103 protein-coding genes, 3 tRNA genes and 1 riboswitch (1 of these 107 running past the window's edge) are annotated in these 114,080 nt (G+C 69.8%); of the genes, 58 read left to right on the top strand and 48 right to left on the bottom strand.

Annotated features, from left to right (window positions below; genetic code table 11):
- A protein-coding gene (locus ACIQZN_RS27590; RefSeq protein ID WP_403999374.1) for a MerR family transcriptional regulator crosses the window boundary here: on the top strand, positions 1 to 928 show its 3' portion. The gene continues 2 nt to the left of window position 1, outside the view; only the last 928 of its 930 coding nucleotides appear in the window; the start codon is cut by the window's left edge — 1 of its three bases falls inside, at position 1; it ends in the stop codon at positions 926 to 928.
- A 168-nt stretch (positions 929 to 1,096) separates the two neighbouring features.
- On the top strand, positions 1,097 to 1,639 hold the full coding sequence (locus tag ACIQZN_RS27585) for an RNA 2'-phosphotransferase (protein WP_403999211.1): 543 nt from the start codon (positions 1,097 to 1,099) through the stop codon (positions 1,637 to 1,639).
- A gap of 35 nt (positions 1,640 to 1,674) precedes the next feature.
- On the opposite strand, the gene ACIQZN_RS27580 is transcribed toward ACIQZN_RS27585, so the two are convergent.
- Positions 1,675 to 2,625 carry an LLM class flavin-dependent oxidoreductase gene (locus ACIQZN_RS27580; protein WP_403999208.1) on the bottom strand — a complete coding sequence of 317 codons (951 nt, stop codon included), beginning with the start codon at positions 2,623 to 2,625 and terminating at the stop codon, positions 1,675 to 1,677.
- A gap of 138 nt (positions 2,626 to 2,763) precedes the next feature.
- Here ACIQZN_RS27580 and ACIQZN_RS27575 point away from each other — a divergent pair, with 138 nt between their 5' ends.
- Positions 2,764 to 3,648, top strand: coding sequence for a Cof-type HAD-IIB family hydrolase (locus ACIQZN_RS27575; RefSeq protein ID WP_403999205.1), 885 nt, complete (start codon positions 2,764 to 2,766; stop codon positions 3,646 to 3,648).
- A gap of 84 nt (positions 3,649 to 3,732) precedes the next feature.
- Here ACIQZN_RS27575 and ACIQZN_RS27570 read toward each other — a convergent pair whose 3' ends face one another.
- The 5 genes from ACIQZN_RS27570 to hisC form a co-directional block, all read right to left on the bottom strand.
- The gene (locus tag ACIQZN_RS27570) at positions 3,733 to 5,409 is read right to left on the bottom strand and encodes a GAF domain-containing sensor histidine kinase (RefSeq protein WP_403999202.1); all 1,677 of its coding nucleotides are present in this window, start codon (positions 5,407 to 5,409) and stop codon (positions 3,733 to 3,735) included.
- 60 nt (positions 5,410 to 5,469) lie between these two features.
- On the bottom strand, positions 5,470 to 8,982 hold the full coding sequence (gene cydD / locus ACIQZN_RS27565) for a thiol reductant ABC exporter subunit CydD (RefSeq protein WP_403999199.1): 3,513 nt from the start codon (positions 8,980 to 8,982) through the stop codon (positions 5,470 to 5,472).
- 45 nt (positions 8,983 to 9,027) lie between these two features.
- Complete coding sequence (gene cydB / locus ACIQZN_RS27560; protein WP_403999195.1) at positions 9,028 to 10,029, bottom strand: cytochrome d ubiquinol oxidase subunit II; 1,002 nt, start codon at positions 10,027 to 10,029, stop codon at positions 9,028 to 9,030.
- 16 nt (positions 10,030 to 10,045) lie between these two features.
- Positions 10,046 to 11,554, bottom strand: a complete 1,509-nt coding sequence (locus ACIQZN_RS27555; RefSeq protein WP_403999192.1) for a cytochrome ubiquinol oxidase subunit I — start codon at positions 11,552 to 11,554, stop codon at positions 10,046 to 10,048.
- Between the two features lie 239 nt (positions 11,555 to 11,793).
- Complete coding sequence (gene hisC, locus ACIQZN_RS27550) at positions 11,794 to 12,873, bottom strand: histidinol-phosphate transaminase (protein WP_403999189.1); 1,080 nt, start codon at positions 12,871 to 12,873, stop codon at positions 11,794 to 11,796.
- Positions 12,874 to 13,244: 371 nt separating this feature from the next.
- Between hisC and ACIQZN_RS27545 the strand changes: the two genes are divergently transcribed.
- The 3 genes from ACIQZN_RS27545 to ACIQZN_RS27535 all read left to right on the top strand — a co-directional run bounded on the left by ACIQZN_RS27545 (position 13,245) and on the right by ACIQZN_RS27535 (position 16,587).
- Positions 13,245 to 14,357, top strand: a complete 1,113-nt coding sequence (locus ACIQZN_RS27545) for a LacI family DNA-binding transcriptional regulator (RefSeq protein ID WP_026171354.1) — start codon at positions 13,245 to 13,247, stop codon at positions 14,355 to 14,357.
- Between the two features lie 175 nt (positions 14,358 to 14,532).
- Complete coding sequence (locus ACIQZN_RS27540) at positions 14,533 to 15,591, top strand: metallophosphoesterase (RefSeq protein ID WP_403999186.1); 1,059 nt, start codon at positions 14,533 to 14,535, stop codon at positions 15,589 to 15,591.
- A 183-nt stretch (positions 15,592 to 15,774) separates the two neighbouring features.
- Positions 15,775 to 16,587, top strand: coding sequence for a hypothetical protein (locus ACIQZN_RS27535; RefSeq protein ID WP_403999183.1), 813 nt, complete (start codon positions 15,775 to 15,777; stop codon positions 16,585 to 16,587).
- 56 nt (positions 16,588 to 16,643) lie between these two features.
- Here the strand turns inward: ACIQZN_RS27535 and thiC are convergent, their stop codons facing one another.
- Positions 16,644 to 18,437 (bottom strand): phosphomethylpyrimidine synthase ThiC, encoded by a 1,794-nt coding sequence (gene thiC / locus ACIQZN_RS27530; RefSeq protein ID WP_403999180.1) that lies wholly within the window; start codon positions 18,435 to 18,437, stop codon positions 16,644 to 16,646.
- Positions 18,430 to 18,563: riboswitch (TPP riboswitch) on the bottom strand. Its footprint overlaps the gene before it by 8 nt.
- Positions 18,564 to 18,633: 70 nt before the next feature.
- Between thiC and ACIQZN_RS27525 the strand changes: the two genes are divergently transcribed.
- Entirely contained in the window at positions 18,634 to 19,956 is a 1,323-nt protein-coding gene (locus tag ACIQZN_RS27525; RefSeq protein WP_403999177.1) for a YibE/F family protein, read from the top strand.
- A 79-nt stretch (positions 19,957 to 20,035) separates the two neighbouring features.
- On the opposite strand, the gene ACIQZN_RS27520 is transcribed toward ACIQZN_RS27525, so the two are convergent.
- The 4 genes from ACIQZN_RS27520 to ACIQZN_RS27505 form a co-directional block, all read right to left on the bottom strand.
- Complete coding sequence (locus ACIQZN_RS27520; protein ID WP_018101854.1) at positions 20,036 to 20,473, bottom strand: SsgA family sporulation/cell division regulator; 438 nt, start codon at positions 20,471 to 20,473, stop codon at positions 20,036 to 20,038.
- 101 nt (positions 20,474 to 20,574) lie between these two features.
- On the bottom strand, positions 20,575 to 21,345 hold the full coding sequence (locus tag ACIQZN_RS27515; RefSeq protein ID WP_403999173.1) for an IclR family transcriptional regulator: 771 nt from the start codon (positions 21,343 to 21,345) through the stop codon (positions 20,575 to 20,577).
- A gap of 240 nt (positions 21,346 to 21,585) precedes the next feature.
- Complete coding sequence (locus ACIQZN_RS27510; protein WP_026171356.1) at positions 21,586 to 21,801, bottom strand: DUF5326 family protein; 216 nt, start codon at positions 21,799 to 21,801, stop codon at positions 21,586 to 21,588.
- Between the two features lie 129 nt (positions 21,802 to 21,930).
- Positions 21,931 to 22,248 (bottom strand): cupin domain-containing protein, encoded by a 318-nt coding sequence (locus ACIQZN_RS27505; RefSeq protein ID WP_403999170.1) that lies wholly within the window; start codon positions 22,246 to 22,248, stop codon positions 21,931 to 21,933.
- Between the two features lie 68 nt (positions 22,249 to 22,316).
- Between ACIQZN_RS27505 and ACIQZN_RS27500 the strand changes: the two genes are divergently transcribed.
- The 5 genes from ACIQZN_RS27500 (at position 22,317) to ACIQZN_RS27480 (ending at position 26,586) form a co-directional block, all read left to right on the top strand.
- The gene (locus tag ACIQZN_RS27500) at positions 22,317 to 22,694 is read left to right on the top strand and encodes a phage holin family protein (protein ID WP_403999167.1); all 378 of its coding nucleotides are present in this window, start codon (positions 22,317 to 22,319) and stop codon (positions 22,692 to 22,694) included.
- A gap of 86 nt (positions 22,695 to 22,780) precedes the next feature.
- Positions 22,781 to 23,911 (top strand): cystathionine gamma-lyase, encoded by a 1,131-nt coding sequence (locus ACIQZN_RS27495; protein WP_403999164.1) that lies wholly within the window; start codon positions 22,781 to 22,783, stop codon positions 23,909 to 23,911.
- 212 nt (positions 23,912 to 24,123) lie between these two features.
- Positions 24,124 to 25,020: a LysR family transcriptional regulator gene (locus tag ACIQZN_RS27490; protein WP_403999161.1), complete on the top strand. Its 897-nt coding sequence runs from the start codon at positions 24,124 to 24,126 to the stop codon at positions 25,018 to 25,020.
- Positions 25,021 to 25,083: 63 nt separating this feature from the next.
- Complete coding sequence (locus tag ACIQZN_RS27485; RefSeq protein ID WP_073966680.1) at positions 25,084 to 25,563, top strand: NUDIX domain-containing protein; 480 nt, start codon at positions 25,084 to 25,086, stop codon at positions 25,561 to 25,563.
- Between the two features lie 138 nt (positions 25,564 to 25,701).
- Positions 25,702 to 26,586, top strand: a complete 885-nt coding sequence (locus tag ACIQZN_RS27480; RefSeq protein ID WP_403999158.1) for a GNAT family N-acetyltransferase — start codon at positions 25,702 to 25,704, stop codon at positions 26,584 to 26,586.
- Positions 26,587 to 26,596: 10 nt separating this feature from the next.
- Here the strand turns inward: ACIQZN_RS27480 and ACIQZN_RS27475 are convergent, their stop codons facing one another.
- Complete coding sequence (locus ACIQZN_RS27475; protein ID WP_403999155.1) at positions 26,597 to 27,808, bottom strand: MFS transporter; 1,212 nt, start codon at positions 27,806 to 27,808, stop codon at positions 26,597 to 26,599.
- 137 nt (positions 27,809 to 27,945) lie between these two features.
- Here ACIQZN_RS27475 and ACIQZN_RS27470 point away from each other — a divergent pair, with 137 nt between their 5' ends.
- From ACIQZN_RS27470 to ACIQZN_RS27460, 3 genes are read left to right on the top strand one after another with little or no spacing between them, the layout of a single operon-like run.
- Positions 27,946 to 28,407, top strand: a complete 462-nt coding sequence (locus ACIQZN_RS27470; RefSeq protein ID WP_073966677.1) for a MarR family winged helix-turn-helix transcriptional regulator — start codon at positions 27,946 to 27,948, stop codon at positions 28,405 to 28,407.
- A gap of 28 nt (positions 28,408 to 28,435) precedes the next feature.
- A complete protein-coding gene (locus ACIQZN_RS27465) occupies positions 28,436 to 28,888 on the top strand; it encodes a GNAT family N-acetyltransferase (protein ID WP_403999152.1) in 453 nt (150 codons plus the stop codon).
- A 29-nt stretch (positions 28,889 to 28,917) separates the two neighbouring features.
- Entirely contained in the window at positions 28,918 to 30,081 is a 1,164-nt protein-coding gene (locus tag ACIQZN_RS27460; RefSeq protein WP_403999149.1) for a winged helix DNA-binding domain-containing protein, read from the top strand.
- A gap of 66 nt (positions 30,082 to 30,147) precedes the next feature.
- Here ACIQZN_RS27460 and ACIQZN_RS27455 read toward each other — a convergent pair whose 3' ends face one another.
- Together ACIQZN_RS27455 and dnaB are read right to left on the bottom strand one after the other, a co-directional pair.
- A complete protein-coding gene (locus ACIQZN_RS27455) occupies positions 30,148 to 31,530 on the bottom strand; it encodes a serine hydrolase domain-containing protein (protein ID WP_403999146.1) in 1,383 nt (460 codons plus the stop codon).
- A gap of 59 nt (positions 31,531 to 31,589) precedes the next feature.
- Positions 31,590 to 33,050, bottom strand: a complete 1,461-nt coding sequence (gene dnaB, locus ACIQZN_RS27450) for a replicative DNA helicase (RefSeq protein ID WP_403999371.1) — start codon at positions 33,048 to 33,050, stop codon at positions 31,590 to 31,592.
- Between the two features lie 477 nt (positions 33,051 to 33,527).
- Between dnaB and ACIQZN_RS27445 the strand changes: the two genes are divergently transcribed.
- Positions 33,528 to 34,865, top strand: coding sequence for an MATE family efflux transporter (locus tag ACIQZN_RS27445; protein WP_403999143.1), 1,338 nt, complete (start codon positions 33,528 to 33,530; stop codon positions 34,863 to 34,865).
- Positions 34,866 to 34,950: 85 nt separating this feature from the next.
- Here the strand turns inward: ACIQZN_RS27445 and rplI are convergent, their stop codons facing one another.
- The 4 genes from rplI to rpsF form a co-directional block, all read right to left on the bottom strand.
- A complete protein-coding gene (rplI, locus tag ACIQZN_RS27440) occupies positions 34,951 to 35,397 on the bottom strand; it encodes a 50S ribosomal protein L9 (RefSeq protein WP_018101870.1) in 447 nt (148 codons plus the stop codon).
- An 18-nt stretch (positions 35,398 to 35,415) separates the two neighbouring features.
- Positions 35,416 to 35,652 carry a 30S ribosomal protein S18 gene (rpsR, locus tag ACIQZN_RS27435; protein WP_003967857.1) on the bottom strand — a complete coding sequence of 79 codons (237 nt, stop codon included), beginning with the start codon at positions 35,650 to 35,652 and terminating at the stop codon, positions 35,416 to 35,418.
- A 43-nt stretch (positions 35,653 to 35,695) separates the two neighbouring features.
- A complete protein-coding gene (locus ACIQZN_RS27430; RefSeq protein WP_161207614.1) occupies positions 35,696 to 36,298 on the bottom strand; it encodes a single-stranded DNA-binding protein in 603 nt (200 codons plus the stop codon).
- A gap of 74 nt (positions 36,299 to 36,372) precedes the next feature.
- Positions 36,373 to 36,663: a 30S ribosomal protein S6 gene (rpsF, locus tag ACIQZN_RS27425; protein WP_018101872.1), complete on the bottom strand. Its 291-nt coding sequence runs from the start codon at positions 36,661 to 36,663 to the stop codon at positions 36,373 to 36,375.
- 278 nt (positions 36,664 to 36,941) lie between these two features.
- On the opposite strand from rpsF, the gene ACIQZN_RS27420 reads away from it, so the two are divergent.
- From ACIQZN_RS27420 to ACIQZN_RS27410, 3 genes are all read left to right on the top strand, one after another.
- Positions 36,942 to 37,256: a hypothetical protein gene (locus ACIQZN_RS27420; RefSeq protein WP_403999139.1), complete on the top strand. Its 315-nt coding sequence runs from the start codon at positions 36,942 to 36,944 to the stop codon at positions 37,254 to 37,256.
- A gap of 162 nt (positions 37,257 to 37,418) precedes the next feature.
- Entirely contained in the window at positions 37,419 to 38,537 is a 1,119-nt protein-coding gene (locus ACIQZN_RS27415) for a lipid II:glycine glycyltransferase FemX (protein WP_403999136.1), read from the top strand.
- 106 nt (positions 38,538 to 38,643) lie between these two features.
- A complete protein-coding gene (locus tag ACIQZN_RS27410) occupies positions 38,644 to 39,675 on the top strand; it encodes an alanine racemase (RefSeq protein WP_018101875.1) in 1,032 nt (343 codons plus the stop codon).
- A gap of 19 nt (positions 39,676 to 39,694) precedes the next feature.
- Here the strand turns inward: ACIQZN_RS27410 and ACIQZN_RS27405 are convergent, their stop codons facing one another.
- Together ACIQZN_RS27405 and ACIQZN_RS27400 are read right to left on the bottom strand one after the other, a co-directional pair.
- Positions 39,695 to 41,200: a glycosyltransferase family 87 protein gene (locus tag ACIQZN_RS27405; RefSeq protein WP_403999133.1), complete on the bottom strand. Its 1,506-nt coding sequence runs from the start codon at positions 41,198 to 41,200 to the stop codon at positions 39,695 to 39,697.
- A gap of 88 nt (positions 41,201 to 41,288) precedes the next feature.
- A complete protein-coding gene (locus ACIQZN_RS27400; RefSeq protein ID WP_403999131.1) occupies positions 41,289 to 44,042 on the bottom strand; it encodes a transglycosylase domain-containing protein in 2,754 nt (917 codons plus the stop codon).
- Between the two features lie 387 nt (positions 44,043 to 44,429).
- On the opposite strand from ACIQZN_RS27400, the gene ACIQZN_RS27395 reads away from it, so the two are divergent.
- The 4 genes from ACIQZN_RS27395 to ACIQZN_RS27380 all read left to right on the top strand — a co-directional run bounded on the left by ACIQZN_RS27395 (position 44,430) and on the right by ACIQZN_RS27380 (position 48,272).
- On the top strand, positions 44,430 to 45,134 hold the full coding sequence (locus tag ACIQZN_RS27395; protein WP_403999128.1) for a PadR family transcriptional regulator: 705 nt from the start codon (positions 44,430 to 44,432) through the stop codon (positions 45,132 to 45,134).
- A 62-nt stretch (positions 45,135 to 45,196) separates the two neighbouring features.
- Complete coding sequence (locus ACIQZN_RS27390; RefSeq protein WP_403999125.1) at positions 45,197 to 46,279, top strand: inositol-3-phosphate synthase; 1,083 nt, start codon at positions 45,197 to 45,199, stop codon at positions 46,277 to 46,279.
- 113 nt (positions 46,280 to 46,392) lie between these two features.
- A complete protein-coding gene (locus ACIQZN_RS27385) occupies positions 46,393 to 47,658 on the top strand; it encodes an MFS transporter (RefSeq protein ID WP_403999122.1) in 1,266 nt (421 codons plus the stop codon).
- A gap of 44 nt (positions 47,659 to 47,702) precedes the next feature.
- Entirely contained in the window at positions 47,703 to 48,272 is a 570-nt protein-coding gene (locus ACIQZN_RS27380) for a hypothetical protein (RefSeq protein ID WP_403999119.1), read from the top strand.
- 130 nt (positions 48,273 to 48,402) lie between these two features.
- Here ACIQZN_RS27380 and ACIQZN_RS27375 read toward each other — a convergent pair whose 3' ends face one another.
- Complete coding sequence (locus ACIQZN_RS27375) at positions 48,403 to 49,845, bottom strand: CCA tRNA nucleotidyltransferase (protein WP_403999116.1); 1,443 nt, start codon at positions 49,843 to 49,845, stop codon at positions 48,403 to 48,405.
- Between the two features lie 181 nt (positions 49,846 to 50,026).
- Between ACIQZN_RS27375 and ACIQZN_RS27370 the strand changes: the two genes are divergently transcribed.
- The 3 genes from ACIQZN_RS27370 to ACIQZN_RS27360 all read left to right on the top strand — a co-directional run bounded on the left by ACIQZN_RS27370 (position 50,027) and on the right by ACIQZN_RS27360 (position 56,361).
- A complete protein-coding gene (locus ACIQZN_RS27370; protein WP_403999113.1) occupies positions 50,027 to 52,324 on the top strand; it encodes a DUF6049 family protein in 2,298 nt (765 codons plus the stop codon).
- A 49-nt stretch (positions 52,325 to 52,373) separates the two neighbouring features.
- Positions 52,374 to 54,530, top strand: coding sequence for a murein biosynthesis integral membrane protein MurJ (murJ, locus tag ACIQZN_RS27365; protein ID WP_403999110.1), 2,157 nt, complete (start codon positions 52,374 to 52,376; stop codon positions 54,528 to 54,530).
- A 133-nt stretch (positions 54,531 to 54,663) separates the two neighbouring features.
- The gene (locus tag ACIQZN_RS27360) at positions 54,664 to 56,361 is read left to right on the top strand and encodes a protein kinase family protein (RefSeq protein ID WP_403999107.1); all 1,698 of its coding nucleotides are present in this window, start codon (positions 54,664 to 54,666) and stop codon (positions 56,359 to 56,361) included.
- A gap of 82 nt (positions 56,362 to 56,443) precedes the next feature.
- Here ACIQZN_RS27360 and ACIQZN_RS27355 read toward each other — a convergent pair whose 3' ends face one another.
- Positions 56,444 to 56,911, bottom strand: coding sequence for a DUF2690 domain-containing protein (locus ACIQZN_RS27355; protein ID WP_403999104.1), 468 nt, complete (start codon positions 56,909 to 56,911; stop codon positions 56,444 to 56,446).
- A 140-nt stretch (positions 56,912 to 57,051) separates the two neighbouring features.
- On the opposite strand from ACIQZN_RS27355, the gene sigM reads away from it, so the two are divergent.
- From sigM to trxA, 4 genes are all read left to right on the top strand, one after another.
- Complete coding sequence (sigM, locus tag ACIQZN_RS27350) at positions 57,052 to 57,789, top strand: RNA polymerase sigma factor SigM (protein WP_403999101.1); 738 nt, start codon at positions 57,052 to 57,054, stop codon at positions 57,787 to 57,789.
- A complete protein-coding gene (locus ACIQZN_RS27345) occupies positions 57,786 to 58,769 on the top strand; it encodes a hypothetical protein (RefSeq protein ID WP_403999098.1) in 984 nt (327 codons plus the stop codon). The genes sigM and ACIQZN_RS27345 overlap by 4 nt, the downstream gene beginning before the upstream one ends.
- 133 nt (positions 58,770 to 58,902) lie before the next feature.
- Entirely contained in the window at positions 58,903 to 59,868 is a 966-nt protein-coding gene (gene trxB, locus ACIQZN_RS27340) for a thioredoxin-disulfide reductase (RefSeq protein ID WP_403999095.1), read from the top strand.
- Positions 59,869 to 59,918: 50 nt separating this feature from the next.
- Entirely contained in the window at positions 59,919 to 60,257 is a 339-nt protein-coding gene (trxA, locus tag ACIQZN_RS27335; protein WP_403999092.1) for a thioredoxin, read from the top strand.
- A gap of 86 nt (positions 60,258 to 60,343) precedes the next feature.
- On the opposite strand, the gene ACIQZN_RS27330 is transcribed toward trxA, so the two are convergent.
- The 9 genes from ACIQZN_RS27330 to rpmH form a co-directional block, all read right to left on the bottom strand.
- Positions 60,344 to 60,961: a GNAT family N-acetyltransferase gene (locus ACIQZN_RS27330; RefSeq protein ID WP_403999089.1), complete on the bottom strand. Its 618-nt coding sequence runs from the start codon at positions 60,959 to 60,961 to the stop codon at positions 60,344 to 60,346.
- Between the two features lie 163 nt (positions 60,962 to 61,124).
- Positions 61,125 to 62,210 carry a ParB/RepB/Spo0J family partition protein gene (locus ACIQZN_RS27325; RefSeq protein ID WP_403999086.1) on the bottom strand — a complete coding sequence of 362 codons (1,086 nt, stop codon included), beginning with the start codon at positions 62,208 to 62,210 and terminating at the stop codon, positions 61,125 to 61,127.
- Positions 62,207 to 63,283, bottom strand: a complete 1,077-nt coding sequence (locus ACIQZN_RS27320; protein ID WP_073966854.1) for a ParA family protein — start codon at positions 63,281 to 63,283, stop codon at positions 62,207 to 62,209. Before ACIQZN_RS27320 ends, ACIQZN_RS27325 begins: the two co-directional genes overlap by 4 nt.
- A gap of 209 nt (positions 63,284 to 63,492) precedes the next feature.
- Positions 63,493 to 64,209: a 16S rRNA (guanine(527)-N(7))-methyltransferase RsmG gene (rsmG, locus tag ACIQZN_RS27315; RefSeq protein ID WP_073966654.1), complete on the bottom strand. Its 717-nt coding sequence runs from the start codon at positions 64,207 to 64,209 to the stop codon at positions 63,493 to 63,495.
- 107 nt (positions 64,210 to 64,316) lie between these two features.
- Positions 64,317 to 64,826, bottom strand: a complete 510-nt coding sequence (locus ACIQZN_RS27310; RefSeq protein ID WP_328901164.1) for a R3H domain-containing nucleic acid-binding protein — start codon at positions 64,824 to 64,826, stop codon at positions 64,317 to 64,319.
- 14 nt (positions 64,827 to 64,840) lie between these two features.
- Positions 64,841 to 66,103 carry a membrane protein insertase YidC gene (gene yidC, locus ACIQZN_RS27305; protein ID WP_403999081.1) on the bottom strand — a complete coding sequence of 421 codons (1,263 nt, stop codon included), beginning with the start codon at positions 66,101 to 66,103 and terminating at the stop codon, positions 64,841 to 64,843.
- Between the two features lie 3 nt (positions 66,104 to 66,106).
- Positions 66,107 to 66,466 carry a membrane protein insertion efficiency factor YidD gene (gene yidD / locus ACIQZN_RS27300; RefSeq protein ID WP_073966651.1) on the bottom strand — a complete coding sequence of 120 codons (360 nt, stop codon included), beginning with the start codon at positions 66,464 to 66,466 and terminating at the stop codon, positions 66,107 to 66,109.
- Complete coding sequence (rnpA, locus tag ACIQZN_RS27295; RefSeq protein WP_143622322.1) at positions 66,463 to 66,834, bottom strand: ribonuclease P protein component; 372 nt, start codon at positions 66,832 to 66,834, stop codon at positions 66,463 to 66,465. The genes yidD and rnpA overlap by 4 nt, the downstream gene beginning before the upstream one ends.
- 21 nt (positions 66,835 to 66,855) lie before the next feature.
- A complete protein-coding gene (rpmH, locus tag ACIQZN_RS27290; protein WP_006348049.1) occupies positions 66,856 to 66,993 on the bottom strand; it encodes a 50S ribosomal protein L34 in 138 nt (45 codons plus the stop codon).
- A gap of 382 nt (positions 66,994 to 67,375) precedes the next feature.
- Between rpmH and dnaA the strand changes: the two genes are divergently transcribed.
- From dnaA to ACIQZN_RS27245, 9 genes are all read left to right on the top strand, one after another.
- Complete coding sequence (dnaA, locus tag ACIQZN_RS27285) at positions 67,376 to 69,181, top strand: chromosomal replication initiator protein DnaA (protein ID WP_403999076.1); 1,806 nt, start codon at positions 67,376 to 67,378, stop codon at positions 69,179 to 69,181.
- A gap of 952 nt (positions 69,182 to 70,133) precedes the next feature.
- A complete protein-coding gene (dnaN, locus tag ACIQZN_RS27280; RefSeq protein WP_073966647.1) occupies positions 70,134 to 71,264 on the top strand; it encodes a DNA polymerase III subunit beta in 1,131 nt (376 codons plus the stop codon).
- Between the two features lie 127 nt (positions 71,265 to 71,391).
- Complete coding sequence (gene gnd / locus ACIQZN_RS27275) at positions 71,392 to 72,270, top strand: phosphogluconate dehydrogenase (NAD(+)-dependent, decarboxylating) (RefSeq protein ID WP_403999073.1); 879 nt, start codon at positions 71,392 to 71,394, stop codon at positions 72,268 to 72,270.
- Positions 72,271 to 72,354: 84 nt separating this feature from the next.
- On the top strand, positions 72,355 to 73,485 hold the full coding sequence (gene recF, locus ACIQZN_RS27270; RefSeq protein WP_403999070.1) for a DNA replication/repair protein RecF: 1,131 nt from the start codon (positions 72,355 to 72,357) through the stop codon (positions 73,483 to 73,485).
- Positions 73,482 to 74,045, top strand: a complete 564-nt coding sequence (locus tag ACIQZN_RS27265; protein ID WP_073966644.1) for a DUF721 domain-containing protein — start codon at positions 73,482 to 73,484, stop codon at positions 74,043 to 74,045. Before recF ends, ACIQZN_RS27265 begins: the two co-directional genes overlap by 4 nt.
- Before the next feature lie 354 nt (positions 74,046 to 74,399).
- Positions 74,400 to 76,487 (top strand): DNA topoisomerase (ATP-hydrolyzing) subunit B, encoded by a 2,088-nt coding sequence (gene gyrB / locus ACIQZN_RS27260; RefSeq protein WP_403999066.1) that lies wholly within the window; start codon positions 74,400 to 74,402, stop codon positions 76,485 to 76,487.
- 46 nt (positions 76,488 to 76,533) lie between these two features.
- Positions 76,534 to 79,188 (top strand): DNA gyrase subunit A, encoded by a 2,655-nt coding sequence (gyrA, locus tag ACIQZN_RS27255; RefSeq protein ID WP_403999063.1) that lies wholly within the window; start codon positions 76,534 to 76,536, stop codon positions 79,186 to 79,188.
- A 93-nt stretch (positions 79,189 to 79,281) separates the two neighbouring features.
- Positions 79,282 to 79,881, top strand: coding sequence for a DUF3566 domain-containing protein (locus tag ACIQZN_RS27250; RefSeq protein WP_403999060.1), 600 nt, complete (start codon positions 79,282 to 79,284; stop codon positions 79,879 to 79,881).
- A gap of 76 nt (positions 79,882 to 79,957) precedes the next feature.
- Positions 79,958 to 80,034, top strand: a tRNA-Ile gene (locus ACIQZN_RS27245).
- A gap of 329 nt (positions 80,035 to 80,363) precedes the next feature.
- Here the strand turns inward: ACIQZN_RS27245 and ACIQZN_RS27240 are convergent.
- Positions 80,364 to 80,747: a DUF6344 domain-containing protein gene (locus tag ACIQZN_RS27240; protein WP_403999057.1), complete on the bottom strand. Its 384-nt coding sequence runs from the start codon at positions 80,745 to 80,747 to the stop codon at positions 80,364 to 80,366.
- Between the two features lie 295 nt (positions 80,748 to 81,042).
- Here ACIQZN_RS27240 and ACIQZN_RS27235 point away from each other — a divergent pair, with 295 nt between their 5' ends.
- The 3 genes from ACIQZN_RS27235 to ACIQZN_RS27225 all read left to right on the top strand — a co-directional run bounded on the left by ACIQZN_RS27235 (position 81,043) and on the right by ACIQZN_RS27225 (position 84,641).
- Positions 81,043 to 81,177 carry a DLW-39 family protein gene (locus ACIQZN_RS27235; RefSeq protein WP_003958712.1) on the top strand — a complete coding sequence of 45 codons (135 nt, stop codon included), beginning with the start codon at positions 81,043 to 81,045 and terminating at the stop codon, positions 81,175 to 81,177.
- 150 nt (positions 81,178 to 81,327) lie between these two features.
- Entirely contained in the window at positions 81,328 to 83,289 is a 1,962-nt protein-coding gene (locus ACIQZN_RS27230; RefSeq protein ID WP_403999054.1) for a VWA domain-containing protein, read from the top strand.
- A gap of 17 nt (positions 83,290 to 83,306) precedes the next feature.
- Positions 83,307 to 84,641, top strand: coding sequence for a hypothetical protein (locus tag ACIQZN_RS27225; RefSeq protein ID WP_403999369.1), 1,335 nt, complete (start codon positions 83,307 to 83,309; stop codon positions 84,639 to 84,641).
- Between the two features lie 21 nt (positions 84,642 to 84,662).
- Here ACIQZN_RS27225 and ACIQZN_RS27220 read toward each other — a convergent pair whose 3' ends face one another.
- Together ACIQZN_RS27220 and ACIQZN_RS27215 are read right to left on the bottom strand one after the other, a co-directional pair.
- Complete coding sequence (locus ACIQZN_RS27220) at positions 84,663 to 86,006, bottom strand: serine/threonine protein kinase (protein ID WP_403999051.1); 1,344 nt, start codon at positions 86,004 to 86,006, stop codon at positions 84,663 to 84,665.
- 57 nt (positions 86,007 to 86,063) lie between these two features.
- Positions 86,064 to 86,612 (bottom strand): helix-turn-helix transcriptional regulator, encoded by a 549-nt coding sequence (locus ACIQZN_RS27215; RefSeq protein ID WP_143622091.1) that lies wholly within the window; start codon positions 86,610 to 86,612, stop codon positions 86,064 to 86,066.
- A 168-nt stretch (positions 86,613 to 86,780) separates the two neighbouring features.
- Here ACIQZN_RS27215 and ACIQZN_RS27210 point away from each other — a divergent pair.
- Positions 86,781 to 86,853, top strand: a tRNA-Ala gene (locus tag ACIQZN_RS27210).
- A 203-nt stretch (positions 86,854 to 87,056) separates the two neighbouring features.
- On the opposite strand, the gene ACIQZN_RS27205 is transcribed toward ACIQZN_RS27210, so the two are convergent.
- Positions 87,057 to 87,797: a DUF5324 family protein gene (locus ACIQZN_RS27205; RefSeq protein WP_403999048.1), complete on the bottom strand. Its 741-nt coding sequence runs from the start codon at positions 87,795 to 87,797 to the stop codon at positions 87,057 to 87,059.
- 305 nt (positions 87,798 to 88,102) lie between these two features.
- On the opposite strand from ACIQZN_RS27205, the gene ACIQZN_RS27200 reads away from it, so the two are divergent.
- On the top strand, positions 88,103 to 88,630 hold the full coding sequence (locus ACIQZN_RS27200) for a peptidylprolyl isomerase (protein WP_403999045.1): 528 nt from the start codon (positions 88,103 to 88,105) through the stop codon (positions 88,628 to 88,630).
- Positions 88,631 to 88,785: 155 nt separating this feature from the next.
- The gene (locus ACIQZN_RS27195) at positions 88,786 to 89,685 is read left to right on the top strand and encodes a rhomboid family intramembrane serine protease (RefSeq protein WP_403999366.1); all 900 of its coding nucleotides are present in this window, start codon (positions 88,786 to 88,788) and stop codon (positions 89,683 to 89,685) included.
- Between the two features lie 307 nt (positions 89,686 to 89,992).
- On the opposite strand, the gene crgA is transcribed toward ACIQZN_RS27195, so the two are convergent.
- The gene (gene crgA, locus ACIQZN_RS27190) at positions 89,993 to 90,247 is read right to left on the bottom strand and encodes a cell division protein CrgA (RefSeq protein WP_018101913.1); all 255 of its coding nucleotides are present in this window, start codon (positions 90,245 to 90,247) and stop codon (positions 89,993 to 89,995) included.
- A gap of 141 nt (positions 90,248 to 90,388) precedes the next feature.
- Here crgA and ACIQZN_RS27185 point away from each other — a divergent pair, with 141 nt between their 5' ends.
- The 5 genes from ACIQZN_RS27185 (at position 90,389) to ACIQZN_RS27165 (ending at position 94,194) form a co-directional block, all read left to right on the top strand.
- Positions 90,389 to 91,156: a DUF881 domain-containing protein gene (locus ACIQZN_RS27185; RefSeq protein WP_403999042.1), complete on the top strand. Its 768-nt coding sequence runs from the start codon at positions 90,389 to 90,391 to the stop codon at positions 91,154 to 91,156.
- A gap of 94 nt (positions 91,157 to 91,250) precedes the next feature.
- Positions 91,251 to 91,436 (top strand): hypothetical protein, encoded by a 186-nt coding sequence (locus ACIQZN_RS27180; RefSeq protein ID WP_403999039.1) that lies wholly within the window; start codon positions 91,251 to 91,253, stop codon positions 91,434 to 91,436.
- Positions 91,433 to 92,071 carry an aminodeoxychorismate/anthranilate synthase component II gene (locus ACIQZN_RS27175; RefSeq protein WP_403999036.1) on the top strand — a complete coding sequence of 213 codons (639 nt, stop codon included), beginning with the start codon at positions 91,433 to 91,435 and terminating at the stop codon, positions 92,069 to 92,071. Before ACIQZN_RS27180 ends, ACIQZN_RS27175 begins: the two co-directional genes overlap by 4 nt.
- A complete protein-coding gene (locus ACIQZN_RS27170; protein WP_403999033.1) occupies positions 92,068 to 93,432 on the top strand; it encodes a class E sortase in 1,365 nt (454 codons plus the stop codon). Before ACIQZN_RS27175 ends, ACIQZN_RS27170 begins: the two co-directional genes overlap by 4 nt.
- A gap of 33 nt (positions 93,433 to 93,465) precedes the next feature.
- Positions 93,466 to 94,194 carry a class E sortase gene (locus tag ACIQZN_RS27165; RefSeq protein ID WP_403999030.1) on the top strand — a complete coding sequence of 243 codons (729 nt, stop codon included), beginning with the start codon at positions 93,466 to 93,468 and terminating at the stop codon, positions 94,192 to 94,194.
- Positions 94,195 to 94,277: 83 nt separating this feature from the next.
- Here the strand turns inward: ACIQZN_RS27165 and pknB are convergent, their stop codons facing one another.
- The 6 genes from pknB to ACIQZN_RS27135 form a co-directional block, all read right to left on the bottom strand.
- Positions 94,278 to 96,260 carry a Stk1 family PASTA domain-containing Ser/Thr kinase gene (gene pknB, locus ACIQZN_RS27160; RefSeq protein WP_403999027.1) on the bottom strand — a complete coding sequence of 661 codons (1,983 nt, stop codon included), beginning with the start codon at positions 96,258 to 96,260 and terminating at the stop codon, positions 94,278 to 94,280.
- 167 nt (positions 96,261 to 96,427) lie between these two features.
- On the bottom strand, positions 96,428 to 97,885 hold the full coding sequence (locus tag ACIQZN_RS27155) for a peptidoglycan D,D-transpeptidase FtsI family protein (protein ID WP_403999024.1): 1,458 nt from the start codon (positions 97,883 to 97,885) through the stop codon (positions 96,428 to 96,430).
- Positions 97,882 to 99,294 carry an FtsW/RodA/SpoVE family cell cycle protein gene (locus ACIQZN_RS27150; protein ID WP_403999021.1) on the bottom strand — a complete coding sequence of 471 codons (1,413 nt, stop codon included), beginning with the start codon at positions 99,292 to 99,294 and terminating at the stop codon, positions 97,882 to 97,884. The genes ACIQZN_RS27155 and ACIQZN_RS27150 overlap by 4 nt, the downstream gene beginning before the upstream one ends.
- A gap of 23 nt (positions 99,295 to 99,317) precedes the next feature.
- On the bottom strand, positions 99,318 to 100,823 hold the full coding sequence (locus ACIQZN_RS27145; RefSeq protein ID WP_403999018.1) for a Stp1/IreP family PP2C-type Ser/Thr phosphatase: 1,506 nt from the start codon (positions 100,821 to 100,823) through the stop codon (positions 99,318 to 99,320).
- A 129-nt stretch (positions 100,824 to 100,952) separates the two neighbouring features.
- On the bottom strand, positions 100,953 to 101,468 hold the full coding sequence (locus ACIQZN_RS27140) for an FHA domain-containing protein (protein WP_018522117.1): 516 nt from the start codon (positions 101,466 to 101,468) through the stop codon (positions 100,953 to 100,955).
- 10 nt (positions 101,469 to 101,478) lie between these two features.
- Entirely contained in the window at positions 101,479 to 102,363 is an 885-nt protein-coding gene (locus ACIQZN_RS27135) for an FhaA domain-containing protein (protein ID WP_403999014.1), read from the bottom strand.
- Between the two features lie 360 nt (positions 102,364 to 102,723).
- On the opposite strand from ACIQZN_RS27135, the gene ACIQZN_RS27130 reads away from it, so the two are divergent.
- A tRNA-Leu gene (locus ACIQZN_RS27130) sits at positions 102,724 to 102,806 on the top strand.
- A gap of 106 nt (positions 102,807 to 102,912) precedes the next feature.
- Here the strand turns inward: ACIQZN_RS27130 and ACIQZN_RS27125 are convergent.
- Positions 102,913 to 103,362, bottom strand: coding sequence for a MarR family winged helix-turn-helix transcriptional regulator (locus tag ACIQZN_RS27125; protein ID WP_403999011.1), 450 nt, complete (start codon positions 103,360 to 103,362; stop codon positions 102,913 to 102,915).
- 111 nt (positions 103,363 to 103,473) lie between these two features.
- On the opposite strand from ACIQZN_RS27125, the gene ACIQZN_RS27120 reads away from it, so the two are divergent.
- The 4 genes from ACIQZN_RS27120 (at position 103,474) to ACIQZN_RS27105 (ending at position 107,584) form a co-directional block, all read left to right on the top strand.
- Complete coding sequence (locus tag ACIQZN_RS27120; RefSeq protein WP_403999008.1) at positions 103,474 to 104,562, top strand: hypothetical protein; 1,089 nt, start codon at positions 103,474 to 103,476, stop codon at positions 104,560 to 104,562.
- 146 nt (positions 104,563 to 104,708) lie between these two features.
- A complete protein-coding gene (locus ACIQZN_RS27115; protein WP_403999005.1) occupies positions 104,709 to 106,196 on the top strand; it encodes a DUF2252 domain-containing protein in 1,488 nt (495 codons plus the stop codon).
- 93 nt (positions 106,197 to 106,289) lie between these two features.
- Positions 106,290 to 107,171 carry a hypothetical protein gene (locus ACIQZN_RS27110; protein ID WP_403999002.1) on the top strand — a complete coding sequence of 294 codons (882 nt, stop codon included), beginning with the start codon at positions 106,290 to 106,292 and terminating at the stop codon, positions 107,169 to 107,171.
- A gap of 68 nt (positions 107,172 to 107,239) precedes the next feature.
- On the top strand, positions 107,240 to 107,584 hold the full coding sequence (locus ACIQZN_RS27105; RefSeq protein WP_403998999.1) for a rhodanese-like domain-containing protein: 345 nt from the start codon (positions 107,240 to 107,242) through the stop codon (positions 107,582 to 107,584).
- 46 nt (positions 107,585 to 107,630) lie between these two features.
- Here the strand turns inward: ACIQZN_RS27105 and ACIQZN_RS27100 are convergent, their stop codons facing one another.
- From ACIQZN_RS27100 to paaA, 5 genes are read right to left on the bottom strand one after another with little or no spacing between them, the layout of a single operon-like run.
- Positions 107,631 to 108,689 carry a 2Fe-2S iron-sulfur cluster-binding protein gene (locus tag ACIQZN_RS27100; RefSeq protein ID WP_403998996.1) on the bottom strand — a complete coding sequence of 353 codons (1,059 nt, stop codon included), beginning with the start codon at positions 108,687 to 108,689 and terminating at the stop codon, positions 107,631 to 107,633.
- Positions 108,690 to 109,190, bottom strand: a complete 501-nt coding sequence (gene paaD / locus ACIQZN_RS27095; RefSeq protein ID WP_403998993.1) for a 1,2-phenylacetyl-CoA epoxidase subunit PaaD — start codon at positions 109,188 to 109,190, stop codon at positions 108,690 to 108,692. It lies immediately after the preceding gene.
- Positions 109,184 to 109,885: a 1,2-phenylacetyl-CoA epoxidase subunit PaaC gene (paaC, locus tag ACIQZN_RS27090; RefSeq protein ID WP_403998990.1), complete on the bottom strand. Its 702-nt coding sequence runs from the start codon at positions 109,883 to 109,885 to the stop codon at positions 109,184 to 109,186. The genes paaD and paaC overlap by 7 nt, the downstream gene beginning before the upstream one ends.
- On the bottom strand, positions 109,882 to 110,172 hold the full coding sequence (gene paaB, locus ACIQZN_RS27085; RefSeq protein ID WP_018101933.1) for a 1,2-phenylacetyl-CoA epoxidase subunit PaaB: 291 nt from the start codon (positions 110,170 to 110,172) through the stop codon (positions 109,882 to 109,884). The genes paaC and paaB overlap by 4 nt, the downstream gene beginning before the upstream one ends.
- Entirely contained in the window at positions 110,169 to 111,188 is a 1,020-nt protein-coding gene (gene paaA / locus ACIQZN_RS27080) for a 1,2-phenylacetyl-CoA epoxidase subunit PaaA (protein ID WP_403998986.1), read from the bottom strand. The genes paaB and paaA overlap by 4 nt, the downstream gene beginning before the upstream one ends.
- Positions 111,189 to 111,291: 103 nt before the next feature.
- On the opposite strand from paaA, the gene ACIQZN_RS27075 reads away from it, so the two are divergent.
- From ACIQZN_RS27075 to ACIQZN_RS27065, 3 genes are read left to right on the top strand one after another with little or no spacing between them, the layout of a single operon-like run.
- The gene (locus tag ACIQZN_RS27075) at positions 111,292 to 112,002 is read left to right on the top strand and encodes a DUF5819 family protein (RefSeq protein WP_403998984.1); all 711 of its coding nucleotides are present in this window, start codon (positions 111,292 to 111,294) and stop codon (positions 112,000 to 112,002) included.
- Positions 111,999 to 113,249 (top strand): HTTM domain-containing protein, encoded by a 1,251-nt coding sequence (locus ACIQZN_RS27070; protein ID WP_403998981.1) that lies wholly within the window; start codon positions 111,999 to 112,001, stop codon positions 113,247 to 113,249. Before ACIQZN_RS27075 ends, ACIQZN_RS27070 begins: the two co-directional genes overlap by 4 nt.
- Entirely contained in the window at positions 113,246 to 113,941 is a 696-nt protein-coding gene (locus ACIQZN_RS27065) for a TrmH family RNA methyltransferase (protein WP_403998978.1), read from the top strand. Before ACIQZN_RS27070 ends, ACIQZN_RS27065 begins: the two co-directional genes overlap by 4 nt.
- Positions 113,942 to 114,080 lie beyond the last annotated feature (139 nt).

The following is a 114,080-nucleotide window of genomic DNA, read 5'->3' as shown; positions in this document are numbered from 1 at the left end:
GACAGACCCGTTGGCGCCCGAGTACCGGATCGAGGACCTCGCGCACGCGAGTGGCGCCACGGTCCGTACGATTCGCGGCTATCAGGACCGCGGACTGCTGCCCGCGCCGGAGCGGCGGGGCCGGGCCAATGTCTACGGACCGGCCCACCTCAGCCGCCTCCGCCAGATCGCCGATCTGCTGGACCGGGGCTACACCCTGGTCAGCATCAAGGAGTTGCTGGACGCCTGGGACACGGGGCGCGGGCTGGGCGGTGTGCTGGGGCTCGTCGCCGAAGTGCACGGCCCGTGGAGCGACGAGCGGGCCGGCCGCATCACCCGCGTCCAACTGGCCGCGAAATTCGGCGGCGAGGCCGATGAGGGGGCCATCGGCGAGGCGATCGAGCTCGGCGTCCTCGAACGCCTGCCGGGAAGCGACGACGAATTCGGCGTGCCGAGCCCGCAGGAACTCGCGGTCGCGGTCGAGTTGTACGCGGCAGGCGTGCCGCTGTCCGCGATTGCCGGGCAGCTGCGGGAACTTCGCGGCCAGGTCGAGCAGATAGCCTCCCGCTTCCTGGAGTTCACGACCGAGCACGTCTTCGCCCGGTACCTGGGCCATCGGCCACCGTCCGACGCGGACGCCGATGACGCGGCTTCGATGGTCCGGCGGCTGAGGCCGCTGGCCCAGCAGACCGTGGACGTCGAACTCGCCCGTGCGATGAGGATGTTCGCGACGAGGCACCTGGAGGAGCATCTCGCCGCCGATGTGCCCGGCGGGGCGGTCGCCACTGCCCGGAACGAGGTGTCCGTGAGCCTCCCGGCCTCGACAATCGACGCGGTCGAGCGCCTGGTTGGGCCGGGTGGCGTCGTCGCCTTCGTCGCCGCCGCCTCCGAAAGGGAGGTGAACAAAAGGACGTTGGACTCACTGGTCTCACCACCCCATAGAAAGTGACAAGTTGCCCAAAATGCTTATACGGGACACTCGTTGTCCACAGCAAGGCCAATTAGCCTGTGGATAAGTCGAACTGACTGTGGATCAAACCTCTGAGCCAAAATCGTTTCGGTGAAGCCCGAGCGAAATGGGGATGCGTCCAGGACGCGTCGGGAGCACGCTGAAGGGATGGATGAAAGACGCACCGTCAAGGTGTCCAAATACCTCTCCAAGCACCTGCGGCACCAGCCCGAGCGGATCGGGCTCACGCTCGACGCCCATGGCTGGGTGCCGGTCGAGGAGCTGCTGAGCGCGGCGGCTCGCCATCACTTCCCGATCAGCAGGGCGGAGCTCGACCACGTCGTCGCCTCCAACGACAAGCAGCGCTTCGCCGTCGACGCCGACCGCATCCGGGCGAGCCAGGGCCACACCGTGGCCGTGGACCTGGGGCTGCCTCCGGCCGAACCGCCCGCGTACCTCTACCACGGCACGGTCGGCCGGTCCCTGGACGCGATCCGCACCGAGGGGCTGCGCCCGATGAGCCGTACCCACGTGCATCTCTCGCCCGACCGCGAGACCGCCACCCGCGTGGGAGCCCGGCGCGGGCGTCCCGTCGTGCTGTCCGTGGACTCGGGCGCCATGCACCGCGCGGGCCACACGTTCTGGGTCAGCGCCAACGGGGTGTGGCTCACGGATGCCGTGCCCGCCGAGTTCCTGCGCCTGCCGGGCTGAGCGGGGCGCGCGAGCGTACGGGCCCCGGCCCACCGTCAGCCGGCCAGCTGGGCCGCGCCCCGCGTCGCGATCTCCTCGAACAGCTTCTCGTCCGGCACCGCCGCGTCGAACCCCGGCCCGTCGGCGGGCACCGGCGCGTGGATGACGATCTCCGTGAACCCCAGCTCCGCATGCCTGCCCGCGAAATCCACGAACGCGTCGACGGAGTCGAACGGCCGGCCCCCGCCCGCGGCGAGGCCCGGGTTGAACTCCGGCGTGAACCCGGTGAGCAGGACCTTCTCCAGCTCGGCCACGTCCCGCCCGGCCTCCGCGCACGCGCGCCCCAGCCCATCCACCTGCCGCCCGAGGGCCTCGACCGACTGCGCGCCGCTACCCGCCTCGTACAGCTTCGGGTCCCCCGTGGTCACCCACGCCTGACCGTGGCGCGCGGCCAGCGCCAGACCGCGCGGTCCCGTGGCGGCGACGGCGAAGGGCAGGCGGGGCCGCTGCACACACCCGGGCAGATTCCGCGCCTCGGTGGCCGCGTAGAACTCCCCCTCGTACGACGTACCGGCCGGCTCCCGCAACAGGGCGTCGAGCAGGGTCACGAACTCGCCGAAGCGGTCGGCGCGCTCCCGCGGCGTCCACGGCGCCTCGCCGCTCCGCAGCAGGGTCGTCGCGTCGAAGCCGTTGCCGCCCGCACCGATGCCCAGCGTGATCCGGCCCGCCGAGATGTCGTCGAGCGAGATCAGCTCCTTGGCCAGGGTGACCGGGTGGCGGAAGTTCGGCGAGGTGACGAGCGTGCCGAGCCGGAGCCGGTCGGTGGCTGCCGCGGCTGCCGTGAGCGTCGGCAGCGCCCCGAACCACGGGCTGTCCCGGAAGGCCCGCCAGGACAGGTGGTCGTAGGTGTAGGCGGCGTGGAAGCCCAGCTCCTCGGCGCCCCGCCAGCGCTCGCGTCCGCCCTGATGCCAGCGGTGGATCGGCAGAATCACAGTGCTCAGTCGCATGGGGCGACCCTACGAGAGGACGAGGAGGTGCCGCTTCTCGTGACTCGTAGGACGACGCGGACATATGCCGGAGGAATGTTCTGAGGTCAGGGACGCGAGCTCTCAAATGTGCGACCCATCGCACGCACGTGCGCCTCCATGCGCGAGAATGTACGGGTGACTACCGTTATCGAGCAGTCCGCTCCTGTCGCTCCCCGGCTGATCGCCACGGATCTGGACGGCACTCTCCTGCGCGACGACAAGACCGTCTCGGACCGCACGATCCGGGCGCTCGCCGCAGCCGAGGAGGCGGGGGTCGAGGTCTTCTTCGTCACCGGCCGCCCCGCCCGCTGGATGGACGTCGTCAGCGACCACGTCCACGGACACGGTCTGGCGATCTGCGCCAACGGCGCGGCCGTCGCCGATCTGCATGCCGGCGGACGACTGCTGAAGGTCCGGGGCCTGGAGCGTGTGACGGCCCTCGACGTCGTCCACACGCTGCGCGCCGCCGCGCCCGGCACGTCCTTCGCCGTCGAGCTGGCCACCGGCATCCACTACGAGCCCGCCTACCCGCCGTTCTACCTCGACCCGGGCGCCACCGTGGCGGTGGCGGAGAAGCTCCTGCACGAGGAGGCCCCGGGCGACGGCGTCCCCGTGCTGAAGCTGCTCGCCCGCCACGGCGAGCTGGACCCGGACGAGTTCCTGGCGCTGGCCCGGGCGGCCGCCGGGGAGCGGGCCACCTTCACCCGGTCCAGCCCCACCGCGCTCATCGAGATCAGCGGACCGGGCGTCTCCAAGGCCAGCACCCTGGAACTGTGCTGCGCCGAACGAGGCATCGTCGCCGCCGAGGTCGTCGCCTTCGGCGACATGCCCAACGACGTGGAGATGCTGAGCTGGGCCGGCTCCTCGTACGCCATGGGCAACGCCCACCCGGCCGCCCTGGCCGCCGCCTCCGGCCGTACGGTCACCAACAACGAGGACGGCGTGGCCGTGGTCATCGAACGCATCCTCGCCGAACGAGCGGGAAGCCTCGCGGGACGCTGAGCCCGGCCGCTGGGAATCCGGTAGATCGGCGCCTTGGGCGCCGTCGAGAAGCCCGGCCCGGGCCCTCAAGCCGCGCACCGGCACTCACAGCGGTGCCTGCCACACCACCGTCGTACCGCCGCCGCCCTCCCCGATCCCCCGCTCGAACCAGCTGGCCCCGCCCAGCGACTCCGCCCGGCGGGCCAGGTTCCGAAGTCCGCTGCGGCGCCCGCCCTCCGGCATGCCCACCCCGTCGTCGGCGACCGAGAGCCGCACCGCGTCCCGCCCGTCGTCCAGCGTGACGGTCGCGTCCACGACCACCTCGATGCGGGCCGCTCCGGCGTGCCGGAAGGCGTTGGACAGCGCCTCGCGCAGCGCCGCGATCAGGTTCTTGGCCGTCAGCTCGCCGACCAGTGAGTCGACCGCCCCGACGAAGCGGTGGGACGGCTTGAACCCCAGGGGCACGGCCGCCATGTTGATCTCGCGCAGGACCCGGGTGCGCAGCCCGGACGGCGCCTCCGCCGGCTCCTGCTGAAGCGCGAAGATCGCGGTCCGGATCTCCTGGATGGTCACGTCCAGCTCGTCCACCGCCCGGCCGACCCCGGTCTGCACCTCCGGCACGTCCGACCGCCGCTGCGCGCTCTCCAGCATCATCCCGGTCGCGAACAGTCGCTGGATGACCAGATCGTGCAGGTCACGGGCGATCCGGTCGCGGTCCTCGTAGACCGCGAGGCGCTCCCGGTCGCGCTGCGCGTCGGCCATCATCAGGGCCAGCGCGGCCTGCGAGGCGAACTGGGTGGCCAGCGTCCGTTCCGTCTCCGTGAAGGGCCGGTCGCCCCTGGCCCGGGGCATGGCCAGGGCGCCCAGCACCCGGCCCCCGCTGTGCAGGGGCAGCAGCATGTTCGGGCCGAACGGATCCGCCAGCCTGGTGATCAGGCGGCTATCGGTGGCCGAATCGTCCACGAAGACCGCCTCACCGCTCAGCAGCATGCCCACCACGGGGCTCTGGGCCGGAATGATCACCCCGAGCGAATCGGTCGGATCGTCCGCCGAGACGGCGACGATCTCCAGGCCGCCGCCCTCGGCCGGCAGCAGCACGATGCCGGCGGCGGCACCCGCGAGACGGCGGGCCTGCTCCGCGACCACCGTGAGCGCGTCGTCGGCGTCGCTGCCGGAGAGCAGGGCTGTTGTCACGGCGACCGAGCCGTCGATCCACCGCTCGCGCTGCCGGGCCGCCTCGTACAGCCGCGCGTTGCCGATGGCGATCCCGGCCTCCGTCGCCAGTACGCGCACCAGGTGCAGGTCGTAGTCGCTGAACTCGCCGCCGCCGTCCTTCTCGGCGAGATACAGATTGCCGAAAATCTCGCCCTGGACCCTGATCGGGACGCCGAGGAACGTCCGCATCAGCGGGTGCCCGGGCGGAAAACCGGCGAACCTCGGATCGGTGGTGAGGTCCGCGAGACGCAGCGGGCGGGGGTCGTGGATGAGGGCGCCGAGCAGGCCCCGGTGCCCGTCGGGTCGTCGGCCGATCTCGTGCGCCACCGGGTCGGGAACCCCATAGGTGACGAAGTCGGAGAGGCCCTCGCCCTCCTCGTTCACGACCCCGATCGCGGCGTAGCGGGCGTGGGCCAGCTCCGCCGCCGTCTCGCAGATCCGGTCGAGCGTGGAATGCAGTTCGAGGCCGGTCCCCACGGAACGCATGGCTTCCAGCAGGCGCGGCACCTGGGCGGTGAGCTCGGTGGACAGGCTCTGCAGGCTCCTGGCCGGATCCTCCTCAGACATACTGCGAGCCTAATTAGTCATATTTGACCTGGAAAGTCGGAATCCCTGGCCGGGGAAGACCTATGCGCGGGCCGCCACAGCGGCTTCCGGCCGCCCGGCGGTTTCCCGTTCCCGCGCCAGCATCCGGCTCAGCGGCCCGTCGACCGAGGCCAGGACGTCGTACGGGCCCCGCTGCACGATCGAGCCCGCCTCCAGGACCACCACCTCGTCCACGGCTTCGAGACCGGCGAGCCGGTGTGTGATCAGGACCGTCGTACGCCCCAGGGTCGCCGACAGCAGGTCCGCCGTCAGGGCGTCCGCCGTCGGCAGGTCCAAGTGCTCGGCGGGCTCGTCCAGCACGAGGACGGGGAAGTCGGCGAGCAGCGCCCGGGCCAGGGCGAGCCGCTGGCGCTGCCCTCCGGAGAGGCGGGCGCCGTGCTCCCCGACGAGGGTGTCCAGCCCGTCCGGCAGCGCGTCCGCCCAGTCGAGCAGGCGGGCCCGCGCCAGGGCGTCGCGCAGTTCGGGCTCGGCCGCGGCGGGGCGGGCGAGCCGCAGGTTCTCCCGGAGCGAGCTGTCGAAGATGTGGGCGTCCTGGGCGCACAGCCCGACGAACCTCCGCACGGTGTCCCCGTCCAGCGCCGAGGCGTCCACGCCGCCGATCCGGTAGCTGCCCGCCCGCGCGTCCAGGAAGCGGAGAAGGACCTGGGCCAGCGTGGTCTTGCCGGACCCGGAGGGCCCCACGACGGCGATCCGGCGGCCCGCCTCCAGCGTGAGGTCCACGGAGGCGAGCGCGTCGTGGGCCGTGTCCGCGTACCGGGCCGACAGCCCGCGCACCTCCAGCGGGAAGGGGCTCGTCGGCGTCGCGGCCGGCGCTTCGGGCTCCCGTACGGGCACAGGGGCGTCCAGCACCTCGTACACGCGCTCCGCGCTCCGCCTGACCCGCTGCCGGTACTGGGCGGCGAGCGGCAGACCGGTGACGGCCTCGAAGGCGGCCGGCGGGGTGAGGACGACCACGGCGAGCTCCACGCCGGCGAGCCGGCCGTCCACCACCGCCGGAAGGGCGACCAGGGCGGCGGCCACCACCGTGAGGCCGGCGATCAGAGCGGTGAGGCCGCCCCCGAGCGCGGTCGCGGTCGCCGCACGCGACGCGATCCGGGTGAGAACGGCATCGGCCGCACGGGTGCGGGCCGCGCGTCCCGGCAGGGCGCCCGCCACGGTCAGCTCGGCCGTCCCGCCCAGCAGATCGGTGATCCGGGTCGCCAGGTCGGCACGGGCGGGGGCCAGTCGGCGTTCAGCGCGGCGGGCACAGGCACCGCTGACGAGCGGGACCCCGACGCCCGCCAGCAGCAGCCCCACGGCCAGGACCAGGCCGGCCTGGGGGAGCAGCCAGCCGGTGAAACCGACGGTCGCGGCGCCGACGAGGGCTGCGGTGCCGACGGGCAGCAGCCACCGCAGCCAGTAGTCCTGAAGCGCGTCCACGTCCGCGACCAGCCGCGAGAGCAGATCCCCGCGCCGGGCGCCGCGCAGGCCGCCGGGCGCGATGCGCTCCAGGCTGCGGTACACGGCGACGCGCAGTTCGGCGAGCATCCGCAGGACCGCGTCGTGCGAGACGAGGCGCTCGGCGTAGCGGAAGACCGCCCGGCCGATCCCGAAGGCACGGGTGGCCGTCACCGCGACCATCAGATAGAGGACGGGCGGCTGCTCGGACGCCCGGGAGATCAGCCAGCCGGAGACCGCCATGAGCCCCACGGCGGACCCCAGGGCGAGGCTCCCCAGGAGCAGGGCGAGCCCGAACCGGGCGCGTTGGGCACCTGCGGCGTCCCGGACCCGGGTCAGCACATGCCTGCGCGCTGACGTGGTCTCCGCAAGCACTTCGGCTGCGGGCGCCGACTCGGCCGGCAGAACGCGGGGTGAGCTCACGGGGCTGGGCGGCACCACAGGGGCTTCCTGGGCAAGGGCATCCGGAGCCGTCAGCGTCACCACCCGGTCCGCGACCGACAGCAGCGCCGGCCGGTGCACGACCAGCAGCACGGTCCGGCCCGCCGCCAGCCTCCGTACGGCCTCGACGATCCCCGCCTCCGTCTCGCCGTCCAGGCTCGCGGTCGGCTCGTCCAGCAGCAGCACCGGCCGGTCGGCGAGGAAGGCCCGGGCCAGCGCGATCCGCTGCCGCTGCCCCGCGGAGAGACCGGCGCCGTCTTCACCGAGCACCGTGCGGTCGCCGTCCGGAAGCCCTCGTACGAACTCGTACGCCCCCGCGTCGCGCAGCGCCGCCGTCACTGCGCTGTCGTCGGCGGCGGGCCTGGCCGGCCTCACGTTCTCCGCGATGGTGCCCGCGAAGAGATGGGGGCGCTGCGGCACCCAGGCGATGTGCTCCCGCCAGCGTTCGAGGGAGACGTCCGCCAGATCGGTGCCGCCGACCCGTACCCGGCCCTCGTCGGGGGCCGTGAAGCCCAGCACCGCGTTCAGAAGGGTGGACTTGCCGACGCCGCTCGGGCCGACCAGAGCGACCGTCTCCCCCTCCTCGACGGTCAGCCAGGTGGCGGCGAGCGAGGGCTCGGACCGCCCCTCGTGCCGTACCGTCACCCCCTCCAACTCCAGCCGCAGCGAGCCGGGGACCTCCCCCGTACCGCTCGGGCGGGGCTCCGTCTCCAGGACCGCGAAGACCTCCTCCGCCGCTGAAAGGCCCTCGGCGGCCGCATGGAACTGCGCCCCCACCTGACGGATGGGCAGGTATGCCTCGGGCGCGAGGATCAGGACCAGCAGACCGGTGTAGAGGTCGAGTTCACCGTGCACGAGCCGCATGCCGATGGTGACCGCGACGAGGGCCACCGACAAGGTGGCGAGGAGTTCGAGCGCGAAGGACGACAGGAAGGCGATCCGCAGGGTGCGCAGGGTGGCCTGCCGGTACTGCGAGGTGATCCTGCGGATCGACTCGGCCTGGGCCTTGGCCCGGCCGAACACCTTCAGCGTCGGCAGTCCGGCCACCACATCGAGGAAGTGGCCCGAGAGCCGGGAGAGCAGTCGCCACTGACGGTCCATGCGCGACTGGGTCGCCCAGCCGATCAGGATCATGAAGAGCGGGATGAGCGGCAGCGTGACCACGATGATCGCCGCCGAGACCCAGTCCTCGGTGACGACCCTGGCCAGCACGGCCGCCGGCACGACCACCGCGAGCCCCAACTGCGGCAGATACCGCGCGAAGTAGTCGTCCAGGGCGTCGATCCCCCGAGTGGCCAGCGTCACCAGCGAGCCGGTGCGCTGCCCGCTCAGCCAGTCCGGCCCCAGCGCCGCGGCCCGGTCGAGCAGCCGTCGGCGCAGTTCGGACTTGACCGCCGCACCCGCCCGGTGGGCGGCGAGTTCGGTGAGCCAGGAGACCAGGGCCCGCCCGAGCGCGACCGCCGCGAGCAGCAGGAGCGGGGTGCGCAGCCCGCCCGCCGTCAGGCCGTCCTCGAAGCCGCCCACCACGATCTCGGCGATGAGCATGGCCTGGGCGATGACCAGCGCCGCCCCGGCCAGGCCGAGCACCACCACGGCGACCATGAACAGGCGTGTGGCGCGGGCGTGGCGGAGCAGGCGCGGGTCGATCGGTTTCACGTGAAACATCCCTTGCGGCTCGGCTCGGTCGGGGAACTCACTGCGTCAGTGCGCTTCGGCGATGTGCTGGGTGCCGATCCGCTTGCGGAACACCCAGTACGTCCACCCCTGGTAGAGCAGCACGACCGGGGTGGCGATACCGGCGCACCAGGTCATGATCTTCAACGTGTACGGGCTGGACGAGGCGTTGGTGACCGTGAGGCTCCAGGCGTCGTTCAGCGAGGACGGCATGACGTTCGGGAAGAGCGTCAGGAACAACATGGCGACCGTCGCCGCGATGGCCACACCGGAGAACGCGAAGGACCACCCCTCGCGCCCTGCCGCGGCCATCGCGATCGCACCGACCAGCGCCGCCGCCGCGACGATCATCGCGATCAGGCTCCGCCCGTCCCCGTTCTCGACCTGGGTCCAGATGAGGAAGGCGAGCGCGAGCACGGCCGTGACGGCGCCCAGTTTCAGGGCCAGCCCGCGCGCCCGCGCCCGGATGTCACCGGCCGTCTTCAGCCCGGCGAACACCGCGCCGTGGAAGGTGAAGAGGGTGAGGGTGACCAGGCCGCCGAGGAGCGCGTAGGGGTTCAGCAGGTCCAGGACGCTGCCCGTGTACTCCATGTGCGCGTCGATCTTCACGCCGCGCACGATGTTGCCGAAGGCCACGCCCCACAGCACGGCGGGGATCAGCGAGGTCCAGAAGATCGCGTGTTCCCAGTTGGTCTGCCACTTCTCCTCCGGCCGCTTCGCCCGGTACTCGAAGGCGACGCCGCGCACGATCAGGCAGAGCAGGATGAGCAGCAGCGGCAGATAGAAGCCGGAGAACAGCGTGGCGTACCACTCGGGGAACGCGGCGAAGGTCGCCCCGCCGGCGCTGAGCAGCCAGACCTCGTTGCCGTCCCAGACCGGGCCGATGGTGTTGATCAGCACCCGCCGTTCCTTGCGGTCCCGGGCCAGTAGCTTGGTGAGGACGCCGATCCCGAAGTCGAAGCCCTCCAGGAAGAAGTAGCCGGTCCACAGGACGGCGATGAGCACGAACCAGACGTCGTGGAGTTCCATATCTCGGCTCCCGCTCTCAGTAGGAGAAGGCCATGGGCCGGTCGGCGTCTTCGTGGTCGCCGCCGATCCGGGTGGGCGGGTTGAGGTCGTCGTCCGTGAGCTCCGGGGGTCCGGCCTTGATGTACTTAAGGAGGAGCTTGACCTCGATCACCGCAAGCGCCGCGTAGAGCGTGGTGAAGACGATCAGTGAGGTGAGCACCTCACCCTGGGAGACGCCGGGGGAGACCGCGTTGCGGGTCTGGAGCACTCCGTAGACGACCCACGGCTGCCGTCCCATCTCGGTGAAGATCCAGCCCCAGGAGTTAGCGATCAGCGGGAAGAGCAGGGTCCACAGGGCGACGACCCAGTAGCACCGGGCCAGCTTGGGGCTCAAGGCCTTGTTCTTGAACAGGACCAGGTGCGGCACCTCGTCCTCACCGGTGCGCATCGCCTCCGGCAGCATGAACTTCTTTCGTGTGAGCCACAGGCCGAGGATGCCGAGGCCGAACGAGGCCATGCCGAAGCCGATCATCCACCGGAAGCTCCAGAACGCGACGGGGATGTTGGGCCGGTAGTCACCGGGGCCAAAGCGTTCCTGCTCCGCCTTGTTGATGTCGTTGATGCCCGGCACGTACGAGTGGAAGTCGTCGTCGGCGAGAAAGGACAGTATCCCGGGGATCGAGATCTCGACCGAGTTGTGGCCCTTGCTGACGTCTCCGTAAGCGAAGATCGAGAAGGGTGCGGAGTTCTGTCCGTCCCACAGCGCTTCAGCCGCCGCCATCTTCATCGGCTGCTGCTTGAACATCACCTTGCCGAGCTGGTCGCCGCTGATAGCGGTCAGCAGGCCGGCGATCACCACGGTGACCAGGCCCAACCGCAAGGAGGTCCGCATCACCGGAGTGTGCTTCTTGCGGGCCAGGTGGAAGGCCGCGATGCCGACCATGAACGCGCCACCGACCAGGAAGGCGGCCGTGATGGTGTGGAAGAACTGGGTCAGCGCGGTGTTCTGCGTGAGCACGTGCCAGAAGTCGGTGAGCTCGGCGCGTCCGCGTTCCTCGTTGATGCGGTAACCGACCGGGTGCTGCATCCAGGAGTTGGCCGCCAGGATGAAGTAGGCGGAGAGGATGGTGCCGAGGGACACCATCCAGATGCAGGCGAGGTGGATCTTCTTCGGAAGCTTGTCCCAGCCGAAGATCCACAGTCCGATGAAGGTGGACTCGAAGAAGAACGCGATCAGGGCCTCGAACGCGAGCGGAGCCCCGAAGATGTCACCGACGAACCGCGAGTAGTCGGACCAGTTCATCCCGAACTGGAACTCCTGGACGATGCCCGTGACGACACCCATGGCGATGTTGATCAGGAAGAGCTTTCCCCAGAACTTGGTCGCCCTGAGGTACTTCTCCTTGTTGGTCCGCACCCAGGCGGTCTGCAGGCCGGCGGTGAGCGCCGCGAGAGAGATCGTCAGAGGAACGAAGAGGAAGTGGTAGACGGTCGTCGTACCGAACTGCCATCGCGCCAGGGTCTCCGGCGCCAGAGCTAGCTCCACGTCGTCTTCTCCTTACGTCGCCGTAGTTGCATACCGGCAGTTTGTCCGTTAAATCCAACGGATCACGGGAGGAAGCAGGACACGCTTGTGAACGCGTTCACATTCACAAGCAATTATGGCGCACACGCTTTCGGGCTCTTCGCCCGGGGTCCCCTGTCAACCGCCGGCCCCGCTCCGGGCATGCGAAAGGGCCCCGTACCTCTCACGAGATACGGGGCCCAGCTGCCGGACGACGCCGGCTACAGCTCCTGGCGGAACGACTCCGTCACCTTCAGGAACAGGTCGTTCGCCTCGTTCTCGCCGATCGTCACACGCACGCCTTCGCCCGCGAACGGCCGGACCACCACACCGGCCTTCTCACAGGCCGCCGCGAAGTCCAGGGTGCGGTCGCCGAGCCGCAGCCAGACGAAGTTCGCCTGGGACTCGGGCACCGTCCACCCCTGCCGCGCCAGGGCCTCGGAGACCCGGTCCCGCTCGCACACCAGCGAGCCGACCCGGCCCAGCAGCTCGTCCTCGGCGCGCAGCGAGGCCACCGCAGCGTCCTGGGCGAGCTGGCTGACGCCGAACGGCACCGCCGTCTTGCGCAGCGCGGCCGCCACCGGCTCGTGGGCCACCGCGAAGCCGACCCGCAGCCCCGCGAGCCCGTACGCCTTGGAGAACGTCCGCAGCACTGCCACGTTGGGGCGGTCCCGGTAGATCTCCAGGCCGTCGGGGACCTCGACGTCGCGGATGAACTCCTTGTACGCCTCGTCCAGCACCACGAGCACATCGCTCGGCACCCGGTCGAGGAATCGTTCCAGCTCGGCCCGGCGCACGACGGTGCCGGTCGGGTTGTTCGGGTTGCAGACGAAGATCAGCCGCGTCCGGTCGGTGATCGCGTCCGCCATCGCGTCCAGGTCGTGCACATCACCGTCGGTCAGCGGCACCTTGACCGAGGTCGCGCCGCTGACCTGCGTGATGATCGGGTACGCCTCGAAGGAACGCCAGGCGTAGATCACCTCGTCGCCCGGGCCGGAAGTGGCCTGAAGCAGCTGCTGGGCCACGCCGACCGAACCGGTGCCGGTGGCCAGGTGCGAGACGGGCACACCGAAACGGTCGGCCAGCTCGTTCATCAGACCGGTGCAGGCCATGTCCGGGTAGCGGTTGAAGTGCCCGGCGGCCGCCAGCGCGCTCTCCATCACGCCCGGCAGCGGCGGATACGGGTTCTCGTTGGAGGACAGCTTGAAAGCGGCGGGTCCGTCCGCCGATGCCGGTTTGCCCGGAACATAGGCGGGAACGCCGTCCAGTTCGGCGCGCAGCTTGGGGCTCGTCTCGCTCACCGCAGGTCCTCCTCGACCATCCGTCCACATCAATACTGCTCACCTTATGAGGATTGGGCGCCGCTGCGAACGGGTGGACAGCGGATTCGTCCGGTGGACCCCGGAATGAGGGGGAGCGCGACCGGCGGTGGCGCGCGCCGGTGGCTCACTCCGTGGCGCGCGTCCCTCGAAAAGGTGAGTTGAGACCTCCTCGAGACCTTGCCCCCTCGGCAGGTCCATCCGGTCGGATGCATGACACATGACGGTAGACCCCACCAACAGCCTTGCTTCATATAGCCGTTGGGGCCCGATGACCTTGCAGAAACGTGCCTGTCAACGCGTGAATATGCGACCGGGCCAATTCCCCGCCCGCCCCCTACTATCGGCTCGCCATGACAGCAGCAGGGAAGCACCAGGTGAGCCGGACGGAGACCCCCCGGCGCGGCGGCAGGCAGGGACGTGCCGGAATCCGGGATGTGGCCGCCGCCGCCGGCGTCTCCATCACGACCGTCTCCGACGCGCTCAACGGCAAGGGCAGGCTCCCGGACGCCACCCGCCGCCATGTCCGCGAGGTCGCAGAGCGCCTGGGCTATCGCCCTTCCGCGGCGGCCCGCACGCTCCGTACCGGCAAGTCCGGCCTCATCGGCCTGACCGTGACGACATACGGGGATGAACCTTTCACCTTCACCGAGTTCGCGTACTTCGCGGAAATGGCGAGGGCGGCCACCTCGGCGGCCCTCGCCCGCGGCTACGCCCTGGTCATCCTGCCGGCCACCTCGCGCCACGACGTCTGGTCCAACGTGGCGCTCGACGGCACCGTCGTCATCGATCCGTCCGACCAGGACCCGGTCGTCTCCGAGCTGGTCCGCCAGGGGCTGCCCGTCGTCTCCGACGGCCGTCCCGCTGGGTCGCTGCCCGTCACCGCCTGGGTGGACAACGACCACCGGGCGGCCGTGCTCGACCTCCTGGACCATCTGGCCGCCGCCGGGGCCCGCCGTATCGGACTGCTCACCGGCACCACCACCGACACGTACACCCGGCTCTCCACCACCGCCTACCTGCACTGGTGCGAGCGCGTGGGGCAGGATCCGGTCTACGAGTCCTATCCCGCCCACGACCCGTGCGCGGGGGCGGTGGCAGCCGACCGGCTGCTGGCCCGTCCGGACCGCCCCGACGCCGTCTACGGGCTCTTCGACCCCAACGGCACGGACCTGCTGGCGGCCGCCCGCCGCTACGGCCTGCGCGTCCCCGAGGACCTGCTCCTCGTCTGCTGCAGCGAATCCACGGTGTACGCGACGACCGAGCCGCCCATCACGACGCTCTCGCTGAAGCCGCGGAGGATCGGCACGGCAGTCGTCCAGCTGCTCATCGACGCCATCGAGGGCGTCGACCAGGACGGTCCGGTGGAACGGGTGGTGCCGACGGAGCTCATCGTCCGGACGTCCTCGCAACGCCGCCCGCCCCGCACCACGGTCAGTGCGCCGCGTTCCCCGGCAGGGGACTGATCATCCCAATTAGGACCAATCGACCGACGAACCTGGCATGCGGAAGGATTCACCACCCCTGGTGCGTCCCAGAGCACGATCTGCATTCCTATGATGGACGCACGACACCGCGGACCAACCCGACCAGCAGGGCCCGTCAGGTGTACGGCGGCGCGACGGTGGTGTGGAGGGGTCGATGACACAGGGGGCCGGTCAGGAACCCGTGGTGCGGACGGCGACGTTGCGCGACTTCCGCGTACCGCCCTATGCGCAGTCCCCCGCGCCGCCCGCGTCGCCGCACCCGGGGAACGCCTTCCCCGAGGGCGGGACGCCGGAGGGGTACACCCCGACGGCGCGCGATCTTCCCGTCATCAGCGTCGACGAACCCGCCCAGGTGCAGCCCGTGCCAGAACCGCGCCCCGCCGCCGCTCCGGGCCTCGGCCCCCTCTACGTGGTCGGTGACGTCCACGGCTACCTGGACGAGCTGATCGCGGCCCTCGCCGAGCAGGGTCTGATCGACTCCGAAGGCCGCTGGGCGGCGGGCAACGCGCGCCTCTGGTTCCTCGGCGACTTCACCGACCGGGGCCCCGACGGCATCGGCGTCATCGACCTCGTCATGCGGCTCTCCGCCGAGGCCGCGGCCGCCGGCGGATACTGCAAGGCCCTGATGGGCAACCACGAGCTGCTGCTCATCGGCGCCAAGCGGTTCGGCGACACCCCGGTGAACTCCGGCGCGGGAACGGCCACCTTCCAGGCGGCCTGGCTGCTCAACGGCGGGCAGAAGACGGACATGGAGCGCCTTCAGGACGTCCACCTCCAGTGGATGTCCCGGCTCGACGCCGTCGTCGAGGAGGACGGGCACCTCCTGATGCACTCGGACACGACGGCGTACCTCGACTACGGCTCCACCATCGAGGACGTCAACGACACGGTGCACGCCATCCTCACGCGTAACGACGCCGACGAGTGCTGGGACCTGTTCCGCAAGCTCACCAAGCGGTTCGCCTTCCGCGACGACTCGGGCGCCCAGGCCGTCCAGGAACTGATGGCGGCCTACGGCGGCCGGCGCGTCGTCCATGGCCACAGCCCCATCCCGTACCTGACCGGCGAGGTCGGCTCCGAGGACAGCGAGGACGGTGCCGGGCCGCAGGTCGACGGGCCGCATGTGTACGCGGACGGGCTCGCCATCGCCATGGACGGCGGGGTGACCATGGCCGGAAAGCTACTGGTCGTCCAACTCCCCCTGCATGACTGACGCCCTGCGGGGAAGACGCATCCCGAGCTGACCACGCCGAGTGCAGGGGCCAATTCCGGAAACCCTCTGTCACCCCGTGCCGTGCGCGCTCTACCATCGGCCTATCAGTAAGCAGGCTCTCCTCCGTTTCCGCCCAAACTGCCCGGACCCAGCGGGCACACAGGCCCGACGGAGCATCGGGGGATGCAGATGAACAGCGCTCCGCACCTGCTGACCGAGGACCGGCCCGAGTACGAACGGCTCCTCGACGACGCACTGCGTCACGCACACGAACGACCGGAACTGGCCGCCGTCGGCGAACGCCTCAACGCCGTCCAGCTGCGCACCATGGCGCTGGCGGCCGTCGCCCTGATCACTGCCACGGCCGCCGCGGAGTACGTGCAGTACGTGAAGGTCCGCGACGAAGCACGCGCCACCGCCCGGGACACGGCCTCCGGCGCAGCGCCGGACGGCCTCGGCCAGTCGGGGGCCGGCATAGGAGCGGTCGTCACCGTTCTGGCGCCAATGCTGGCGGGTACGGCGGCGGCCATATTCCTGCTGGTCGGCTACCTCCTGAAGATGCTGGAGCCGCCACCGGCGTTCGCCGGCCCCATGGTGGACGCCGGCTGGTTCTTCGCCGCCGTCACGGCCGCCGCCATCTTCGTCGCCGCCATCGGCCTGCTCATCGCCGCCCTGCGCAACGGCTCGACGTCCCTGTCCGCGCGGGAAGCCCGCGAACAGCTGCCCGACGACGTGGCCCGCGCCAAGGACGCCTGGCGGCAGGCGCTGCTGGAGCGGGGCATCGTGCCCTTCCTGCGCGACGCCCTCGCCGAGCCCGCCGCCGGTCCCGCGGTCCCCGCCCCGCACCGCCCGACGGGCCGCCTCCCCAAGATCGGCTACAGCAGGCCCGACTTCGCCGGCCCGGACGAGGGCCCGGCCGCGGCGCCCCGCCCCACGTACAGCAGCCCGGACTTCACCAGCCCCGACTTCGGCGGTCCCGAGCACGAACTGGACTGACCGCCACGGCTCCGGCACCAGGCGCCGGAGCCGTGCGCGACCGGTCCCGTAGCAGGTCAGTCGGCCAACGGCAGATAGACCCGGTTCCCGCCCGCCGCGAATTCACGCGACTTGCCGAGCATCCCCTCGGCGATCTCCTCGGCCGTCGCCTCCGCGCTCTCCGCGCCGCCGAACTGCTCGCTGATGCTGTGGCTGATCTTCATCGAACAGAACTTCGGACCGCACATCGAGCAGAAGTGCGCCGTCTTCGCGGGCTCGGCGGGCAGGGTCTCGTCGTGGAACTCCCGCGCCGTGTCCGGGTCGAGCGCCAGGTTGAACTGGTCCTCCCAGCGGAATTCGAACCGCGCGTCCGACAGCGCGTCGTCCCACTCCTGCGCCCCCGGGTGCCCCTTGGCCAGGTCGGCCGCGTGGGCCGCGATCTTGTACGTGATGACCCCGGTCTTCACATCGTCCCGGTTCGGCAGCCCCAGGTGCTCCTTGGGCGTCACGTAGCAGAGCATCGCCGTCCCCCACCAGGCGATCATCGCGGCCCCGATACCCGAGGTGATGTGGTCGTACGCCGGCGCGATGTCGGTGGTCAGCGGGCCGAGCGTGTAGAACGGCGCCTCCTCGCAGATCTCCTGCTGAAGGTCGATGTTCTCCTTGATCTTGTGCATCGGGACGTGTCCCGGCCCCTCGATCATGGTCTGCACGCCGAACCGCTTGGCGACCGTGTTCAGTTCGCCGAGCGTGCGCAGTTCGGCGAACTGGGCCTCGTCGTTGGCGTCCGCGATCGACCCGGGGCGCAGCCCGTCGCCCAGTGAGTACGTCACGTCGTACGCCGCGAGGATCTCGCAGAGCTCCTCGAATTGCTCGTACAGGAACGACTCCTTGTGGTGCGCCAGGCACCACGCCGCCATGATCGAGCCGCCCCGGGAGACGATGCCGGTCTTGCGCCGCGCGGTCAGCGGCACGTACGGCAGGCGTACGCCGGCGTGCACCGTCATGTAGTCCACGCCCTGCTCGGCCTGCTCGATGACGGTGTCCTTGTAGATCTCCCAGGTCAGTTCCTCCGCCCGCCCGTCGACCTTCTCAAGGGCCTGGTAGAGGGGGACGGTTCCGATCGGTACGGGTGAATTGCGAAGAACCCACTCACGGGTGGTGTGGATGTTGCGGCCGGTGGAAAGGTCCATGACCGTGTCCGCACCCCACCGGGTCGCCCACGTCATCTTGTCCACCTCCTCCTCGATGGAGGACGTCACCGCGGAGTTGCCGATGTTGGCATTGACCTTCACCAGGAACCGCTTTCCGATGATCATCGGCTCGGTCTCCGGGTGGTTGACGTTGGCGGGCAGCACCGCGCGACCGGCCGCGATCTCCTCGCGCACCACCTCCGCCGGCACGTTCTCGCGGACCGCGACGTACTCCATCTCCGGGGTGATCTCGCCCCTGCGGGCGTACGCGAGCTGGGTGACGGGCCGTCCGTCCCGGCTCCGCCGCGGGCGGCGCGGGCGGCCGGGGAACACCGCGTCCAGATTGCGCAGCCCGCCCCGTGGCGAGGTGTGCTTGAGCCCGTCGTCCTCGGGACGGGCGGGGCGGCCCGCGTACTCCTCGGTGTCGCTGCGGGCGATGATCCAGTTCTCCCGGAGCGGTGCGAGGCCGCGCCGGACGTCGGTCCCGACCGCGGGGTCGGTGTACGGCCCGGACGTGTCGTACAGCGTCACGTCCTTGCCGTTGGTCAGGTGCACCTGGCGGACCGGCACCCGGATGTCGGGGCGCGGCCCCTGGACGTATCCCTTGTGCCAGCCGATGGACTTCCCGGCCTCGTCGCCCTGATTGGAGGCAGGCGTGCGTGTGTCCGATGTGGTCATGAGACCTACTCCCTACGCCGGCATTACCCGGTAACAGGTTCGGCGGTCGGCGCAGCGTCTCCCGTACGGTCGTACGGCGGTCAGCGCCCTCTCAGCCCGGTGCTCCGAGCTCCCGCGTGTGCAAAGGTGCCACCACGCTAGCCCCCGGACGGGTGAGCTGAACAGAGGGCCCCTTCCTTCTTGCGATGATCGGCCGGTGACGCCCCCTCATCGCGACCCAGAACCGCAGGGCCATCAGCACACGCACAGCCATGGCCCGGCCGCACCCGTCTCCACCCATCTGCGCAAGGTGATCGCCGCCGTGCTGATCCCCTTCGCGGCCGCCGTACTCGTCGGCCTCGTGGCGCTCTGGCCGAATGGTGCGCCTGGGCACGAACGGACCGGTGTCGGTTTCGACCGGCAGACCCAGCAGGGAAAGGTGGTGAGCGTCGTCAAGGTCGACTGCAAGGACGTGAACGCCGCCCAGCTTCCCGTCAGCGGCGAGACCCAACCCCCCGAGGACGGACCGGCGTCCGGCGGCCGCTGCGAGAAGGCCACCGTCGAGGTCACCACCGGCCCCGACTCGGGGCGCCGGTTCGTCGAGGTCGTCCAGCCGGACGCGCCGAGGCAACTGCGGGAGGGCCAGGGGGTGGTGGTGGCGTACGCCCCCGACGCGCCCCATGACCTCCAGTACTCCGTGACGGACGTGAACCGGAAGTTCCCCCTGTATCTGCTGGCCGGGATCTTCGCCCTCGCGGTGGTGCTCGTGGGCAGGATGCGCGGGGTCATGGCCCTGGTGGCGCTCGCCCTGTCGTTCGCCGTACTGACCCTGTTCATCCTTCCGGCCATACTGCAGGGCTCGAATCCGCTGCTGGTGGCGGTCGTCGGGGCCGGAGCGATCATGCTGATCGCGCTCTACATCTGCCACGGGTTGACCGCCCGCACCTCCGTCGCCGTCATCGGCACCCTGATCTCACTGCTGCTGATCGGGCTGCTCGGCTCGCTCTTCATCGGCTGGGCGAGCCTGAGCGGGAACACCGACGACAACACCGGCCTCATCCACGGCCTGTATCCGCACATCGACATGAGCGGACTGCTGCTGGCCGGCGTCATCATCGGCTCCCTGGGAGTGCTCGACGACGTCACGGTCACCCAGACCTCGGCGGTCTGGGAGCTGCGCCAGGCGAACCCCACCATGACTGCGAAGCAGCTCTACCGGGCAGGGATCAGAATCGGCCGCGATCACATCGCCTCCGTGGTCAACACCCTGGTGCTCGCCTATGCGGGCGCCGCGCTGCCCCTCCTGCTGCTGTTCACGGTCGCGCAGAGCAGTGTGGGGACGGTCGCCAACAGCGAGCTGGTGGCGGAGGAGATCGTGCGCACTCTCGTCGGCTCGATCGGACTGGTCGCCTCCGTGCCGGTGACGACAGCGCTCGCGGCGCTGGTCGTCTCCGCGGACCGCACGGGGGTCGGCGCGGAAGCCGGGGCTTCGGCACCCGTGCGGAGCGGCAGGGGCCGGCGACGGCGGGCGAGGCCGTGACCGGAACACACAGCGTGATTCACCCGATCGGCAGGTGTCGTGTTCGAGTGGCAAGACGGCTCCCGAGCCGTAAACCACATCAGCCCGCGTTCTGCTCTTCGGCCAGAATGCGCCCCAGCGCCTCCTCCAGATTGCCGTCGAAGTCACCCAGCGTGCACTCCTGCCCGAGCGGCACCAGCTTGTCCGTACGGTCGAGGAAGGCGACAAGAGGTGCCGTGCCCGCCCGGAAGAGCGCACGGTCGGCACCCACCTGCAGCCGGATGTGGACATCACACAGCCCCTCGGGCTCGGTCGGCGCGATGTGGACATCCCCGTCACCACTGGGGCTGTTGAGGCCGTCGAGCAGCAGCTCACGGCCGAAGGCCCAGGTGACGGGGGCGTCGCCGGGCAGATGGAAGGTCATCCGGATCGCGTACGGATCGCACACTTCGTACCGGAGCTCCACCGGGATACGGAATGAGAGCTCCTCGGAGACGAGGAAGCTCATCATGACCTCAGCTTGAACCGACTCGCGCATCGTTCAACCCCGCAGTAGATGAATCTGGCCAGGAATGATCCCCCATGGCCCTATTGACGCCATCGTGGTGCACGCGATAGCAGATCACAAGGAGTGATTTTTCAGATACTGATAGAGAACACGAACGAACGCAAGAGGCTCGACACTTCACCGCGTAGCCGTTCGACTGCGGGCAGCAACCGATCCTCCTCGTGGAGGGGTACCGAAATGGCCATCGCGGCAGCGGTGAATCCGGCCGTGATCGGGATGGCCGCGCAGACGGTCCCGAGCGCGTACTCCTGGCGCTCGATGACCGGTTCCGTACGCTCCAGGGACCGCAGCCGGGCGAGGAACGCCGCACGGTCGCGCACCGAGTACCGGGTCAGCGGGCGCACCGGGTGCCGGTCCAGGTGGTCCTCGCGGGCCTTCTCGTCCAGCCGGCTCAGCAGACACTGGCCGATCGCGTGCGCGTGCCCGGTCTCGCGGAACGCCGCCCACTCGTCGACCGCCGGCCGCTCGGGGGTGTCCGCCACGGCGAGGAGCTCGATCTCGCCCTCGCGGTAGATGGCGCAGTACACCGGGGCTCCGACGATGTCCCGCCAGCGGCCCAGGGAACGGGCCATGACGCTGCGCCGGCTCTGAGCGGCGCGGTCGCCCATCAGCCGTTCGGCGGCGGCGCCGAAGCGGAAGACGCCGTTCTCCCGGCGCAGATATCCCTCGTGGGTCAGGGTCCGCAGCAGGTGGTAGGCGGTGGGAAGGGGAAGCCCCGCTTCCCTCGCGAGCTGTTTGGCCGGCGCCCCGTCGCGATGGGTGCCCACAGCCTCCAGCAGCCTCAGCGCCCGCTGCACCGACCCGATGAGCGTCGGAACAGCCGTACTCGATGCCGTGGTCAACGGTCACCCCCAGGCATGGTGACGGGCGGTCAGCCCGCCCGTGGGGGCCGCCCCCACAGGTCTGCCGGGGACCTGGGGGGCCGGAGGCCGGATCCCGTACAAACCACTGGTCGGGGTGGTGACTTACGGTGTTTTCCCAGGTGGCGGCAGAGGAGTGTCACTGTATCGGCCGCCCTGTGACCGGGTGCCGATTCGCCTTCCCCTTAGCTCAGCTGGGCTAATCCCCCATCGGGCGTGCGGTCACCAGCCGTTTCCGGAGGACGACGACATGAACTTCCGTACGACGAAAACGAGCCCGCCGACCAGGATCACGAAGATCAGGATCTTGAAGAGCAGACCGACCACGAACGCGACCAGGCTGGCGATCAGACCACCGAACACGACGATCGCGAGCACGGGCACCGCGATCCACTTCACCCACCAGGGCATCCCAGCGAATATCTCCCGCACGGCCATCGTCCTTACCTCGTCTCTGTGAGTTCCTGCTTCGATGCTAGAGGCGAAAGACGGCCGCCGGACCCCGGGAAGCCCTTGTCCTCCCCTGATCGATCCCTTAGGGAACCCTGGGACGCACAGGCCGCGGACTCATCCCTCGGGCGGCGAGAACACCACCATCACCCGCAGGTCCTCGGTGATGTGGTGGAACTTGTGGGCCGTGCCCGCGGGTACGTAGACGACACTCCCTCTTCCCACCTGTGTCGTTTCCATGCCGACGGTGATCGACGCACGACCACTGACCACGAGGTAGACCTCGTCCTGGCTGTGCGGCTTCTGCGGATCGAGGTCGCCGGCGTCCAGGGCGTACAGACCGACCGACATGTTCCGCTCGCGGAGAAACTGCAGGTACGCGCCGTCGTTGGCGGCCCGTTCCGCCTCCAGTTCGTCCAGCCTGAATGCCTTCATGGACCGTCCGCCCCTTGCCTCTGCCCAGCCGGTGTCCGCCACCGATCATGTCTGCCACGATCAGACACATGAAGAATTTCGTAGTCAAGACGATCGCCAACGCGGGTGCGCTGGCCGTGGCCATCTGGCTGGTCCAGAACATCACGCTGACCGGCGGCAGCACCGGTCGCAAGGCCCTGACCCTGGTCCTCGTCGCGCTGGTCTTCGGCCTGGTCAACGTCGTGGTCAAGCCGATCGTGAAGCTGCTCACCCTGCCCCTCTTCATCCTCACCCTGGGCCTGATCACGCTCGTGGTGAACGCCCTGATGCTGCTGCTCACCTCGTGGCTGTCCGGAGTGCTCGACCTGAGCTTCCATGTCGAGGGCTTCTGGACCGCCGTCCTCGGTGGCCTGATCGTCTCGATCGTGTCCTGGGCGCTGAACGTCGTCCTCCCGGACGAGGACTGATCCGCCCGGCGGGAAGCCACCCGCGTCCACCTGAGACAGTGCGACCAGGACCGGTGACCGGCCGGGGAGAGAAGCGAGGACGAACCATGAGCACCCAGGGCGACGGAACGCGTGCGGTACGCGCGGGCCTGCCGGAACCGCAGCAGTACGAGCCCACCCTCCCCGGACCGGTCTTCGCCGCGCACTTCCACCTGTCCGGCGAGCCGACCGGCCCCTACACCTACGGCCGGGACGGCAACCCGACCTGGACCCGGCTGGAACAGGCCATCGGGGAACTCGAAGCACCGGGCGAGGACGTGGACACCTCCGTCTTCGCCTCCGGGATGGCGGCGATTTCGGCCGTCCTGTTCTCCCAGGCGCGCAGCGGCGACGCCGTCGTCCTCCCCGACGACGGCTACCAGGCCCTTCCCCTGCTGCGCGAGCAGCTGGAGGCGTACGGAGTCGAGGTGCGGACCGCGCCGACCGGCGGCGACGCACAGCTCGCGGTCCTGGAGGGCGCCAAGCTCCTGTGGCTGGAGACGCCCTCCAACCCGGGCCTCGACGTCTGCGACGTGCGGCGCCTCGTCGAGGCCGCGCACGCCGGCGGCACGCTGGTCGCCGTCGACAACACCCTCGCCACCCCGCTCGGCCAGCGTCCGCTGGAGCTGGGCGCCGACTTCTCCGTGGCCAGTGACACCAAGGGCATGACGGGCCACGGCGACCTGCTGCTCGGCCACGTGACCTGCCGCGACCCCGAGCTCACGGCCGGGGTGCGGCGCTGGCGCAAGATCGTCGGTGCGATCCCCGGCCCCATGGAGGCATGGCTCGCGCACCGGTCCCTGGCGACACTGGAACTGCGCATCGAGCGGCAGTGCGCGAACGCCCTCGTGCTCGCCGAGGAGCTCGCCAAGCACCAGGCCGTGTCCGGCCTGCGCTACCCCGGACTGCCCACCGACCCCTCGTACGCGAACGCGGTACGCCAGATGCGGCGCTTCGGCTCGGTGGTGTCGTTCGTGCTCGCCGACCGGGGGACCGCGGAGCGCTTCCTGGCCGCCCTGCGGCTGGTCGAGGACGCCACCAGCTTCGGAGGCGTACGCTCCACCGCCGAGCGCCGGGGCCGCTGGGGCGGCGACTCCGTGCCGGAGGGCTTCATCCGCTTCTCCGTCGGCGCCGAGAACGCCGCCGACCTGGTGGCCGATGTCGAGCAGGCCCTGGCCGTGGCCACCGCCGGGAGCTGATCCCGCCGCGCGGTACGGCGGTCCGAGCCTCCCCCCTCGTGGCTCGGACCGCCCCGGCCCTTCGTCTTCTCCTCGTGAAGAGCCACCTCGACAAGGCTAGTTGACTCTGCGTCAGTGTCCAATCACAGTAGCGGCAGCGGCCTATCGACATATTTATAGTTGTCCGGGGTCCCATCGGATACGTCACTGCGTGAGGGCGGGAGGGACGAGACGTGGATCTGGCCCTGCTGCGCACCTTCGTCACCGTCCACCGGGCCGGCTCGTTCACCCGCGCCGCCGCCCTGCTCGGCCTCCCGCAGCCGGCCGTGACCTCCCAGATACGCACCCTGGAACGGCAGCTGGGCCGCCCGCTGTTCCTGCGCAGGGCCCGGGGAGTGACCCCGACGACCATCGGCGACGAACTCGCGCACCGGGCCGCTCCGCACCTGGACGCGCTGGTCGAGATCGCCGAGACCGACCTCGACGAGGAGGCGGGCGTACGGACCCTGCATCTGGCGGGCCCACCGGAATTCCTCTCCCTGCGCGTCCTGCCCGCGCTCACACCGCTGATCGCCCAGGGCCTCGCGCTGCGCGGGTCGTTCTCCGCCGCCACGGACGAGACCCTGGAGGGCCTGGCCGCCGGTCACCACGACCTGGCCGTCGTGACGGCCCGGCCGCGCGGGGAACTGCTCACCGCCACCCCGCTCTGCGACGAGGAGCACGTCCTGGTCGCCGCCCCGCGCTGGGCCGGCCGGCTGGGGCCGGGCACGCTGCGCCGCAACGGTCCCGTGGTCCTGGAGCAGCTGCCCGTGGTGGAGGTGCACGAGAGCCTGCCGCTCGTCTCCCGCTACTGGGCCGCCGTCTTCGACAGTGCGCCCGCGGCCGCCGGCGCCGTCATCGCCCCGGACCTGCGGGCGGTCCTGGAGTGCGCGGCCGCCGGTGCGGGGCTCGCCGTGCTGCCGCGCTATCTGTGCGAGGACGCGCTGGAACGAGGCGCGGTGGTGGCGCTGCTCGATCCTCCGGTCCCGCCCCTGCGTACGTACTTCCTGGCCGCGCGGACCGGCACGCTCGCGCTTCCGCATCTCGCCCGGGCGCACGAATGGCTGCTGCGGGCGGCGGCCGACTGGTGACCGCAGGAGCGCCCGACCGCGTCCCGGTGTTTCAGAACGGGTCCCGTGGGCCACGCTTCTGCCATGACCGAACGTCCTGTGGTCAAGCGCACCGCACGCGCCATCCTGCTCGACGGCGACGACCTCATCCTCATCAAGCGCACCAAGCCCGGGGTGGACCCGTACTGGCTCACGCCGGGTGGCGGGGTGGAGCCCGAGGACGCCACCGTCGTCGACGCCCTGCACCGCGAGGTGGACGAGGAGCTGGGCGCCAAGATCACCGATGTGGTGCCCTGCTTCGTCGACACCGTGGAACACATCGAGGAGGGCGGGGTGAAGGGCGTCAAGGTGCAGCACTTCTTCGTCTGCCGCCTCGACTCCATGGACCTGTCCCTGCGCCACGGCCCCGAGATCGACGCCCCCTGCGGCGAGTACGACGTCGTACGCGTGCCCTTCAGCCGGGTCGGCATCGCCGCGGTGCACCTCGTGCCGCTGTCGTTGCGGCACTACCTGGACGGCAATATCGAGGGGGTCCGGGCCTTGCACGCCGCCGACCTGGGCTGACGCGCCGGCTCTCTCGCCTGCTCGTGTTTCACGTGAAACCGTGCGCGGCCGAGGGCCGGGCCCTAATTTCGCTGCGGGACCCGGCCAGTTCCGGTAAAGCGGTGGACGGGCGATCATCGGTCGGAGAGCCTGAGCCGTATGCCCAGCTCATTGCCCCGCCCGCTGTCCGATCTCCCCATCCGGCGCCTCACTCGGGACGACCTGGTCGTCTGCGCCGATCTCAGCGAGGACCGGGGCTGGCCTCGCGACGAGGAGCGCTGGACGCTGCTGCTGGCGGCCGGCACGGGCTACGGCATCGACGACCCCGACAGCAAGGGCCTGATGGCGTCCTGCGTGGTGGTCTCGTACGGCTCCGAGATGGCCGCCGTCGGCATGCTGCTCGTCGCCGGCCGCCACGCCCGGCGCGGCGTCGGCCGGTATCTGATGCAGCGGGTGATCGAGGCCGTCGGGGACACCCCGCTCAGCCTCCATGCGACGGCGTCGGGCCGCCCGCTCTACGAAGAGCTCGGATTCAGGACGTTGGGGCGCACCATCCGCCTGAGCGGGGCCTTCCGGTCGGCCGAGGCAGCCGGGCCCAAGCCTGTCGGCGGCTCCGGGGCTGTCATCCGGTCTGCTTCCGCCCACGACCTGCGGGCGGTGGTGCAGCTGGACTCGGTCGTCTTCGGGCTCGACCGCACGCATCTGCTGACCCGGCTCCCGACATTCGCCGATCATCTGCGGGTCGCCGAGGAGGACGGGGAGCTGACCGGGTTCGCCGCGCTCTCGCCGAGCGCGGCGAGCCATGCGGTCGGGCCGCTGATCGCCAAGGACACCTCCACGGCGAAGCTGCTCGTGACCTCGTTGGCCGAGGCGACGGAACGGCCGCTGCGCGTGGACGTCGACGCTCGCCACGAAGACCTGGTGGCCTGGCTCGGGCGCTGTGGGCTGCGGTCGGGCTCGGAGACAACGGTGATGACGCTCGGCGGGCGGCAGTACGCGGACTGGCCCCGTTACTTCGCGCCCTTCAGCCTGGCCACGGGCTGACCCCCCGGCATCAGCTCCGGGGCTCGGGGACCACCGCCGGCTCCGGGGCGTGGGTGGCGACGAGGCGGCTCGGTGCGGTCGTACGGCGCTCCAGCGCGCTGGAGGCGAGGGCGAGGAGCAGTGCCGATGCGGCGAGCGCCGCTCCGACCCAGTTGGGGGCGGTGTAGCCGAGACCGGCACTGATGACGAGCCCGCCGAGCCAGGCCGCGAGCGCGTTGCCGAGGTTGAAGGCACCGATGTTCATCGCGGAGGCCAGCGTCGGGGCGTCCACCGCCTGGTCGAGCACCCGCTTCTGGAGCGGAGGCACGGTCGCGAAGCCGAAGGCACCGATCAGGACGAGGGTGACCGCCGCCGCGACCTTGTTGTGGGCGGTCAGGGTGAAGAGGGCCAGGACCAGGGCGAGGCCGCTCAGCGACACGGCGAGCATGAGCGTGGGGCGCCGGTCGGCGTACCTGCCGCCGATCAGGTTGCCTCCGACCATGCCGAGACCGAAGAGGACCAGCAGCCAGGTGACGGCGGAGGTGGAGTATCCGGCGGTCTCCGTCATCATCGGCGTGATGTAGGTGATCGCCGCGAAGACGCCGCCGAATCCGAGGACCGTCATCGCCATGGCGAGCAGGACCTGCACATTGCGGAAGGCGGCGACCTCCTGCCGCAGCCTGACGCCCTCGGCGCGGGGCTGTTCGGGAACGAGCCGGGCGACGCCGAGCAGGCCGAGGACGCCCAGCGCGGCGACGAGGGAGAACGTGACCCGCCAGCCGGCGTGCTGTCCGACGTAGGTGCCCACCGGCACCCCGACGACATTGGCGACGGTGAGCCCGGTGAACATCAGGGCGATGGCTCCCGCCTTCTTCTGCGGGGCGACCAGATCGGCCGCCACGACCGCTCCGATGCCGAAGAAGGTGCCGTGGGCGAGCGAGGCGATCACACGGCCGACGACCATCACTTCGAAGACGGGGGCGGCCGCGGTGACCACATTGCCGACGATGAACAGGCCCATGAGCATCATCAGCATCCGCTTGCGGCTGACCTTCGTACCGAGCGCGGTCATCAGCGGCGCCCCGAGCACGACGCCGAGCGCATAGCCCGTGGCCAGGAAGCCGGCGGCCGGGATGGACACCTGGAACTCCGCGGCCACCTCGGGGAGCAGCCCCATGACCACGAACTCGGTGGTCCCGATACCGAATGCCCCGATGGCCAGAGCGAGGAGTGCGAGCGGCATGGGTTCCCTTCCCAGAAGATTGCTACTGCGCCTTACATGCGTAGACAATAATTGCAGACGCTCTTTAATTGCAAGCGCTGGCTATTGCGTGCGTCGGCTACTCTGGACGTAAGCGGCTCCGGCACGGAGGAGAGACCATGACAGCCACGGACCCGGCCCTGACCGCCCTCTCCCAGGGCTGGATCGCGCTCTCCCTGCTCCACGGCAGGATCGAGACCCGCATCGAGCGGGCCCTGCAGAGCGGCCACGACCTGAGCGTGCGCGAGTACTCCCTGCTGGACGTGCTCAGCCGACAGCACAGCGGCCCGGGCGGACACCTGCAGATGAAGCAGGTGGCGGACGCCGTCGGGCTGAGCCAGAGCGCCACCACGCGCCTGGTCACCCGCCTCGAAGACCGCGGGCTGCTGACCCGGTATCTCTGCGACACCGACCGCAGGGGCATCTACACCGACGTCACCCCCGACGGGCTCACCCTGCTCTCCGAGGCCCGCCCCACCAACGACCGCGCTCTGCGTATCGCGCTCGACGAGGCCGCCGAGAATCCCGAACTGGCCCCGCTCGTCCGGGCCGTCGAGGAACTGAAGGCCGTTCCCGCTTAGCATCTGCCGACTGCGTAGGCTGCGGATCATGAGCGATCTGGAGATACGCCGTGCGACCGCCGACGATCTGGCCGAGATCGTGGCCCTGCTCGCCGACGACCCGCTGGGCGCCCAGCGCGAGTCACCGGAGGACCTCGCGCCCTATCGAGCGGCGCTCCGTCGGATGGCCGACGACCCGAATCAGCACATGATGGTCGCCGTGCGCGAGGAGCGTGTCGTCGGGACCCTTCAGCTGACCGTGATTCCGGGGCTGTCCCGGCGCGGTTCGACCCGGTCCGTGATCGAGGGTGTCCGCATCCACGCGGACGAACGGGGAAGCGGTCTCGGCACCCGGCTGATCCAGTGGGCGGTGGACGAATCACGGCGGCAGGGCTGCCAACTGGTCCAGCTCACCTCCGACCTGTCCCGCACCGACGCGCACCGCTTCTACGAGCGGCTGGGATTCATCGCCAGCCATGTGGGCTTCAAGCTCGCCCTCTGACCTGCCTGCCGCGTTCCCGAGGAGCCGACGTGCAACGCATCAGTGACGAACAGCGCCGCATCCGGATCGTCCGCCGCCATCTGCTGACCCCCGGGGGACGGGCGTCATCGCCCGTCGCGGTGGCCGACGCCGTCGTCGCACTCCACGCGACCGACGCGGCCACCGTCTTCCTCTCGGCCTGCGCCAGGCTCGCCGAGCCGGAGGTCGCCGCAGTCGAGCGGTCGCTCTACGAAGACGTCTCCCTGGTGCGGCTGCTCTCCATGCGCAACACCCTCTTCGTCGTATCGGGCGAGATGGCCCCGCACGTCGAGGCGGCGAACGCGCGCGCTGTGGCCGCCAAGGAGCGCCGCAACCTGCTCAAGCACCTCCGCGAGGACGGCAACGGACTGGACGAGCGCTGGCTCGATGAGACCGAGAAGAGCGCCCTCGCCTTCCTGGACGGCAGCGGCCCGGTCTCGGGCAGCGAGCTCGCCGCCGGTGTGGCCGCCCTGCGCACCAAGATCACCCTCTTCCCCGGGAAGAAGCAGGAAGCGATCCAGGGCGTCGCGACCCGGGTGATCCGGGTGCTGGCCGCCGAGGGCAGGATCCGCAGGGACCGGCCACGGGGCTCCTGGACCTCCAGCCAGTTCCGCTGGGCCCTGGCCCGCCCCCGGCCGGTCGAGGAGACCGCTCCGGCCCAGGCGGAACTGGCTCTGCGCTGGCTCCGGGCGTACGGTCCGGGCACCGAGGCCGACCTGAAGTGGTGGACCGGCTGGGGCACCCGCGAGGTCCGTACCGCTCTCGCGGCGGTCGGAGCAGTGGAGGTGCGGCTCGACAACGGGGCGCCGGCCTGGGTCGCCCCCGGAGACACGGAGCCCGAGCCCGCCCAGGCCCCCTGGGCGGCTCTGCTGCCCGCGCTCGACCCGAGCGGCATGGGCTGGGCGGACCGCGGCTTCCATCTGCCGGCCGAGCACCGGGCAGCCCTCTTCGACCGCTCGGGCAACATCGGCCCCACGGTGTGGTGGGACGGCCGGGTCGTGGGCGGCTGGGCCCAGCGAGGCGACGGTGAGCTCACCTGGCGGCTGCTCACCGATCCGGGCCGGGAGGCCACGGCAACGATCGAGGCTGAGGCGGCCCGGCTGGCGGGCTGGGTGGGGGCAGCCCGGATCACCCCGCGCTTCCGGACCCCGCTGGAACGGGAGTTGACGGCCTGAGCGGCTGTGCTGCCCGTTTCACGTGAAACGGGCAGCACCCGGTTCCGGGCACGCGTCCGGCTGCGCTCAGTCCCCCAGACCGCGCCACCCTGCCTCGTCCACGCCGCCGGGCACCGCTGCTGCGGGGTCGTACGGCTCACGCGTGAAGACGAAGGACCCCAGATCGAGGTGGTTCACACTGCCGTCCGGGTTCCGCACGATCCGCAGCGTCTCCCCCGCGTAGTAGCCGTCCAGGCCGACCCAGGTGCCGTCGGGGCGCGCGGTGAAGCGGGCGCCCCGACCCTGGCCGTTGACCGGCCGCAGCTCCAGCCCGCGATCGGCGTGCAGCGTCAGGATGTTGGGGCGCGTGGCCCAGTACCACGGTCCGGTGAGGGCCAGGAGTTCCGCGTCCACCTCGGGGAGCGGACGCCACGGCTCGGGGATACGGGGCTCGGCCTCGGCGACGATGTCCACGAGGTCGGCGGCCACCTCGCCGATGGCGACCCCGGATGTCGCGTTGACGAGCACCACGGCCGTCACATCGTCCTCGGCGCTGACCCAGAGAGCGGCCAGGAATCCGGGAAGCGAGCCCGTGTGCCCGATGAATGTACGGTCCTTGCGCCGGACCAGTTGCAGCCCCAGGCCGTAGTGATCGACCCACTCACCAGGCGCCGGAGCGGCCGACGGCTGCTTCATCTCCTCCACGGAAGCCGCGCCGAGCACGCGGTCGTCGCCCTCGGCGAGGAAGGCCGCGAAGCGGAGCAGATCCGCGGTCGTCGACCAGAGCTGTCCGGCGGGCGCCATAAGCCCCAGGTCCTCCGCCGGTTCGGGAAGCAGGGCGTCCGCCCAGGGGTGCACCGCCCAGCCACCGGCGTGCGGAGTCCGGGGAAGCGAGCTGGTCCGGTGCATGCCGAGGGGTTCCAGCACCTCGCGGCACAGCACCTCTTCCCAGGAAGCCCCACGCACGGCCTCGACCAGCGAACCGAGCAGCGTGTAGCCCGGGTTGGAGTAGTGGTGCCGGTTGCCGGCCGGGTGCATCGCGACCTGCTCATCGAGCACATCCGCCAACGTGGGCCGCAGGCTGCCGGGGGTCCGCTCCCACCAGGGCGCGGTCGTCTCGGCGCCGATCCCCGCGCTGTGGCCGAGCAGCTGATGAATGGTCACGTCCCCCGCACCGGTGCCGGGCAGATGCTTCTCCAGCGGATCCGCCAGGTCGAGCAGCCCCTCGTCACGCAGCCGCATCACGAGGACGGCGGTGAAGGTCTTGGTGAGGGACCCGATCCTGAACTGCGTGTCGGAGTCCGGGGCATGACCGTCGACACAACTGCGCGCACCTTCCCAGACCACCTGCCCCTGCCGTTGTACGGCAGCGACCAGAGAGGGGGTCCGCCCTTCGGCCTGAGCCGTGGCGACGCGGTGCAACAAGGCCCGCCGGGTACCGGGAAGCAACTGTTCAGCTGGAGAAGTCATCGTCAACAACTACCGCCCGCACCGACGGATGGCGACTCCATTTCCCGGCCCGGTGCCGGTCAGGTCTGCGCCATGTCCACGAAGCGGGAGTAGTGGCCCTGGAAGGCGACGGTGATCGTCGCCGTGGGGCCGTTTCGGTGCTTGGCCACGATCAGGTCCGCCTCGCCGGCGCGCGGCGACTCCTTCTCGTACGCGTCCTCGCGGTGCAGCAGGATCACCATGTCGGCGTCCTGCTCGATGGAGCCGGACTCACGGAGGTCGGAGACCATCGGCTTCTTGTCCGTGCGCTGCTCGGGGCCACGGTTCAGCTGGGAGAGCGCAATGACCGGCAGCTGCAGCTCCTTGGCCAGGAGCTTGAGGTTTCGCGACATGTCGGAGACCTCCTGCTGACGGCTCTCGGCGCGCTTCGAACCGCCGGACTGCATCAGCTGGAGATAGTCGATGACCACCAGTTTGAGGTCGTTGCGCTGCTTGAGGCGACGGCATTTCGCCCGGATCTCCATCATGGAGAGGTTGGGGGAGTCGTCGATGTAGAGCGGGGCGGCGGAGACGTCCGGCATCCGCCGGGCCAGCCGCGTCCAGTCCTCGTCGGTCATCGTGCCGGAACGCATGTGGTGCAGGGCCACCCGTGCCTCGGCTGACAGCAGACGCATCGCGATCTCGTTCCGCCCCATTTCCAGGGAGAAGATCACGCTGGGCATATTGCTCTTGATCGAGCAGGCACGCGCGAAGTCCAGCGCGAGCGTCGACTTGCCCATGGCGGGACGGGCCGCGATGACGACCATCTGGCCCGGGTGCAGACCGTTTGTCAGGGCGTCGAGGTCGGTGAACCCGGTGGGCACGCCCGTCATCTCGCCGCTGCGGGACCCGATCGCCTCGATCTCGTCCAGGGCGCCTTCCATGATGTCGCCGAGCGGCAGGTAGTCCTCACTGGTCCGCTGCTCGGTGACGGCATAGATCTCCGCCTGGGCCGAGTTCACGATGTCGTCGACATCGCCGTCGGCCGCGTATCCCATCTGCGTGATCTTCGTGCCGGCTTCCACGAGCCGCCGCAGGACCGCGCGTTCGTGGACGATCTCCGCGTAGTACGAGGCGTTGGCCGCCGTCGGCACGGACTGGACCAGGGTGTGCAGATACGGCGCCCCGCCCACCTTGGTGATCTCGCCGCGCTTGACCAGCTCGGCGGCCACGGTGATCGGGTCGGCCGGCTCGCCCTTGGCGTAGAGGTCGAGGATCGCCTGATAGACGGTCTCGTGGGCGGGGCGGTAGAAGTCGTGGCCCTTGATGATCTCCACGACGTCGGCGATGGCGTCCTTGGAGAGGAGCATGCCGCCGAGCACGGACTGCTCCGCGTCCAGGTCCTGGGGCGGCACCCGCTCGAAGCCCGGGGAACCGCCCTCCCAGTCATGGGACTCTCGGCCGCGGTCGTGGCGGTCGCCACGGTCCCGATCCTCACCCCGGCGCTGGCGGGATACGGGCAGCCGGTCACTGGGGCCGGTGTCTGCCCAGGGGTCGTCCAGGGGTTCGGGAATGCTCACCCGGCCACCTCCTCCCGTCCGCTCCGCGGACCTAGCCGTGCCCCTCTTTCTTACGGCACGGCACCGACAAACAAGAGCCCCGACTCCGGTTCCGGTGTGTCGAGTTCTGCGGTCTCGCAGAGCCGAAACAGGGTGGGGGCGCCGGACTACGGTAGGCGGCTCGGCACCGTCAGCCAATCTGGTTATCCACAGGCCCTGTGGACGAGTGACCAGATGCTGTGGAGAACCCCCCGGAACCTGTGCACGGACCGGGGGACAGCACTGTGGACAAACTCATAGACCACCTGCAAATACCGCGCTGACCTGCACTCTTACCGTCCACCGGCTGTGGGGGAGAAAAAGTTGGACGGTCGGGGCGAGATCATCGCGTGTGCAGTGCAAGAGTTACCTCCAGGCAAGAAAATGTAAGGACCCCTGACTGATTGCATCTCTTACCTGTGGAAGATTAGATTGACTGCCATGATCCAGCCACAGGGAACCCCGTCTTCCCGCCGCCGACGCCACGACCGCGAGATCATCGCGCTCGCCGTCCCGGCCTTCGGCGCGCTCGTGGCCGAGCCGCTGTTCGTGATGGTCGACAGCGCGATCGTCGGCCATCTCGGCACCCCCCAGCTGGCCGGACTGGCGGTCGCCGCCGCCCTTCTGACGACCGCGGTGAGCATCTTCGTCTTCCTCGCGTACGCCACCACGGCAGCGGTCGCCCGCCGGGTCGGCGCCGGCGATCTGGCCTCCGCGATCCGCCAGGGCATGGACGGCATCTGGCTGGCCCTCCTGCTCGGTCTCGCCGTCATCGCCCTGACGCTCCCCCTGGCCCCCTGGCTCGTCGACGTGTTCGGGGCCTCCTCCACCGCGGCGCCCCACGCCATCACCTATCTCCGGATCTCCAGCCTCGGCATCCCCGCGATGCTGGTGGTGCTGGCCGCGACCGGCGTACTCCGGGGCCTCCAGGACACCCGCACCCCGCTCTACGTCGCCATCGGCGGTTTCGCCGCCAACGCGGCCCTCAACGCCGGCCTCGTCTACGGCGCCGGACTGGGTATCGCCGGCTCCGCCTGGGGCACCGTCATCGCCCAGCTCGCGATGGCCGTCGCGTATCTGGTCGTCGTCGTGCGGGGCGCCCGGCGGCACGGCGCGTCGCTGCGCCCCGACGCCGCGGGCATCAGGGCCTGCGCCCAGGCGGGTGCGCCCCTCCTGGTCCGGACGCTCTCGCTGCGGGCCGTCCTGCTCATCGCCACGGCGGTCGCCGCCCGGCTCGGCGACACCGACATCGCCGCCCACCAGATCATCCTCTCGTTGTGGAGCCTGATGGCCTTCGCCCTGGACGCCATCGCCATCGCCGGGCAGGCCATCATCGGGCGCTACCTGGGCGCGAACGACGCACAGGGCGCACGCGAGGCATGCCGCCGGATGGTGGAGTGGGGGATCGCGTCCGGCGTGGTCCTGGGCGTACTGATCGTCCTGGCCCGCCCGCTGTTCGTCCCCCTGTTCACCAGCGACACGGCGGTCCAGGATGCCCTGCTGCCCGCCCTTCTGGTGGTGGCGGCCACCCAGCCGATCGCCGGCGTCGTCTTCATCCTGGACGGCGTGCTGATGGGCGCCGGCGATGGGCCGTATCTGGCCTGGGCCATGCTCGTGACGCTGGCCGCCTTCGCCCCCGCGGCGCTCCTGGTCCCCACCCTGGGCGGCGGGCTCGGCGCCCTGTGGTGCGCGATGGCGCTGATGATGATCGTGCGGATGGCGACGCTCTGGCTCCGTACCCGCTCCGGAAAGTGGCTGGTCACCGGCGCGACCCGTTGACCGCCCCGGCATGTTTCACGTGAAACGGCGAAGGGCCGCACCCCGGAGGGTGCGGCCCTTCACTTTCTGCTGAGGTGCGGCCCGATCAGGCGGCAACGACCTCGACGCCGAGCTTCGCAGCGACCTCGGGGTGCAGACGGACGGACACCTGGTGCCCGCCGAGCGTCTTGATCGGCGAACCGAGCTCGACGCGACGCTTGTCGACGTCCGGACCACCGGCGGCCTTGATCGCCGAAGCGATGTCGGCCGGGGTGACGGAGCCGAAGAGCCGGCCGGCGTCGCCGGAGCGAACAGCCAGACGGACCTTGACGGCCTCGAGCTTGGCCTTGACCTCGTTGGCCTGCTCGATCGTCGCGATCTCGTGGATCTTGCGGGCGCGGCGGATCTGCGCCACGTCCTTCTCGCCGCCCTTGGTCCAGCGGATGGCGAAGCCACGCGGAACCAGGTAGTTGCGGGCGTACCCGTCCTTGACGTCGACGACGTCGCCAGCGGCACCGAGGCCGGTGACTTCCTGGGTGAGGATGATCTTCATGATTCGGTCACCCTTCCCTTATCGCGCGGTGGACGTGTAGGGCAGCAGCGCCATCTCACGGCTGTTCTTGACTGCCGTGGCGACGTCACGCTGGTGCTGCGTGCAGTTGCCGGTGACGCGGCGGGCACGGATCTTGCCGCGGTCGGAAATGAACTTCCGCAGCATGTTCGTGTCCTTGTAGTCCACGTACTGGGTCTTGTCCTTGCAGAACGCGCAGACCTTCTTCTTAGGCTTGCGCACAGGCGGCTTCGCCATGGTGTTTCTCCTGTGTGATCAAGAAGTGGGGGTACGAGCTGCCCTAGAAGGGAGGCTCGTCCGAGTAGCCGCCGCCGGAACCGCCGGAGCTTCCGCCCCAGCCGCCTCCGCCGCCGCCCTGCTGGCCCCCGCCCTGGCCGCCGGCAGGCGCGCTCGTGGCCCACGGGTCGTCGGCGGGAGCACCGCCACCACCCTGCTGGCCACCACTGGGACCGCCGCCCCAGTTACCGCCGCCCTGCTGGCCGCCGCCGTATCCACCCTGGCCGCCCTGACCACCGCGACCGGTGGTCTTGGTGACCTTGGCCGTGGCGTTCTTGAGGCTGGGGCCGACTTCCTCGACATCCAGCTCGTAGACCGTGCGCTTGACGCCCTCGCGGTCCTCGTAGGACCGCTGCTTCAGCCGGCCCTGCACGACAACGCGCATGCCTCGCGTGAGCGACTCGGCGACGTTCTCCGCCGCCTGCCGCCAGACCGAGCAGGTGAGGAACAGGCCTTCGCCGTCCTTCCACTCATTGGTCTGCCGGTCGAAGATGCGGGGAGTGGACGCGACACGGAACTTCGCGACCGCCGCACCGGACGGGGTGAAGCGCAGCTCGGGGTCGTCGACGAGATTGCCGACGACCGTGATGACGGTCTCGCCTGCCATGGGTGAACCTCTCGGCGGGGATTGCTTCTGGCTGCTTGCTGCTACTCGAACCCGATGACCACTGAGCTAGAAGCTCAGTGGATCTCGGGACGGAGGACCTTGGTCCGGAGGACCGACTCGTTCAGGTTCATCTGGCGGTCGAGCTCCTTGACGACCGCAGGCTCGGCCTGCAGGTCGATGACCGAGTAGATGCCCTCGGGCTTCTTCTTGATCTCGTAAGCGAGACGACGACGGCCCCAGGTGTCGACCTTCTCAACCTTTCCTTCGCCCTCACGGACGACGGAGAGGAAGTTCTCGATCAGCGGGGAGACTGCTCGCTCCTCGAGATCGGGGTCGAGGATGACCATCACCTCGTAGTGACGCATGTGGAACCCACCTCCTTTGGACTCAGCGGCCACGGTCGTTCCGTGGCAGGAGGGTCGTGATGCGTTGAGCAACGGTGTCCGAGTAGAACAGGCCCCACTGACAACGCCCTCGATGAGGAGGGACGGCCCGTGGTGGCCTGGGCAGACACCGGTGCAGACCGTCCAGAGTACCCGTAGACCGCCTTCCGGTTGAAATCCGGTGGTCAGGGGACGCAATCTGTACACATCGGGTGTGAGCGGCGCCACAACCGCGCCGCATGTCGGCCAGGAGGTACTCCATGGCACACGTAACGCGGACCCGCCCCTCCGTCTCCCTCTTCGCCACGGACGGCAGGTCCCATCCGCTGCAGGACGCGCTCGTGGTGGTCACGCTCGCCCTCGGCGCCCTCGCCTTCATCTCGGCGATGTTCCACAACCTGCACCTGCTCAGCTCATGGGCGGGCCTCATCGGGATCCTCACGGGGGCGTACGGCCAGTACATCTCCGTCACCACGCGCGAGAGGTTCCCACTGATCATCGGCATGGGCGCGTCCGCCCTCGGGTTCTTCCTCGGCATGGCCCACGGCGGACTCTTCGGCGGCGTGATCGGCTGACCTCTCGGGTCCGGCCGGGGCGGCTCCGTCACCGGACGGGGCCGTCCCCCCACGCGTACAGGCACACGGGGCCAGACAGCCCGCTTCACGGCCACAGTAGGCTTCGGCGCGAGAGCCGGAGCCCCTGACCGATGGGGACACACCTGCCGAGGAGCGCCCCGCATGAGCCTGACCCTGAGGACCATCAGCCGAGAGCAGCATCTGGCCTACATCCAGACTCTGCCCGCGGCCAGCCACATGCAGGTCCCGGCATGGGCGGATGTGAAGGCCGAGTGGCGCTCCGAGAGCCTGGGCTGGTTCGACAAGACCGGTCAGCTCGTCGGCGCCGGCCTGGTGCTCTACCGGCAGCTCCCCAAGATCAAGCGCTATCTCGCGTACCTGCCCGAGGGCCCGGTCATCAACTGGTACGCCCCGAACCTGAGCGACTGGCTGCAGCCGATGCTGGCCCACCTCAAGCAGCAGGGCGCCTTCTCGGTGAAGATGGGCCCGCCGGTGATCATCCGCCGCTGGGACGCAGCGGCCATCAAGGCCGGCATCCAGGACCCGGACGTGAAGCGCCTGCGCGACGTCGAGGCCACGCACATCGAACCGCGCGCCTTCGAGGTCGCCGACCGGCTGCGGAAGATGGGCTGGCAGCAGGGCGAGGACGGCGGCGCCGGCTTCGGTGACGTACAGCCCCGCTACGTCTTCCAGGTGCCGCTGGCGAACCGCTCGCTGGAGGACGTCCACAAGGGCTTCAACCAGCTCTGGCGGCGCAACATCAAGAAGGCCGAGAAGGCCGGCGTCGAGGTTGTCCAGGGCAGCTACGCGGAGCTCTCGGAGTGGCAGCGGCTGTACGAGATCACGGCGGAGCGCGACCGCTTCCGCCCGCGCCCGCTCGGCTACTTCCAGCGCATGTGGACGGCCCTCAACAGCGAGGACCCCAACCGGATGCGGCTCTACTTCGCCCGTCACGAGGGTGAGAACGTCGCGGCGGCGACCATGCTGATCGTCGGCGGCCACGTCTGGTACTCGTACGGCGCCTCGGCCAACCACAAGCGCGAGGTCCGGCCCTCGAACGCGATGCAGTGGCGGATGCTGCGCGACGCGTACGCCATGGGCGCCACGGTCTACGACCTGCGCGGCATCTCCGACTCGCTGGACGAGACCGACCACCTCTTCGGCCTGATCCAGTTCAAGGTCGGCACCGGCGGCCAGGCGGCGGAGTACCTCGGCGAGTGGGACTTCCCGCTCAACAAGCTGCTGCACAAGGCGCTCGACATCTACATGTCACGCCGCTGATCCGGGCCCCACAGCTGACGAAACCGGCTCCATTGGTTTCAATGGGGCCTGAACACACTTCTCCTCCCTGATCCACCGCAGCCACCAGAAGGGTTCCGGACCGGCCATGGCGCTCTCCCTGTACGTCGACACCGCGCGCTGGCGGGCGCACCAGAAATCCGTTATCGACCAGTTCCCCGGCATCGTGCCGGTCTGCAAGGGCAACGGATACGGCTTCGGTCACGAGCGGCTGGCCGACGAGGCGATCCGCTTCGGGTCCGACATCCTCGCGGTCGGCACCACCTACGAGGCCGCCCGCATCAAGGACTGGTTCAGCGGCGATCTGCTGGTCCTCACACCGTTCCGGCGCGGTGAGGAACCGGTGCCGCTGCCCGACCGCGTCGTACGGTCCGTGTCCTCCGTGGACGGGGTGCACGCCCTGGTGGGCGCCCGGGTCGTCATCGAGTGCATGAGCTCCATGAAGCGCCACGGCGTCAAGGAGGAGGAGCTCGGGCAGCTGCACGCGGCCATCGAGGACGTACGCCTCGAAGGCTTCGCCCTCCACCTGCCGCTGGACCGTACGGACGGGTCGGACGCGGTCGAGGAGGTCATCGCGTGGATGGACCGCCTGCGGGCGGCCCGGCTCCCGCTGCACACGATGTTCGTCAGCCACCTGCGCGCCGACGAGCTCGCCCGGCTGCAGCAGCAGTTCCCGCAGACCCGGTTCCGCGCCCGCATCGGCACCCGGCTCTGGCTCGGGGACCACGAGGCGACGGAGTACCGGGGTGCCGTGCTCGACGTCACCCGCGTCGTCAAGGGCGACCGGTTCGGCTACCGGCAGCAGAAGGCGGCGTCCGACGGCTGGCTCGTCGTCGTCGCCGGCGGCACCTCGCACGGCGTGGGCCTGGAGGCCCCGAAGGCGCTGCACGGCGTGATGCCGCGCGCCAAGGGTGTCGCCCGGGCGGGCCTGGCCACCGTGAACCGCAACCTGTCCCCGTTCGTCTGGGCGGGCAAGCAGCGCTGGTTCGCCGAACCGCCGCACATGCAGGTGTCGATCCTGTTCGTGCCCTCGGACGCCGAGGAGCCCCGGGTGGGCGACGAACTGGTGGCCCACCTGCGCCACACGACCACGCAGTACGACCGCATCGTCGAACGCTGAGTCCGCGCGCCCGCCCCGCTCAGTCGGCGGCGGGCGTGCCGGCCGTACCCCACTCCACCCGGGGCCCGGACGCTGCGGGCAGCGCCTCCCGGCGTGCGGCACCGGTCTCGATGAGATGGGACAGTACGAACACGTCCTCGGCCCCGTCGAGCACCCCGCCCGACGGATCGTCCGAGCCGTCGCGCCGCACCCCGTCGCGTTCCGGCATCACGATGTCCCGTACGACTACGGCGCACAGGTACAGCGTGCCCAGCAGATGCAGCACGATCGCCAGCTGATAGCCCTCCGTCGGCAGCCCCTGGTGCTTGTCGCCGCTCGTCGTGTACGCGAGGTACAGCCAGATCCCGAGGAAGTACAGGACCTCGCACGTCTGCCAGATCAGGAAGTCCCGCCAGCGGGGCCTGGCCAGCGCGGCGAGCGGGATCAGCCACAGGACGTACTGCGGTGAGTAGACCTTGTTGACGAGGATGAACACCGCGACGACGAGGAACGCGAGCTGCGCGAAGCGCGGCCGGCGCGGTGCCGTCAGGGTCAGGACGCCGATCGCGGCGCACAGGGCGATGGTGGTCACCGTCGAGACGGTGTTGACCGTGCCGACGTCGATGGGCTCACCGGTGCGCTGCGTGATGACCAGCCAGAACGAGCCGAAGTCGATGCCGCGTTCCTCGCTGAAGGTGTAGAACTTCTTCCACCCCTCGGGCGCGAAGACCATGACCGGCAGGTTGACCACCAGCCAGGAGGCGGCCGTGCCCAGCGCCGCCGCCCCGAACTCCCGCCACTTGCCCGCCCGCCAGCACAGGACGAACGCGGGCCCCAGCAGCAGGACGGGATAGAGCTTCGCGGCCGTCGCGAGGCCGATGAGGATACCGAACGCCAGCGGGCGGCTCCGGGACCACATGAGCATCGCCCCGGCGGTGAGCGCCACGGCCAGCAGGTCCCAGTTGATCGTGGCGGTGAGCGCGAAGGCGGGCGCGAGCGCCATCAGCAGACCGTCCCAGGGCCGCCGCCGGTGCGTGCGGGCGACACAGACGGCGATCACGGCGGTGCAGATCATCAGCATCCCGGCGTTGACCAGCCAGTAGGTCTGCTCCTGCCCCTGGATGGAACCGCCGCCCGGGGTCAGCCACGCCGCGACCTGCATGAACACCCCGGTGAGGACGGGGTACTCCAGGAACTGCATGTCCCCCGGCAGCCGGTCGAAGTACGGCACCAGTCCGTCCGCGAAGCCGCGGCCCGAGTACAGGTGCGGGATGTCCGAGTAGCACGCGTGCGTGTACTGGGAGCCGGATCCCCTGAACCACGCCCAGTTGTAACAGGGCAGCTTCTGCACCATGCCGAGCGCGAACATCCCGATGGCCACCAGCGCGATCGCCCCCACCGGGGTGAGTGCGGCACTGCCGAGCCGCGACCAGCGGCCCGACCTTCCGCCGATCAGCTCGCTCCCGGCCGCCGCGACCTCGTCCCGGTGCGTGGGCCGTACGACGGGCCGTTCCTGGTGCACGCTCGTGTCCTCTGCGCTTGGCATGCCGCACATCCTGCCGTACGGCGCTGTGGAACGGACGAGGGCCGCCGCACCGGGGTGCCGCGGCCCTCATCGCCTGCTGTACCGGGCTCTACCCGGTCGTGTCACCCCACCAGTTGCTGTTCCCGGTGCTGTTGTTCCCGGTGCCGTTGGTGGTGCCGTTGTTGGCTCCGGTGGTGCCCCCGTCGGAACCGTCGTCTCCGCCGGTCGTACCGGTGGAGGTGCCGGTATCCGTGCCGCCGTCGTTGCCCTGGCTCGTACCCGTGTCCGTACCGCCGTCGTTCCCTTGAACGGTGCCCGCGTTGGCGCCGCCGTTGTTCTGGCAGTTCCAGCCCCACGTTCCGCAACTCTCGCTCGGATCGGGTGTGGGCGTCGGGGTGGGCGTCGGAGTGGGCGTCGGGGTCGGCGTCGTCGTCTCGCTCTCGGTCGGCGTGGGCGTCGGCGTCGGCGAGGGCTTCTTGGACGCGCCGCCGCCGTAGACCTTGTCCCCGATCGGCTCCGCCTTGGGGAAGGGCTCCGCCTTCTCCTTCTTCATGGCCTCGACCATGTAGTCGTGCCAGACCTGTGCGGGGAACGAGGCGCCGTGGATCTTGTCCTTGCCACCGGTGCCATACATCTTCTCGAAGGCGCGGTTCTTGTGCTTCTCGTTGTCGTCCAGCCGGTACATGCTGATCGCCGTCGACAGCTGCGGCGTGTAGCCGACGAACCACGCCGACAGGTTGTCGTCGGTCGTACCCGTCTTGCCCGCGACCTCACGGCCCGGGAGCTGGGCGGACGTACCGGTTCCCTTCGTCACTACGTTCTTGAGCACGTCCGTGACGTTGTCGGCGATGGCGCTGTCGAAGGCGCTCTTGGTGACCGCCTTGTGCTGGTACTCCGGCCTGCCGCGCTTCTTCACCTCGGTGACGGAGTACGGATCGCGCTGCTGGCCCCGGGCCGCGAACGTGGCGTAGGCACCGGCCATGCTCGTCGTGCTGGGCGAGGACGTACCGATCGAGAAGGACGGCACGCTGGCGTCCGCCATGTACCGGTCGTCCTTCAGACCGGCCGCGATGGCCGCCTTCTTCACCTTGTCCGTACCGACGTCCATACCCAGCTGCACGTAGGGGGAGTTGGCGGACCACTGCATGGCCTCACGCAGGGTGATGTTGCCGTACGACTCGTGGTCGTCGTTGGTCTGCAGCCACTCCTTGCCGGCCTTGTCGGTCCAGACGTCGCCGTTGTACTTCTTGATCTTCAGCTTGTTGGCACCGTTGTAGATGCTGAGCGGCGAGACCTTCGTACGCTGCGACTCGTCCTGCTCCTCGGAGCCGGACGGATCCCGCTTGCCGTACTCCATGGCGGCTGCCAGCACGAAGGGCTTGAAGGTCGAGCCGACCGCGGCGCCGGTGGGGTCGGCGTTGCTCTGGTAGTGCGTGGTCGCGTCCACACCGCCGTAGATCGCCTGGATCGCACCGGTCTTGGGGTCGACCGACGAACCGCCGAACTGCACGTGGGTGTCTTCCGGACGCTTGTCGGGATCGATGTTCTCGTCGTAGACGCGCTTGACGGCCTTGCTGAGCTGGTTGACCTTCGTCTTGTCGAAGGTCGTGTGGATCTCGTAACCGCCCTGGTCGAGCATGTCCTTGGTGATCTTGGTGTGATTGAAGATCTCGGTATTGGCGGTGTTGACGAGGTAGCCGATCTGGCCGCCCAGCTGCGCGGCCCGCTTCGGCTTGTTGGGCATCGGGAACTCCTTGTAGCCGTCGCGCTCCTTCTGCGACATCCGGCCGTCCTTCACCTCCTCGTCGAGGATCCACTTCCAGCGCTTCTCCGCCCGCACGCGGTTCTTGGCCGCGGTCGCCTGCACCGAGTCGACCTCCGGCGCACCGGCCGGGTCGTAATAGCTGGCGCCCTTGAGGAGGCTGGCCAGGAAGGCGCACTGGCTGCCGTTCAGGTCCTTGGCGTCCTTGCCGTAGTACGTACGGGCCGCGGCCTGGATGCCGGAGGCGCCGCGCCCGTAGTACGAGACGTTCAGGTACCCGGCCATGACGTCCTTCTTCTTCATCTCGCTGCCGACCTTGAGCGTGATGAAGAGTTCCTCGAACTTGCGGCTGAGGGTCTGCTCCTGCGACAGCCGCGAGTTCTTGACGTACTGCTGGGTGATCGTCGAACCGCCCTGGGTCTCGCCGCCCTTGGCCATGTTGAAGACGGCGCGGGCGATACCCATGGGGTCGATGCCGTGGTCGGTGTCGAAGGACTTGTTCTCGGCCGAGATGACGGCGTTGCGCATCGCCTCGGGGATCTGCGCATAGTCGATGACCTGGCGGTTGACCTCACCGCCAGTGGCCACCATCTGGCTGCCGTCCGCCCAGAAGTAGACGTTGTTCTCCGCCTTCGCCGCGGCCTGGACCTCCGGCTTGGCGACCATCGCGTACGCGAGACCGGCGAGGCCCATCAGCAGGCCGAGGAAGCCGATGCACAGGCTGGACACCAGCCTCCATGACGGGACCCAGCGGCGCAGGCCCTGGCGGCCGGCGCGCGGGTAGTCGATGAAGCGCTTCTTGACCGGGCGCCGGGCGCCGCGCCCGCGGCCCTCGTGCCCGCTGTCCCCGCCGTCCCCGCCACCGCGACGCCGTCCGCCGCCGTCCGAACCCCCGCGGCCTCCAGCGCCGCGCTGGGCCGCCCGTCTGGCGGCTGCACGGCCTGCGTACGGGGCCTCCTCGCTGTGCGAGTCGGAAGGTGAGGCTGAAGTTACTCCGCGTGACGGTGCCGCGCGGCGTCCTGAGGACTGCTGGGCGGCTCGTCGGGCCGCGGCACGTCCGCCACCTTGCGGTTGCGACGTTTTGCGACGGTGCTCGCTCATCGAACGACTACTCCTCGGGCAGGCGAGAGCGCCTGGAAGCGGCAGGTGAGATCCGGTCCCCCGAATGACGGGCCGGCCCGGCGACGGGCTCTCCCGCAATGCGTCCGGATGGCCCGCGAGCACTGACGCACGCGCGCGTCTCGCGGTTCCGGGTGGTCTGCATGCCGCACAGACTACGCACGGTCAAAACCCTCCTGGGACCGAACTTCACCCCAAATAACGCAAGTCGGTTCCTACGAATTGTCGATGTGACGCCGCTCACTGAGGCTCCCCTTGTCGGCATCGCCGGTCCGATCTATCGTGCTGATGTATCGAGTCGATACATCAGCTCGGTACATCGACCCGGTACAAGGGACCGTGAGAGCACTCGGAGAGGGAGAGGCGAGGTTGAGCAGACGTTCCGGCATCCTCGAGTTCGCCGTCCTCGGACTGCTCCGCGAATCCCCCATGCACGGCTATGAGCTGCGCAAGCGCCTCAACACCTCGTTGGGCATCTTCCGTGCCTTCAGTTACGGGACGCTCTACCCCTGCCTCAAGACGCTGGTCGCCAGCGGCTGGTTGATCGAGGAACCGGGGACTGCTCCGGCGGAGGCGGCACCCGGCTCCGGCCGGCCCGTCGCTCCCGCCTCGTCCCTGGCAGGGCGTCGCGCCAAGATCGTCTACCGATTGACGGCTGAAGGTAAGGAGCACTTCGAGGAGCTGCTCTCGCACACCGGCCCCGATTCCTGGGAGGACGAGCACTTCGCGGCTCGCTTCGCCTTCTTCGGGCAGACGGAGCACGACGTGCGTATGCGGGTGCTGGAAGGCCGTCGCAGCCGGCTGGAGGAGCGCCTCGAGAAGATGAGCGCCTCTCTGGCCCGCACCCGTGAGCGCCTCGACGACTACACACTTGAGCTGCAGCGACACGGCATGGAGTCCGTGGAGCGCGAAGTGCGCTGGCTGAACGAGCTCATCGAGAGCGAGCGGTCGGGACGGGATCAGCGACGATCCTCGCCCGAGGGCTCAGCTCAGCAGAACACCGCAGGAGAGCCTGACGGCCTGCCCCGGCGGGGAGACAACCCGCCGGATCCGTCCGGCGACACCGCCAAGTGAGTTCACCGCAGATCCGCGGCGGGCTCATCAGAAACATCCATTACACACAGGGAGCAACCGGAATGGGTTCGGTTCGCGTAGCCATCGTCGGCGTGGGCAACTGCGCCGCCTCGCTGGTCCAGGGCGTCGAGTACTACAAGGACGCCGATCCGGCCGGCAAGGTGCCCGGCCTGATGCACGTCCAGTTCGGCGAGTACCACGTGCGGGACGTCGAGTTCGTCGCCGCCTTCGACGTCGACGCGAAGAAGGTCGGCCTGGACCTCTCGGACGCCATCGGTGCGAGCGAGAACAACACCATCAAGCTCTGCGACGTGCCGCACGCCGGTGTCACCGTCCAGCGCGGCCACACCCACGACGGGCTCGGCAAGTACTACCGCCAGACCATCGAGGAGTCGGCCGAGGCCCCGGTCGACATCGTCCAGATCCTCAAGGACCGCAAGGTCGACGTCCTCGTCTGCTACCTCCCGGTGGGTTCCGAGGTGGCCGCGAAGTTCTACGCCCAGTGCGCCATCGACGCCAAGGTCGCGTTCGTCAACGCTCTTCCGGTCTTCATCGCCGGCACCAAGGAGTGGGCGGACAAGTTCACCGAGGCCGGTGTCCCGATCGTCGGCGACGACATCAAGTCGCAGGTCGGCGCCACCATCACGCACCGCGTGATGGCGAAGCTCTTCGAGGACCGGGGCGTCATCCTGGACCGCACGATGCAGCTGAACGTCGGCGGCAACATGGACTTCAAGAACATGCTCGAGCGTGAGCGCCTGGAGTCCAAGAAGATCTCCAAGACGCAGGCCGTCACCTCGCAGATCCGTGACCGCGAGCTCGGTGCGGACAACGTCCACATCGGCCCGTCGGACTACGTGGCCTGGCTGGACGACCGCAAGTGGGCGTACGTGCGCCTCGAGGGCCGCGCCTTCGGTGACGTCCCGCTGAACCTGGAGTACAAGCTCGAGGTCTGGGACTCCCCGAACTCCGCCGGTGTCATCATCGACGCCGTCCGTGCCGCGAAGATCGCCAAGGACCGCGGCATCGGTGGCCCGATCCTCTCGGCCTCCTCGTACTTCATGAAGTCCCCGCCGGTGCAGTACTTCGACGACGAGGCCCGCGAGAACGTCGAGAAGTTCATCCGCGGTGAGGTCTCCAACTGACTCCGTGAGTCAGCCGCGCAGGTGAGAAGCGGCAACGCTTCTCGGCTGCCGCGCCGTTGAGGGTCCCCGGGCAATCCGCCCGGGGACCCTCGTCGTGTGTGACCCTTGCTCCCATGCCCGTCGCGCGCGACCTGCGCATACTTCTCCGCCTCCCGGACTTCCGCCGCCTGCTGGCCGTGCGGGTCCTGTCCCAGTCGGCCGACGGCGTCTATCAGGTGGCCCTGGCCACGCATGTGGTCTTCTCGCCGGAGAATCAGGCGTCCGCCGGGGCGATCGCCTCCGCGATGGCCGTGCTCCTGCTCCCCTATTCACTCGTCGGCCCCTTCGCGGGTGTGCTGCTGGACCGCTGGCCCCGCCGTCAGGTCTTCGTCTACGGCAACCTGCTGCGCTCCGGGCTCGCCTGCTGCACCGCCCTCCTGATCCTCGGTTCGGCTCCGACGTGGCTCTTCTACGCCTCCGCGCTGTGCGTCACAGCGGTCAACCGCTTCGTCCTCGCCGGTCTCTCCGCCGTTCTGCCGCGCGTGGTCGAGCGGAAGCACCTGGTGCTCGCCAACTCGCTGTCGCCGACCGCGGGCACCCTCGCCGCCACCGCGGGCGGCGGACTCGCCTTCCTGGTGCGGCTGCTGGCGGCTTCGGACTCCGCCGTGGTGCTGCTCGGGGCGGCCCTCTATCTCGCCTCGGCGCTGGCCGCGCTGAGCCTGGCGGCAGGGCTCCTCGGGCCGGACCGCGGCACCGGGCGCATGTCGCTGCGGGCAGCGCTGGCCGCGGCGGCCGGCGGACTCCTCGACGGACTGCGGCACTTGATGAAGCACCGGGACGCGTCCCGGGCACTGGCCGCGATGACGGTCGTCCGGTTCTGTTACGGGGCACTGACCGTCATGGTCCTGATGCTCTGCCGGTACGCCTGGACGGACAGCGAGGACGATGGTCTGGCCCTCCTCGGCCTCGCGGTGGTCATCTCCGGCGCCGGGTTCTTCGCGGCGGCCGTACTGACTCCCTGGGCCGCGGGGCGGCTCGGGCGCCTCCGTTGGATGGTGGTGTGTGCGGGCACCGCCGCGATCCTCGAACCGGCCCTGGGGCTGTGGTTCGCTCCGGTGCCGATGCTCGTCGCCGCGTTCGTCCTCGGACTCGTCACCCAGGGGGCGAAGATCGCCACGGACACCGTGGTGCAGACCGCCGTGGACGACGCCTACCGGGGCAGGGCCTTCTCGTTCTACGACGTGCTGTTCAACGTGGCGTTCGTCGCCGCGGCGGCAGTCGCCGCGCTGATGCTTCCTCCTGACGGCCGGTCCGCGGTGCTGGTGATCGGCGTGGCAGTGCTCTACGCAAGTTCTGCCCTGTACCTCGCGCATTGGAGTCGAGGCAGTGATGTCCTATAGCGTGCCCGCGTCAAACAAGACGCACGAATCACGGGGGCACTCAGATGACTTATCCGCCGCAGCAGGGCAGCGGTCCCTACGGACAGCAGCCGGCCCAGCCCTACCCGCCGCAGCAGGGCGGATACGGCTACCCGCCGCAACAGCCCCAGCAGGGGTGGGGCGGCCCTCAGCAGCCGCAGCAGCCGCAGGGCTGGGGAGCTCCTCAGCAGCCGCAGCAGCCCCAGGGTTGGGGCACTCCTCCCCAGGGGCCTCCGCAGCCCTCGGGCGGCAAGAAGGCGTTCCTCGCCACCCGCAACATCATCATCATCGTCGTGGGCCTCGTCGTGCTCGGCGCCCTGAAGTTCGGCCTGGGCGACATGTTCGAGTCCGACGCCAAGGCCGCTGCGGTCGGAGACTGCTTCGAGAACAAGGGCACCAACTACAACCCGGACATGAACTCCGTCGACTGCGGCTCGTCCGCCGCCGAGTACAAGGTCGCCGAGGTGCACGACAACACCACCGACACGGACCTCTGCGACCCGGAGAAGTACTCCGCCTACACCGAGAGCTCGGGTCGCCGTAAGAGCCGGAACAGCGTGGTGCTCTGCCTGACGCCGCTCAAGACGACGAACTGAACCTCCGCAGCACCCAGAACATCGATCGAGGGCGTTGTTTCACGTGAAACAACGCCCTCGGCGTATGCGTCGGGCGCTCATGTTTCACGTGAAACATGAGCGCCCGACGCGTTGAACGGCGGCGAGAGCGTCAGCTCTGCGCCTCCCACCACTTCTTCAGCTCCGCGACCGCTGTGTCGTGCTCCAGCGGGCCGTTCTCCAGACGCAGTTCCAGCAGGAACGCGTACGCCTTACCGATGACCGGGCCCGGCCCCACGTCCAGGATCTGCATGATCTCGTTGCCGTCCAGGTCCGGCCGGATCGCGTCCAGCTCCTCCTGGCTCTTCAGCTGGGCGATGCGCTCCTCAAGGCCGTCGTAGGTGCGCGAGAGAGCAGCGGCCTTGCGCTTGTTGCGCGTGGTGCAGTCCGACCGGGTCAGCTTGTGCAGCCGCTCCAGGAGCGGGCCGGCATCCCGTACGTAGCGGCGCACCGCGGAGTCGGTCCACTCGCCGTCGCCGTAGCCGTGGAAGCGCAGGTGCAGCTCCACCAGCTTCGAGACGTCCTTGACCATCTCGTTGGAGTACTTGAGCGCCGTCATGCGCTTCTTGGTCATCTTGGCTCCCACCACCTCGTGGTGGTGGAAGGAGACCCGCCCGTCCTTCTCGAAGCGCCGCGTCCTCGGCTTGCCGATGTCATGGAGGAGAGCGGCAAGCCGCAGAACGAGGTCCGGCCCCTCCTCCTCCAGGGCGATCGCCTGATCCAGGACGGTCAGGGAGTGCTCGTAGACGTCCTTGTGCCGGTGGTGCTCGTCGCTCTCCAGCCGGAGCGCCGGCAACTCCGGCAGGACCTGCTGGGACAGCCCCGTCTCCACGAGGAGGGACAGGCCCTTGCGGGGATGCGCGGAGAGCAGGAGCTTGTTCAGCTCCTCGCGCACGCGCTCGGCGGAGACGATCTCGATCCGGCCCGCCATCTCCGTCATGGCGGTGACGACCTCGGGGGCCACCTCGAAGTCGAGCTGTGCGGCGAACCGTGCCGCCCGCAGCATGCGCAGCGGATCGTCGGAGAACGACGCCTCAGGGGTCCCGGGCGTACGCAGGACCCGCTCGGCCAGGTCCTTGCGGCCGTCATGCGGGTCGATGAAGACCTTCTCCGGCAACGCGACGGCCATGGCGTTGACCGTGAAGTCGCGCCGTACGAGGTCGTCCTCGATGGAGTCGCCGTAGGACACCTCCGGCTTGCGCGAGCTCCTGTCGTACGCCTCCGACCGATACGTCGTGACCTCGATCTGGTAGCCGTTCTTCTGCGCCCCCACCGTGCCGAAGGCGATCCCGACCTCCCACACGGAGTCCGCCCACGGCCTGACGATCTTCAGCACGTCCTCGGGGCGGGCGTCGGTCGTGAAGTCCAGGTCGTTCCCGAGCCTGCCGAGAAGTGCGTCACGGACCGAGCCGCCGACCAGTGCGAGACTGAATCCGGCATCCTGGAATCGGCGGGCGAGATCGTCGGCGACCGGGGCGACCCGCAGCAGTTCGCTGACTGCGCGGTGCTGCACCTGGGTCAGGGCGCTGGGGTTGTCTTCGTTGGCATTCGGCACAACAGAAAAGGGTACGTGCACGGACCGGTCCGGACGTCACCCATTTCCCGGGCCCTGCGAGACTCTCCCGATCATGCAGCACACTCCCCGGCACTTAGCCCCGGCGCACCTCGTTACCATGCGGGGACGCAGCAACGGACGACGATCGACAGCAGTTGACGATGACGAGGGACGGGTACGCGTGGCCGAGGCGGCAGACATCCAGGGGATGAATCCCTCTCCTGCCCGCCGGTGGCTGCGGCGCACAGCCGCCGTGCTTGCCGGGGCGCCGCTCGTCGCCGCTCTGCTGGCGGGCGCCTCCGCCCCGCAGGCCCGGGCCGACGCTCCGGCCAAGGCGCCGACGGGTTCCAGCACGGTGTCGGTGTCCCTGGACGAGATCACCCCCAGCGCCCCGGAGAAGGGGGACACGCTGCGGATCTCCGGAACGCTGACCAACAAGGGCAAGGACACGATCACCGACGCGCAGGTCGACCTGCGCGTCGGCCCCCGCCTCTACAGCAGGACCACCATCGACGCGGCTGCTCGGCGCACGGGATACCTGCCCGGTACCGACCCCTATCCGGTCGGGGGCAAGTACACGGTCGAGATCGACAAGCTGCGCTCGGGAATCAGCCAGGACTTCACACTGTCCGTCCCCGTCAGCAAGCTGGACCTCGGGGACGACGGGGTCTACCAGCTGGGCGTCTCGCTGTCGGGGCGCACCTCGCACACCGTGTACGACCAGGTGCTCGGCATCAAGCGGACGTTCCTGCCCTGGCAGGACGGAGACCGCGACTCCAAGATCGGCATGAGCTACCTCTGGCCGCTGATCGCGTCCGCGCACCTCACGGCGGAGACCGGCTCGGACGAGCAGCAGACCCCGGTGTTCGCCGATGACGACCTCGCCGCGGAGATCGCACCGGGCGGCCGGCTCGAACAGATGGTCTCCCTCGGCAGCCGGCTGCCCGTGACCTGGGTCATCGATCCGGACCTGCTGGCCAGCGTCGACGCGATGACCAAGCCCTACCGGGTCAAGTCCGGCGACACCACGGTCGCCGGGACGAACCAGGACGTGGCCAAGAAGTGGCTGACCTCACTGGAAGCGGCCGTGTCCGAGGGCAAGGTCGTGGCCCTGCCGTTCGGCGACCCCGACCTGGCCTCGATCGCCCACCGCGGCAAGAACGTCTCGGGCACCCTCAGCCATCTGCAGACCGCCAGCGAGGTCGCCGGGATGACGGTGGAGACGATCCTCCACCTGAAGCCGTCCACCGACTTCGCGTGGCCGGTCGACGGTGCGGTGGACCCCTCGATCGTGGACGTCGCCACCTCGGCCGGCGCCCACCATGTGATCGCCCGCAGCGACAGCCTCGCAGAGACCGGGAATCTGGTCTACACGCCCGCCGCCGCCCGCCCGATCGGCGGTGGCACCACGGCGGTCGTCGCCGACGCGAGGCTCTCCACGGCCTTCCAGGGCGACATGGGCAACGCCGGAAGCTCCACGCTCGCCGTGCAGAAGTTCCTCGCCCTCACCCTCGCCCTGGCCGAGCAGGACACGGACAAGGACCGTTCCGTCGTCGTGGCACCCCAGCGCACGCCGACGGTCGCCCAGGCGCAGTCGATGGCACGCGCCCTCCACGCACTGGACGACGACCGCTGGACGAAGTCCGAGGGGCTGGCCCAGGCGGCGGCGACCAAGCCGGACTCCGAGGCGACCACCCAGGTGCCTCCGGCGTCCCGGTACCCGAAGCAGCTGCGCCGCCAGGAGCTGCCCACGCAGGCGTTCCAGGACATCAAGTCCATCCAGTCCTCGCTCAACAACTTCCAGGTCATCCTCACCCACCCCGAGCGTGTGGTGACCCCCTTCGGCAACGCCGTCAACCGGTCCATGTCGACCTCGTGGCGGGGGAGGCCGCTCAAGGCCCAGCAGTACCGGGACTCGGTCCGCACCTATCTGCAAGGGCTCGTCGGCGAGGTCCAGCTCGTCCCGAAGTCGGACATCACCCTGTCCGGCCGCAGCGCCACGATCCCCGTGACCGTGCAGAACCGGCTGCTGCAGGACGTCGATCACCTGGTGCTGCGGCTGAAGTCGGACAACGCGACCCGGCTCAAGCTGAACGACGGCGGCAGCATCGCGGAGCAGCCCATCCAGATCGGCGCCGGGCACAGCCAGTCCGTGAAGTTCGACGCGGCGGCCAACATCAACGGCCAGGTCCAGATGACCGCGCAGCTCTACACGGAGGACGGGACTCCGTACGGCGAGGAGATGGCCTTCACCGTGAAGGTCTCCGAGATCACCCCGACGGTGCTTCTGGTCATCGCCGGCGGGCTCCTGCTGCTGGTGCTGGCCGGCATCAGGATGTATGCACATCGCAAGCGCGCCAATGCGGGCGGCGCGGCGGGCGACGACGGCAGTGAACCCGAGCAGCCGAGTGACCCGACGCCGGACACCGGTCCCGAAAGCGCGGAGCCGTCGGGCACGGGTGAGAAAGTGGACCGTTGAGCGATGTCTGTCGTGGCCGGTCGGCCGGGGACGATGAGGTGGGGTTTCGATGAACGCGCCGTACGACGGTGACCGCGGTCAGGGTACGGGCGGGGCCGGGTATTCCGGCGGCCCTCCGGTGCCCCCTGACCCGCAGCAGCAGCCGGCGCCGGACCCGTATCTGCAGTCCGCGTACGACTACGACCCGTACCGGGCCCAGGACCTGTCCGCCCAGGACCCGGTGGACGAGGCGCTGTACGACCGCGCCGCGCATCCGCCGCCCCCTCCCGGCACCTACCAGCAGCCGCAGCCGCTCTACCAGCAGCCGCCGTCGCCCCAGTACGCCCCCGACCCCCGCATCTGGGCCCAGACGCCGCCGCCCGAGCCCGCCGGACCCTCGCGCCACCTCCCGTACGGTGACAACGCCGCGACGACCCAGTTCGTGGGCGTGGACGACCTCGTCACCCAGGCTTCCGCGAACCGCGACGAGCCCGACGCCTTCGCCCACCTCTTCCGCGACCAGGAGGGCCCCGCGAACCCGGGCGCCGCTCCCGCCCCGGCCCAGCCCGAGCCCGCTCCGGCACCGGCCAAGTCCGGTGGCCGCGCCTCCAGCCTGCTGAAGTCCAGCGCGGTCATGGCGGCCGGCACGCTCGTCTCGCGCCTCACCGGCTTCGTCCGCAGCCTCGTGATCACCGCGGCGCTCGGTGCGGCCCTGCTCGGCGACAGCTTCACCATCGCGTACACGCTGCCCACGATGATCTACATCCTCACCGTGGGCGGCGGACTCAACTCGGTCTTCGTCCCCCAGCTCGTCCGCTCGATGAAGGACGACGAGGACGGCGGCGAGGCATACGCCAACCGCCTCCTGACCCTGGTGATGGTCGCCCTCGGCCTCATCGTCGCCGTGGTGGTCTTCGCGGCCCCCTGGCTGATCCGGCTGATGTCCTCGACGATCGCGGACGACCCGGCGGCCAACAACGTCGCCACCACCTTCGCCCGCTACTGCCTGCCCACCATCTTCTTCATGGGTGTGCACGTGGTGATGGGGCAGATCCTCAACGCCCGCGGGAAGTTCGGCGCGATGATGTGGACCCCGGTCCTGAACAACATCGTCATGATCTTCACCTTCGGGATGTTCATCTGGGTCTACGGCACGTCCCACGAGTCCCACATGGGCGTGGACACGATCCCGCCGGAGGGCGTGCGGCTCCTCGGCATCGGCACCCTGCTCGGTCTGGTCGTGCAGGCGCTGGCCATGATCCCGTATCTGCGCGAGGCCGGCTTCCGCTTCCGTCCGCGGTTCGACTGGAGGGGCCACGGGCTGGGCAAGACGATAAAGCTCGCGAAGTGGACGGTGCTGTTCGTCTTCGCCAACCAGGCCGGTGTGCTGGTCGTCACACAGCTCGCGACCTCGGCCGGCAAGGCGTCCGGGCAGGACGGCGCGGGTTTCCTCGCCTACTCCAACGCCCAGCTGATCTGGGGCATGCCGCAGGCGATCATCACCGTCTCGGTCATGGCCGCCCTGCTGCCCCGGATCTCCCGGGCCGCCCACGACAACGACCCGGGCGCCGTCCGCGACGACATCTCGCAGGGGCTCCGGAACTCCGCCGTGGCCATCGTCCCGGTCGCCTTCGCGTTCCTCGCCCTGGGTGTGCCGATGTGCACCCTGCTCTACTCGTCCAGCGGCCCCGAGGCCGCGCGCTCCATGGGCTTCATCCTGATGGCCTTCGGCCTCGGCCTGATCCCCTACTCCGTGCAGTACGTGGTGCTGCGCGGGTTCTACGCGTACGAGGACACCCGCACGCCCTTCTACAACACCGTCATCGTCGCCCTGGTCAACGCGGCGGCCTCCGCCCTCTGCTACGTCGTACTGCCCGCCCAGTGGGCCGTGGTCGGCATGGCCGCCTCGTACGGCCTGGCCTACGCCGTCGGCGTCGGGATCGCCTGGCGCCGGCTGCGCAACCGGCTGGGCGGCGACCTGGACGGCGCGCACGTGGTCCGCACCTACGCCAGGCTGTGCCTCGCCGCACTGCCCGCCACCGTGGTCGGCGGCGCCGTGGGCTTCGGTCTTCTGCAGGTACTCGGGGAAGGCGCCTTCGGCTCGCTCGCCGCCCTGGTCTGCGGCGGTGTCCTGCTCCTGGGAGTGTTCTTCGTCGCGGCGAGGAAAATGCGGATCGAGGAGATCAACGGCATGGTCGGCATGGTCAGGGGGCGGCTCGGCCGCTGAGGTCGGCCGGCCCGCACAACCATCGCCGGTCTCCGCGTGTCGTGCATAGCGCCGGAGTGTGGGCACAATTGGCGTGACTGTGCAGAGCAGAGCTGGCTGGCATCGCGCAACGGATGGGGAGGCAGGAACGACGGTGGCGGAACGTAGCACGGCTGCCGTCGACGTGGCCGACAACAGCGGGGACAAGCCGCTGGCCGCCAAGGCGGACGAGGCCACGACCGACGGTACGGCAGAAGCGCAGGACGCGGCGGAGACGGGCTCCCAGGAGGAGAACGACGAGAAGACCGCATCGAAGACCTTCCCGGCCGCCCCGGACCTGCACAGCGGTCACAAGCTGGCCGGCCGGTACCGGCTGGAGGAATGCGTCACCCGTCTGGACGGGTTCAGCAGCTGGCGTGCCGTCGACGAGAAGCTGCGTCGCGCGGTGGGTGTCCACCTCCTGCCCGCGGAACACCCACGGGCGCGCTCGGTTCTGGCCGCCGCCCGGTCCTCCGCGCTGCTGGGCGACCCGCGCTTCGTGCAGGTCCTCGACGCCGTCGAGGAGGACGAGCTCGTCTACGTCGTCCACGAATGGCTTCCCGACGCCACCGAGCTCACGGCCCTGCTGAGCGCGGGCCCGATGGACGCCCACGACGCGTACCAGCTCGTCAGCCAGGTCTCCCAGGCCATGGCGGCCGCGCACCGGGAGGGCCTGGCCCACCTGAGGCTCACGCCGGGGGCCGTGCTGCGCAGTTCGTCCGGCCAGTACCGCATCCGCGGCCTCGCGGTGAACGCGGCCCTGCGGGGCATCACGTCCGACGGCCCCCAGCGCGCCGACACGGAGGCGATCGGGGCCCTGCTGTACGCCGCGCTGACCCAGCGCTGGCCGTACGAGAGCGATGCGTACGGGCTCACCGGTCTGCCCAAGGGGATGGGGCTGCTCCCGCCCGACCAGGTGCGGGCCGGGGTCCACCGGGGCCTCTCCGAGATCGCCATGCGGGCTCTCGCCAACGACGGCGCGACGGCGTCCCGCCAGGAACAGCCGTGCACCACACCCGACGAGCTCGCCAAGGCCGTGGCGGCCATGCCCCGCATCCCTCCGCCCGAGCCCGTCTTCACCGCCCCGCCCGAGTACCAGCGGACCACCTACCAACAGGGCACGTACGGAAGGCCGGCAGCCGGAGTCGCCGCCCCCCAGCCCGTCGTGCCGGTGCCCCCCGCGCCCTTGCAGAGCCGCACCGGCAAGGCCCTGAAGTGGGCCGTGTCCGCGCTGCTGATCGCCGCCCTGGGCCTGGGCAGCTGGCAGCTCGCCGAGACGCTCATCGACCGGGACAACGACTCGGGCGGTGACCCCGGCACCACCCAGTCCAACCCGGAGAACAACGACCCCCCGCCGGTCGAGAAGAGCAAGCCCGTCCCGATCGTCCACGCCAAGGACTACGACCCGCTCGGCCCGGACGGCAGCGAAAAGCCTCAGAGCATAGGCAACGTCTACGACAGCGATCCGAGCTCGTACTGGTACACGGACTGGTACGCGACCGCCGGCTTCGGCAACCTGAAGACGGGCGTCGGCGTCGTCCTCGACCTTGGCACCACACAGCAGGTCGGCAAGGTGGACGTGTCCTTCCTCGGCGGCACCACCGCGGTGGAGCTGCGGGCAACCAGCGGTTCAACGATCCCGGCCGCGCCCACCGGCTTCGACACAGTCGCCCAGGGGTCGGGGACTCAGGTGTCACTCAAGCCCGCCAAGCCCGTACAAGCCCGGTACCTGCTCGTCTGGCTGACCAAGCTCCCACCAAGCGGTGAGGGGAACTTCCGGGGGAAGATCTCAGACATCAAGGTCACAAGCTGACAGCTTCGAACGCGAATGGGGCTGGGCCGGATCCGAGGATCCGGCCCAGCCCCATTTCCTTGCCCGCGAGCCGATTCAGCGGTCAGTACGAAGGCGTCTTCGAGTGGAGGCTCACGTTGTCGTACTGGGACCAGCCTTCCGCGTATGCGGAGAGCGGGTCCTTGTCGTAAACCATGGCCGTATAGCAGGTATATGTGCCGAGCGACGAGCTGTAGGAAAGCTTCGTGCAGTTATAAGATTTACCGTCCGAGTTCCGCATGATCTGGGCCTTGCCCCACACGTCCTCGGAGAGGCTGATCCGTGCCCACGCGGTGTGGCACTTGACGCTGTACCGCAGCTCAATGGCGCCGAGCGTCCAGCTGGAGGTGCCGATCAGCGCGCGCTTCACGGTGGTGGCGTCGCCGGAGCACCCGGCGGAAACGGGATTCTTCCCGTCCATCGAATAGGTGGCCGCCTGTGCGCTCCCCGGGAGCAACGCCACGAGCACGGGTGCGGTGAGAACGGCCGGGAGAACCTTTCCCAGGTATCGCTTCACATGCTTCTGAATCACGTGGTCCCCTTTCTGATTTCCCTCAATATAGGGCGGACAGGGCACCTCCGAAGGGCGAGCGAATCGCGCCTTTTTATCCTTCATACAATCCAACCGCCCTCGCCATTTACTTCCCGGCGTGGATCGGTTTGAATGCACGGATGGCGACAGCTGAGGGGGGAGACCGCGAGCGCTACGGCGTCGATGCCGCCGATCCACCGAGCGACGCGGATCTCCTGGCTCAGCATGTGGAGGGCGACCCCGACGCCTTCGGCGAGCTGGCTCGACGCCACCGCGACCGGCTGTGGGCCGTGGCCCTGCGGACGCTGGGCGATCGCGAGGAAGCGGCCGACGCCGTACAGGACGCCCTGATCTCCGCCTTCCGCGCCGCTCACACCTTCCGGGGCCAGTCCGCCGTCACCACCTGGCTGCACCGCATCACGGTGAACGCCTGCCTCGACCGCGTCCGCAAGGCCGCGTCCCGAAAGACCTCGCCGGTCGACGACCCGGAACGGCTCGACCAGCTGCTGGAGCCGCACGAGTCCGCGGAGGCTCCGGCGGAACGCCACGATCTCCACCGGGAACTTCTCGCGGCGCTGGCCACCCTCCCCGCCGAACAGCGCGCAGCGCTCGTCCTCGTGGACATGCAGGGCTATCCGGTGGCGGAGACCGCTCGCATCCTCGACGTGCCCGTGGGCACCGTGAAAAGCCGCTGCGCACGGGGCCGCGCCCGCCTGGCACCCTTGCTGAGGCATCTTCGCGGCGACGGTCACACCGACGAAGCTCCCGGTACGGAAGGGAACCGGACGCCCAGAGCATCCGTCCCACCGGCAGCCGGTCCACGAGACGCGGACACGAGCGACCCCACTGTGATGAAGGGCGGAGGTGGACACCGATGACGTCAACACCCGGCACGACCCAGCACCCGGAAGTCTCGGAGATCTCCGACCTGGCCGAGGACCTGCTCCCCGAAGTCCGCGCAGCCGAGATCCGCAGCCATGTGGACGCCTGTGAGCTCTGCAGCGATGTCCTCGCCTCCTTGGAGGAGATTCGCGGGCTGCTCGGCGACCTGCCGGCCCCCGAGCCCATGCCCGCAGACATCGCCGACCGCATCGATGCCGCTCTCGCCGCCGAAGCGCGGACTCAGTGCGCGGAGCGGGATGCGGCGACCGATGTTTCACGTGAAACAGAGGCCGCACATATAGCCGGGCCCCCTCCCTCCCGATCACACGCCTCGGATCGTCCGGCCGGACATGCGCGTGCGAACACGGGCCCCGGACGACACCCTGGCCGGAGGCGGCGCCGTACCACCCTGCTCGCCTCCGCGCTGGGAGCCGCTGCCCTGGTCGGCATGAGTGTCTTCCTGCTGCAGAACGTCCCAGGAGGAGAACGAGGCGATACCTCCGCCGCCGGAGTCAGCCAGGACACGAGGGCCACGGCCCCGAAGAGCCGCTCGCAGGAGTTCTCCGCAGCCACCCTCAAGGACCGCGTGCACACGCTGCTGGACCCTAGCGCCGGCACGAAGAGCCCGCAGTCGCCCAAGGAAGAGGGCGAGGCTCCCTCTGTCGGCTCGCAGTCCTCGCCGCAGTCCCGGCCCTCGCTCCAAGCGAACCCCTCGGACTCCATGTCCCCCGACTCCCCCCTCCGGGCCCCCGCTGTCACCGTCCCTGCGTGCGTGGAAGCGGGCATCGGCCGTAACAGCCCGGCCCTCGCCATCGAGAGGGGACGCTACGAGGGCACCGACGCGTTCCTCGTTGTCCTGGCCCATCCCACAGATCCGGACAGCGTTCAGGCGTATGTCGTCGACGCGGCCTGCGTGGGAGCAGAGCCCTCCGCCAAGGGGAAGCTGCTGCTGACGCACGCCTACGCGCGCCCCTGAGAATCGTGCCGCCAGCCACCCCGGCACGTCGGGAATGCATCCCCCGTAGGATCCGTTGGGTGGGGTGAGAGTCGTTGAACCTGCCCCAGTAGGCGTGGACAGTAGGCAGTCTGCAGAGACGAGGAAGAAACCCGTGAGCGACGTGCGTAATGTGATCATCATCGGCTCCGGCCCGGCCGGCTACACAGCCGCCCTGTACACCGCGCGCGCCTCGCTGAAGCCGCTGGTCTTCGAGGGGGCCGTCACCGCCGGTGGCGCGCTCATGAACACCACCGACGTGGAGAACTTCCCGGGCTTCCAGGACGGCATCATGGGCCCCGAGCTCATGGACAACATGCGCGCCCAGGCCGAGCGCTTCGGCGCCGAGCTGGTCCCGGACGACGTGGTCTCCGTCGACCTCACCGGCGACATCAAGACCGTCACCGACACGGCGGGCACCGTCCACCGCGCCAAGGCGGTCATCGTCACCACAGGCTCCCAGCACCGCAAGCTCGGGCTCCCCAACGAGGACGCCCTCTCCGGACGCGGCGTCTCCTGGTGCGCGACCTGCGACGGCTTCTTCTTCAAGGACCAGGACATCGCCGTGGTCGGCGGCGGCGACACCGCGATGGAGGAGGCCACCTTCCTCTCGCGCTTCGCCAAGTCGGTCACCATCATCCACCGCCGCGACACCCTGCGCGCCTCCAAGACCATGCAGGACCGCGCCTTCGCCGACCCGAAGATCAAGTTCGCCTGGGACAGCGAGGTCGCCGGAGTCAACGGCGAGCAGAAGCTCTCCGGCGTGACGCTGCGCAACACCAAGACCGGTGAGACGTCCGAGCTGCCCGTGACCGGCCTGTTCATCGCTGTCGGCCATGACCCGCGCACCGAGCTCTTCAAGGGCCAGCTCGACCTCGACGACGAGGGCTACCTGAAGGTCGCCGCGCCTTCGACGCGCACCAACCTGTCCGGCGTCTTCGGCGCCGGCGACGTTGTCGACCACACGTACCGCCAGGCGATCACCGCGGCTGGCACCGGCTGCTCCGCCGCCCTCGACGCGGAGCGCTTCCTCGCCGCGCTCGCTGACGACGAGAAGGCCGCCCCCGCGGCCGCCGTCTGACCCACGCCTCACTCACATCCCCACACACCCCGCGAAGTTAGGAGGCCGCCGTGGCCGGCGCCCTGAAGAACGTGACCGACGACTCCTTCGAAGAGGTCGTCCTCAAGAGCGACAAGCCCGTGCTGGTGGACTTCTGGGCCGCCTGGTGCGGCCCGTGCCGCCAGATCGCCCCGTCGCTGGAGGCCATCGCGGCCGAGCACGGCGAGATCCAGGTCGTGAAGCTCAACATCGACGAGAACCCGGCCACCGCCGCCAAGTACGGCGTCATGTCCATCCCGACGCTGAACGTCTACCAGGGCGGCGAGGTCGCCAAGACCATCGTCGGCGCCAAGCCGAAGGCCGCGATCCTCCGAGACCTCGAAGGCTTCATCGTTACCAAGGACCAGTAAGGCAGATTCTGCGTCCGCTTGTTTCACGTGAAACGGGCCCGTCCTTCCCAGGGCGGGCCCGTTTTGCATGCGGCGTTGAGCGCGTCTCACAACGGCCGCAGCGCAGGCTCCTTCTGTACCGCTCCCAGGAGCCGGTCCAGGGCCAGCTCGACGTCTTCCTTCCAGGAGAGCGTCGTACGCAGTTCCAGCCGCAGCCGAGGGTGCACCGGGTGCGGGCGCACCGTCTTGAACCCCACCGCCAGAAGATGGTCGGCAGGCAGCACGCAGGCCGACTCCTTCCACCGGGCATCACCGAAGGCTTCGATCGCCTTGAAGCCCCGCCGGATCAGGTCCTTGGCAACGGTCTGCACCATGACGCGGCCCAGCCCCTGACCCCGGTAGCCCGGCATGATCAGCGCGGTCATCAGCTGAACGGCATCGGGGGAGACGGGGCTCGTCGGGAAGGCGGTGGCACGCGGCACGTATGCGGGCGGTGCGTAGAGCACGAAGCCGGCCGGCACGTCATCGACGTAGACCACCCGCCCGCAGGAGCCCCACTCCAGGAGAACCCCGGAGATCCACGCCTCCTTCTCCCGGTCGGATGTCCCGCTCTTGACGGCGGCGTCCCCGCTGACCGGGTCGAGCTCCCAGAAGACACAGGAGCGGCAGCGCCGGGGAAGGTCGGAGAGGTTGTCCAGCGTGAGCGGTACGAGCCGACGCCCCATGAAGGCTGTTCCTCACTTCTCTCGCCCACTGCGTCATGGACGGAAATGCACTGCCAGAACGCATCGTAACCACCGCCAGATCAAGCGGACACCGTGACAGAGCAAAGGGCGGGCTGTAATCCGTGAACCGGAAACAGCCCGCCCTCGCGTCGTTCGGCGCGTGTCAGCCCTCGTCGTCCTCGGCCGGCTCCTCGGAGGCAGCGCGGTCCAGCACCCGGCCCTCGCCCGGGGCGAGACTGCCGAGGATGCGGTCCAGGTCCTCCATCGAGGCGAACTCGACGACGATCTTGCCCTTCTTCTGCCCCAGGTCGACCTTTACCCGGGTCTCGAACCGGTCCGAGAGCCGCGTCGCCAGGTCGGAGAGCGCCGGGGAGAGCCGCGCCCCGGCCCGGGGGCCCTTGGCCTTCTTGGCGCTCGTGGGCCGGGAGCCCATGAGCGTCACGATCTCTTCGACCGCACGCACCGAAAGCCCTTCGGCCACGATGCGATGGGCCAGCTTGTCCTGCTCCTCGGAGTCGTCCACCGACAGCAGGGCACGCGCGTGACCCGCCGACAGCACCCCGGCGGCGACCCTGCGCTGCACCGGAGGGGAGAGCCTCAGCAGACGCAGGGTGTTGGACACCTGCGGCCGGGAACGGCCGATCCGGTCCGCCAGCTGGTCATGCGTGCACTTGAAGTCCTTGAGCAGCTGGTCGTAGGCGGCCGCCTCCTCCAGCGGGTTCAGCTGAGCCCGATGCAGGTTCTCCAGGAGGGCGTCCAGGAGAAGCTTCTCGTCGTCCGTGGCCCGGACAATCGCCGGGATGCGCTCCAGACCCGCCTCGCGGCAGGCCCGCCAGCGGCGCTCGCCCATGATGAGCTCGAAGCGGTCGGCCCCGATCTTGCGGACCACGACCGGCTGGAGAAGACCGACCTCCTTGATGGAGGTGACCAGCTCCGCCAGCGCGTCCTCATCAAAGACCTCACGCGGCTGACGCGGGTTCGGCGTGATGGAGTCGAGCAGCACCTCGGCGAAGTACGCCCCGGCCACATCGGCCGAGACCGTCGGCTCGGTCCCCGAAACCGGCGAGCTCGGCTCGGGCACGACGGGATTGGCCCCGAGCGTGGTCACCTTGGCAGCGGCCACACCCCGCTCCGTGGTCAGTACGGGCGAGGAAGCCCCGGAACCGGCGGACGACAGCTGCTTCTCCTGCGGAGCGGCTGGGATCAGGGCACCGAGCCCTCGCCCCAACCCTCGACGACGCTCACTCACTGGATCCCCTCCGAATTGCTCTGCTGACTGATCGAACCGCCCGTGTGGGCGTGCTGTCCCTCGTAGTGGACCCCAACCCCTCGCAGCGCGATCTCGCGAGCCGCTTCGAGGTACGACAGCGACCCGCTGGACCCGGGGTCGTACGTGAGCACGGTCTGCCCGTAACTCGGAGCCTCGGAGATGCGAACAGACCGGGGGATGCTGGTCCTCAGCACCTCCTTGCCGAAGTGGCTGCGAACCTCTTCCGCCACCTGCGACGCCAGCCGGGTCCGGCCGTCGTACATGGTGAGCAGGATGGTCGAGACATGGAGATCGGGGTTGAGGTGCCCCCGTACCAGCTCGACATTCCGCAGGAGCTGTCCGAGCCCCTCCAGCGCGTAGTACTCGCACTGAATGGGGATCAGCACCTCCGCACCGGCCACCAGTGCGTTGACCGTCAGCAGGCCCAGCGAGGGCGGGCAGTCGATCAGGATGTAATCCAGCGGCTGCTCATACGCCTGGATGGCGCGCTGGAGTCGACTCTCCCGCGCCACCAGCGACACCAGCTCGATCTCCGCACCGGCGAGATCGATGGTGGCCGGGGCGCAGAAGAGACCTTCGACGTCCGGGACGGGCTGAACCACGTCGGAGAGCGGCCTGCTCTCCACCAGAACGTCATAGATCGAGGGAACTTCGGCGTGATGATCGATGCCCAGAGCCGTCGAGGCGTTGCCCTGCGGGTCCAGGTCCACCACCAGGACCCGTGCCCCGTGCAGTGCCAGCGACGCGGCGAGGTTGACCGTCGAGGTGGTCTTGCCCACCCCGCCCTTCTGGTTGGCCACGACCATGACGCGGGTCTGCTCGGGCCGTGGCAGCCCCTCGCCGGCTCGGCCAAGGGCCTCCACTGCCAGCTGGGCCGCACGACCGATGGGTGTGTCGTCCATCGGCGGCGGTGTTTCACGTGAAACACCGTTCCCCACCGACTCGGTTCGGGGGCCGGGGACCGGATCGGTCATCGGCCCCGCGATGTTGGCGTCGGACCGCAAGGATTCACTCTCCTCGACTTCAGGCTCGCAATGAGCAGAGCCTGTCATGGTTTCGGGGTCGTGAACCAGCGAGGCCCGCTCTTCTGTGGATGAAACCACTTCTGTGGACAACTCCGTAGCCCTAACGGGCCTGCGATGGGGAGGGGCGGCCGCCTCATGACCGCGGCCGATGATTCCATGCAGCAGAGAACGACGTTTCACGTGAAACACGATGCCTCCGCAGCGTAGCTACGGAGACACGACACTCCGCGAAGGGCTCAGCGACGACGACGCGTCCGGCTGGTCCGGGCTGCCTTGGCTCGCTTTGCGGCGAACCTCACACCGCCCGGGCTCTCGCCGACCACCACGCGGACCACGGTGGACGTCGGGTCGACCACGCCCTCGCCGACATGCAGCACCTCGGTGTCCACCACACCCAGCTTGCTGAGCGCGGCCCGAGCACCGTTGATCTCCTCCTCGGCGGTGTCGCCCTTGAGCGCGAGCATCTCGCCGTACGGACGCAGCAAGGGCACACCCCAGCCGGCCAGCCGGTCCAGCGGGGCCACCGCCCGGGCGGTCACCACATGCACCGGTTGCAGGGAACCGAGTACCTCCTCGGCCCGGCCCCGGACCACCGTCACATGATCGAGCCCCAGCAGTTCCACGACCTCCTGGAGGAAGTTCGTCCGCCGCAGCAGCGGTTCCAGGAGGGTGATCTTCAGGTCCGGGCGCACCAGCGCCAGGGGAATGCCCGGGAGCCCGGCCCCGGACCCCACATCGCAGACCGTGACCCCCTCGGGAACGACCTCGGAGAGCACCGCGCAGTTCAGCAGGTGCCGCTCCCACAGACGCGGAACCTCGCGCGGCCCGATCAGACCGCGTGTGACCCCCGCGTCCGCCAGCAGTTCCGCGTACCGGACAGCCTCGGGAAAGCACTCACCGAATACTTCCCGAGCCTCGTCGGGCGCCTGGGGAAGCGCTACTTCCTCCGTCACGGGGGACCGTCCTTCCATACCGCACTACGCACCATGGTGGCTGTCTATCAGGCTGACAAAGATCGGCCCCGCCTGCGAACAGACGGGGCCGACAGGTAAGGAGCCGGTCAGGCCGGCAGGACGACGACGAAGCGCTGCGGCTCCTCGCCCTCCGATTCGCTGCGCAGGCCCGCGGCGGCGACCGCGTCGTGCACGACCTTGCGCTCGAACGGCGTCATCGGGTCCAGCTTCACCGGCTCACCGGTGCTCTTGACCTCGTCCGCCGCCTTGGCACCCAGCTCGGCGAGCTCCGTGCGCTTCTTGGCCCGGAACCCGGCGATGTCCAGCATCAGACGGCTCCGGTCACCGGTCTCCCGGTGCACGGCGAGCCGCGTCAGCTCCTGGAGCGCCTCCAGGACCTCGCCGTCGCGCCCCACGAGCTTCTGCAGCTCGCGCGCCGAGTCGCTGATGATCGAGACCGCGGCCCGGTCCGCCTCGACGTCCATGTCGATGTCACCGTCGAGGTCGGCGATGTCGAGCAGCCCCTCAAGGTAGTCCGCTGCGATCTCCCCTTCCTGCTCAAGGCGGGTCAGGGTGTCGCTGCCCTCAGCGGCCGTGGAGATGGTGCCTTCCGTCACGGATGGACTCCTTCTTACTTCTTGGACGGGTGCTTGGGCCGCTGCGGGCCCTTGCGCTGTCCGGACTTGGCTTGGCGTGAGGAGCCGGACGCGGTCTTGCCCGCCGGCTTCGACTTGTCGTCCTGCGCGGTGCTCTTCTTCAGGGAAGGCTTGGGCGCCGGCTCGTCGGAGTCGTCGTCCCTGGCTCCGCCCTGGTGGGCCGCACCGGTCTGGCGCTGCGACTTCGTCTGCCGCTTGGGCTGCTGACGGCGCTGCTGGGCTCCGCCCTCGGCCTCGGCGACGGCGGTGTCGCTCTTGGCCACCGAGCCGTCCTCCTGGGGAGCGAGCCCCAGCTTGGCCAGTCCGACGACGAACTTCCGCTCGATGTCATTGCGGTCCGGTCCCTTGGCCACGATCCGCTTGACGGTGTTGCGCCGGGTCCGGCCACGGACCTCGCCGTGCGTCGTGACGCTCTTCAGCACGCGTCCGAGGTACTGCTCCTGGGCCTTGCTGCCCGGCGTCGGGTTCTGGTTGATCACGTACATCTGCTGACCCATGGTCCAGACGTTCGTGGTGAGCCAGTAGACGAGGACACCGACGGGGAAGTTGATGCCCATGACCGCGAAGATCAGCGGGAAGATGTACATCAGCATCTTCTGCTGCTGCATGTACGGCGTCTTGACCGTCAGGTCGACGTTCTTCGTCATCAGCTGGCGCTGCGTGAAGAACTGCGAGGCCGACATCATCACGATCATGATCGCGGTGACGACCCGGACGTCGGTCAGCGAAGCGCCGAGGGCGTCGACCTTCTCCGCGCTGTCCATGAACTTGGCGGCCAGCGGAGCACCGAAGATGTGGGCCTGACGGGCGCTGTCCAGCAGCGACTGGTCGATGACGCCGATCTTCTTGTTCGAGGCGATCGCGGAGAGCACGTGGTATAGCGCGAAGAAGAACGGCGACTGCGCGATGATCGGCAGGCACGAGGAGAGCGGGTTGGTACCCGTCTCCTTGTACAGCTTCATCATCTCTTCGGACTGACGCTGCTTGTCGCTCTTGTAGCGCTCCTGGATCGCCTTCATCTTCGGCTGGAGCAACTGCATGTTCCGCGTCGACTTGATCTGCTTGACGAACAGCGGGATCAGACAGATGCGGATGAGCACCACGAGGGACACGATGGACAGACCCCAGGCCCATCCCGTGTCGGGGCCGAAGATCGCCCCGTACAACTTGTGGAACTGGACGATGACCCAGGAGACGGGCCACGTGATGAAGCTGAACAGACTGGCAATCGTGTCCACTAATCAGGCTCCTTGAGCATTGGGCGAAGTCTCTGCGGCCGAACTCGGAGGCTCGGTGGCCGAACCCCCGGGAGGCACGTCAGCGGCGGAGTCCCCGCCCTTGCTGCCGCGTATGGCGCTGCGCAGCAGTTCGTGCCAACGCGGACGTTTGCGTGGTGGTACGTAGTCCACGCCGCCGGGTGACCACGGATTGCATCTCAGGATGCGCCAGGCTGTCAGCGCCGTTCCCTTGATCGCTCCGTGCCGGTCGATCGCCGTATATCCATAGTGGGAACACGACGGGTAGTAACGGCAGACAGGCCCGAGAAGCGGGCTGATCGTCCACTGATACAGCTTGATGAGAGCCAGCAGCGGGTACTTCATCGCACGCCCCCTCCCAGCAGCCGCTGCAAGGCGGCGTCCAGGTCTCGGGCCAGCTGTTCATGGCCGGCGTCGCCCGCTCCGGGCAACGCTCGTACGACAACCAGGCTACCGGGGGGAAGCAGGGCGAGCCGTTCTCGGACCAGGTGGCGAAGCCTGCGCTTCACCGCTGTGCGGACGACCGCACCACCCACGGCTTTGCTGACAACGAAACCCGCACGCGGCGGGGGAACGTTCTCCCCAGGCACGTGCGGGTCGGTTGCACCGCTTCGTAGATGGACGACGAGGAGCGGGCGACCGGCCCGGCGTCCTCGTCGTACCGCGGTCGCGAAGTCCTCGCGCCGCCTCAGCCGATTCTCGGAAGGCAGCACGTCATGACGACCTGTACGCGATCAGGCGGACAGGCTGGCGCGACCCTTGCTACGGCGGGACGCGAGAATCGCGCGGCCGGCACGGGTGCGCATACGCAGCCGGAAGCCGTGGGTCTTCGCGCGACGACGGTTGTTCGGCTGGAAGGTGCGCTTGCTCACTCGGGGGCTCCAGAAATGACTCGTGTGTTGGCGGGACATCGCCTGGCTGTCACCGTGCGCCCACGAGAGACTCGCGTAAACGCCCTAGTGCACCGCATTCACAATCACAGATTGTGATCTTTGCCCATCGGAGGCAGGCGGCAGCAGCCATCGACAACTCGACCTGGTCACGGTACGCGCGGCTACGCCATCCGGTCAAACCGACCCTGTCGGGCCCCCCATTGTGCACAGGCTGTGGACAACGACTTGAACGTCGCGGGTCGGGCTGACTACCGTGGCTGAACTCCGGTTCTTTTTCTTCCCGCCTGCCGGTCCTCACCCACCCCGACCCATACCGTCCCGAGAACCACACATTCGTGGGACCAGCGAGAGAGCGTGCCCTGTGGCTGACGTACCTGCCGATCTTGCCGCAGTGTGGCCGCGAGTGCTGGAGCAGCTCCTCGGGGAGGGGCAGCAGGGCATCGAGCCGAAGGACAAGCAGTGGATCGAGCGCTGCCAGCCGCTCGCCCTGGTCGCCGACACCGCGCTCCTCGCCGTCCCCAATGAATGGGGCAAGCGGGTCCTCGAAGGCCGCCTCGCCCCCCTCATCAGCGAGACGCTGAGCCGCGAGTGCGGGCGCCCCATCCGGATCGCGATCACGGTCGACGACTCCGCCGGCGAGCCGTCGGGCCCGCCGGCGCCGCCGATGCACCAGTCCCCCCAGCCGCCCCACCGCTACCAGGGCCCGCAGCACGACGAGGGCCGGCACGGCGACGCGTACGACGGCTACGGGAGCCGGCCCGCGGACGACGGCATGCCCACCGCGCGGCCCGCCTACCCGGACTACCAGCAGCAGCGACCGGAGCCCGGCGCCTGGCCGCGCACCCAGGAGGACCTGTCCTGGCAGCAGCCCCGGCTCGGCGGATTCCAGGACCGCGAACCGTCCGCCGACCAGTGGCGCGAGCCGTACGGCGGCGGCCGCCCCCCGCAGCACGACTACCGACAGCAGCCACCCGAGCGCCAGGGGTACGAGCCCCAGCACACCGAGCGCACCCGCTCCGAGCGCCCCGAGCTCCCGGAGCCGCAGCACCGCCCCGGCCCCGGCACCGGCCGCCACGGCGGAGCCCCGGGCCCGATGGGCGCACAGCCCGCACCGGCCCCCGGCCCCGGCGAGCCGCACGCCCGGCTGAACCCCAAGTACCTCTTCGACACCTTCGTCATCGGGGCCTCGAACCGCTTCGCGCACGCCGCGGCCGTGGCGGTGGCCGAGGCGCCCGCGAAGGCGTACAACCCGCTGTTCGTCTACGGGGAGTCGGGCCTCGGCAAGACCCACCTGCTGCATGCCATCGGGCACTACGCGCGGAGCCTCTACCCGGGCACCCGGGTGCGGTACGTGAGCTCCGAGGAGTTCACCAACGAGTTCATCAACTCGATCCGCGACGGCAAGGGCGACACCTTCCGCAAGCGGTACCGCGATGTCGACATCCTTCTCGTGGACGACATCCAGTTCCTGGCGAGCAAGGAGTCGACGCAGGAGGAGTTCTTCCACACCTTCAACACGCTGCACAACGCCAACAAGCAGATCGTGCTGTCCTCCGACCGGCCGCCGAAGCAACTGGTCACTCTGGAGGACCGGTTGCGGAATCGTTTCGAGTGGGGGCTGACCACCGACGTACAGCCTCCCGAGCTGGAGACCCGGATCGCGATCCTGCGCAAGAAGGCGGTGCAGGAGCAGCTCAACGCCCCTCCGGAGGTGCTGGAGTTCATCGCCTCCCGCATCTCGCGCAACATCCGTGAGCTGGAGGGCGCACTCATCCGGGTGACGGCCTTCGCGAGCCTCAACCGGCAGCCCGTGGACCTGGGGCTCACGGAGATCGTGCTGAAGGACCTGATCCCGGGGGGCGAGGACACGGCCCCCGAGATCACGGCGTCCGCCATCATGGCGGCGACCGCGGACTACTTCGGCCTGACGGTGGAAGACCTCTGCGGATCGTCGCGCAGCCGGGTGCTGGTGACGGCCCGGCAGATCGCCATGTACCTGTGCCGCGAGCTGACCGATCTCTCGCTGCCGAAGATCGGCGCGCAGTTCGGCGGCCGGGACCATACGACGGTGATGCACGCGGACCGCAAGATCCGGGCGCTGATGGCGGAGCGGCGCTCCATCTACAACCAGGTCACCGAGCTCACCAACCGCATCAAGAACGGCTGACGGCGCCCCGCGCCGATCCCCGCACGTGCCCGAAGGGCGCTGTGCGGACTCGTCAGGAGTCCGCACAGCGCCCTTTCGTGTTCCCCAAAGAGCGGCTCGCAACCCCCTTCGCGCGGCTCCGGACGCCGGCCGGCCGTCCACCGGGTCCGCTCCCGGAGGCCCTGCTCTGTTCGATTAATCGGGAGGTCACGGGTGTTCTCCACAGATCCGGGCACTTTTTTCCCTCCACAGCCTGGGGATCCAAAAGTTGTCCATACTGCATCCACAGGCAGAACCTTCGGGAGGACATCGGGCCAGCTCAGCGGGTTGGGGATTTGTGGTCAACGATGATCCACAGGCTGTGGACAAGATTTTCATCCACAGGCCGCGCTCAAGGTTGTCCACCGACTGCCCACAGGTCTGAGGCCGTTTTCCCCAGCAGGAGGGCGCTTCTCCACATCGCTGTCCACTGTTCGGCAACACGACAGGCCCCGTCACCGGCCCGAGTGAAAGGCGTCACACCAAGAGGCAGGGTTGGCCTGTGGGGAACGGGGGTAAAGCTGGGGACAGACCTGGGGAGAAACTGCCCTCCCCTGTGTACGGGTTGTGCACAACTTCCGGCTGTCCACAGAAAGTCCGGGTTGTCCACCGGTTCCACCCACAGGGTCGGTGGATAAAAAACAGGCTCTGAGCTGCGAAAACGGGGTTATCCACGGTTTCCACAGGGCCTACTACTACCACCACCCATAGTTAGCCCGGAATCCGTTTCGAAGTGGGCCCTGTGCACAACTCGCCCTCGGAGCGCTCCGGGCCGCTCGCCGCGATTTGACCCCGAGCAGCAACGAGTGTCGGTGCGGTGCGTCAGACTGGTCCCCGGCGTCCTCCCCCTGTCATCGGCGGAGCGACCCGACCAGACGACGAAGGCCGACGACGACGAAGGCCGACAGGGCGAAAACAGCAGGAGGCGGTTCCGGTGAAGATCCGGGTGGAGCGCGATGTACTCGCGGAGGCGGTGGCCTGGGTGGCCCGCAGCCTTCCGGCCCGTCCGCCGGCGCCCGTTCTCGCGGGCCTTCTGCTGAAGGCCGAGGACGGCGCGCTCAGCTTCTCCAGCTTCGACTACGAGGTCTCGGCCCGGGTCTCGGTGGAGGCCGAGGTCGAGGAGGACGGCACCGTCCTCGTCTCCGGCCGGCTGCTCGCCGACATCTGCCGCGCCCTGCCCAACCGACCGGTGGAGATCTCCACAGACGGTGTACGGGCGACCGTCTCCTGCGGCTCCTCGCGATTCACACTCCACACCCTTCCTGTGGAGGAGTACCCGGCGCTCCCGCAGATGCCGACCGCGACCGGCACCGTGCCCGGTGAGGTCTTCGCCTCCGCCGCCGCCCAGGTCGCCATCGCCGCGGGCCGCGACGACACGCTCCCCGTCCTGACCGGCGTCCGCATCGAGATCGAGGGCGACACCGTCACCCTCGCCTCCACCGACCGCTACCGCTTCGCGGTCCGCGAGTTCCTCTGGAAGCCGGAGGACCCGGAGGCTTCCGCCGTCGCCCTGGTGCCCGCCAAGACGCTGCTGGACACCGCCAAGGCCCTCACCAGCGGTGACACGGTCACCCTGGCGCTGTCCGGCTCCGGCGCGGGCGAGGGGCTCATCGGGTTCGAGGGCGCCGGACGGCGTACCACCACCCGACTGCTCGAAGGCGACCTGCCGAAGTACCGGACGCTCTTCCCCACCGAGTTCAACTCGGTCGCGGTGATCGAGACCGCCCCCTTTGTGGAGGCCGTCAAGCGCGTCGCCCTGGTGGCCGAGCGCAACACCCCGGTCCGGCTGACCTTCGAGCAGGGCGTCCTGATCCTGGAGGCCGGCTCCAGCGACGACGCACAGGCTGTGGAAAGGGTCGACGCCGTGCTGGAGGGCGACGACATCTCGATCGCCTTCAACCCGACCTTCCTGCTCGACGGCCTCAGCGCCATCGACTCCCCGGTCGCCCAGCTCTCGTTCACGACCTCCACCAAGCCGGCGCTGCTCAGCGGCCGCCCGGCCGTGGACGCCGAGGCGGACGACGCGTACAAGTACCTGATCATGCCGGTCCGCCTCTCCGGCTGACCCTCCCCGGCCCCGCCCGGTGGGGCCCGACGGGCGTGTTCAGCGCCGAGCACGCCCGGCGTCCTGTCCCCTTCCGGGCGTAGGCTCGGATGCGGGTACGAATCGGCACAACGCTAAGGAATCTCTGATGGAGCTCGGTCTCGTCGGCCTCGGCAAGATGGGCGGCAACATGCGCGAGCGCATCCGCCGCGCAGGCCACACCGTCATCGGTTACGACCGCAACCCGGATGTCGCCGACGTCCACAGCCTGGAAGAGCTTGTGGGCAGCCTCAAGGGCCCCCGGGTCGTATGGGTGATGGTCCCGGCCGGAGCCGCGACCCAGTCCACCGTGGACGAGCTGGCCGAGCTCCTCTCGCCCGGCGACATCGTCGTGGACGGCGGGAACAGCCGCTGGACCGACGACGAGAAGCACGCCGAGGAGCTGCGCGCCAAGGGCATCGGCTTCGTCGACTGCGGCGTCTCCGGCGGCGTCTGGGGCCTGGAGAACGGCTACGCGCTCATGTACGGCGGCGACGCCGAGGACGTGGCGAAGGTCCAGCCGGTCTTCGACGCCCTGAAGCCCGAGGGCGACTTCGGCGCGGTCCACGCGGGCAAGGTCGGCGCCGGCCACTTCGCCAAGATGGTCCACAACGGCATCGAGTACGCCATGATGCAGGCGTACGCCGAGGGCTGGGAACTCCTGGAGAAGGTCGACTCCGTCACCGACGTGCGCGAGGTCTTCCGCTCCTGGCAGGAGGGCACGGTCATCCGTTCCTGGCTGCTCGACCTGGCGGTCAACGCCCTGGACGACGACGAGCACCTCGACAAGCTCCGCGGCTACGCGGCCGACTCGGGCGAGGGCCGCTGGACGGTGGAGGCCGCCATCGACAACGCGGTGCCGCTGCCCGCGATCACGGCCTCGCTCTTCGCGCGCTTCGCCTCGCGCCAGGACGACTCCCCGCAGATGAAGATGATCGCCGCGCTGCGCAACCAGTTCGGCGGCCACGCGGTCGAGAACAAGAAGTAACCCCGCAACGAGGAGCGGGAGGGGCCGACCGCCCCTCCCGCCGCAGGAGCACGGAGCAGGAAGCCGGGAAGGTCGGCGCACATCATGCACGTCACGCATCTGTCGCTGGCCGACTTCCGCTCGTACGCCCGGGCCGAGGTGTCCCTCGACCCGGGCGTCACCGTGTTCGTGGGCGCCAACGGCCAGGGCAAGACGAATCTGGTGGAGGCCGTCGGCTATCTCGCCACGCTCGGCAGCCATCGCGTCTCCTCCGACGCCCCGCTCGTCCGCATGGGCGCCGAGCGCGCGGTGATCAGGGCCGCCGTCACCCAGGGCGAACGCTCACAGCTGGTCGAACTCGAACTCAACCCGGGCCGGGCGAACCGCGCCCGGATCAATAGATCGTCGCAGGTCAGACCCCGTGACGTGCTCGGCATCGTACGGACGGTGCTGTTCGCGCCGGAGGACCTGGCCCTGGTCAAGGGCGACCCCGGCGAGCGACGGCGGTTCCTGGACGAGCTGGTCACCGCGCGGTCGCCGCGGATGGCCGGGGTGCGCTCCGACTACGAGCGCGTGCTCAAGCAGCGGAACACCCTGCTGAAGTCCGCCGCGATGGCCCGCAGACACGGCGGGCGCTCCCTGGACCTGTCGACGCTCGACGTGTGGGACCAGCATCTGGCCGGGGTGGGCGCGGAGCTGCTGGCCCAGCGCCTGGACCTGATCGCCACGCTCCAGCCGCTGGCCGACAAGGCGTACGGGGACGTGGCGCCCGGCGGCGGCCCGGTGGCGCTGGACTACCGCGGCTCCGTCGGCGGCGAGACCGGCCTCGCGCGCACGCGCGAGGAGCTGTACGAGCAGCTCATCGAGGCCCTGGCCGGGGTCCGCAAGCAGGAGATCGAGCGCGGCGTGACGCTGGTCGGCCCGCACCGCGACGACCTGGTGCTCGGCCTGCGCGGAATGCCCGCCAAGGGATACGCGAGCCACGGGGAGTCCTGGTCGTACGCGCTGGCGCTGCGCCTCGCCTCGTACGAGCTGCTGCGCGGCGAGGGCAATGAACCGGTGCTGGTGCTGGACGACGTCTTCGCCGAGCTGGACGCCCGCCGCAGGGAGCGGCTGGCCGAGCTGGTGGCGCCGGCCGAGCAGGTGCTGGTGACCGCGGCGGTGGACGACGACGTGCCAGGGGCGCTCGCGGGGACGCGGTACGCGGTGTCCGCCGGCGAGGTGGAGCGGGTGTGAGCGGCGACGGTGAGGGGAAGGCCCCGGGCGGCGAGGACCGGGCGAAGCCGGCGGAGCCGTCCGGTGTGGACCTGGCCCGGGTCGCCCTGCGCGCGGCGAAGGAGCAGGCGCGGGCGCGCGGTGAGGCGGCGCAGCAGAAGAAGCAGGCCAGGCGCGGCGGCGGGCTGCGCTCCGGGGCGCGGCGGGACGGCCGCGATCCGTTGCCGCTGGGCGCCGCGATCAACCGGCTGATCACCGAGCGCGGCTGGGAGACCCCGGCGGCGGTGGGCGGGGTGATGGGCCGCTGGCCGCAGATCGTCGGTGACGACCTCGCCCTGCACTGTGTGCCCGTGCGGTATGACGAGGAGCCGGACCAGCGGGTGCTGACGGTGCAGTGCGATTCGACGGCCTGGGCGACGCAGCTGCGGCTGCTGGCTCCCCAGCTGGTGGCCCGGCTCAACGCGGACCTGGGCAACGGCACGGTGCGGATGATCAAGGTGCTGGGTCCCGGCGGTCCGCAGCACCGGTTCGGCCCGCTGCGTGCCCCGGGGAGCACGGGCCCGGGCGACACCTACGGCTGACCCGCCGCGACCTGGGCTTTTCGCATCCGCAGCCGGACCTGGGCCGGGTCCAGGCTGTCCGGGGAGCCCATTGCGTGGCACGTGAAACCGGATGGTGGTGAGCGGGCGTCCCTCACCGTAGTGGAGGGCTGACAGGCCGAAGCGCTCAACGCCTGCGTGAGCCCCTTGAGGCCCCGTCCCGAATATGGGGAGTCGTCAGCCGCTCATTCAGGGCGGCACATGCGTACTCAGGTGCCCGCAAACCCCCATTCGGGTCGGTGCTACCGGTAGACTGATGAACAATCCCGCGTCTTGCGGGATTCGTCGATACAAGCCGAACGACGCAGCCGCTCCCGCCTGCCCGGAGAACGGCCTGTGCTGTGCCAGAAAGGGCGCTTCGTGGCCGATTCCGGCAACCCCAACGAGAACATTCCGTCCACCCAGGGCGAGGGCGGCGCCGCTCCCGTCCCGGCCGAGGCTCAGTCCTCGTACGACGCCAGCGCGATCACCGTGCTGGAGGGTCTGGACGCGGTCCGCAAGCGGCCTGGCATGTACATCGGCTCGACCGGTGAGCGCGGTCTCCACCACCTCGTGCAGGAGGTCGTGGACAACTCGGTCGACGAGGCCATGGCCGGGCACGCGGACACCATCGACGTCACGATCCTCGCCGACGGCGGGGTGCGCGTGATCGACAACGGCCGTGGCATCCCCGTCGGCATCGTGCCGTCCGAGGGCAAGCCCGCCGTCGAGGTCGTCCTCACCGTCCTGCACGCGGGCGGCAAGTTCGGCGGCGGCGGCTACGCCGTCTCCGGTGGTCTGCACGGCGTCGGTGTCTCCGTCGTCAACGCCCTGTCCACACGGGTGGCCGTCGAGGTGAAGACCGACGGGTACCGCTGGACCCAGGACTACAAGTTCGGTGTCCCGACCGCCCCGCTGGCGCGTAACGAGGAGACCGACGAGACCGGCACCAGCGTCACCTTCTGGGCCGACGGCGACATCTTCGAGACGACCGAGTACTCCTTCGAGACGCTCTCGCGCCGCTTCCAGGAGATGGCCTTCCTCAACAAGGGCCTCACCCTCAAGCTGACCGACGAGCGCGAGTCGGCGAAGGCGACGGCCGGTGCGGACAGCGCCGAGGCGGTGGAGGTTCCCGAGGAGGAAGTGGCCCGCTCGGTCACGTACCACTACGAGAACGGCATCGTCGACTTCGTCAAGTACCTCAACTCCCGCAAGGGCGATGTCATCCACCAGTCGGTGATCGACATCGAGGCCGAGGACAAGGACCGGCTGCTCTCGGTCGAGATCGCCATGCAGTGGAACACGCAGTACAGCGAGGGTGTCTACTCCTTCGCCAACGCGATTCACACGCATGAGGGCGGTACGCACGAGGAAGGCTTCCGCGCGGCGCTGACCTCGCTGGTCAACCGGTACGCCCGCGACAAGAAGCTGCTCCGCGAGAAGGACGACAACCTCACCGGTGAGGACGTCCGCGAGGGTTTGACGGCGATCATCTCGGTGAAGCTGGGCGAGCCGCAGTTCGAGGGCCAGACGAAGACCAAGCTGGGCAACACGGAGGCCAAGACCTTCGTGCAGAAGGTCGTCCACGAGCAGCTGACGGACTGGTTCGACCGCAACCCCAACGAGGCGGCCGACATCATCCGCAAGGGCATCGCCGCCTCGACCGCCCGTGTGGCGGCCCGCAAGGCGCGCGACCTGACCCGGCGCAAGGGGCTGCTGGAGAGCGCCTCGCTCCCCGGCAAGCTCAGCGACTGCCAGTCGAACGACCCCACCAAGTGCGAGATCTTCATCGTCGAGGGTGACTCCGCAGGCGGCTCGGCCAAGTCCGGCCGCAACCCGATGTACCAGGCGATCCTGCCGATCCGCGGCAAGATCCTGAACGTCGAGAAGGCCCGGGTCGACAAGATCCTCCAGAACACCGAGGTCCAGGCGCTGATCTCGGCGTTCGGCACCGGGGTCCACGAGGACTTCGACATCGAGAAGCTCCGCTATCACAAGATCATCTTGATGGCGGACGCCGACGTCGACGGCCAGCACATCAACACCCTGCTGCTGACGTTCCTGTTCCGCTTCATGCGTCCGCTGGTCGAGGCCGGCCACGTCTACCTGTCGCGCCCCCCTCTGTACAAGATCAAGTGGGGCCGCGACGACTTCGAGTACGCGTACTCGGACCGTGAGCGCGACGCCCTCGTGGAGCTCGGCAAGCAGAACGGCAAGCGGATCAGGGAAGACTCGATCCAGCGCTTCAAGGGTCTCGGTGAGATGAACGCCGAGGAGCTGCGCGTCACCACGATGGACGTCGACCACCGGGTGCTCGGCCAGGTCACGCTGGACGACGCGGCGCAGGCCGACGACCTGTTCTCGGTGCTCATGGGTGAGGACGTGGAGGCGCGGCGCTCGTTCATCCAGCGCAACGCCAAGGACGTCCGCTTCCTCGACATCTGAGTCGGCCGTACAAGCAAGCCGCAGCGCGAAAGGACTTTGACCAGCAATGGCCGACGAGAACACCCCCGCACCCGTGACGCCCGAAGAGGTTCCGCCCGTCGAGGGCGTGGGTATGCGTGTCGAGCCCGTCGGGCTCGAGACGGAGATGCAGCGCTCCTACCTCGACTACGCAATGTCCGTCATCGTCTCGCGTGCGCTGCCCGACGTGCGGGACGGCCTCAAGCCCGTCCACCGCCGGGTGCTGTACGCGATGTACGACGGCGGCTACCGGCCCGAGAAGGGCTTCTACAAGTGCGCCCGTGTCGTCGGTGACGTCATGGGTACGTACCACCCGCACGGCGACTCCTCGATCTACGACGCCCTGGTCCGCCTGGCCCAGCCCTGGTCGATGCGCATGCCGCTGGTGGACTCCAACGGCAACTTCGGTTCCCCGGGCAACGACCCGGCCGCCGCCATGCGGTACACCGAGTGCAAGATGATGCCGCTGTCCATGGAGATGGTCCGGGACATCGACGAGGAGACCGTCGACTTCCAGGACAACTACGACGGCCGCAACCAGGAGCCGACGGTCCTCCCGGCGCGCTTCCCGAACCTGCTGGTCAACGGCTCCGCGGGCATCGCGGTCGGCATGGCGACCAACATCCCGCCGCACAACCTGCGCGAGGTCGCGTCCGGCGCCCAGTGGTACCTGGAGAACCCGGAGGCCTCGCAGGAGGAGCTGCTGGACGCCCTGATCGAGCGGATCAAGGGTCCGGACTTCCCCACCGGCGCGCTGGTCGTCGGCCGCAAGGGCATCGAGGAGGCGTACCGCACGGGCCGTGGCTCGATCACGATGCGCGCGGTCGTGGCGGTCGAGGAGATCCAGAACCGCCAGTGCCTGGTCGTCACGGAGCTTCCGTACCAGACCAACCCCGACAACCTCGCGCAGAAGATCGCCGACCTGGTGAAGGACGGCAAGGTCGGCGGCATCGCCGACGTGCGCGACGAGACCTCCTCGCGTACCGGCCAGCGCCTGGTCGTCGTACTGAAGCGGGACGCGGTCGCCAAGGTCGTCCTGAACAACCTGTACAAGCACACCGATCTGCAGTCCAACTTCGGCGCCAACATGCTGGCGCTGGTGGACGGGGTGCCGCGCACCCTGTCGATCGACGCGTTCATCCGCCACTGGGTGACGCACCAGATCGAGGTCATCGTCCGGCGCACGAAGTTCCGGCTGCGCAAGGCCGAGGAGCGCGCGCACATCCTGCGCGGCCTGCTGAAGGCCCTGAACGCCATCGACGAGGTCATCGCCCTCATCCGGCGCAGCCAGACCGTCGAGGTCGCCCGTGAGGGCCTGATGGGCCTGCTGGAGATCGACGAGCTCCAGGCGAACGCGATCCTGGAGATGCAGCTGCGCCGGCTGGCCGCGCTGGAGCACCAGAAGATCACCGCCGAGCACGACGAGCTCCAGGCGAAGATCAACGAGTACAACGCGATCCTGGCCTCGCCCGAGCGGCAGCGGCAGATCGTCAGCGAGGAGCTGGCGGCGATCGTCGACAAGTTCGGCGACGACCGGCGCTCCAAGCTGGTGCCCTTCGAGGGCGACATGTCCATCGAGGACCTGATCGCCGAGGAGGACATCGTCGTCACGATCTCCCGCGGCGGCTATGTGAAGCGCACCAAGACGGACGACTACCGCTCGCAGAAGCGCGGCGGCAAGGGCGTGCGCGGCACGAAGCTCAAGGAAGACGACATCGTCGACCACTTCTTCGTGTCCACGACGCACCACTGGCTGCTGTTCTTCACCAACAAGGGCCGGGTCTACCGGGCCAAGGCGTACGAACTGCCGGACGCCGGCCGGGACGCGCGCGGCCAGCACGTGGCGAACCTGCTGGCCTTCCAGCCGGACGAGCAGATCGCGCAGATCCTGGCGATCCGCGACTACGACGCGGCGCCCTACCTGATCCTGGCCACCCAGGGCGGCCTGGTGAAGAAGACCGCGCTGAAGGACTACGACTCGCCCCGCTCCGGCGGCGTCATCGCCATCAACCTGCGGGAGACCGCGGACGGCGCCGACGACGAGCTGATCGGCGCGGAGCTGGTCTCGGCCGACGACGACCTGCTGCTCATCAGCAAGAAGGCCCAGTCGATCAGGTTCACCGCGACGGACGAGGCGCTGCGGCCGATGGGCCGCGCCACCTCGGGCGTCAAGGGCATGAGTTTCCGCGAGGGAGACGAACTGCTCTCGATGAATGTCGTCAGGCCCGGTACTTTCGTGTTCACTGCAACCGACGGCGGGTACGCGAAGCGGACCCCGGTCGACGAGTACCGCGTCCAGGGTCGCGGTGGCCTCGGCATCAAGGCCGCCAAGATCGTGGAGGACAGGGGCTCGCTGGTCGGCGCGCTGGTGGTCGAGGAGACGGACGAGATCCTCGCCATCACGCTCGGCGGTGGTGTGATTCGTACGCGAGTCAACGAAGTCAGGGAGACGGGCCGTGACACCATGGGCGTCCAACTGATCAATCTGGGCAAGCGGGATGCCGTCGTCGGCATCGCCCGCAACGCCGAGGCGGGCCGCGAGGCCGACGAGGTCGACGGACCCGTCGACAGCGACGCCGAAGGCGGTACGACCGAGCTGACCACGGCCGACGAGGCCGCCGGCAGCACGGTCGACAGCAATGTCGAGGACACGTCGTCCTCGACCGGGGAGCACGAGGAGTAGAGCGTGAGTGGAGCCACGGGCGCCGGTTCGGCCGCTTCCGGAGCCGGAGGTAACGGTGCCCGTGGCCCCGCCACGGACTCCCAAGGGGGCACTGTGACGGATACACGGGGCCCTCAGCCCCAGTACGAGGGTTACGCGACCGGGCCGCTGCCCGGCGAGCGGGAACCCGCACCCGGCCAGGCGGGCCCGTACCACCCGCCGCAGGCTTACCCCTCGCCTCCGGGCGGGACCCAGGGCGGTGGGCGGCCCTACGGTGCCCAGCAGGGCGTGGGACCGGCCCAGACGGCCCGCAAGCCGCGGACGGGGGCGCGCACCACTCCGCGTACCCGTAAGGCGCGCCTGCGGGTGTCCAAGGCCGATCCGTGGTCGGTGATGAAGGTCAGCTTCCTGCTGTCCATCGCGCTCGGCATCTGCACGGTGGTGGCGTCGGCGGTCCTGTGGATGGTGATGGACGCGATGGGCGTCTTCTCCACCGTGGGCGGCACCATCAGCGAGGCGACCGGTTCCAACGAGGGCAACGGCTTCGACCTCCAGGCGTTCCTGTCGCTGCCCAGGGTCCTGATCTTCACCTCGGTCATCGCGGTGATCGACGTGGTCCTGGCGACCGCGCTGGCGACGCTGGGAGCCTTCATCTACAACCTGTCGGCGGGCTTCGTGGGCGGCGTCGAGCTCACGCTGGCCGAGGACGAGTAGCCCTGCGGGTATCGATTTTGGGACTGGCCCCGACGTGCGCTAATCTTCAGAAGTCAGCGCGACGGAAAAGCGCGGCGGGGCTATAGCTCAGTTGGTTAGAGCGCATCCCTGATAAGGATGAGGCCACAGGTTCAAATCCTGTTAGCCCCACCAGTACGAAGGCCCCTCACCGGTAACGGTGGGGGGCCTTCGGCGTTGCGCAACCTACTCACGTGAGTAGGTTGCGCGTCATCTCGTGGCCGTACGCCGCAGGCGGCTGCGCAGCGTCTGCGTGAGGGCGCCGAGGACGGTCCCGGTCCTGTCGGCCAGGAGGCGGTACTAGATGCGGGCCAGGGCCCCTGCGAAGCCGGGGCCCTGATGGTCGCGACAGTGGTCCACCGCCTTCTCGACGCCTGGTGTGTGTGAACGCGCGGGCGCACGGGAAAGCCCCCGTCCGGTGTGAACCGGCCCGGGGGCTCAGGGGATCAGGTGCTGCGGCGCTGTCACGGTGGGAGGAGCGAGCCGTCCTGCGCCGTGGTGCCGTGGGATGAGCGGGCGGAGCCCGTGGTGTTCACGGTGTTCTTGGTGTCCGCGGACAGATGCCGGGTGGCGGGTGAGGAGCCGTGGGCCTCGGCGCGGATGCGCTGCTTCATCGTGGGCGGCAGCGCCCGGTCACGCGGAAGGGTCCATCGCACCGAAGGTCCGGTCGCTGTTGCGCGGGCGGCGGGCGTGTGCTCGTGGGCCGTGACCGCCGGCTCCGTGTTCGTGTTCGTGGTCGTGGCCTGCGCGGCGGTGGCGGCGGAGCTCGCGAAGCCCAGGGCCGCGAGGAGTGCGAAGAACGCGGTGACGAAGGCGGTCCAGATGTTCTTGGCCGTGACGGTGCTCATGGCCCCTCACTTTCGGGTGGTCCGGTTTGCTTACCTTTCCGATGATGTGGATCCGGCCCGCGATTTCGTGGACCGACGCCGCGCATACGCCGATCTTCAGATGAACACCACTCGTATGGTTCAACCGGCCCGTCCCGGCTTCCGGTGAGGGCTTCCGAGGGGCACGCACAGAGGGGCGCCGGCCGCACGTCGGCAGGCGCCAATTGGGTTGCGGGGAGGTCACCGGTCGATATCGGCCGGTGTGTATAGTCGGGCGGCAGAAGTCCCCTACGCCAACGAAGGACGAGGTCGCGCGGTGAAGAAGCTTCTCCTGGTCGCACTGGCCGCCATCGGCGGGCTCCTCGTGTACCGCCAGATCCAGGCGGATCGCGCCGAGCAGGATCTGTGGACGGAGGCGACCGACTCCGTGCCCGCGGGTTCGGGTGTCTGAGACGGAACAGCCTGGTACGAGCCCCGGTCGCTGACGCGGCCGGGGCTTCGTGCTGTTGCGGGACCGTGACAGCTGTGCTCTTGAGTTCGCGCAAGCAAATCAATAGCTTGCGTGAGCAAAGGCATTGGCTGTTCGGTCGAGGGGGCACGGGTGAGGACAGGTCATCACCGCGGCGGTGCGCGGGCAGGGATTCTGATCGGCGGGGCGCTGTTCGCCCTGGTGGCGGGCGCGCTGCCGGCCCCGGCGGCCCCGGCCGCCCACGGGGCACCGGCGGCCGCACGGTCCGGCGGCAACGGCAGTCTGGTGATGGTGCTCGACTCATCCGGCTCCATGGGGGACGACGACGGCACCGGCCGCACCCGGATGGAGAGCGCCCGCGCGGCCGTCTCCACGGTGGTGGACGGCCTTCCGGACGGCTTCCCGACCGGGCTTCGGGTCTACGGCGCGGACCGGCCGCACGGCTGCACGGACACCCGCCTCGCGCACCCGGTGCGCGCGCTGGACCGGGGCGCGCTGAAGCGGGCGGTCGGGGCCGTACGGCCCCGGGGTGACACCCCCATCGGCCTCTCGCTCCGCAAGGCGGCCGAGGACCTGCCCGAGCCGGCGGACGGCGCCATCGGCACGCGCACGATCCTGCTGGTCTCGGACGGCGAGGACAACTGCGGTGCGCCGGCGCCCTGCGAGGTTGCCGAGCGGCTCGGCGGGGAAGGGCTCGGGCTGCGCATCGACACCGTCGGCTTCCAGGTGAAGGGCCCCGCCCGCGAACAGCTGGAGTGCATCGCGCGTGCGGGGAACGGCCGTTATTACGACGCGCCGGACGCCGACGCGCTGGCCCGTCAACTCCAGCGCGCCGCACGGCTCTCGGCGGACGGCTACCGGCTGAAGGGCCGCCGGGTGACGGGCGCGGACACGGCCGACCGGGCACCCGTACTGCGGCCCGGGCAGTACCTGGACACCATCGGGCCGGGCGAGAAGCGGTACTACGCGATGGACCTCGACGCCGCCTCCACGGCGGACCTCGCCGCGACGGCGGTCCCGCAGCCGGGGGCGGCCGTGGACACGTTCGACGCCCTGACCACCAGGATCGAGCACACCGGAGACGGGTCCTGCGCGACGGACACCGAGCGCTTCTCGCAGCGGGAGGGCGCGGTACCGCTGACCGCCGCCGTCGCCCGGATCCCCTCGCCGGACGGAGGCCGCGCCTGCGACGCCGCGGGCCGCTACCGGCTCGTGGTGGAGCGGACGAGCAAGAAGGGCTCGGACGCGGCGCGTTGGCCCCTTGAGCTGGTGTACGGGACCGAGGCGCCACTGGCGGAGGGGGTGACGCCCGCCCAGTCGGAGACGGAGTACGGCGAGGGTGACGGGGAGGCCGCGCTGCCCACGGGCGATCCGCGCGAGGTGCGGGGCGGCACCGGCTTCAACGACGCGCGGGAGCTCGGCCCCGGCGTGTGGCGCGACCGCGTCCTGCCCTCGCAGACCCTCTTCTACAAGGTCCCGGCGGGCTGGGGCCAGCAGGTCTCCTACGCCGTCGAGTTCGCGAACGAGCCCACGGTGGACCGGGCCGGCTCCACGTACTCGTACGGCGCTACCCGGCTCTACACGCCGGACCGCTTCCCGCTCGACGGGGGCGGCGAGTTCCACACGAGCACGCTGTACGACGGCAGCCCCGCGGCGGTCCGGATGGGCGGGGTCCCGGTCGCCTGGACCAACCGCTACGAGAACCGGTCGTACGTCCAGCCGGTGCGCGTCGGGGGCGACTTCTACATCTCGGTGACGCTGGGCGCCCGGGCCGCGGAGATCGCGGAGAACCCGGAGATCGGTGTGGTGCTGCGGGTGGCGGTGCTGGGCGAGAAACGCTCCGGGCCGGGACGTGACGCCGCGGCGGTTACGGGGCCGGCGGGCGGGAAGAGCGGCGGCGCGGAGGGCACGGGGACGGACAAGCGGGGCGATTCGGCCGCGGCCGCAGACAGTGGCGGTGCGGGAGGGGCAGGATGGGCCGTCGTTGCGGCCGCGGGCGCGGGGGCTGCCGCCATGGCCGTGATCCTGGCCGTGTTCGTATATGTACGCGGTCGCCGAGGGGTGGCCGCACGGATGACGAGGGGAAGCGCGTGATGAGGCGGCGCAGCAGGATGCGGGGGGCGCTCGCGGCGGTGACGGCGGTGTTCGCGGTGGCGGCGCTGCCGGGACAGGCGTACGCGGCCGGTGCTCCCGGCTCGTACACCTTCGATCCGGACTCCGAGTCGGCCGTCGGCCACGACATCAGCGCCGAGGCGTCGAAGCTGAATCCGGGCGGGGTCTACAAGAGCGCGATCCGGAGCGGGCAGAAGCTGTACTACCGCCTGGACCTGGACGCGAAGACGAACGCCTATGTGTCCGCCGTCGTCGTGCCGAAGGGCGGTGGCAAGGTGTCGTACGGGGACGGGATCACGGTCAGCATCCGGGACAGCTCGGACGACGAGTGCAGCTCGCAGGACGCCGTGTTCGGGACCGCGCAGTACCCGCGCCCCATCGCCGCCTACGCCTCCCGGCGGGTCGAGAAGGACGGCAGCTGCCAGGGCGCCGGTACGTACTACGTGCTGATCGAGCGGGAGAGCAAGGAGACCTCCGACCAGGGGGAGTGGGGCCTGGAGCTGCGTTACGCTTCCGAGCCGCAGCTCGCGACACCCTCCTCCCAGCCGACCACCGCCCCGACGACCTGGCCGTCCGCTTCCCCGCCGCCGCCCGCCTCCGCCACGGACAACACCCGTCGCGGAGGCGCCGGTTACTACGACGCCACGAGCCTGGAGACCGGTGAGTGGAAGGACCGGATCGAGCCCGGGCAGACGCTCTTCTACCGGGTGCCGGTGGACTGGGGCCAGCAGCTCTTCGCGACGGCCGAGCTGAGCAACAGCACCTCCGAGAAGAGCGCGTACGTCAGCAGCGCGCTGGCGGTGTCACTGGAGAATCCCGCGCTGGGGCACGTCACCGATGTGTCGCCCACGGCCTATACGGGAAAGCCGATCTCCGTCCCCTTCGATCCGCTGCCGCCGGTGGCGTACGCGAACCGCTACGACTCCAGTGACGATGTCGGCGGGATGCGGTTCGCGGGCTGGTACTACCTCTCCGTCTCGCTGAGCCCGGACCTCGCGAAGCCGTACGGGCAGAAGCCGATCGCGCTGACCCTCAAGATCAGCGTGAAGGGCGCGGCGGAGGGGTCGCCGTACAAGGGCCATGCCGGGATCTTCGCCGTGACCCAGGGCGACAAGGACGCGGCGCGGCACGGGCAGAGCGGTGCGCAGGCCGCTGAGGCCGCGGGCGAGCGCGGCACGATGAAGCTGGTCGCGGCGGCCGGGATCGGCGCCGGCACCGTGCTGGTGCTCTGGCTGGGGGCGTGGACCCTGATCGCGCGACGCCGCGCGGCCGCCGCACCGGCGGCGCCCACGGGCGGGCAGTACCCGTACGGAGGGCCGCCCCAGGCTTGGTAGGCGGGGCGGCCGTCCTCGTACTCAGGACTGGGTCAGCGCCCAGATGCCCACGGCGAAGCAGACCAGCGCCACCAGCAGGACCGGGACCGCCACCTTCGGGGGCGGTCCCTGACGCGTTCGCGGGGCGGACGCCGGTGCCTGGTAGGGGGCCGCCCCTTGCTGGGGGGCCGTGTAGGGGTGGGTGGAGGGGAGATCGTGCGGACCGGGGGCCGGTGCGTGCACGGGGGCCACGTCGGGGGCGGTGTAGCCGACCGGGTTCGGGTAGCCGTACGGGGCCGCGGGTGCCGCGGTTTGCGGGGCGTGGGGCGCGGGAACGGCAGGCCCGGGGGGCGGGAGGTGGAAGCTGCCCGTCTCGGACATGGAAGCCGGTGCGGAGGGGTAGGGCTGCGTCTGCTGTCCGCCGGGCTGCGGCGTGAACTGCCCGTCCGTTCGGGGGTCGGTTGTCTGAGGACCCGGTGAGTGCGCTGCCGTCGCCCCGCCGGACCGCAGGGGGCCGTCGGGGCCGAAGCCCTCCGGCAGCGGGCCGATCTGGTCGAAGACCTCCACCGGCTCCTCGGCGTCCGAGGGCTCGGGAAGCATCTCGACGGCGGCGTTCAGGGCCTTGCGGGCGCCCGTGGCCGTACGGAAGCGGTCCTGCGGGTCCGGTTGCAGAAGCCCCGCGATGACCTGCCACAACGGCTCCGGGACGCCGTCCGGGGCACTGGGCGTGCCGTGCTCCGCGAAGTGCTCGATGAGGGCCTGCGAATCGGGCTTGGTGCCCTGGAGCAGATAGAGCGCGACCAGGCCGACCGCGAAGAGGTCCGCGGGGAAGTCCGGTTCGGCGCCCATCATCTGCTCGGGCGCGAAGTAACCGAGCGTCCCCACCACGTAGTTCGTCTCGGTGAGACGGGGCTCGCCCTTGCGCATGGAGATGCCGAAGTCGGACAGCCGCAGATGCGGCCGGCCGCGACCGGTGGCCTCCATAAGGATGTTGGCCGGTTTGATGTCCCGGTGCACCACGCCTTCCGCGTGCACCGTCGAGAGCCCGGCCAGCAGCTGGTCGAGCAGGGTGCAGACGAACCGAGGGGGCAACGGGCCGTAGTCGCCGATGACATGGGCCAGCGAGCCGCCGCTGACGAGGTCCATGGTGAAGAGCACCTGGTCGTCGTCGGCGGCCCAACTGGCCGGTGCGAGCACATGGGGGTGCTCGATGCGCAGCGCCTGTTCACGGACGAAGCGGAGCAACGTGTGCGCGTCGCTCTGCTGGAGCACCTTGGCCGCCACATAGCGGCGGCGCCGGTGGTCCCAGGCGCGCCAAACGGCACCGACCCCACCGCGTCCGATCGGATCGACCAGTTCGTACCGTCCGGCGAAGACCTCACCCATGGCGCTGCGCCCGCTCCCCGTTCATGTTCCGGCCCGTGTCCCCGTACCGCGCGGGACCTAGCTCTGGTGGCTCTCGTAGTGCGCCACCGCTTCCGCGGTGCGCCCCGCTCCGTACACCCGGAGGAACTCTGCCAGTTCCGGGTGCGTCGGGGCGAGGGAGTCCGCCGCATCGATGATGTCACCGGCGGCCGCGACCGAGCGCAGCAGCGACTGGATCTCCCGGACCACGCGGCGCACGGTGGGTGCCCCGCCGCTGGATGTGGTCTGGCCGGTGCCGGAGAGGACCGAGCCGCCCTGGGACTTCTTGATCTCCTCCATGCGGGCCGTGGCCTCGGCGGCGCTGACGCTGCCGTCGGCGACCTGGCCGGCCAGTTCCTGAAGGGCCTGGACGCGCTGGACGACCGCCGGGTTGCCGATCTTCGCGCGCTGACCGCTCATGAGCTGGGAGAGCATGGGAGCGGACAGTCCGAGTGCCGCGGCGAGGCGGGCCTGGTTGAGGCCGAGGTCGTCGATCAGCCGGCGGAACAGCGCTCCCAACGGCTCCCCGTACCAACTGCGCTGGAGGTCTCTGGCTCTGGCCGTCGCCTCTTGCTGCGCTGCATCCATTGCGTCTCCCCTTCGCATAGGCTTCGCTGCTGCGAACCTCGACCAGCATCTTACGGAGCGTGGTCGCGCACGGGGAGTCCCCATATTTTTGCAGGATCACGGGGATGAGCCGGTACTCTGTTCTGCGGCGGTGGCCGTAACACCGAAGTGTTCGGGCTGCGTGCTGTCGGGGCCTTAGCTCAGTTGGTAGAGCGCTGCCTTTGCAAGGCAGATGTCAGGAGTTCGAATCTCCTAGGCTCCACATCCCTGAGATCCCCCCTGAACTGCGGAAACGCGGATCAGGGGGGATCTTTGCATGGTTCCGCGCCGGAGTGCTCGGCAGTCGGACAGGTTCTCAGAGGTTCGGCGGAGGGCTGGTCTCCGGTACGCGAACGGGCGCCGGGAGACCTCGCGGCCCTCCGGCGCCCGTAGCTGGTGCGTGTGCTGTCGTGCGGGGTGCGCCGGTCAGGCGCGGTCGTCCAGGTTCGTGCCGCCCGTGGCGTCCGGGCCGTCCTCGCCGGCCGCCTCGGCGTCGGCCTGCTTGGCCTCGACCTCGGGGTCCAGGAGCGTCGAGGAGTGCGGGCTGCCGTCCACGGAGGACAGCGGGGCGCGGTCGTCGACCTCGGTGGGGGCGGGCGGCTCCACCAGCCACTCGGGGTTGGCCTGCTTGTCCCACCAGCGCCACACCGCGTAGCCGGCGCCCGCCAGGACGCCGGTGATGGCCAGGCCCTTGAAGGCCTTGCCCGCCCTGGCCCGCCGCTCGTGCTTACGGGCCAGCTTGCGGATCTGCTTCGCCGTGACCTGGCCGCGCAGGGCGGCCACCGCGGCGGCGCTGCGGGCGGCGGCTTCCTCCGCCACCGGCTGGGCGGCGGCCCGGGCGTTCTCGATGCGGGGGACGGTGTAGTCCGCGGCGCTGCGGGCGGCCTGACGGGTGCGGAGCGCGGCGCGCCGGCCGACCTCGTCGACCTTGGGGGGTACGTGTGTGCGGGCGAGCTCGATACGCGGGGCGACGTGCGCGCCGTACTGCACACGGGCCTGCTTCGCTGCCTTCGACACCTTCGGTGCGAGCAGCGTGCGGGCCTCGTGCGCATAGTGAACGGCCTGGTCCTTGGCCGAGTCGGCGTAGGGCGCCACCACTTCCGCGGCGTGCTGCACGCTGTCCCTCGCCGAGTCGGTTGCGGCACGCACGCTGTCGATGCGGGTCACGGGATCCTCCTCCTTGGTGGCGGGTAGGTACTCCGCCTTTCCACCCAATTCGAGATCATGCCTGCGTGGGCCCTGTGCGGCATGCGGGGCGGGCATCCGGGTCATTCAATACCTTCCGACGACCATGCCACGGTTCGTCAGGTATCGCCCCGGTTCGTCACGCACTTGGCCGCATCGGTCGTGCCGCGGCGGCGTGGAGGCGCCCCGTGCAAGGATCGGAGCGTCGGACCGGCCCGGTCAGCGGGGCGGGCCGGCGCGCGGCGCAGTCGCGCAGAGCACATGTGCAGACTCACGGAAGGCAGATCGTGGCCGAGCAGCTTTACGCCACCTTGAAGACCAACAAGGGCGACATCGAGATCCGGCTCCTGCCGAACCACGCTCCCAAGACGGTGAAGAACTTCGTGGAGCTCGCCGAGGGGGAGCGCCAGTGGACCCACCCGGGGACCGGGAAGGTGTCCACGGACAGGCTGTACGACGGCACCGTCTTCCACCGCGTGATCAGCGGTTTCATGATCCAGGGCGGTGACCCGCTGGGGAACGGCACCGGCGGTCCGGGATACGAGTTCAAGGACGAGTTCCACCCCGACCTCGCCTTCAACAAGCCCTATCTGCTGGCCATGGCCAACGCCGGCCCGGGCACCAACGGCTCGCAGTTCTTCATCACCGTCTCGCCGACGGCCTGGCTGACCGGCAAGCACACGATCTTCGGTGAGGTGGAGGACGCGAAGAGCCGGGAGGTGGTGGACGCCATCGTGGCGACCCCGACCAACGCGCGTACCGACCGGCCGGTGCAGGACGTCGTCATCGAAGCGGTCGCGATCGAGAAGCGCTGATCGCCCTCCGTTTCCGTCCGCTCACTCTCCGATTTCCCGTTCGGGAACCAACCGCCCCGCCCGTCCGTATCTCATGGCAGAACGGATGCGCGGGGCGGTGTCGTGCGCACCCGTGCGATGACGAGGACCGAGGGGACCGGGAAGCCATGGGACCGATGGACCAGCAGCCGCCGGGCGCGTCCGGACCGCCCCCGCCCGTCGAGGGGCCGGCCCACTGCTACCGCCACCCGAACCGGGAGACGGCTGTCCGGTGCGTCCGCTGCGACCGGCCCATCTGCCCGGACTGCATGGTCGACGCGTCGGTCGGCTTCCAGTGCCCGGACTGCGTCCGCCAGGGGTCCGGTACGGGGGGTGGCGCGTCCGCCGCCCGTCCGCGCACCCTGGCCGGGGGCGTCGTCGCGGCGGACCCCCGGCTGATCACCAAGATCCTGCTGGGGATCAATCTCGCGGTGTTCGTCGCGGTGCTGGCCGACGACGCGCTGCTCGACCGCTTGGTGCTGCTCGGCCGTGCCAACTTCTACTACGGCGGGCCGCCCGAGGGCATCGCGGAAGGCCAGTGGTACCGGCTGGTGACGTCGATGTTCCTGCACCAGGAGGTGTGGCACATCGCCTTCAACATGCTGGGCCTGTGGTGGCTGGGCGGACCGCTGGAAGCGGTGCTGGGCCGGGCCCGCTATCTGGCGCTCTATCTGCTCTCGGGGCTGGCGGGTGGTGCCCTGACGTACTGGCTGGCGGAGCCGAACCAGCCGTCGCTGGGTGCGTCGGGCGCCATCTTCGGACTGCTGGGCGCCACCGTCGTACTGATGCGCCGGCTGAACTACGACATGCGCCCGGTCTTCACGCTCCTCGCGATCAACCTGCTCCTCACCTTCAACCCCTGGGGCGGGATCGCCTGGCAGGCTCACGTCGGCGGGCTGATCGCCGGAGTGCTGATCGGGATCGGCATGGTGCACGCCCCGCGTGAGCGGCGTGATCTGGTGCAGTTCGGGACCTGTGCACTGGTGCTCGTGGCCGTCGTCCTGATCGTGGTGACGAGAACGGCCGCCCTCACTTAGAAGTGCCCGCACGGCAAGTGTGGACCATTTGTGACCGAAGTTGTCCACAGGGTTCCACAGCCTGATCCGGATCTTGTGCATATCGCGGGTACAACTGTGCCCCTTGTCCCTGAGCTGGGTTTTTCCAGTCGGGACAAGGGGCGTCCCGCCCCGGGGCGGGGGCGGCTGCAGTCACACCGGCGTCAACGGCCTGAGAGTTATCCACAGATCGTCTGACCTTTTCCCCCACCTGTGGATAACGCTGTGGGTAACTCAGGGCAGGGGTTGCGGAGCGGGGTCGGCGTGTGGTTCTACGCGGTCGCGCGGGCTACTTCCACTGCGTGGAGACACCGAAGCCGCCGGCGATGAAGCCGAAGCCGACGACGATGTTCCAGTTCCCCAGCGACTTCACCGGCAGGTCGCCGTCGGTCACATAGAAAACGACGATCCAGGCCAGCCCGATCAGGAAGAGCGCCAGCATCACGGGCGCCACCCAGCTGCGGCTGGTGAGCTTTATGTTGGTCGCCTGCTTCGCCGGGGGCGGCGTGAAGTCGGCTTTCTTGCGGATCCGTGACTTCGGCACGAGGAACTCTCCTGTCGATGCGCTGCGTGACCGCGCAGGGAACTGTGGCTGGCGCCGGGGCGGGGCGCGAGGGGGAATGTGGCCTCCCCCGGGCGTCCGTTAGCGTAGTCCTTCCGTGGCACCGAAGGAGATAAGGGTACGTTGAGCAATTCTGCCGACTCTCCCCCCGGGCCGGTCCGCCGCACCTTCCGGCACCCGGTCAGAGTGCTCACGGCTGCCGTTTTCGCCCTTGCCGGTCTTATCTTCGTGACCAGCGCGAATACGGCGAAGGGCACCAATATCCGCACCGACGCCTCCCTGCTGAAGCTCTCCGACCTCATCCAGCAGCGCAGCGAGAAGAACGCCGCCCTGGAGGAGTCCGCCGCTTCCGTACGCGGGGACATCGACAGCCTCGCCCAGCGCGACAACGGCAGCACCAAGGCGGAGGCTGCCAAGCTCAAGGCGCTGGAGCGGACCGCGGGCACCACCGAGCTGTCCGGCCCGGCCGTCTCCGTCACGCTCAACGACGCCCCGCCCAACGCCACCGCCAGCCCCGGCTACCCCGACCCTCAGCCCAACGACCTGGTCATCCACCAGCAGGACCTCCAGGCGGTCGTCAACGCCCTCTGGCAGGGCGGAGCCAAGGGCGTCAAGGTCATGGACCAGCGGCTGATCTCCACCAGCGCCGTGCGGTGCGTCGGGAACACCCTGATCCTCCAGGGCCGGGTCTACTCACCCCCGTACAAGATCACCGCGGTCGGCGACCCCGGTGCGCTGCGACGGGCGCTGGACGCCTCGCCCGCGATCCAGAACTACCTGCTGTACGTGCAGGCGTACGGGCTCGGCTGGAAGGTCGACGAGCGGGGGGCGGCGACCCTCCCCGGCTACTCGGGCACCGTGGACCTGCACTACGCGGAGCCGGTGAAGTAGCAGACGGCGACAGGCGCCGCACAGCTTTCCACAGGCATCCCACGCCGGGCCCCGGGCCCTTTAGTCTGGACCCGGTACCGAATGGAGGGTCTGGATGTACAGCTGGATCTGGCGGCATCTGCCGGGCAACGTGTGGGTGCGTGCGTTCATTTCGCTCGTGCTCGCCCTGGCGGTCGTCTATGTGCTGTTCCAGTACGTCTTCCCGTGGGCGGAGCCGCTGCTTCCGTTCGGCGATGTGACGGTCGACGGAGCGAGCGCACCGACGGGGGCCGGCCGATGAGCGCCCGCATCCTGGTCGTGGACAACTACGACAGCTTCGTCTTCAACCTCGTCCAGTACCTCTACCAGCTCGGTGCCGAGTGCGAGGTGCTGCGCAACGACGAGGTGACCACGGCCCACGCGCAGGACGGCTTCGACGGCGTCCTGCTCTCCCCCGGCCCCGGCACCCCGGAGCACGCGGGCGTCTGCGTCGACATGGTGCGGCACTGCGCGGCGACCGGCGTCCCGGTCTTCGGGGTCTGCCTGGGCATGCAGTCCATGGCCGTGGCGTACGGCGGCGTCGTCGGCCGCGCCCCCGAGCTGCTGCACGGCAAGACCTCGCCGGTGCTCCACGAGGGCGCGGGCGTGTTCGCCGGCCTGCCCTCGCCGTTCACCGCGACCCGCTACCACTCGCTCGCCGCCGAGCCGGACACCGTGCCCGACGAGCTGGAGGTCACCGCGCGGACCGCCGACGGCATCATCATGGGCATTCGCCACCGCGAGCTGGCCGTCGAGGGCGTGCAGTTCCACCCGGAGTCGGTGCTCACCGAGCACGGCCACCTGATGCTGGCCAACTGGCTGGTGCGCTGCGGGGACACCGGAGCCGTCGAGAGGTCGGCGGGGCTCGCTCCGGTGGTGGGCAAGGCCGTCGCGTGACCCCACCCCGCCACAGAGCCGGGGCAGGGCAGGACGAGCCGCACGATCCGCGGGCGTACGAGGACCCGGGCGCGTTCGAGGCGGCGGTCCACCGGCTGGCGGACCCGTTGAACGACCCGCTGCCGGGCCCGGAGCCCGTGGCCCCGGAGCCCCTGACCCCGGAGCCCGTGGCCCCGCAGCAGCAGGCGCCGTACGAGCCACAGGAGCCCCAGCAGGCCCCGCAGGAGTGGTACGACCCCGACGGGTACCAACGCGACTGGTACGGCCACCAGGAGCCCGTACAGCAGCCCCTGACGGCATCGCCGCCCGCGCCCGACCCGTACGTCCCGATCGACCCGGGCCCCGCGGCCGCTCCGCAGCCCCCTGCCGACGAGGCCGTGGAGCCGGCCACCGAGGTCCTCGGGCGAATAGACGCGGGCGACCCGGTCGTGCCCGCGCCCCGCCCGGAGCCGGAGACGCCCACCGAGGCCGACGAGCCCGGAGGCGTACCCGAGGCGGTCACGCCCACGCCCACGCCACCGCCACCGCCCACCGGCGGCCGTGCCGAGCGCAGGCGCGCCGCGAAGGGTCGTGGCAGGCGGCGTGCCGCGCCGCCGCGCCCGGCCGGCACCGCGGCCGACGGGGCCCCTGCGAAGCCCATGACCCGCATGGAGGCGCGCCGCGCGGCCAAGGCCGCCAAGGACAGCCCCGCGATCGTCATCAGCCGGGGCATCGGCGAAATCTTCATCACGCTGGGCGTCCTGATGCTGCTGTTCGTCACCTACCAGCTCTGGTGGACGAATGTGCGTGCCGATCAGATCGCCGGCCGGGAGACCCACAAGATCCAGGACGACTGGGCCAAGAACGAGAACACCCCTGAGAAGCAGGAGGCGTTCGAGCCGGGGCAGGGCTTCGCCATCATCCACATCCCCAAGCTGGACGTCGTCACGCCGATCGCCGAGGGCACCAGCAAGGAGAAGGTCCTCGACCGGGGCATGGTCGGCCACTACGGCGAGAAGCCGCTGAAGACGGCGATGCCCTCCGCCAAGGAGGGAAACTTCGCGCTGGCCGGTCACCGCAACACCCATGGCGAACCATTCCGCTACATCAACCGCCTGAAGCCCGGTGACCCGATCGTGGTCGAGACCCGGGAGGCGTACTACACGTACGAGATGACGAGCGTGCTGGCGCAGACCTCGCCCTCCAACGTCTCCGTGATCGCGCCGGTGCCGAAGCAGTCCGGGTTCACCAAGCCCGGCCGGTACATCACCTTGACGACGTGTACGCCGGAATTCACGAGTACGTACCGTTTGATCGTCTGGGGCAAGATGGTCGACGAACGGCCGCGCAGCGAGGGGAAGCCCGACGTGCTCGCGGACTGAACGGGCCCCACGCCATGACGACAGGGCGGTGCTATGACAGCGACGACCGAGGACCAGGAGCGGACCGACGAGTCCGCGCCACCCGCGCGGAAGGGCGGCCGCCATCCCCTCGCGACCGCGGTCAGTGTCTTCGGTGAACTGCTCATCACCGCAGGTCTGGTGCTCGGCCTCTTCGTCGTCTACTCGCTGTGGTGGACGAACGTGCTCGCCGACCGGGAGGCCACCAAGCAGGGTCACACCGTCCGCGACAAGTGGGCCGACGGTCCCGGCGCGCTGGACACCAAGGACGGCATCGGCTTCCTCCACGTCCCGTCGATGAAGAACGGCGAGGTGCTCGTCAAGAAGGGCACCGACACCGACATCCTCAACGACGGTGTCGCCGGCTACTACACCGATCCGGTGAAATCCGCGCTCCCCTCCGCCAAGGAGGGCAACTTCGCGCTGGCCGCCCACCGGGACGGGCACGGGGCGAAGTTCCACAACATCGACAAGGTGAAGACCGGGGACGCGATCGTCTTCGAGACGAAGGACACCTGGTACGTCTACAAGGTCTTCAGCGAGCTGCCGGAGACGTCCAAGTACAACGTCGACGTGCTGGGCGCCGTCCCCAAGGACGCGGGCGTGAAGAAGGCCGGCCGCTACATCACGCTCACGACCTGCACCCCGGTCTACACGTCCAAGTACCGCTACATCGTGTGGGGCGAGCTGGTCCGTACGGAGAAGGTCGACCGCGACCGCACGAAGCCGGCGGAGCTGCGCTGACGCCTGCGGGTTTACGGCAGAGGGCCCCGGTCACCGCGAAGGTGACCGGGGCCCTCTGTTGGTACAGGGTGCGGGGGTGTCCCCTACTGGCCGTTCGGCCCGGCGACGACGTTGCCTCCGCCCACCGTGGTGAGAGTGACCGTGGTGGTGGCCGGGTCGGACTGTGTGCCCGGCTGCGGGTCGGCGTTGGCGACAATGGCGTTGTCGTCGTCCGAGCTGCCCTCGGCGAACTGGATGTTCTTGAAGCCGGCCTGGGTCAGCATCTGCTTGGCCTCGGAGACCTTGTGCATGCGGATCTCGGGGATGGGGACTGTCGGAGGCTGCGTCGGGCCCTTGGAGACCTTGAGGATGATCGAGGTGGCCTTGCCGACCTTCTCATTGGCCACGGGGGTCTGCTCGACCACCGTGCCCGCGGGCTTGTCGGAGTCGACATCGCTGCGGCCGATGTTCTCGAAGCCGACCCCCTTGAGCTGGGCGACCGCTTCGTCGTACGAGCGGTCCGTCACCGGAGGCATCGTGAGCAGCTTCTCCGTGGCGACCTTGAGCGTGACCTCGGAGTTCTCCTCGGCCTTCGAGCCACCCTTGGGAGACTGCTCCAGGACGGTGTCGGGATCGGCCTGGTCGGACTCGACCGAGGTGACGTTGACGGTGAAGCCCTGCTTCTCAAGGATCTCGCGGGCGTTGTCCTCGGACTTCTCGGTGACGTCCGGCACCTCGACCTTCGGCGGGCCGCTGGAGACGAAGACCGTGAGGGTCTCCTGCTCCTTCATCTTCCCGTCCTCCGGCGTCTGGCGGCAGATCTTGCCCTTGGGCTGCTCCTTGCACTCTTCCTTCGGGCCGACCTTGAGGACGATGTTGGTGTTGTCGGCCAGCTTCTGGGCGTCCTTCACCGTGGTGCCGACCACGTTGGGCACGTCGAACGCACCGTCGTCGCCACCGTCGCCGGGGAAGACCGCCTTGCCGATGAGGATCGCGCCGATCAGCACCAGGATGCCCGCGACGACCAGGAGGATCGTCGAGGTGTGGTTCTTCTTCTGCCGGCGGCGGTCGGGGCGGTCGTCGTAGCCGTAGCCGCCGTCGTCCGGGTTGACCGGCGGCAGCATCGACGTGCGCTCGCCGTTCTGGTCGGCGGGACGCAGGGCGGTGGTGGGCTGGTCGTTGTCGTACCCGCCGGGGTAGCCGCCGCCGTAGCCCGCCGCACCCATCGCGGCCGTCGCGGCGACCGGCTGGCCGTCGAGGCACGCCTCGATGTCGGCGCGCATCTCGTCGGCGGACTGGTAGCGGTAGTCGGGGTCCTTGGTGAGCGCCTTCAGCACGATCGCGTCCATCGCGGGCGTGATCTCGGAGTCGAAGTTGCTCGGCGGCTGCGGCTCTTCCCGTACGTGCTGGTACGCGACCGCCACCGGGGAGTCCCCCACGAACGGCGGCCGGACGGTCAGCAGCTCGTAGAGCAGGCAGCCGGTCGAGTAGAGGTCGGACCGCGCGTCGACCTGCTCGCCCTTGGCCTGCTCCGGGGAGAGGTACTGGGCGGTGCCGATGACGGCCGCGGTCTGGGTCATCGTCATACCGGAGTCGCCCATGGCGCGGGCGATGCCGAAGTCCATGACCTTGACCTGGCCGGTCCGGGTCAGCATGACGTTGGCCGGCTTGATGTCCCGGTGGACGATGCCCGCGCGGTGCGAGTACTCCAGCGCCTGGAGGATGCCCACCGTCATTTCGAGCGTCCGCTCGGGCAGCAGTCTGCGCCCGGAGTGCAGCAGCTCGCGGAGCGTCGAGCCGTCGACGTACTCCATGACGATGTACGGGATGGAGACCCCGTCGACGTAGTCCTCGCCGGTGTCGTACACCGCGACGATCGCCGGATGGTTGAGCGAGGCGGCGGACTGGGCCTCACGGCGGAACCGGGCCTGGAAGGACGGGTCGCGGGCGAGGTCCGCCCGGAGCGTCTTCACGGCGACGGTGCGGCCGAGCCGGGTGTCGTGGGCGAGGTAGACCTCGGCCATGCCACCACGGCCGAGCACCGAGCCCAGCTCGTACCGGCCGCCTAGGCGACGCGGCTCTTCCATAACTGTTCCAGCCCTCTCCGTCAGTCCTGACCGCACCGGTGCGCGGTCCGGCGGTGTGCTGTTCGCGCATACGCTACCGGCCGCGCATCAGCTGATCGGCCGGGAGGCGATACCTGATATCCGACCGGTATCCACAGAGGCGCTTTCGCGGCCGGGTGTGAGCGGTCTCACTTCTCGCTGTCGATGACCGCCTTCATGACCGCCTTCGCGATCGGGGCGGCCAGGCCACCACCGGAGATCTCGGCGCGGCCGGCGTCGCTGTCCTCCACGACGACGGCCACGGCCACCGGGGAACCGCTGTCGGTCTCCGCGTACGAGATGAACCAGGCGTAGGGGTTCCCCTTGTTGTTCAAACCGTTCTGGGCCGTACCGGTCTTGCCGCCGACCGTGACGCCCGGGATCTGGGCGTTCGTGCCGGTGCCCTCCTTGACGACGGTCTTCATCATCTCCTGGAGCTTCTGGGCGTTCTCCGCCGAGAGGGGCCGGCTGAGCTCTTCCTTCTCGTGCGTGTAGATCACGTCCAGGTTGGGCGCCTTACGCTCGGCGACCATGTACGGCTGCATCAGCTTGCCGTCGTTGGCGACGGCGGAGGCGACCATCGCCATCTGGAGCGGGGTGGCGCGGTTGGACGCCTGGCCGATGCCCGCCATGGCGTTCTGCGGCCGGTTGTCCTCGGGGTACACGCTGGCGTCCGCGCGGACCGGGGTGAAGATCTCCTTGTTGAAGCCGAACTTGTTGGCCTCGTCGATCATCTTCTGGTTGCCCAGGTCATCGCTGATCTTGCCGAAGACGGTGTTGCAGGAGTAGCGCAGCGCCTTGCGGAGCGAGGCGTTCTCGCACGGGATGTTGCCCTCGTTGGGCAGGTCCTGGCTCGTCTGCGGCAGGCGCCAGGGCAGCGGTGACTTCGTGTCCTCGTCGATGTCGTCGTAGAGCCCGTTCTCCAGGGCGGCGGCGGCGGTGACGACCTTGAACGTGGAGCCCGGCGGGTAGGTCTCGCGCAGCGCCCGGTTGAGCATGGGCTTGTTCTTGTCGTCCTTCAGGGACTGCCAGGCCTTGCCGTCCGCGTCGGTGGTGCCCGCAAAGGTCGAGGGGTCGTACGAGGGGGTGCTGGCGAGCGCCAGGATCGCGCCGGTCCCCGGGTCCAGGGCGACGACGGCGCCCTTCTTCTTGCCGAGGCCTTCGAAGGCGGCCTTCTGGGCTGCGCCGTTGAGCGTGGTGACGACGTTGCCGCCCTGCTCCTCGTCGCCGGTGAACATCGACATGGTGCGGTTGAAGAAGAGCTGGTCGTCGTTGCCCGTCAGGATGCCGTCCTCGATGCTCTCCAGCTGGGTGGCGCCGAACGCCTGCGAGGAGTAGCCGGTGACGGGGGCCCACATGGGGCCGTCCTTCCAGACCCGCTTGTACTTGAAGTCGCCGCTCTTGGTCTCGGTTGACCCGGTGATCGACTTGCCGTCCACGATGATGTTGCCGCGCTCGTGGGCGTACCGCTCGATGCGCACGCGGCGGTTCTCGTCGCGGGTGTTGAGGTCGTCGGCCTTCACGTACTGCAGATAGTTGGTCCGCGCGAGCAGGGCGAAGATCAGGACGCCGCAGAAGATCGCGATCCGGCGCAGTGGCTTGTTCACGGGCGGACCACCTGGGTCATCTCGGCGTCGGTCGAGGGTGCGGGGGCGGGGGCGGGGCGACGGGCGGTGTCGCTGATACGGATGAGGATGCCGATCAGAGCCCAGTTCGCGATCACGGACGAACCGCCGGCCGCGAGGAACGGCATCGTCATACCGGTGAGCGGGATCAGGCCCATGACGCCGCCGGCGACGACGAAGACCTGGATCGCGAAGGCGCCGGAGAGGCCGATTGCGAGGAGCTTGCCGAACGGGTCGCGGGCGGCGAGTGCTGTGCGCACACCGCGTTCGACGATGAGGCCGTAGAGGAGCAGGACGGCCATCATTCCGGCCAGGCCGAGCTCTTCACCGACGGTCGAGAGGATGAAGTCGGCGTTGGCGGCGAAGCCGATCAGGTCGGAGTGGCCCTGGCCCCAGCCGGTGCCGATCGTGCCACCCGAGCCGAACGACATGATGGCGTTGCCGATCTGCTCGCAGGCGTTGTTCGTCTGAAAGCACTTGAACGGGTCCTGCCAGGCGGTCACACGGGCCTCGACGTGCGGTTCGAAGGTCGCTACGCCGACGGCTCCGGCCGCCGACATCAGGAGGCCGAAGACGATCCAGCTGGTCCGCTCGGTGGCGACGTACAGCATGATCACGAAGAGGCCGAAGAACAGCAGCGACGTACCGAGGTCGGTCTCGAAGACCAGAATCAGGATGGAGAGCGCCCAGATGACCAGGATGGGACCCAGGTCGCGTCCGCGCGGCAGGTACAGCCCCATGAAGCGGCGGCTGGCGAGTGCCAGCGCGTCGCGTTTGACCATGAGGTACCCGGCGAAGAAGACTGCGATGATGATCTTCGCGAACTCCCCGGGCTGGATGGAGAAACCGGCGATGTTGATCCAGATCCTTGCGCCGAACTTGGCCGGAAAGAACATCGGAAGGATCAGCAGGAACAGCGCAACAGCCATCGAGATGTACGTGTAGCGCTGCAGGATGCGGTGGTCCTTCAGCAGCAGCAGCACGCCGACGAACAGCGCCACACCGACCGCCGAGTACATCAGCTGCCGGGGGGCGGACGGGGTGAACGCCCCGAAGGCGCTCTTGGCATCCCTGATCAGCTTCGGCGACTGGTCCAGCCGCCAGATCAGCACCAGACCCAGCCCGTTGAGCAGCGTGGCGAGCGGCAGCAGCAGCGGGTCCGCGTACCGGGCGAACTTCCGCACCACGAGATGGGCGACCCCGCCGAGCAGGATGAGCCCCGCTCCGTAGCCGAACATGCCGGACGGCAGCTTGCCGTCCAGGGCCAGGCCCACGTTGGCGTAGGCGAACACCGAGATGGCGATGGCGAAGACCATCAACATCAGTTCGGTGTTGCGCCTGCTCGGTGCGTCGATCGCGCCGATCGTGGTCGTGTTGGTGACAACGCTCATGGTGCTGAAGGCCCCCTACGGCTCTACTTCTTACCGCACTGCGGGACCAGCTTCTTCTCTTCCTCCGAGAGGCTGGGCCCAGGAGTGGGAGTCGTGGAAGTCTGCTCGGACTTGGTGTCGCCACCGGATGTCTTGGCGGACTTGGACGCCTTGGTGGCGTCGGTGTCCGTGCCCTGCGCCTGACCCTCGTCGCCGTGCGCCTTCTCGGCTGCGCGGCGCTGCTCGTCCTTCTTGCAGGCGGACGCCTGGACGGAGAGCTCGCTGATCTTCTCGCGGGCGTCGGCGAGGCTGCCCTCGGCGATCGTCGCCTCGACCTTGTTGCGCTGGTAGGCGGGGAGGTACTTGAGTTCGATCTCGGGATGGTCCGTCTCGACCTTCGAGAGCGAGAGCCAGCCCAGGTCCTGGCTGATGCCCCGGTACAGCGCGACGTTGTCGTTCTTCGCGCCGACGTAGAACTGGGTCTGGGTCCAGCGGTAGCCGCCGTAGAGCCCGCCGCCGACGACGGCCAGCGCGAGCACCACGTACAGGGACCGCTTGAGCCACCTGCGGCCGCCGCCCTTGACGAAGTCGTCGTCGGAGTACGACCCGAAGGACCCCTCGGGCATCCCGTCGTAGCCGGAGTCCTCGCCGCTGCCGGGCGGGCCGAAGCTGCCGGAGGGCGGCGGTACGGGACGGCCGAGACCGGCCGCACGGCCGGCGGGCGTCTGCATCGCGCCGCCGTCGTTCAGCTGGGCCGCCTGGTTCTCGGCGACGGCGCCGACGACGACCGGGGTGTCATTGAGCTGCCCGGCCAGGGTGTCGTTGCTGTCGACGTCGAAGACATCGGCGACGATGCACGTGATGTTGTCCGGTCCGCCGCCGCGCAGGGCGAGCTGGATCAGGTCCTGGATGGTCTCCTGCGGGCCCTGGTAGCTGGCGAGCGTCTCCTCCATCGTCTGGTGGGAGACGACGCCGGAGAGCCCGTCGGAGCAGATCAGATAGCGGTCGCCGGCCCGGACCTCACGGATGGAGAGGTCGGGTTCGACGTGGTCGCCACTGCCCAGCGCGCGCATCAGCAGGGAGCGCTGCGGGTGGGTGGTGGCCTCCTCCTCGGTGATCCGGCCCTCGTCCACCAGCCGCTGGACCCAGGTGTGGTCCTGCGTGATCTGGGTGAGCACGCCGTCGCGCAGCAGGTACGCGCGCGAGTCGCCGACGTGGACCAGGCCGAGGCGCTGACCGGTCCAGAGCAGGGCGGTGAGCGTGGTGCCCATGCCCTCCAGCTGCGGGTCCTCCTCGACCATCATCCGCAGCTGGTCGTTGGCCCGCTGGACCGCCGTACCGAGCGAGGTGAGGATGTCGGAGCCCGGGACGTCGTCATCGAGTTGGACGAGGGTGGAGATCACCTCGGAACTGGCGACCTCACCGGCCGCCTGGCCGCCCATGCCGTCGGCGATCGCGAGAAGGCGGGGTCCGGCGTAACCGGAGTCCTCGTTCCCCTCCCGGATCATGCCCTTGTGCGACCCGGCGGCGAAGCGCAGGGACAGACTCATGCGCACCTCACCCGTCGGTTCGGGGTACAGCCGGTCTCGAGCCACACTGCCCACCCTCCGGTCGGGAGCCAGGCCGGGTCCGATGCCCGGACCCCCGCGGCTCGCTCGCTCCGCTCGCTCATTGTCGTACTACTTCCGCAGCTCGATGACGGTCTTGCCGATCCGGATCGGCGCACCGAGCGGAACGGGCGTCGGGGTGGTGAGGCGGGTCCGGTCCAGGTACGTGCCGTTGGTGGACCCGAGATCCTCGACGATCCACTGGCCGTCACGGTCGGGGTAGATCCTGGCATGCCTGCTGGACGCGTAGTCGTCGTCCAGCACGATCGTTGAATCATGGGCGCGGCCGAGCGTGATGGTCTGTCCCTGGAGCGCCACCGTGGTGCCGGTGAGCGTGCCCTCGGAGACGACCAGCTTGGTCGGCGCACCCCGGCGCTGGCGGCCGGGCTGCTGGCGCTGCTGCGGCGGTGCCGCGTTGTTCTGGCGCGCCTGTGGCGGACGTGCGTCGGACGCGGTGCGGCGTGAGCCGCGCTGCGTGACGCGCGTTCCGAACAGGTCGCTGCGAATGACCTGGACGGCCACGATCACGAATAGCCACAGAACAGCCAGGAAACCTAGCCGCATGACCGTCAGGGTCAGCTCTGACATTGCCCCCGCTTCACCCTTCGGCTTGCCGGTAAACGATGGTGGTGCTGCCCACGACGATCCGCGAGCCGTCGCGGAGCGTAGCGCGGGTGGTGTGCTGCCCGTCTACCACGATGCCGTTGGTAGACCCGAGATCCTGGATCGTCGAGGGCGTTCCGGTCCTGATCTCACAGTGCCGGCGGGAGACGCCGGGGTCGTCGATCCGCACATCGGCGTCGGTGCTGCGGCCCATGACCAGCGTCGGGCGGGAGATCTGGTGGCGGGTGCCGTTGATCTCGATCCAGCGCCGCACCTGCGCATTCGGCAGGGAGGTGGGGGTGGCCGGCGGACGCCGGTCCGGACCGCCGTGCCGCCCGGCACCCGGCGGCGGGCCGGCGGGCATGGGCGGGGCGGAGGTGGGCGGGTAGCCGTAACCACCGGGGGCCTGCGGGGCGGGACGGGCGGGGTACCCCTGCTGGGGGGACTGGCCGCCGTAGCTCTGGCCCTGCGCCGGGCCCGGGCCCTGCCCCTGGCCCTGTGACGAACTCGACGCCAAAGTGCGGCTGCGGACCCGGTAGAGACCGGTGTCGAGATCCTCGGCCTTCTCCAGGTGGACCTTGATGGGGCCCATGAAGGTGTACCGCTGCTGCTTGGCGTAGTCCCGGACGAGTCCGGAGAGCTCGTCGCCGAGCTGGCCGGAGTACGGGCTCAGGCGCTCGTAGTCGGGGGCGCTGAGCTCGACGATGAAGTCGTTGGGGACGACGGTCCGCTCGCGGTTCCAGATGGTGGCGTTGTTGTCGCACTCCCGCTGGAGGGCACCCGCGATCTCGACCGGCTGGACCTCGGACTTGAAGACCTTGGCGAAAGTGCCGTTGACCAGACCTTCGAGACGCTGCTCGAAACGCTTCATCACTCCCATGGGGCACCTCCTCCGGTGTCGTCGTCCCTGTACTGCTTACTGATCGTATCCACGCGTCGGGAAATCGGCTGGTTCCCCTTGTCTGCCCTGCGGATGAGTGTCCCCCCTCACACGGATCGTAGAGGCGGCCTCCTCACAGTGTCCCGCACCTTGGACGCACTCAGGAGGAGTGGGGGGCGACCCCTGGGGGTTCCCGGTTCCTTTCGGACGTTCTGCGTACGTCGGCCGAGCGTGCGGCGGGTGCCCGGTGATCGGGCCGCGAAACAACGGATGTGAATCCACCCTGTCCAGCGTGCTAATCTTCCGGATGTCGCCAGGCGCTCGCACCGAAAAGTGGGAGAGCCCGGAAACACCACTCTTGCGCGAGTGGCGGAACGGCAGACGCGCTGGCTTCAGGTGCCAGTGTCCTTAGGGACGTGGGGGTTCAAATCCCCCCTCGCGCACAAGAAGGAAGCCCCCCAGGCATCGCCTGGGGGGCTTCTTCAGTTCGGGGCCGGTGGTTCATGGCCGGCCCCTTCCCTGTGTTTGGTTTCACGTGAAACGCCCGTTTTACGCGTGCGGAGTGTCACCCACGGCGTTGTAGCGCAGGAGGTACGCGGCGAACCGGGCGAGGTCGTCCTCGGTCCAGTCCGCGAGGCGTTCCTGATAGGCCGCGCGCCGACTGGCCTGGGTGGCGGCGAGGGCCTGCGTTCCGGCCTCGGTGGGGTGCAGCACCTGGATGCGGTGGTCGCCCGGGTCCGGGTGGCGCTCGACCAGGCCGAGCTTCTCCAGGGCGCCGATCTGCCGGCTGACTGTGGACTTGTCGAGCATGTAGTGCGCCGCCAGATCAGTCGCGCGGCACCCCTGCCGGTCATCGATATGTGCCAGCAGCGTGTACGAGACGAGCGGCAGCTCGGGGTGGAGTCGGGCCGCGGCGGCCCGCGCGCGGCGGGCGAAGGCGGTCAGTTCGCGCTGGATGACGTCCAGCGACTCCTCGCGTTCTCCGGGGGTGCCTGGCACGGGTTCGCCTTCCTCGAAAGTTCAGTTGTAGAGTACAACGGAATTGGAGTTGTAAAAGCCAACCAGTTGAGTTGTAAAAACCAACTACCTGGTCGATCGTCTGGAGCCCCCATGTCCGCAGGCCCGAGCGCCGCCGCCGGCTCTCCGGCGGGCGCGCTGCGTCACGTACTGAGCCACCTCGTCACCCCGCTGCTGATGTGCGTCGGCATGGGTCTCGCCTACCTCGGCGCCTTCCATGCCCCGCAACCGCACGACCTGCGGGTCGACGTGGTCGGCTCGGGGCCGTCCGCACAGGTGCTGGCGCAGACCCTCCAGGACAAGGGGGACGGGGCGCTGAGCGTGCGTACCGTCGCCGACCGCGCCACCGCGGCCGAGCATCTGCGCACGCAGGACAGCTACGGCGCCTACATCCCCGGCAAGGCCCCCGAACTGCTCGTCGCCTCCGCCTCCTCCGACACCAGCGCTACGGCGGTCGAGAAGGTCTTCACCCAGGTCGCGGCCGGACAGGGCGCCCCGCTGAAGGTGACCGACACCGCGCCCACGGCCGACGGCGACCCGACCGGCCAGGGCATCTTCTTCCTGCTGGTCGCCGTGAGCATCGGCTCGTACGCCTCCGTCGCCGTGATCGGCGGCGCCGGAGCGGTTCTGCGGCTGCGGGTGCGGGCGGCGCTGGCGCTGGGCGCCTCGCTGGTGGTCAGCGCCATCGGAGCGGTGTTCGCGGGGCCGCTGTTCGGTCTCGTGGACCACGGGCTCGCGGGGCTCTGGGCCATGGCGTGGCTCTACTCGGCGGGCATCCTGCTGATCGGTGTGGGCTTGCACACCTTCCTCAAGCGGTGGACCACGCTCGGCGTGATGGTGCTCTTCGTCATGCTCAACTTCACCAGCTCCGGCGGGATCTTCCGCCCCGAGCTCCAGCCCGGCTTCTTCGGGGCGCTGCACTCCTTCTGGAACGGGGCGGGCTTCGTGGAGGGCGTACGCGGCCATGTGTACTTCGGCGGCCACGCGCTGGGCGGGAACCTGCTGGTGCTGGCCCTCTGGTTCGTCGCGGGCCTGGTGCTGACGGGGCTCGCGGGCCTGGCCGAGGCGAGGCGGCGTTCGGCGGCCGCTCTTCCGGCCGTCCTTCCTGCCGCCGCTTCCGCCGGTCCGGCGCGTTCGTCGGTCGAGGAGGAAGAGGAGATGGAGGAGGCGGTGGGGGTCTGAGCGGCTGACCAGCGGGGGAGCCCGGCCCCCGGAGTTGTCCACAGGGGCAGACGGCGGTCGGTGTACGGCGGTACCGTCGGCGGCAGTTGATGTTGGGGCAGGTACCCGGCGGCTGCGCCGGGCGGGGGCGGGGGAGGCTGCGCGCCATGGAAGCGACCGGGACGGGACTGCCGCCGGTGCGACTCGTCGGACTCGGCGGTGGGGGCGCGATGCTCCCCACGGACGCGGGTGCGCAGCGCATACCGGCCGTGCCGGGGTTCGCACGCCGTACGGACAGGGCTCACGCGGAGGCCGGAGGGCGGCCGAAGGAGCAGGGCAAGGCGCTGCGGGCACGGGTGCCCCGGTCCGCGCACGCGGCGCTGGACCTGCCGGCCGGGCGGCCGGACGCGGTGCGCGCGGTGGAGGAGTCCAACCGGGGCCGGGTGGCGGAGCTGACGCCGATACGGGTGGGCCGGATGGCCGCCACCCCCTTCGCCTTCCTGCGCGGCTCGGCCGGGCTGATGGCCCACGACCTCGTGGGCACCCCGGTCACCGGGGTCACCGCCCAGCTCTGCGGCGACGCGCACGCGGCCAACTTCGGGCTGTACGGCGATGCGCGGGGCGGCCTCGTCATCGACCTGAACGACTTCGACGAGACCGTGGCCGGGCCCTGGGAGTGGGACCTCAAGCGCCTGGCGACCTCGCTGGTGCTCGCGGGCCGGGAGGCCGGGGCCGACGAGGACACCTGCCGCAAGGGCGCGTACGACACCGTGGGCGCCTACCGGCGGACGATGCGGCTGCTGGCCCGGCTGCCCGCGCTCGACGCGTGGAACGCCATCGCGGACGAGGAGCTCGTCTCCCACACCGACGCGCGGGACCTGCTCGGCACGCTGGAACGGGTCTCCGAGAAGGCCCGCAACAACACCAGCGCCCGCTTCGCGGCGAAGTCCACGGAGGACTGCGAGGACGGCGGCCGCCGCTTCGTGGACGCGCCGCCGGTGCTGCGCCGGGTCCCGGACGCGGAGGCCGCGGCCGTGGCGGCGGGTCTCGGGGACTATCTGGGAACCGTCTCCGAGGACCGGCTGCCGCTGCTGGCCCGGTACGCGATCCATGACGTGGCGTTCCGGGTGGTCGGCACCGGCAGCGTGGGCACCCGCTCGTACGTGGTGCTGCTGCTGGACCACCGGGGGGAGGCGCTGGTGCTCCAGGTGAAGGAGGCCAGGCCCTCGGTGCTCGGGCCGCATCTGGCGGCCGTGGGGTTCGCGGTGCCGGAGGTCGCGCACGAGGGGCGGCGCGTGGTGCTCGGGCAGAAGCGGATGCAGGTCGTCAGTGACCATCTGCTCGGGTGGACGACGGTGGACGGCCGGCCCTTCCAGGTGCGGCAGTTCAGGAACCGCAAGGGCAGCGTCGACCCCGCCGCCCTGGCCGCCGACCAGGTCGACGACTACGGCCGGATGACCGGGGCGCTGCTGGCGCGGGCCCATGCGCACAGCGCGGACCCGAGGCTGCTGGCGGGCTACTGCGGCAAGAACGACGAGCTGGACGAGGCGGTGGCGGCCTTCGCGGTGACCTACGCGGACCGCACGGAGTCGGACCACGGGGAGCTGGTCCGGGCGATCGGGTCGGGGCGGATCGCCGCGGAGCGGGGCGTGTGACGGCGGGCGTGGCCGGCCGCCCGGCATGAGGCGTGAGGTCTGCCGGGCCACCGTGGGTCCACGCGGGGCGGGCCGGGGCCATACGCTGGACGGGTGACCCACGAAGCACCCGGGGTGCCGACCTCCCGGAACGACGATGACCAACAGGACGAGGCCAGGCCGGCCGCCGGCCGCGAGGAGGCGGCGGGAACCGCGGGGCAGGAGCGGCCCGAGGCGCGGCTCGCGCAGGCGGTGCGGGTGGCCGAACAGGCGCTGATCGAGTTCGAGATCGCGGTGGAGACGTTCCGGGTCGAGGTGGAGAACTTCTCCCGGCTGCACCATCAGCGGCTGGGCCCGATGTACGCGCGGCTGGACGAGCTCGACGCGCGGATCGCCGAGGCGCGGGCCGCGAAGAGCGGTGACCCCGAGGACCTGCGCAAGGCGGAGGAAGCCCGGTCGGTCGTGATGCCCATGCCCGGCGTGGACGAGCTGTTCCACGACTGGATGGACTCCGAGGGCCTGTCCCCCGAGGCGTCGGCCATGCTGACCGATCAGACGGTGCGCCCGCCCAAGCGGGTCCGGCCCACCGACGAGGCCCGCAAGCTGTACCGCGACCTGGTCCGCAAGGCGCACCCGGACCTGGCCCAGGACGAGGAGGAGCGGGCCAGGCGGGACGAGTTCATCGCGCGCGTCAACGCCGCCTACGGGCGCGGGGACGAGGCCCTGCTCAACGAGCTGGCCGAGGAGTGGGCGGCGGGACCGGCCGCGCCCCGGCAGGAGCTGAGCGAGGCCGACGAGCTCTACGCCCGGCTGGACTGGCTGACCCAGCGCAAGGAACTGCTGACCGAGTGGGCCCAGGAGCTGGAGGAGAGCGCGATCGGCGCCATGCTGCGGATGGCCCCGGACGACCCGGACCAGCTGCTGGAGGAGATCGCCGAACAGCTGCTGGGCGAGGTCTCGCAGCGGGAGGCGGAGCTCGCGGCTCTGGTGCAGTAGCGTTTTCGGTGGCCCCGAGCGCACTGCTTCGGTGACCCCGAGCGCACTGACGAGAGAAGGCATGACCCATGAATTTCGGCCCGCTTCCCACGGTCGATGTCGCGTCCGTCCCGGCGGACGGCCTCGTGCTGGACGTCCGGGAGAACGACGAGTGGGCGGCCGGACACGTCGAGGGCGCCCTGCACATCCCCATGAGCGACTTCGTGGGCCGCTTCGGTGAGCTGACCGAGGCGGTGGAGGACGGCCGCCGCGTGCACGTCATGTGCCGGGTCGGCGGCCGGTCCGCCCAGGTCACCCAGTACCTGGTGCAGCAGGGGATCGACGCGGTCAACATCGACGGCGGCATGCTCGCCTGGGACGGCGCGGGCCGCCCGATGGTCACCGACAGCGGCACCCCGGCCTTCGTCGCCTGACGCGACCCGCCCCGGCTCCCGCCCCGGTCCTCCGGCGCCGGGGGCGTCAGCGGTCGAAGTCGAGCTCCACCTCCTCGGTGGCCGGATGGGACTGGCAGGCCAGCACGTAACCCGCGTCCGTCTCCTCCGGCTCCAGGGCGTAGTTGCGGTCCATCCGCACCTCGCCGGAGACCAGGAACGCCCGGCAGGTACCGCAGACGCCGCCCTTGCACGCGTACGGAGCGTCCGAGCGGCTGCGCAGCACCGTCTCCAGCAGCGACTCGCCCCCCTCCACCGGCCAGGTGCCGGAACGGCCGTCGAGCGTCGCCGTCAGGACGGACCCGACCGGCGTCTCGACCCGGGGCCCGGCGGGCGCGGCGGGGGCGTCCTCGACGTGGAAGATCTCCTGGTGGATGCGGGAGCGGTCCACGCCCAGCCCGTGCAGCGCGACCTCGGCGGCCCGGACCAGGCCCAGCGGCCCGCACAGGAACCAGCCGTCGATCTCCGCCACCGGCAGCAACGCCGGCAGCAGTCCGGAGAGCCGCTCGCCGTCCAGCCGGCCCGAGGGCAGACCGGCCTGCTGCTCCTCCCGGGACAGGGCGGTGACCAGCTGGAACCGGTCCGGGTAGCGGTCCTTCAGATCGGCGACCTCGTCCAGGAACATCGTCGAGGCGGCCGTCCGGTCGCTGCGGAACAGGCAGAACGTGGCGTTCGGCTCCCGGGCGAGCAGGGTGGCCGCCATGGACAGCACCGGGGTGATGCCGCTTCCGCCGACGATCGCCGCGAACTGCCCGGCGCGGGGCGTCAGGACGAAGCGCCCCATCGGAGGCATCGCCTCGATCGTGTCCCCGACCAGCAGCTCCTTGAGCGCGTACGTGGAGAACGCCCCGCCGTCCACGAGGCGGATGCCCACCCGCAGCGCCGGACCGGCCGAGGGCTCGGGGGCCGGTGCGCAGATCGAGTACGAGCGGCGGACCTCCTCGCCACCCACGGTGTAGCGGACGTTGAGATGCTGGCCGGGCTTGTGCCGGAAGGTCTCGTGCAGGCCGGGCGGAACGGCGAGGGTGACGGCCACCGAATCGTCCGTGAGCCGCTCGATCCCGCTGACCCGGAGCGGATGGAACATCTACAACTCCTTGAAGTGGTCGAACGGCTCCTGGCAGGCCACACAGCGCCGGAGCGCCTTGCACGCCGTGGAGGAGAACCGGCTCAGCAGCTCCGTCTCGGTGGAGCCGCAGTGCGGGCAGCGCACGGACAGGGTCAGCGGCACCGGACCGCCGGACGCGGTGTGGTGCGGGCGGGGCGGGGCTATGCCGAACTCCGCCAGCTTGCGGCGCCCTTCGGCGCTTATGTCGTCCGTCGACCAGGCAGGCGACAGGACCGTCTCCACGGACACCTCGGCCACACCGTGGTCGTGCAGCACGCGCTCGATGTCCGCGGACATCGCCTCGATCGCCGGGCAGCCGGTGTACGTCGGTGTGAGCCTGACCGTGACGTGGTCCGGGTCGTGCACCTCCACGCCGCGGACCACTCCCAGGTCCTCCAGGGTCAGCACGGGCAGCTCCGGATCCGGGACGGAGCCCGCGAGGCTCAGCAGCTCCTCCTCGACGGAGGTCCAGGTCACCATGACGCCCCCGGGTGGCTGCGGTGCAGGTGCTGCATCTCGGCGATCATCCGGCCGAAGGACTCCGTGTGGATGCCCTGCCGGCCCGCGCCCGCCGTCCAGGCGCCGGTCTGCGGGCCCGTGGGAACGGTCAGGGTGGCCCGGCCGAGGACGTCCGTGACGGCCTCCAGCCAGTGGCTGTGCAGCGCCTGCCAGTCGACGTCGACCCCTTCGACCGGCTGGAACAGCTCGCCGGTGAAGCGCCACAGCGCGTCCACCGCCCGCTGCATCCGCTCGCGGCTCTCGTCCGTCCCGTCACCGAGGCGCAGCGTCCACTGCTCGGCGTGGTCCCGGTGGTAGGCGACCTCCTTGACCGCCTTGGCCGCCAGTCCCGCGAACGGACCGTCTCCGGCCGCCAGCTGCTCGTACAGGCCCTGCTGGTGGACCGAGAAGTAGAGCTGCCGGGCGATGGTGTGGGCGAAGTCGCCGTTCGGCTGCTCGACCAGCTGGACGTTGCGGAAGGCGCGTTCCTCGCGGAGGTAGGCCAGCTCGTCCTCGTCGCCCGCGAGGGAGAGCAGCAGCCGGGCCTGGCCCAGCAGGTCGAGGGCGATATTGGCGAGGGCGACCTCCTCCTCCAGCACCGGGGCGTGGCCGGCCCACTCCCCCAGCCGGTGCGACAGCACCAGCGCGTCGTCGCCCAGGGCGAGAGCCGCGGTCACAGGTGCTTCACCCCGTCCGGGATCTCGTAGAACGTGGGGTGCCGGTAGGGCTTGTCACCGGCCGGTTCGAAGAACGAGTCCTTCTCGTCCGGTGAGGACGCCGTGATCTGGGCGGAGGGCACGACCCACAGCGAGACCCCCTCGGAGCGGCGGGTGTAGAGGTCGCGCGCGTTGCGCAGGGCCATTTCGGCGTCCGGGGCGTGGAGGCTGCCGGCGTGGGTGTGGGAGAGCCCGCGCCGCGAGCGGACGAACACCTCCCACAGCGGCCAGTCCGTCGAGCTGCTCATGCTGTCGCCTTTCCATTCCGTACCGCCGGGTCCGCGCCGGGCGTGTGCTTGCGGGCGTATGCGGCGGCGGCTTCGCGGACCCAGGCGCCTTCCTCGTGCGCGCGGCGGCGCTGGGTGAGGCGCTGCTCGTTGCACGGTCCGTTGCCCTTCAGGACCTCCTGGAACTCGGTCCAGTCGATCGCGCCGAAGTCGTGCCTGCCGCGTTCCTCGTTCCACCGGATGTCCGGGTCGGGGAGGGCCAGGCCGAGCGCCTCGGCCTGGGGGACGCAGATGTCGACGAACCGCTGCCGCAGCTCGTCGTTGGAATGCCGCTTGATCTTCCAGGTCATCGACTGCGCCGAGTGGGCCGAGGCGTCGTCCGGCGGGCCGAACATCATCAGGGAGGGCCACCACCAGCGGTTCACCGCGTCCTGGGCCATCTCGTGCTGGGCGGGGGTGCCGTTGCTCAGCGCGAGGAGCAGTTCGTAACCCTGGCGTTGGTGGAACGACTCCTCCTTGCAGATGCGGACCATCGCGCGGGCGTACGGGCCGTAGGAGCAGCGGCAGAGGGGCACCTGGTTGGTGATCGCGGCGCCGTCCACGAGCCAGCCGATGGCGCCCACGTCCGCCCAGGTCAGCGTCGGGTAGTTGAAGATCGAGGAGTAGCGCTGACGCCCCGCGTGCAGCTTGTCGAGCAGCTCCTCGCGGCCCGTGCCCAGCGTCTCGGCCGCGCTGTACAGATACAGGCCGTGGCCTGCCTCGTCCTGCACCTTGGCCATGAGGATGGCCTTGCGGCGCAGCGAGGGGGCGCGGGTGATCCAGTTGGCCTCCGGCTGCATGCCGATGATCTCGGAGTGGGCGTGCTGGGCCATCTGCCTGACCAGCGAGGCGCGGTACGCGTCGGGCATCCAGTCGCGCGGCTCGATGCGCTCGTCGGCCGCCACCGCTGCGTCGAAGGCGGCCTGGAGCGCCGCGTCGGGCCCCGCTCCGCCGCCTGCTGCCGTCTGCGCTGTCTGGCTCGCAGTCACTGCCGCCATCCCGGACTCCCTACCGACCGATCGTTCGGTTCAATGTCTTCAATGGTGAGTCCGGGGCCCGTAGGGTGTCAACCCTGTGGATAACCGACGCGATCGGGGCGGGATGGATTCGGACGACGACAGGGTCGCCAGCGGCGAGGGCGGACCCGTTCCCGCCGTCGAGGCGCCCGCGGCGGCCGGGGGAATGGCCGGGCTCTCGTTTCCGTACCAGCTCGTCGCCGCCGTGGCGCTCGCCGCCTTCGCGGTGCTGGCCTGCATGCACCTGGCCGTGGTCTTCCTGCACGTCGCGCCCTCCAACACGCTGACCAAGCAGCACGGCGCGGCGGTGGACGACTGGGTGTACCCCGAGTTCGAACAGAACTGGAAGCTTTTCGCGCCCAACCCCCTGCAACAGAACGTGTCCGTTCAGGTGCGCGCCGAGATATCCGGCGCCGACGGTCCCCGTACGACGGCCTGGCGGGATCTCTCCGCCGAGGACGGCCGGGCGATACGCGGCAATCCGCTGCCGAGCCACGTCCAGCAGAACGAACTCCGCCGGGCCTGGGACTTCTACGTCGGATCGCACGACGACAAGAACCGGGCCAACGGCCTGCGCGGCACCCTGTCCGAGAAGTACGTCCGCCGCCTGGTGATGCTGCGCCTCGGCGGCCAGGACGACGGCGGGACCATTCTGAGGATTCAGGTCCGGTCCGAGACGCGGGCCGTCGCGGCGCCCGGGTGGAGCGCCGAGAAGATCAGCATCGGCCCGTCCTATCGCGTCCTGCCCTGGTGGAAGGTCACCGCCGACGACCTGCCCGAGGAGGCGGGACAGTGAGCACTCCCCACCCGGCCCGCGGCCTCGCCGGCGCCGTCCAGCGCGTCACGGCCTCGGCCCTCGGCCCGTACCAGAGCGCCGTCATCCGCATCGGCTTCTCGGGCACCTTCCTGCTGTTCCTGCTCCGTGAGCTGCCGCACCGGCACGAGATGTACGGTCCCGACGCGCCCTGGCGCTGGGATCTGGCGCGACAGCTGATATCCGGGAACCAGGCGTTCACGACCCTCATGTGGTCGGACAGCGCGGTCTGGTTCGAGATCGTCTATGCGCTGGCGCTGCTCTCGTCCCTCCTGCTGATGCTCGGCTGGCACACCCGCGCCGTCTCCGTGGTCTTCATGGCCGGAGTCCTCTCGCTGCAGAACCGCAGCATCTTCATGGGTGACGGCGGCGACAACGTCATCCATCTGATGGCCATCTACCTGGTGCTGACCCGCTGCGGGCAGGTCTGGTCGCTGGACGCCCGGCGGGCGCGCGGCCGCGAATCCGCGGAGTACGCCGACCAGAGGGCCGGTGGGCGGCGGGTGCCCGGGGAGCCGGCCGGGATCGTGCTCTGGGTGGTGCTCGGGGCCGTCCTGGTGGGGGCCTCGGTGGCGGGTGGTCTGGGCGGGACCGTGTGGCTGCCGCTCCTTCTGTGGTGCCTGTGGATCGGCCAGGGTGCCTGGTGGGCCGTGAACCGGTACGCGCCGCGCAACGAGCTCCGTACCCTGCTCGACGTCATCGCCAACCTCGCCCACAACGCCACCCTCGTCGTGATCATGGCCGAGGTCTGCCTGATCTACGCGACGGCCGGCTGGTACAAGATCCAGGGCTCGCGCTGGCAGGACGGGACCGCGCTGTACTACCCGCTCAAGCTGGAGTACTTCACGCCCTGGCCCGCCCTGTCGGACCTTCTGGCCTCCAGCGGCGTCATGGTCATGGTGCTGTCGTACGCGACGGTCATCGTGCAGGTGGCCTTCCCGTTCACCCTCTTCAACCGGCGCGTGAAGAACTTCCTGCTCGCCGCGATGATCTGCGAGCACGCGGGGATCGCGCTCCTGCTGGGGCTGCCGTTCTTCTCGATGGCCATGATCGCCGCGGACGCCGTCTTCCTGCCGACCGCCTTCCTGGTGTGGCTCGGCGGGCGGGTGGCCACCGGGAGGGAGCGGGTGTTCCGGCGGCGAGGACGGGTGCCGGCGCCGCGTGCCGCCGACGGTGGCCCGGAGGCACCGGAGCCCGACGGCGACGGGAGCCATACCCTCGTCGGGTGAGCAGTGAGACCGGCAGCACCGGTGAGACCAGCGGTGGCGGCGCGCCCGTGGGCGAGGAGCCCGCGCAGTACGACGAGGGGTTCGGGACGGAGATCGGTGTCGGGCCGCATCCGCTGCCCTGGCCCGAGGACGAGCGTTACGACCCCGAGCTGCTGGCCGGTGGCGACCGGCGCAACGTGGGCGATCAGTACCGGTACTGGACCCGTGAGGCGATCGTCGCCGACCTCGATCTACGGCGCCACGACTTCCATGTGGCCGTGGAGAACTGGGGCCACGACTTCAACATCGGGTCCGTGGTGCGGACCGCGAACGCGTTCCTGGCCAAGGAGGTGCACATCGTCGGGCGGCGGCGCTGGAACCGGCGCGGGGCGATGGTCACCGACCGCTACCAGCATGTCCGGCACCACCCCGACACCGCGAGCCTGACCGCCTGGGCGGCGGCCGAGGGGCTGCCGATCGTCGGGATCGACAATCTGCCGGGGGCGGTGCCGTTGGAGCGGACGGTGCTGCCTCGGCGGTGTGTCCTCCTGTTCGGGCAGGAGGGGCCCGGGTTGACGGAGGAGGCTCGACGGTGTGCGGAGGTGGTGTGTTCCATCGCGCAGTTCGGGTCTACGCGGTCCATCAACGCGGGGGCGGCTGCCGCGATCGCGATGCATGCGTGGGTGGCGCGGTATGCGGTGATTCCTGGGTGAGGTGGGGACGGGGCGGGGTGGGAGGCGCCTGCGGCGGGCCTTTTCCCCTACCCGCCCCTTCCCGAAACCGGGGGGGCCCCCCCCCCCCCCCCCCCGCGCCCCCCCCGGCCGCGGGGGCGGGTCCCCGGAGCGGGGGCGC

The organism is Streptomyces sp. NPDC097595 (assembly GCF_044761525.1).
Lineage (GTDB): Bacteria > Actinomycetota > Actinomycetes > Streptomycetales > Streptomycetaceae > Streptomyces > Streptomyces drozdowiczii_A.
The sequence above is the reverse complement of the archived record's forward strand: the minus strand, read 5'-3'. Positions and strand labels throughout refer to the sequence as shown.

Coding starts and splice junctions, on each gene's coding strand:
- ACIQZN_RS27585 (WP_403999211.1), top strand. CDS start 1,097: ATGGATGAAAGACGCACCGTCAAGGTGTCCAAATACCTCTCCAAGCAC.
- ACIQZN_RS27580 (WP_403999208.1), bottom strand. CDS start 2,625: ATGCGACTGAGCACTGTGATTCTGCCGATCCACCGCTGGCATCAGGGC.
- ACIQZN_RS27575 (WP_403999205.1), top strand. CDS start 2,764: ATGCGCGAGAATGTACGGGTGACTACCGTTATCGAGCAGTCCGCTCCT.
- ACIQZN_RS27570 (WP_403999202.1), bottom strand. CDS start 5,409: ATGTCTGAGGAGGATCCGGCCAGGAGCCTGCAGAGCCTGTCCACCGAG.
- cydB (WP_403999195.1), bottom strand. CDS start 10,029: ATGGAACTCCACGACGTCTGGTTCGTGCTCATCGCCGTCCTGTGGACC.
- ACIQZN_RS27545 (WP_026171354.1), top strand. CDS start 13,245: ATGACAGCAGCAGGGAAGCACCAGGTGAGCCGGACGGAGACCCCCCGG.
- ACIQZN_RS27540 (WP_403999186.1), top strand. CDS start 14,533: ATGACACAGGGGGCCGGTCAGGAACCCGTGGTGCGGACGGCGACGTTG.
- ACIQZN_RS27535 (WP_403999183.1), top strand. CDS start 15,775: ATGCAGATGAACAGCGCTCCGCACCTGCTGACCGAGGACCGGCCCGAG.
- thiC (WP_403999180.1), bottom strand. CDS start 18,437: ATGACCACATCGGACACACGCACGCCTGCCTCCAATCAGGGCGACGAG.
- ACIQZN_RS27520 (WP_018101854.1), bottom strand. CDS start 20,473: ATGCGCGAGTCGGTTCAAGCTGAGGTCATGATGAGCTTCCTCGTCTCC.
- ACIQZN_RS27510 (WP_026171356.1), bottom strand. CDS start 21,801: ATGGCCGTGCGGGAGATATTCGCTGGGATGCCCTGGTGGGTGAAGTGG.
- ACIQZN_RS27505 (WP_403999170.1), bottom strand. CDS start 22,248: ATGAAGGCATTCAGGCTGGACGAACTGGAGGCGGAACGGGCCGCCAAC.
- ACIQZN_RS27500 (WP_403999167.1), top strand. CDS start 22,317: ATGAAGAATTTCGTAGTCAAGACGATCGCCAACGCGGGTGCGCTGGCC.
- ACIQZN_RS27495 (WP_403999164.1), top strand. CDS start 22,781: ATGAGCACCCAGGGCGACGGAACGCGTGCGGTACGCGCGGGCCTGCCG.
- ACIQZN_RS27485 (WP_073966680.1), top strand. CDS start 25,084: ATGACCGAACGTCCTGTGGTCAAGCGCACCGCACGCGCCATCCTGCTC.
- ACIQZN_RS27480 (WP_403999158.1), top strand. CDS start 25,702: ATGCCCAGCTCATTGCCCCGCCCGCTGTCCGATCTCCCCATCCGGCGC.
- ACIQZN_RS27475 (WP_403999155.1), bottom strand. CDS start 27,808: ATGCCGCTCGCACTCCTCGCTCTGGCCATCGGGGCATTCGGTATCGGG.
- ACIQZN_RS27470 (WP_073966677.1), top strand. CDS start 27,946: ATGACAGCCACGGACCCGGCCCTGACCGCCCTCTCCCAGGGCTGGATC.
- ACIQZN_RS27465 (WP_403999152.1), top strand. CDS start 28,436: ATGAGCGATCTGGAGATACGCCGTGCGACCGCCGACGATCTGGCCGAG.
- ACIQZN_RS27455 (WP_403999146.1), bottom strand. CDS start 31,530: ATGACTTCTCCAGCTGAACAGTTGCTTCCCGGTACCCGGCGGGCCTTG.
- ACIQZN_RS27445 (WP_403999143.1), top strand. CDS start 33,528: ATGATCCAGCCACAGGGAACCCCGTCTTCCCGCCGCCGACGCCACGAC.
- rplI (WP_018101870.1), bottom strand. CDS start 35,397: ATGAAGATCATCCTCACCCAGGAAGTCACCGGCCTCGGTGCCGCTGGC.
- rpsR (WP_003967857.1), bottom strand. CDS start 35,652: ATGGCGAAGCCGCCTGTGCGCAAGCCTAAGAAGAAGGTCTGCGCGTTC.
- ACIQZN_RS27430 (WP_161207614.1), bottom strand. CDS start 36,298: ATGGCAGGCGAGACCGTCATCACGGTCGTCGGCAATCTCGTCGACGAC.
- rpsF (WP_018101872.1), bottom strand. CDS start 36,663: ATGCGTCACTACGAGGTGATGGTCATCCTCGACCCCGATCTCGAGGAG.
- ACIQZN_RS27420 (WP_403999139.1), top strand. CDS start 36,942: ATGGCACACGTAACGCGGACCCGCCCCTCCGTCTCCCTCTTCGCCACG.
- ACIQZN_RS27415 (WP_403999136.1), top strand. CDS start 37,419: ATGAGCCTGACCCTGAGGACCATCAGCCGAGAGCAGCATCTGGCCTAC.
- ACIQZN_RS27410 (WP_018101875.1), top strand. CDS start 38,644: ATGGCGCTCTCCCTGTACGTCGACACCGCGCGCTGGCGGGCGCACCAG.
- ACIQZN_RS27405 (WP_403999133.1), bottom strand. CDS start 41,200: ATGCCAAGCGCAGAGGACACGAGCGTGCACCAGGAACGGCCCGTCGTA.
- ACIQZN_RS27400 (WP_403999131.1), bottom strand. CDS start 44,042: ATGAGCGAGCACCGTCGCAAAACGTCGCAACCGCAAGGTGGCGGACGT.
- ACIQZN_RS27390 (WP_403999125.1), top strand. CDS start 45,197: ATGGGTTCGGTTCGCGTAGCCATCGTCGGCGTGGGCAACTGCGCCGCC.
- ACIQZN_RS27385 (WP_403999122.1), top strand. CDS start 46,393: ATGCCCGTCGCGCGCGACCTGCGCATACTTCTCCGCCTCCCGGACTTC.
- ACIQZN_RS27380 (WP_403999119.1), top strand. CDS start 47,703: ATGACTTATCCGCCGCAGCAGGGCAGCGGTCCCTACGGACAGCAGCCG.
- murJ (WP_403999110.1), top strand. CDS start 52,374: ATGAACGCGCCGTACGACGGTGACCGCGGTCAGGGTACGGGCGGGGCC.
- sigM (WP_403999101.1), top strand. CDS start 57,052: ATGGCGACAGCTGAGGGGGGAGACCGCGAGCGCTACGGCGTCGATGCC.
- ACIQZN_RS27345 (WP_403999098.1), top strand. CDS start 57,786: ATGACGTCAACACCCGGCACGACCCAGCACCCGGAAGTCTCGGAGATC.
- ACIQZN_RS27330 (WP_403999089.1), bottom strand. CDS start 60,961: ATGGGGCGTCGGCTCGTACCGCTCACGCTGGACAACCTCTCCGACCTT.
- ACIQZN_RS27320 (WP_073966854.1), bottom strand. CDS start 63,283: ATGACAGGCTCTGCTCATTGCGAGCCTGAAGTCGAGGAGAGTGAATCC.
- yidD (WP_073966651.1), bottom strand. CDS start 66,466: ATGAAGTACCCGCTGCTGGCTCTCATCAAGCTGTATCAGTGGACGATC.
- gnd (WP_403999073.1), top strand. CDS start 71,392: ATGGAGCTCGGTCTCGTCGGCCTCGGCAAGATGGGCGGCAACATGCGC.
- recF (WP_403999070.1), top strand. CDS start 72,355: ATGCACGTCACGCATCTGTCGCTGGCCGACTTCCGCTCGTACGCCCGG.
- gyrA (WP_403999063.1), top strand. CDS start 76,534: ATGGCCGACGAGAACACCCCCGCACCCGTGACGCCCGAAGAGGTTCCG.
- ACIQZN_RS27240 (WP_403999057.1), bottom strand. CDS start 80,747: ATGAGCACCGTCACGGCCAAGAACATCTGGACCGCCTTCGTCACCGCG.
- ACIQZN_RS27225 (WP_403999369.1), top strand. CDS start 83,307: ATGCGGGGGGCGCTCGCGGCGGTGACGGCGGTGTTCGCGGTGGCGGCG.
- ACIQZN_RS27220 (WP_403999051.1), bottom strand. CDS start 86,006: ATGGGTGAGGTCTTCGCCGGACGGTACGAACTGGTCGATCCGATCGGA.
- ACIQZN_RS27215 (WP_143622091.1), bottom strand. CDS start 86,612: ATGGATGCAGCGCAGCAAGAGGCGACGGCCAGAGCCAGAGACCTCCAG.
- ACIQZN_RS27195 (WP_403999366.1), top strand. CDS start 88,786: ATGGACCAGCAGCCGCCGGGCGCGTCCGGACCGCCCCCGCCCGTCGAG.
- ACIQZN_RS27180 (WP_403999039.1), top strand. CDS start 91,251: ATGTACAGCTGGATCTGGCGGCATCTGCCGGGCAACGTGTGGGTGCGT.
- ACIQZN_RS27175 (WP_403999036.1), top strand. CDS start 91,433: ATGAGCGCCCGCATCCTGGTCGTGGACAACTACGACAGCTTCGTCTTC.
- ACIQZN_RS27165 (WP_403999030.1), top strand. CDS start 93,466: ATGACAGCGACGACCGAGGACCAGGAGCGGACCGACGAGTCCGCGCCA.
- pknB (WP_403999027.1), bottom strand. CDS start 96,260: ATGGAAGAGCCGCGTCGCCTAGGCGGCCGGTACGAGCTGGGCTCGGTG.
- ACIQZN_RS27150 (WP_403999021.1), bottom strand. CDS start 99,294: ATGAGCGTTGTCACCAACACGACCACGATCGGCGCGATCGACGCACCG.
- ACIQZN_RS27145 (WP_403999018.1), bottom strand. CDS start 100,823: ATGAGTCTGTCCCTGCGCTTCGCCGCCGGGTCGCACAAGGGCATGATC.
- ACIQZN_RS27140 (WP_018522117.1), bottom strand. CDS start 101,468: ATGTCAGAGCTGACCCTGACGGTCATGCGGCTAGGTTTCCTGGCTGTT.
- ACIQZN_RS27135 (WP_403999014.1), bottom strand. CDS start 102,363: ATGGGAGTGATGAAGCGTTTCGAGCAGCGTCTCGAAGGTCTGGTCAAC.
- ACIQZN_RS27120 (WP_403999008.1), top strand. CDS start 103,474: ATGTCCGCAGGCCCGAGCGCCGCCGCCGGCTCTCCGGCGGGCGCGCTG.
- ACIQZN_RS27115 (WP_403999005.1), top strand. CDS start 104,709: ATGGAAGCGACCGGGACGGGACTGCCGCCGGTGCGACTCGTCGGACTC.
- ACIQZN_RS27105 (WP_403998999.1), top strand. CDS start 107,240: ATGAATTTCGGCCCGCTTCCCACGGTCGATGTCGCGTCCGTCCCGGCG.
- ACIQZN_RS27100 (WP_403998996.1), bottom strand. CDS start 108,689: ATGTTCCATCCGCTCCGGGTCAGCGGGATCGAGCGGCTCACGGACGAT.
- paaD (WP_403998993.1), bottom strand. CDS start 109,190: ATGGTGACCTGGACCTCCGTCGAGGAGGAGCTGCTGAGCCTCGCGGGC.
- paaB (WP_018101933.1), bottom strand. CDS start 110,172: ATGAGCAGCTCGACGGACTGGCCGCTGTGGGAGGTGTTCGTCCGCTCG.
- paaA (WP_403998986.1), bottom strand. CDS start 111,188: ATGGCGGCAGTGACTGCGAGCCAGACAGCGCAGACGGCAGCAGGCGGC.
- ACIQZN_RS27075 (WP_403998984.1), top strand. CDS start 111,292: ATGGATTCGGACGACGACAGGGTCGCCAGCGGCGAGGGCGGACCCGTT.